The sequence below is a fragment of the Mycobacterium sp. NTMscope_MAC_12 genome (genome assembly GCF_976985675.1).
This window is the reverse complement of the sequence record NZ_CDRJYY010000001.1, coordinates 5,979,694-6,069,164: the sequence shown is the minus strand read 5'-3', so window position 1 is coordinate 6,069,164 and position 89,471 is coordinate 5,979,694. Positions and strand designations below refer to the sequence as shown.

Sequence of the window (89,471 nt, the reverse complement as noted above, 5' to 3'; positions counted from 1 at the left end):
CGACCTCGTCGAAACCCTCTACCGCGGCTTGGCCGACAACACCGTCGGCAAGATCATCGAATCCCTGCTCCGTGTCGATCTGATCATCCTCGACGAACTGGGCTTCGCCCCACTCGACGACACCGGCACCCAGCTGCTGTTCCGCCTCGTCGCCGGCGCCTACGAACGCCGCTCCCTGGCCATCGGCTCGCACTGGCCCTTCCAAGAGTGGGGTCGATTCCTGCCCGAGCAGACCACCGCCGTCAGCATCTTGGACCGGCTCCTGCATCACGCCACCGTCGTCATCACCGACGGCCAGTCCTACCGAATGAAGGACGCCCAACACCGGAAGGAGAACCCCCAACCAATCTAAGAATCACTGCACGGGGTGGGTACTTTTATCCGGCCACCAGCGGGTACTTCTACTTGGCCATTGACACCGTGCGACGGCCGCCATGAGGCGGCGCGCATTCTCACGCGAACCTAGCAGGTACACCGTTTCGCGCCCCGAATCGTCGTCATCGGCGTACATGGGCCCGTCCGTAACCGTGACTGGCAAGCTGAATCTGTGGTAGGTCGTCCTCGCACCATTTAACGCAACCTGCGTCGGCGCCACCAGCCGGAGTACCCTCACGACAACTGTCCTGCTCAGAGTAGGATAAATGGTATGGCGAAAGCCAAAGTGTCCGTAATGATTGAAGAGGCCGTGCTGGCGGCGGCCGATGCGGACGCCCAGGCGGCCGGGCTGAATCGTTCAGAGATGATCGAACGAGCCCTGCACAACGAGCATCTCCGAATCTCGCTCGAGAACTACACAACACACACTGTGCCAACGCTCGACATCGACGCCTACGCGGAGAAGGTCTATCAGGCGAACCGGGCCGCTGGCCTGTGATCACACCCGGAGACATCACGCCAGGCCGCGACACCAACCAGGAACTGTACGTTGTCGTACTATCTAACACGATTCACCTCGCAGCCGCCACCGGCCAGGTGATCATCTGCCCCTTCATTCCCGGTGAAATCCCCAGCAGCACAATGGCTATGATCGTCACAGTGCTGCAACCCAAAGGGGTTGTCTTACCGGAGCTCATCCAGTGGCTTCCTGTCGCGGCCCTCGACCAACCCATCGGCAATATCGGCGGCATCGCGCTCGCTGACACGACCACGACCGCCGTCACCGCGCTCATTTCCTGACCCTCAACGTACTATCCCCGATCGCAACTTGCCCCCAATCCGATAAGAATGTCCCCGAGATTGCGTGAGAACAGACACCAATTTCTCGGGCAACCCTGCGCGCGTGGCCGCGGCGGTGGATGGATGGGTGCTTCCAGCGAATACCGCTTATTTCGTCACTGTGACGACTCGGCGTCTCTCCTCCAACGATCCGGCCATCACCTCGATCGCCAAATCGAGGCCCAGCTACCACGTACTTATAAGGCGTGCTCCTATAACGGTTTTCGCCAGCGCTCGGCGGTCAATCCTGATCACTGCATCCCACGTCGCACGCCGCGGCACCTCACGCTACGCCGCAGCCGAGCTCGGATTCGACCACGCGCCATAACAATTCAAATTTGGTGCCAAAATCTCCATGGGTAGGCCGTCGCCGCAGCGTAGACCATATCCGCTACGTCGACCGGTCGCCGCTCCCAACCCTGCAGCAACTCCATCGTGCGTGCGGTGACCCACTGCGCCTGATAACGCTCGCGATCTCCTGTGGAGGCCTCCGGCCGAGGCCGGTTCGCGCTGAGGTTCACGTAGTACACGGTTGAGGCGATCCGGTACTGGTTCCATACCTCCTCCGAGATGTGGTCGCCGGTGCCCAGCACATCCCACATCTGCCGCAGATCGAGCGTCATCTCCCCCGACATCTTCACAGCTTCGATCATCTGCACAGCCAGCGGCACAACGACCTGATTTTCAACCATGCGCGTCTCAGGTTCAGTGGAGGTCGTCTGCTGAACCCGGGCATACACCTCCGGGTGCAACGCTTCGAGACGATGCATATGCATATCGTCGAGAATCGGGCGGATGTAAGCACCGTCATCGAATTCGCGTTGACAAACCGCGTATTCGACCCCTGGCACCCGACCGTAGGGGCTGTCCGCGGTTACTGCCATGGCAACCAGATGCGTTCCGCCGCGGCCGCGCAGCCGTGCATATTCGGCTAGCACCTCGGCAGGATCGGATGACCCGAACCAGCCTTCCCGAAATTGGTTGTCTACCAACTTATCTGCCGTCAACAGACGGGCAGTACGTGGCAAGAACACTCCCCGCGGAATGTAACCAAAGCCTTCGTTGGACATCACCACGCACTCGGTGGCCCCGCCAGCCTCGCGGCGAAATACGCCCACGGCCCACTCAATGCACGCGTAATTAACAATGTCGCTGTCACGACGGAGCTTGCGCGCCAACACTTTTGCGGTTGCCAGTTCGGCTGACTCCGGTCGTCCACGGTTGCGGGCGCCAGCTCCGGCGCTGACAACACTTGCCGGCACAACCACCGCCCCACCCGATCCGACCGTCGATCCAGCTGCCGGCCCGGTTGTCGGCGCGGAGCCACCCGGTGTGGCCGTGTTGCCAGCAGGGGCGACGGGGGCTGCAGCACTTGCGCCACCCGCAGCTACGGGGGCCGCGGGAGCGCCCATACCCGGGGGCGGAAGCATCATCGCCGCCGGTGCAGCACTCGTCGGCCCGCCAGACGTGGCAAGCCCCGGCGCTGCGGGGCTGACTGCCGGAGGGGTCGCACCTGCTCCTGTCAACCCGGCCGAAGGAACGCCCGCACCCGAAGTCAGCCCTGCCGCTGGAGTTGCGGCTGCTTGCCCTGCGGCCGGCGTTCCAGTGCCGGTCGCAGGCGGCAGCGACCCCAACGCCGATCCGGCTGAAAGTCCTTGGGAGAACGCCGGTCCCAACTGTGCCGGTGCCCCGGCTGCTGGTGCGGCATTAGCGGGCAGGTTCCCCAGCCCGGCAGCCTGAGTACCGGGCAGCTGCCCCATACCGCCGGGCAGCCCGCCCAAGCCCCCACCAGAGCCCAGGCCTCCCATGCCACCCCCACCGGGCATCGATCCAAGTCCCCCCGTCATCGACGTCAACCCCGGCGGGAAACCAACAGACTGAATCCCGCTGCCACCACCACCCGGCATCGGCATCTGCCCGGCACCCGGATAAGGGCTCCCCATCACCGCAGGAGTGGATCCTGGTCCCGTCGTCGCCGGCTCGCCGTCCTCGCCCTTCGCTGCACCACTGTGGCGCGGCGTGTGCCCATTACCTATTCCCTGCGGATTGCCAGTGCCGTTGGGGTTCGCGGGGTCGCCGTTGTCATCACCTAGTCCGGAGCCCTCTTTGCCTGTGGGTACGGCTATTCCGCCTCCGCCGCTATGGGGCAAGACGGGGTCTTGAGGTGCCGGACCGCCTAGGCGTGAGGTAAGAGCCGTGATATCGGTGCCTGCAGTGTGCTCGAAAACTCCGGCCTTGGCTGTAGCGGCTCCTACCGCGCTGGTCGTCAGGGCTCGGGCGTGCGTGTGCCAGCGCGCCGCGATCTCCTGCTGTTGTATCGCGTTCTTGGCCTGCGACAGTTCAGCATTGGCTTTCATCAAGACGTTCCGTTGGGCGGTTTGCGCGTCGCGGTAAACGCCAGCGACTCCGTTGAAATAATCTGCCGCCGCGTTGTATATCTCGACCATCCGGCCGTAGTCTGCGGCCAATTGGCGATTCTTTTCGTGCCCAGCTTCCCAACCGGGCGATTGTGCGGCCTCTTCGCGCATCGCATTGGCGGCTTTGAGCTGCTGCTGCAGCTCACCGACTTTCTCCGCCAACGCCGCGTAGTGCGCCGCTTGGGTCTCCAACGGCTCTGCTGCTGGCGGCACCATATCCGGGGTGATGATGATGTTCCCAGCGATACTGGTTGCGGGCACATCCGCCACGGCTCCCTCTTCCTCACACTACCGGCAAGCGGCGTTTACCTTGTCTTCTGCGGTGTTTGCACGACCGATCGCGGCGTTTCGCAAGCTGCCCTTGCGATGCGTGGTGGCGTTTTCCATGTCCGAGCTGGCCGCAAGGTAGTCGTCGATCCCTGAGCGGATCGTTGCCGGTGTATCGGCGGGCAGTTCACGGCGCAGGTATGCGCTTTCCACCAGGATTACCCGCGCCTCGTTGGCCAAGGCCTCTTGGGTGCCAGGGTCATTCCAGTCGGCTGGAGCGTGGGCCACCGCGTTCGTGGCCGCGTCCATTGCTGTCGCGGTAATCCCCCACACTTGGCATGCCTTTGTGCGTGCGGCTGCCACCTGGTCGGAACTCGGGGCAGGTGGTGACCACGGCGCAACCACCGTACTGACGGGAACTTTGGATGGCGTCATCCACGCTACTGCGGCAAGGACGGCGGCTCCGACCGCAACGACTAGCGCCGCCGCCGTGCCCCCCACCGCCCCGCGGCCGGGCCCCGCCGGTGGCGGAAGCTGACGTGGCGGGAAAGCGGGTGGGAGCGGTGTCCCCGCTTGGGGCGAGTGCAGGGTGGCGGTCATATGCTCACCACCGGTGTCAGGTCCTGAGCGTTCTGGTTGTCGGTCTGAAGGTCTGCGGTCAACGATTGATCGTTGCGTTGAGCCACCTTTCCACCGCGTGGCGCCAGCGCGGCACCGGCTCCCGCGACTTGCTGGTTCACACCTGCGCTTGCTGCCACGCTCGGCGCCCACATTGAAGCCGCGTGAGCCCCCCCGGCTGCCGTGGCCGCCGCGCCATGGGCCGCGTGCTCGGGCACGGTCGTAGCAAACTCGACCGTTGCCGAACCGGTCAGCATGTTCGCCGACTCCGCCGCAGCGGGAATGACCTGCAGAATGTCATCGGTTCGCATCACTCACACACCTTGTCGAGTCGATCTCCCGCACTTCTAAGCGCTAACACGAACGGCTGGGCATCGTGGTCGGACAGCTCGCGGGTATTGGCGTCGACCAACCGAATTACTGCGGTGACATATTCATTGGTCGCGTCTAGCACGTTCTTCGGGGTAGCCGGCGGAAGATGCTGTTGGATGTACTGCGTCTCCAGTATCACCACAAGCTGGAAGTTGCCCAGTGCAGGATGGTATTGAGGCGATTGCCGGTCTCGCGCAGCGTCGAAGAAGTTCTTTTGAGCAGCAATTATCGATTTGTCCGCCGTATCGCTGGCGTCGCAGGCTTCCTTCTTGGCCGCCGCCACTTGCTCCGGGCTGTAGCTCACCGGCGGTGGGGGTGGCGCCATCACCGTGGTGGTTGTCGCGGCCGGGTTTGATGCGGTCAACTTCATCGCACTCATCACCGTTGCGCTTAACGCCAGTAGCAGCGCGAGCGCCAGCATTACCCATACCGCCAGCCAGCCCGGCCCGCGTCTGCGGTACACCGGTGGCGGTGCAGGAGCTTGTGGGGGTGGCACGTAGCTGGGCGGTGGTGGCAACACCGCGGCACCGGTCGGCACACCGACCGTACTCGTGGAGGTGGGCGGGCCGCCGGTCGCAGCGGGGTAGCTCGGCTGCCCAACTGCCTGCGGATTCATGCAATCAGCGTACTGTCCTGCGGCGACATCGGGCTACCGTTGGACGCGAATCCAAGACGAAACCGGTGCTCAGGTGGCAGTCCAGATCTCACTTTCGGGATTGATGAACGCTTGCACAGCAGCGTCGAGCGCTTCCTGGTCTTGGCCGCCTCCCACGCTCGCTGTTTCCTCGGCCGCGGCGTTGACTGCCTCGTCGATCGTGGTGTTGATCAGCTCGGCCAAAGCCCCGTGTGAGTAGCGGGTGGTGCAGCCCTGCGCCAGCGACAGCGAGGTGAGTTGTCCTTGGGAGTTCACCGACAACACGACGTCGCCATCGCCGCCGATGGCTTCCAGGTCGATGCCATCCATCTCCTCGAGCAGCTTGGAAAGCATCGTCGACACCCGTTCCATGCGCGCTATGACACTGGCGGTTAAATTCTTATCCGCCTGGTAGCCGTCATACTCGTACACCGTCACGGGGCCTCACCATCGTCGTCGGACGCAATTTCATCCTGCAGGTCGGGCAGGGCCATCGACACCGAATCGAGCTGGGCCATCACTTCAGCGACCAGATTCTGATCGGACTGATAGCCGACGCACCCATTCACGCTCACTGGTCATCACCGCTGCCCGGGTCGCGGTCGACGCGTCGGCTGCGTGACCGAACGGTCACCGTGCGCTTCGGCCCGTCTTTGGGGTAGGCAGCGGCGTCAACGGTGGCCGTGTGCCGAATTGGGTCTCCCCGTTCGCCTTTGATCGGCTCGGAATTAGGGCGCGATGGCATCTCGATCGACTTGTCCGGGTCCTTTACCTTGCGCTTGGCCGCCCCGGCGCCAGCGCCCATGCCCCCCATCGGGGGCATGAACATTGGGGAGCCGCCCATACCGCTCTCAGCGGCGGCAGCGGTGGGACTCGGGGTGGCGCTGGCCCCCGCCAACGGGGGCGAGGTGGGGGAACTCATTCCGGAGATCGCTGAAGCCGCCGGCTTGAGATCTGCGCCGCCGCTGGCCGCCGGGGCGGTAGCGCCGTCGTCACCACCGCCTCCGCCGGCACCGCTGCCCAGGGAGTCTGCTGGCTCAATTTTGGCCGCGTCGTCCAGCCCGTTCTTGCCTGCCATTCCTTGTGCCAAACCTGCAACGCTCTGGGTGGCTTGCTGGGCCAATCCCTGCAGCTCTTGGCCTAATTTCTGCGGTATCTGGGTGGCCATCCCGACCCCGGCGCCCAGCAGGCCGGTCAACATCGGCGGCAAAGATGAGGCCATTCCCGGCATCGCACCCGTTCCCGCAGGCGCTAGCGGGTTAGCGGCGGGATCACCATCGCCTGCATTGAGACTCTCGTCGAGGCCGGCGGGGTCGGTGTCGGGGTCGACGTCGCCGGCGTGGGTGGTGCCCGGGTGATCGCGTGTCGGTTTTGGATCCGCTCCCTGCTGAGTTGGAGACGGCGGGGTGTCCCCTTGTCCGGCACCAGGTTCCACGATTGCTGGGGCTGGCGGTGGCCCCGGCGGAGCCTCCGGTATCGTCTCGCCGGTGTGGTAGCCAGCGGCCACAACCTGGGTGTGGTTCGTTAACTGGGTCAAATTCGTGTGTGCCTTAGACACCGCGGCCGCCGATCCCGGACTGGGATAAGAGCTGTTGAGTGCGATCGCGTTGTGGAGCTCGCGGTGACGGTTAGCGAACTCCGTGGTCGTCGGAGTCGCCTGCTTGGCTTGTGTAAATCTGTTCTTGTGGCTGCCGGCGAGCTTTCCAACGGTGTCGGCATGGCGGGCCATCTCCTGCGCCCAGTCCGCGTAACGATTCAACGCCGCCGAAATACGCGGTCCTGCTTCCCCTTTGAGATGTTCACTGACCGTGGCCGCCCCGCGGCGGGCCGATCGCGCGGCAGCGCTAAATCCTTCTGACAGTGCCGCACAGTCGGCCACAAACGCATCCCCGGCAGCGGGCTGACCGGCTTCCATGATCGCCGCCGTCGTTTCGGCTGGGCGGGGTCCCGGCGGGGCGATCGGCACATCAGGCGCAACAAGATTCACCGTCACCGCCGGGGTGAAGCCCGGCGTGGAGGGTGCAGGGTTACCTTGCAAGCTCACCACCGCTTGATTGGCCTGGTCCATCTGCCCATACGCGACTGCTGACTGGGTTATCGCCTTGGCGCCGGCCGCAAGGACCGTCGACCCGTCAGCAGCTCGCGATGCCATCACCGCCGCGTGCTCACTGAGGCGGGCAGCCACGCTCGTTGATGTCTCATCGGTGGCCAGCGGAGGGTGCACCGGCGACTGCGCGCCGAGCCTGGCAAGGCTGTTAGCGGCGGCGACCAGCCCCGCGACCGCACTCTGCAGTCCGGCAACATCGACCTGCAGCACTGCGGTCCTCCCTCCGTGTTCTAGCTGACGTTGCGACGAGTTCTCTCAGAAATCGATCAGGGCCTCATAGCTGGCAACCTGATCCTTGGTGGGCAACGCACTGGACACGGTCACGTGTTGAGCCTCCCACTCCTGACGCAGCGCCAACTGCGAGCGTAAATGAGCCAGCGTGTTCAATTTGATGATGCGGTTAGCCAGTTCGGCGTCGCTGAGCTGCATCGCCGCCGCCTGAAGCTCCACGCCTAACGAGTTGCCGCTGCGGCCCACCGCCACCACGATCGACTCATCGCGGCTTGCGACCTCGAACACCACGGTGTCGTAGTCGGTCGACGGCGCTTCAGACATGTTGCTAATCCGTGGAAATCGTCAAATTGGCACGGTTGTCAGCGTTCATCTCCGCCATGCGCGCCGCGGCGGCGCGAAGCTGCTGCGCCATGGCCCCGTGCCGCTCTTGTTGGTCGCGCAATGCGGTCTCGCGGTCGTTGACCGCGGCCACTGCAGCACGACGCGCCTCGTAAAACAGCGGTCCCCACGATTCGGCCGCAGCCACGGTGCGGGCATGGTCAGCACGGGCCTGCCCGCACGCCTCGGCGGCGCGTTCGTGGGCGATCGCCCATCGGATCAGGTCATCGGTGTTGACCTGCAAGGCCTGCTCATTCACGGTCATTACGGTACTCCCTCACGTTGCAGTAAAAGTTCGCTTAAGTGGTCGGCGGCGCCGGTGCGGGCGCCACGGCCGGTGCCGGGGCGACGGCCGCCGAAGTCACCGTTGTCGCTGTTGGGGCCGACACGCGTGTCCACCCCAAGAAATTCGGGCCAGTGTCGAGCTGGTCAATCGGCGTGACCTGGCCATTGAGCCAAACATGGTCTTTGTCTAGAGCCATGACCCGATGATCGGTGTATTGGCCCACATCGCCGAATTGCAGCCGCGAGGGTGCCATGGGTGAACTCACCGGCGAACCCAGCGGCGGCAACTGAAGATTGGCCCCTGCAAACGCGTCGTCGATGCTGTCACCGGAGAGCACCGCGCGTCCGGCCTGCGCGAGTGCGCCATTGGCCGCGGTTCGCACCGATTGGTCGGGCAGCTGGACCTGAGTCGACGGTGTTGGCGTCTGACCTGGCGCTGCCGGCGCTGACGGCGGCGGGGTGGATCCGCTGCCAGCGTTTTCTGTCCCCGCCTTGTCCCCTTTGTCTGCTTTGTCCCCTGGGTCGTGCAGTCCGGCCGGCTGGGTGCCATCTCGCGGTTTGTCGTCACCGGTGTGCGATCCGGACGGGTCTTTCAACGAATCGACGTGCTCATCAGAGGCCTGGTCCGGATCGTGGCCGCCATCGCGTAGCGCCCCACCGATCGCCGAACCCAAATCCCCCAGCCCGCCGCCACCGCCTCCGCCGAGCGAGGGAATCGCTGAACCGAGCGCACCTGGCAGCGAGCCAAGAGCGCCCATCGCAGGCCCGCCCATCATGCCCAACCGCGACATCAACGGATCTGAGGCCAGCCCGTCCAGTAGCGGGTCATTGCCACTGCCAGTGCCGTCACCGGTCCCGGCCGGAGAATCGGCACCACCACCCGGTGTAGTGCCGGTTGAGTCCGGGTTGCCGCTGCCAGTGCCGTCGCCGCTCGAACCCTTGGTGTGCGGGTCATCGCCGGGTTTCTTGTCTTGCAACGCCTGATAGCGCGCCGAGAGACCATCCAACACCCGCGCTTGTGAATCTGAGTCCAGCCCAGCGTTTTTCAGGACGTTGAGGATGTCGTCGGTTTTTCCCTGCAAGAACTCTGCCAGCTGCTGTTGGCCGGTCGCAGTATCCAGCGATGACCCCAGCTTGTTGACCTGGTCGATGATGTCTTGCTGCAAAGCTTGGAGCCGCTGACGACCATCAGCGCTAGAGCTCGACGCTTTAAGCAGAGCGTCGGCCAGTTTGTCGTCAGCGTCATTGAGCGCCGAATGATTTTTGGCCAGTGCCTCGTCGAGCCGTTTGGCTGCTTCTGCCCCTGCCCCGCTCAGTCCCGGTGGCGGTGGCGTGCCCGCCGGGGAGGTCGGCGCCGGCGACTCCGGCGGGGGCGGCGGGGGCGGAGGCGCTGCGGGTTGGTCGCGGCCCAGCGCCTGGTTGATTTCGGGCATCGGAGCCGTATCCGGGTTAATGCCCATGTAAGTGAGCTTGGCTCGGTCGAGCTTGGTGAGCTGATCGCGTGAGGTGACCGGAGCCGTTGGGGCCGGGTCTAGTGGCATCGGGCCGCCGGGCGCCGGGCTTTGAGGGAAGGGTGACCCCAATACCTCGGATACTCCGCCGAGCACCTGGGACAGCGCTACATCGGTCCAGCCCGTCATGTTCGGGACGATAAGTCCCGAGTCGCTTTAGCCGCTACCAACAACGCCACATTCACCAAAAACCGGCTACGCCAGCATGTCCACACGGCTTGTCGACTTTTGTTTTCTTTCAAGACACGCCGCACCAGATGCGTCCTGCAACTTCGCACACCTGCGTCAATCAGTCCGGAGATACGGCACACAGGAGTGCCTTAAGCCGGGGAGCCTCGCGACTGTGAGCGTAGCCGGCGAGCCAATCGGCGATCTTAGCTGCAAGCTCCACCGGCAACGATCGCGTGCTCTACATCGGTAGCATCGAGCACCGCGCGCATATCCATCGGCGGCAATGACTTTCGGGTTCGCAGCGGGCCCATCACGGGTTGCGCCTCCTCGATACTTCTCGCCGCACGCCCCTTCCCCGCAGTGGAATCCCCGGCTGCACAAGCAGTAGCCGCCAACACCGACATACGCGCGCGAAAGCCGACGCACCTCTAGCAGGACCAGCCTGGACAAGAGCAGGGTCAAATTGTCACGGTGACGAATCAGCCTGGCGCACGGGGCGCTATTGCAACCCGGGCGGGCGCCGATCATCTGACCGGTGGCGCCGAAGAAGCGGCCTTGCGGCTGGCAGTAAGTACGTCCTGGATTTCCGCAATCTTCATGTCGACGTCTTGCACGACTGCGTGCGTGATGCCCGGATCGTCGGCTAGCTTAGCGGGGATACCGTCGCGCAAGCTGGCCAGCTCGTCGGCGATCCACTTTATTCGACGCGATGCGAACTGGTCGCCTTCGACAAGTGGCATCGCCCGCGAGGCCAACCTGACACCTCTATCAGCGATCCGGGCGCTGCACCCCTTTGGTTCCAATGTTAAATCCCTTCGAGCGCTGCACTTTCCACCAACGCTAGGGCAACTTATCGGCCTAGGCGACGGTCACGGTCAAAATTCCCGCCAGAACTTTGACGCGCGAAGGTTGATCGCCGGCCTTGGGGTAGATCTGCATCGCGACGGGCCATGGGGGCTGTACGCCGCCCGTTGTTGGCAGGCCGTCCCCCGGGTGTGGCTTCTAGTTAGTAGTTAGTGGCCTTCCTGCGGATAGGTTGGTGGCCCCAGAGGACCGGAAGGGTTGTACGGTTCGGGGGTTAAATCGCTGTGCCACATATAAATCCCGGACCCTGGTAACCATTCGTCGTATCCGTAGGGTGGCAGTGGGTTAGAGCCAGGCGGATAGATTTTCGCTCCCGGAAAGGCCGACTGCGGTACCCACACGCCTGTGTTTGGGCCCAACTGGACATATGGGTCTGGATTGCCGCGTTCGTCGACGACCGTTGGTGGCCCTAGGGCTCCGGGCGGATACACCTTGTAGCCGGGGATTTCATCGGATCTGACAAAGTAGTGCGGAACTTTGTCGGGGTCGTCTGCTCCTGACCGGTCCCATATATCAACCCACGGCGGCGAATCAGGAAAGTTGGGCGGGCCCATCCCACCCGGGCCGGCGTCATAGGGCATATGCCGCTTATCACCCGGCTTCCACGTGCGCGAATCCAGCGGCGCAGCAGGTGGTGACTCCTTGCCGTGGCTACCGGAAAGGCGCCCGTAGTCAGCGCTTTGGATGGTGCCGGCTATTTCAGCGTTGCGCTGCTGGAAGTTTTGCAGCAATCCCTTCGCCTGGTTGAGCTGACCCTGCAAAAAGCTGGCGAGTTGCTGCTGCCCTGCGGCGCTACGTGTGCTGGGGGCCAGTGCGCTAACCCCCGCGCGGGTCTGAGCGATCAGGTTGTCCATGCTTCGTGCTCCCGCCGCGGCGGCCTGTCCGGCATGGGTCAGCGCCGGATTGACTTGGCCATCGGCGGCTACCGTGCGGTCTAACGCATGGACCTGATCGGCGTTGGTCGCAGCGTAGGTCGTCGCTGCCTCGCCTTGCCAATTGGCAGCTGCGGCCTGCCCCACTGGCGCTACAGCTGCTCGGCCCGCCATCAACTGCTGCGCCGAAGGCAACGACGCTTCGAGGGGCGCCGCGCCGAAAAGCCGGCGAGCATCACTGAGCACGCGACCTGTCTCGGCCACCAGTCCATCGAGTGACGACATACTGGCCAGTATTACCCAGATCCAGTGCGGCTTCTATCGCCGTCTCCGACTTCGTGCTCATGTGGTGTGCGGGGCGTCGGCGACCGGATCGGCCAACTGCTCGTTCATTCGGTCTCCGGCATGCACGTGCTGGCGTACGAGCGGCGTCGCAGCTTTATTCAATGCTGGGGCTGCGATCCAGGTCAGGGGTGCTGGGGTGCGCGGCGTGCACAGGTCGCTAGTGAGTGCGCGCGCTTGTCTGATATCGAGCCGGACGGCGGACTTTTGTTCGGGCGTGCTCGTGGCATCCAGAAGGAGGGCCCGCGCGCGTTGCTGGACGGCATGGACGTGCTCGCGGCGGGCGAGATTGTCGGGCAAGGCTTGCGCGGCGCGGATGTCTTGTTGGGCTTGAGCCGAAGGTCCGGATTCGGGCATGCCGCACAGTAAACCGCGGGGCTGTGCCGCGCGACAAAGGCTGCGAGGTTTCGCCATGTGTCGGCATGCGGTGGCGACGGCTCGAATATGCCGCGATGAAAGGGCACGGGGAACTTCAGCGCCACACAAGGGACCGTTCGAATGTAGTGTCTAACTTCCGGTTTGGATATTCAGAAGTCGTGCTCGGGACCGGCGAGGCCTTGCTGGTGGTCGTGTTGTTCGAGGGCGAGGCGTTCTCGGGCGCGGACAATTTTGCGTAGGGCATCGGCGCTGGGGTAGCCGAGTTCTTCGACCAGGGCCGGTGTGGGGTTCAGGAGCAGGCTCCATCCGGGTTTGCGGCCGCGGGCGGCCATGCGTTGTTCGGCCGCGGCGGCTTTGGCTTTGGCTTCGGGGCTTTGGGCGGCCATGCGCAGCTCGAGGGTGAGGGCTTTAAGTTCTGCGTCTTTTGTGGCCAGTTCGTCGGCGTGTTCGAACGGTGCTGGGGGGTTGGTTACAAAGTCGTCGAGGGCGGCCTGGTCGCGGTCGCGTTCGTGCTGCAGTCGTGCGTGGTGTTCGGGTAGGCCGGTGTAGAGGTTTTCCACGCGGCGCAGCAGTCCGAGTTGTTTGGGGCCGTTGACGTCGGAGCCTGGACCTGCGCCGGTGGATAACAGTTCAAGGCCGGAGATTTCTGCGGTGCGCGACGGCACGGCTAGTCGTAGTAGCAGTTGGTCGTGGGTGAGGTCGCGGGCGGCCAGGATGTCGATGCCGTAGATGGTGGCGCCGATGGGTTCGAAGCGGCTGGCGCCGCGGTCTTTGCCGGCGGTGTAGGCGCGCCGGCAGGCCGCAGCCAGTGCGTGGGAGGCGGGGACGCGCTCGGTGTAGGTGGTGTCTGCGACGGTCAGCCGTGGTGGCCCGCCGGCGGAGGCATGCGCGGCGGCTGCCCTGGCGAATGGAGTGAGCTCGTCGATGGCGCGTTGTTTGTTGGGAATCGCGCGCTCGAGCACACTGACTTGCCAGTCGCGGTTGCGCACCGATTGACTGTGTGCGCGCTGCAGGGCGGTGAGGCGTTTGACGGTGTCGTCGAGTTCAACTTGGTGTATGTAGCGCGGGTCGCCGGTGGCGATGGCCTTGGTTTCTGCGGCGGCGGTCCCGATGTCACCGCCGGAAAGGTCGTCGATCTCGATATCGAGGACCTCGTTGCGGCGCATCTGTTCGATGAACAGCGTTTTGGCTTGGACTTTTTGCCACATGACGGTGTCGTAGGAGCCTTCGGTGACGTAGATGAAGATGTCGATGCCGTCGAGGTTTTGGTTGCCTTGGCGCTGAATGCGGCCTTCGCGTTGTTCAAGGTCGCGCGGGCGCCATGGCACGTCGACGTGATGCAGGGCGGCGGCTCGGGCTTGCACGTTGACCCCGGCGCCGATTTTCTCGGTGCTACCGATCAGCACTGAGACGTCTCCCCTAATGCACTGGGCGAACAGCGTTTTGATCTCTTGAAGATTTTTTGCCTCGTGGACGAAGCGGATCGCGGCTGCGGGCATGCCGCGCGCCACGAGTTCGTCTTTGATCGCCTGATAGATGGTGAACTGGGCGGGGTCTTTGGATGGGGTGCCGCGGTCGCAGAACATGATCTGCAGTGCCCCGGTGCCGGCCGGCGCGCCGGTGTCGGGATGGGTATAGGCGCGATGCGCGTGGCGGTAATGGACACGCATGGCTGCGTCGGCGACTGCGCAGGCGCGGCTGTGTCGGGGTTTGGGCAGGTGGGCCAACCGTGGATCCAACGACACGTTGCGCCCGTCGTTGCTGATTTTGAGTGGGTTGTCGCGTCGGGGATTGCGTGAGTCGAGATGATCGAGGCGGTAGCCCAAGTCGGTAATGAAGTCGACGACTTCGATGTCGGGGTGCAAGCTGATGATTTGGCGTTGCCCGGTGCGAAGCGGCGGCAGCTCGACGGGGACTTGGTCGCGGGTGACGACGTCGGTGTAGACCGAGGACAGCGCCAGCAGGGCGGGCAGGTTGGTGAACTTCCCTACTCGCGTGACGGGCCGCAGCTTAGTGCCCGTGGTGTTGACCTCGATGGTGGTGGTGGTCGCGGTAAACGCCGCACCCCAGTCCCCCAGGTCAGCGACCCCGGCGTGCTCTAAAAGGTCTGGCCGCAAGTAGGTTTGCATGACCCATAGCTCGCCTAATGAGTTGCTGATCGGTGTGCCGGTGGCGAAGGTCGCGACCCGTTCGACAACCCGGTGCGCGGGAATGCCTTTGGCCAGCGCCTCGTCGCGGCGCCGCTGGCGCAACACGGTGAGTTTGAGGGCGAGGTCCTCGGCACGTTGCGATGCGTTGGGGCACGATAATTCTTCAATGTTGCAGGTGCGGCCCAAGTTCTTGTACGTGTCGGCCTCGTCGATCATCAGATAGTCACAACCGGATTCCTCAAACCGCAACCCAGTGTCTTTGGTGTTGGCGGCTACAAGTTTTTCTAGCCGCGCCTTGGCGCTTTTGATGGCGAGTTCGATGCGCTTTTTGCTGCGGTCGGCTTCGGCGGATTGGAGTTGTTCGCGCAATGTATCGAGCTGGTTTTCGATGTAGTCGACGCGCATATCCGTGGAGACGTTGATCGCGGTGAACGCCGACTGCGGGATGACAACGAGATCCCAATCACTTGAGGCGGTTTGGGCGATGAAGCGGCGCCGTCCATCAGCGGTGGTGGCCGCTGAGCCGAGCAGAATCTTGGCGGCCGGATACCACTGTTGGGCTTCGCGGCCAACTTGTTCGGTGATCGCATTGGGTACCACGAGCCAGGGTTGGCGTACCAACCCCAGGCGCCGCAGTTCCAGCGCTCCAGCGACCATGCTTCCCGTCTTGCCCGCTCCGACAACATGATCCAAGAGAACGGCGGGCTCGGAGATGATGCGCGCGGCGGCGTTGCGCTGGTAGAAGTGCGGCGTGAAGTGATCCGACATGCCAGGAAAACGCATGTGTGAGCCGTCGTAGGCAGGCGCGCGCCGCGAGTTGAAGCGCCGGTTGTATTCGGCGACCAGGGTGTCGCGGCGGGTCTCGTCAGACCACAGCCAGCGGGTGAATTCCTCGCTGATTTTGGCCATTTTGGCTTGGGCGGCGAAGGTGGCCTGCAGGTCGAGGACACCGTCGTCGTTGTTGACGAGGACGGCTTTGGAGTTGCAGGCGGCCTCGAGCAGGCTGACCGCGTCGCAGCCGCGTCGGTCGGTTCCCCATTCGTCGGTCATCAGCCGGCCGTGGCGTTTGTAGGAGGCAACGTCGACGACCCAGCGCCCGCCGATGTGTTCGGCGACCACACCGGTGGCGTCGAATGTTTTCTCGGCGAAGGCGGCGACGACTTGGGCCGGGATCCACGGTGCCCCGGGGCGCATTTTGATGTCTTGGGCTTCACGCTGGGGCGGCAGCACCTGTTGCAGGGCGGCGGCGTAGTCGTTGTAGATCGGGTTGGTTTCGGCCGCATCGAGCGCGCGGGCGAGTTTGGTGCGCACGTTGCCGGACAGGGCACTCACGGCGGGGACGAGTTCGTCGGGGTCGTCGAGGCTGGGATAGACCAGTCCAGCGATCAGGTCACGGGCGTCGTCGACTTCGACTTCTAGCAGGTTGGCGATTAGGTCGACGTCGACGCGCTGGGTGCGGTCCAGGCACACCGCCAACGCTTCTTCGGGGGTGTCGGCGGTGGCGCGCTCCAGCGGCGGGGTGAGCAGGTCGGTGGAAAAGATGGGCGATTTCTGGGCGGAGCCGGTGTCTTCGTCGAAGATTTCCAATGAGGCGACCAGTGCCCATCCGGGGTCGTGGCGCATTCCGCCGTCGAGGTGACGCCGCTTCTTGTAGGGCGCGGGCGCTTCGGAGGCCTCGGTGTCCCATTGCGCGGCGACGTCGTCGGGCACGGGCCCGGTGTAGGGGCGCTCGGGGGTGCCTTCGGCGGTGCGCCAGGCGGTTTCGGCGGCGGCCAAGCGCTGATCGTGGCGTTCTTGGGTGACGGTGGGATAGACCCAGGTGAACCGGTTGAGGGGGCCATGCTGGCGCACGTAGTTGTCGTAGAGGGTGTTGAGGTGTCCGCGGAGCTGGTCGCGCTCGGCGGCGGGCTGGCCGTCGCGTTGGGAGGCGATGAGGCTGACGGCGACGTCGCGCAGGCCGATGAGTTCGCGGGTTTCTGCTAGCAGCGTTTTCGGGGTTTTGTGGGGTTCCCATTGGTGTCCGGCCCAGTATTCGATGCCGCGGTTGGCCTCGCTGTAGCGCAATGTGTAGAGCGGGGTGTCCTCACCGCGGTCGGCCGCGGTGATCAGGCCGGGGTCGAAGACGTCTGCGGAGACCTCGGTGAGTTCAGCCGGCGTGGCGGTTAATCCGAGCCCGTGCTTCATGGCCGAGTCGATGAGCAGGTGTAGCCGGTCGTGCAGCTGCTCGGCGAGCTCGGTGCCGCTGGTGCCGCTGGTGCCGCTGGTGCCGCGCACGACGAGTTGGTGGGAGCCGTTGAGTCCGCGGCCCAGGTGCATCTGGCCGAGCACGTTGTGGGGGTTGGCGACGAAATGGGAGTTGATGTGCAGGGTTTCGCCGGCGCCGGTGTCGGGGTCGGTGAGTTCGATGGCTTCGGTGTTGATCCAGGCGGGCAGTTCGTCTGGGGAGGGGGTTCGGGGATCGCGGCGGCGCAGGATGAGCAGGTCGGTGACGACCTCGGTGCCGGCCACCCGCGTAAACGCCTTCGACGGGAGCCGGATCGCGCCGATGAGGTCGGCTTTGGCCGAAATGTCACGCCGGGCGACCGATTTCGCCGCATCCAGGGTGTAGCGGCTGGTCAGCACAGCCACGTATCCACCGGGGGCAATCAGCGCGAGGGATTTGACGATGAAGTGGTTATGGATGGAGTGACGGGCGGGGTTGTGGGCGGGGTCGGTGACCGCGTAGCGGCCGAAGGGGACGTTGCCGACGGCGGCGGCGAAGCTGTTTTCGGGGACGTGAGTGGATTCGAAACCTTCGTGGCGGATCTGGGCCGATGGGTAGAGCAGGGCGGCGATGGCTGCGGTGGTGGCGTCACTTTCCACACCAACCATGACTGCCTCATCGGGGGCGTGAGCGATGAATGTTCCTGCTCCGCAACCTGGTTCGAGGACCTTGCCACCGCTAAACCCGGCCCGACCTAGTGCTTCCCACACCACGGCGGCGATGGCGGGATCGGTGTAGTGGGCGTTGAGGATGGAGGCCTCTGCCTGGCGGTATTGGTCGCGATCGAGCAACTCGGCCAGGGTGTCCCGTTCGGCGGTGAGGTCGCTGGCGCGGGGGTCGAACACCTGGGGTACCGCACCCCAGCCTGACCAGGTGGCCAGGACACGTTGTTCGGCTGGGGTGGCCGGCCGCTGCGCGTCTTGCAGGGCGCGCAGCAGCTGGACGGCGGCAATGTTGGCGCGGATGCGTGCTTTGGACCCCGATGGCACCAGGGTGTCGAGGCTTGCCGGAAAATCGGTGGGGCTGGTGAATTCTTCTATCCGCTGCTCGGCGGCCGGAGTCGGTTCGTCTGATACAGCCGGGCTTTGTACGGTGCCCGCCGGCGGGTCGATTGGCTGGTGGGCTGGTGTGCGCGGGTTCGGCCGCGGCAGCGGGGCGCCGCCGGGGTCAATCGAGCGCGGATCGGTGGGCTGATCGGCCTCATCGAACAGTGAGGGCTGGGCGTTTACCGCTCGGGTATGCCGTCGTCGCGCAGATCGGTGTAGACCATCTGAGCCAGCGTGCTCGTGAGCGGATCGTCCGGGCCGCTCGGTAGGGGCAGGCCATCCTCGGCCCGGGCGGCTAGCAGGTATCCGGCCTTGATCCGAAACACCGCCGAGTAATTCGGGTCCGGCCACAGATCCGCGATCAGCGCCTCGATGTTCTGGCTGGGGTCGCTGCGATACTGGGGCCGGGTCCAGCGTTGATCCCAGGGCACCTGACTGCGATCGGGCGCTGGGTCGTTGTGCTCCCCCCACAGGTTGCTGGGCTGGCCGTCCTCGGTCGGGATCTGCTCGTAGAGCTCGTTGTTGAGCACGATCTCCATCGCCTGGCTGCGTGCGGTGTTCAGCATCCCTGCCTTGGTCAGGTAATCCGGATGCTCGCCGCGGCTGCGGGTCCACGCCCCTACCGCCTGGGCGCCCATCTCGGCCGCCAGCTCGGCGACCTGGTAGCTGATCCTGGCCGCCTGGCTGTCCAGGAATGTCTCGCGTTGGGCTGGGCTCCACTGCGGGGGCAGCTCGAGCGGGCCCGCGTAGGCCTCCGCCACGATCTGGCGTATCTCTGGGCTCGTCACCACCACCGTCCCCGCCGAAGATGTCGAACAGACCCGGCTGGTGTGGATCTGGCCGCGTCCTCCGTGCCATATTGTGCGCTCCGATCGGCTCGAGTCGGGGTCGGGGTAACCGTGGTTAGCCATAAACTGGCGCAGCCGACGCTCAGCGACCCGTCTTCGTGCCGCAGCCGAGCGTGCATCGGGGGAGGTCATGTCGTTGTGCCGCAGTCGAATAATGTCGGGGTGAAGATCTTCCGGTTGGACCACGAGACCTCGGTACGCGCCGCGTAGGCGCCGCTTTGCGATGTGGCAGATAGGATTTCGACTCGGTCCCAGTCGCGCAGCTCGATGTCATACAGGGTGTTTGCGCTCATTGGGTTGCCTTTCGGTTACTGGGATCGGGGGCAACTGCCTGGTGGTGCAACCATGGGGGCACGATTTGCGCCAGTGGCGGTGCGGATGTGAATGCTGCAGGAGGTCAGCTGCCGGACAAGGCGCAAGTTGTGACCAACCTTGCCTAGTGCGCGCGCATAGTCATCGGGGTTGACGTAAACGCGGATGCGGCGCTGTTCAGGGTTGATGACTTCGGCGATCGCAGACTTGATTCCCAGTGCGTTGATCACGTACCTGGCAGTGTCGCTGTCGTAGGCGATGATGCTGACATGTTCGCCGCAGAGGCGCTTTTCGACGTCGGCGATACGCAGGCCGCCCCACCCGATACAGACGGCGACCGCGTTGATCCCGCGAACACGTGATCGGACCGCGACTTTAGCCAACAGTCCGGGCTCGCGTGCGACCGCAATGATTTCGACGGAGCCGTTGGCCAGTTCGGGCACCCGAGCTGTCAGCGCCGCTCGAACGGGACATGTGATCATCGGATGGCGCCCTTTCAACGTGGCGCCGGCTGGCCGTCCGAGGCGCTGAAAGCGGCTTCCAGGGCGGCGATTTCGCGGTCGGCGGGGTTGGCGGCCGCCGTCCAGGTGACCTCGCGGCCTTCACGGCCACCGCGGGTCAGCAGGCCTTGACGCTCAAGGCCGCACAGCACCCGGTAGATCTGCTCGTGGATCGGGGCGCAGGATATCGCGACCCCCGCGACCGGCACGTCAGGCGCGTGCAGGCGCAACTGTGCCGTCGTGAGGGGCCGTTGCGCGATGCGGAGTTGGGCGAGCAGGTCGTCGCGCAGGACGCGGGTGGCTGCGCTGCTGCTAGGCACTGGCCTTCTCCCTTAGCGTCGCACTTGCCCTGGACGCGGGTTTAGCCGCTTGTCGGCGGCGCAGGTCGCGCTGGGTGGCCGCGAAGTGCACGGCCTGACGGATTTGCAGGGACCGCAGCCGTAGCGCTGGGGGTTGGTTTCGGTAGCGGGCGATGACCTCGCGTAATTGCGCTCGAGCGGCCTTGAGGGCGGCGACGTCACGGGCGCCGGGCATGGCCACGCTCGCCCACACCCCATCGGTAGCGCCAAATCTGAGGGCGTTCTGGGCGCAGGCGACGATGATGGGGCAGTTGGTGCAGATCGCTGCCGACTCTCGCTCCCCGCTATATCCCCTGAACCAGGTGTCGGGGTCTTCGTACTCGCACAGGCCGGTGTCGGCTCGCAAGGGTCGGATGGTGGTCACGGCGCTCTCCATTCCTAATTATACCTGTGCATCATATTGTGTATGTTGTGTACTGACTACGTTTATAGCTGCTCATGCGCTGATAGGCAACATCAGTGCAGATGAAGGTTTCGGCAGAGTAAGTCGACACAGTTCAAGGGCGTACAGCGTATTGGCACCCCTGCGCATCTGCTGCGCGAAACCATGCTTTTCTGCCTTAAACAGGCTATTTCTGTGCATCTCTCGCGTGGCACATCTGTTGGGATCCCGTGTCCGACCGTGGCTGAACGTGGTCAACTTCTATAGTTAACTTGCAAGTATCCGAGAGGTCGTCGGTCGACGACGGCGGCGACGATGGCGAAGGACACGGTGAGCACCAAGGCGACTCCACCTGGCGAGAGCCCGCTAGAGCGGGTCGGCAAGGCCGTTGCCGACCGCCGAGTCGAAGTTGGGCTGGAAACGCAGCGAGAGCTAGCTGACGCGGCGAATGTGTCGCTGAACACGGCCGCGTTGCTTGAGCGCGGCAAGTCATTTCCTCATCGGATCAACCGCGTGAAGTTCGAAGATGCCCTGCAGTGGCCGCGCGGCACCCTCGATGCGCTACGCCGCGGTGAGCCCATCCCGCAGACCCAACCGCGCCCGGCAGCGGCGCTCACGGCGCAGCCCTCGTTCGAGTCGGTGTCGACCGATCCGCGCACCACGTTGCAGGCCTTGGGAATCGCTAAGGCGATAGCGGCGATATCTGCGATATGCGCACAGATTCTGGTGCGCCACAGCAACAGTGCACAGGCGAAGGCAACGCTGCGCGACCTCGACGATCAACTGTTGCAGTTAGAGTCGCTCATTGTCGCGAGTCTGCCGCACGTGCGCGGAAAGTCGTTTAGCGAGACCATGTCGGCGCTGACCGAGCTGCACGAGTATCGCGACGTCATCCGCGACGCCGCCGGGGACGCGCAGGCCTCGACCGAAACTGCTACGCCATCGGCCGGCGCGCCACGTACGAGGCTGGCATCGGCGAAATCCTGACCGGCACACCGGATTGCTGGGCTTCTACGCACTGCGTTGGGCTGATGGCGAGCATGACGTGCCCTGCTTCGGGAAAGATCAGGTCTCCGGCTTCGACGTTTCCATGAGCTACCTTGGCGCCCTGGTGAATCTGGGTGTATGTGTCGGGACCCAAGGTGATGCCGGCCTGAGCGTAGGACCAGTGAACCAGGCCGGAGCAGTCAAATTGGTTGGGCCCCTTGGCCCCCCAGACATAGGGGCACCCCAAGCGGGTTAGTGCGGCTTTGACCGCGATGCGCGCTAATGGCCCTCCCCCAGCGATCGCGGCGTCGTGGTCACCGGCGAGTTCGGGGTTGGTGTGGTGGTGGTTTCGGGTAAGCCCGGACAGGGCGGTGTCGAGGCCGGGGATAGAAAGTGGGCTGCCCACTCCCCCGCCGGCGGCGCCCAGGCCGCCCATCGGCATGCCACCGGTCATGGCGCCGGCGCCCATCGGCATCGCGCCCATCCCTGCGCCGTAGCCGCCGGCACCTCGCCCGATCAACGCCGCCAGCTCCATATTGCGCCGCTCACAGATGCGCAACAGGGCCTTGGCCCGATCCAGCTGGCTTTGCAAATGCGTCACCAATTCCCGCTTGCCTGCCGGGGTTCCGGTGGCAGGAGCGATCGCGGCCACCCCCGAACGGGTATCGGTGATCACCCCATCCATGCCCCCGCCACCCGCGGCAGCAGCCTCTCCCACGCCGGTCAGCGGCGGGCCGGTCCCCGCGTCGGCGGCGATGGTGTGATCCAGGGAAAATAGCTGCCCAGTGTTGGCAACGCCGTACCCGGTGGCCGCCGCACCACCCCAGCCTGCGGCGGCGGCCTGTCCCGCGCCTGCCACAACCTGGCGACCCGTCACCAGTCCCGACGTTGATGACCAACCCCCGTTAATCATCGGCGCCGCCCCGAAAAGCCTGCGCGCATCGCCCAATACACGGCCAGCCTCAGCCACCACCTCATCGAGCGACATACCCGGCAGTATCACCTAAACCGCGCCCACGCGGCTATCACCAGCACCAACTTCGCCGCTCAGTAACCCTTCGGCGGTCGTGTGGGATCGGCCTGCTGGATGTTGGCTGCCAGATTCGACGCGTCAGCTGCGACGCAATAGCGGCCGCGGGCGTAGTTGATGAACGCGCACGCTTCGGATACGTCGTCGAATCGGCTACTTGCTGTGCCCGGCTGGTGATACTGCCGGAACGTTGCACCGGTGAATTGGAACGACCCTCCGCTGGGATCTCCCCTCTGCGCGTTGGCATCGGTGTGGTTTATGGCGTCGTTGCGGTATCCGGATTCACGTTTAGCCACCAGCATCATCCCGGCTTCCCACCGGGCACGTGCTACGGGATCATGAACGCCTTCGATGTCGAGGGCTTTGCGGATCGCCGCGCGGACGCGGTCGGCCCCTGGACCTGCGGGCTCGGCGGCCAGGTTCAATCCCTGATCCGGCTCGGGGTTGGTGTGGTGGTGGTTTCGGGTAAGCCCGGACAGGGCGGTGTCGAGGCCGGGGATAGAAAGTGGGCTGCCCACTCCCCCGCCGGCGGCGCCCAGGCCGCCCATCGGCATGCCACCGGTCATGGCGCCGGCGCCCATCGGCATCGCGCCCATCCCTGCGCCGTAGCCGCCGGCACCTCGCCCGATCAACGCCGCCAGCTCCATATTGCGCCGCTCACAGATGCGCAACAGGGCCTTGGCCCGATCCAGCTGGCTTTGCAAATGCGTCACCAATTCCCGCTTGCCTGCCGGGGTTCCGGTGGCAGGAGCGATCGCGGCCACCCCCGAACGGGTATCGGTGATCACCCCATCCATGCCCCCGCCACCCGCGGCAGCAGCCTCTCCCACGCCGGTCAGCGGCGGGCCGGTCCCCGCGTCGGCGGCGATGGTGTGATCCAGGGAAAATAGCTGCCCAGTGTTGGCAACGCCGTACCCGGTGGCCGCCGCACCACCCCAGCCTGCGGCGGCGGCCTGTCCCGCGCCTGCCACAACCTGGCGACCCGTCACCAGTCCCGACGTTGATGACCAACCCCCGTTAATCATCGGCGCCGCCCCGAAAAGCCTGCGCGCATCGCCCAATACACGGCCAGCCTCAGCCACCACCTCATCGAGCGACATACCCGGCAGTATCACCTAAACCGCGCCCACGCGGCTATCACCAGCACCAACTTCGCCGCTCACGCCTCCCAGCGCTCCCAGCTGTGAGCGTTGCCGTGGGGTGCGTTTGGCTTTCGGCTCGCCGGTGTTGACGCCGACAACCACCACCTGCGATATCGAACGGTGCCACCGAAACCGCTTGACGCCCAACATAATTGAGTGTGGCTGAGCGTGCAGTATGCCACGCCACCTCGATGGATGGGTCAGCTTTCCACGGAAAACTGACCCTCGCGATGCTATGTGAGCAACTTCCTGAGCTGGCCGACCAGTGTCCTGGCTCCTTTATCGCCAAGTTGATCGCGCAACGCTATCGCCAGGGCGCGTGGATCCGCGTCGAACTTTCGAAGCGCCCGCGTCACCGAGCGCAGCGGCGGCGCCGTTGGTTCGTCTCGTGCCGCCGAATCCGAATTGCCGTCTTCGGTTTCATTGGCGGTGTTGGCCCCTTCACTGCGCCGGCCGCGAGCGGCCTTCCACCGGGCCACCTGCTGTGCGAGCGGAACCTGGGCAAGTGAACGCGCTTCGCGAATCGCCAGATCGCCCCTGCGGGTGGCTTCCTGAAGATCGGGTGCCAGTTTGAGTAGCGCGCGCCGATGTGACACCCACGTCTTGCTCTTACGAAGATGTTCGGCCGCGGCGTCAGCGCTGCCGTACTCCCCCACTAGCCTCTCGACAGCTTTGGCTTCCTCGATCACGTCGAATCCCGAGCGGTCGACGTTCTCGGAGATTACAGCCGTGAGCAGCGTTGCGCGATCATTGGCGAGTTCGTCTTTGATCACGATGTCGAGCTCGGGTCGGCCGAACTTGTGCGCGGCGGCCAACCGCCGGTTGCCGATGATTACTACCCACCGCGCCGAAATCGTGGTCTCGGGGTAGATGTTTTGAAATGCTCCTCGGGTGACAACAACTACGGGCTGTAGTTGGAAGTCAACGATGGAGGCCAACTCGTCGAGGTCACCGACCGAATCGCGCGGGTTGTGTGGGTTGCCGACCAGGTCTCGTAGAGCCACCGACCGCGACAGGCCCGACCGTGGGGCGACGACGGGAATCTTCGCGTTTCCGTCAACAGATGAGTTGTCGCCAACAGCATCGACGAGATCATCGAATGTCTTGACACCACCGCGCCCCATTACCGGACTCCTACCATGTTCAGTTCGTCGGCGAGCTTGTAGAAGTCAGCCGCCGCGTTGGCCGCCGAGCCACTCTTCTTGTACTGGGTGACCACGACGCCCTCGCTGCAGGCATTCGTGTGAATCTTGTAGTGCCGCACTACCGTCTCGGCTAAGGGCCATCCCTGTCCGCGAATGAACTTCTGCGTTTGCTTTAACCAGTGTTCGCCATCGCGCGGGTCCCAATCATTGATGAAGACCCGGTAGGGGATGTTGCGCGGTTCGAGAAGCTTACGGATCGTGCGCGCGGTTGGGTCGAAGCACATCGGCGCCGGCAGCACCGGGACGATCGCTTCGGCGGTGACGTCGAGGACGGTCCGCAGTGCATCGGCGGAGTATCCGTCACCTAGACCATCTCGAGAGGAGTCCGCGTCGAGGTCGAACCAGCCGGCGGTATCGACGTAGACCTCGACAATACCGGGCAGGTTGTTGAGCTGCTGCAGCCATTCGAGGGGATCGTCGTGCGCTTGGACAAGATGGAAGGGGAGTGCGTCGACCCGGTTGGCCCACCATTTTGCCGACCCCTGCGGGTCTATCGAGACCGCAGCCACCGGCGAGAACGCGTCGGGCTCGAGATATGCGGTCAGTTTTTGGGCTCGTACGGCGGCCAGATTGACGGTCGCGGTGCTCTTGCCGACACCGCCTTTTTGGTTCAAAACAGTGACAACTTTAGTCATGGGGAGAAGACCTTGGTGCGCTTGGGCCGCGGCTGCGGCCCACTCCGGGAACCGGCCGCCAGGAAATACGTCGCTGACCGAACGACCGCCCCTCAGACACGCTGAATTGTGCATTACATCTCGCCAGTTTTCCGCGGAAAACTGCCCAGATCCAACCGGAGATCGCATGCCGTCTTTCGCGCCTTCCCGGTCCGTCAATCACATCAGCGAGTCCATGACTTGCGTCGATTGACGAGCGACAGGCCAGTTTTCCGCGGAAAACTGGACATGCCGGGCTCAGATCATCACCCCAAAAGTCACGCGATTCCGCCGCGGCAGTGAGTTGTGCGCGCGCCTCATCGACTCGCCGCTCCCGATGGCATCCGGCCACATCATGACGTTGGCCGGCAGCCGCCGCCGAGAGGGTGACCACTTCCTCGGGCACTCGTGGATCGGGGCGTTGATTGCGCCGGGGCCCCGCACGACGTAGGAGTCGAACCGGCGGCATCCGCTGGCATGCACAACCGGGTCCACCCACAAAGCGCCCCCATAGTCGTTCGCACGTGCACCGACGCTTGACGACCTCACCGACACCGTCGGTCGACGGTTCACGGCGCACCAGCACCTAGTGCTTGTGCCGCCACGTTGTTGGGCACGCCACCGCCGACCTCTCGCGCGGCGGCGTCTACCGAACCTAGTGCTTGCGCCGCGGCGTCGGTGGCTGCGCCACCGCCGGCTTCCGGCACCGCGCCCTCTCCTGCGCCCCGCGCCGCGCTGCCTTCCGCGCCTAGTGCATCCGCGCGTGGCGCTGCCTGCGCGTCGGCAGACTTCAACACCGCGCGCACCTCACCGACTTTGACTCCCGCCAGTTCAGCGATCGCAGTGAGGCTTTCACCACGGCCTTGCATCCGGGCCACCGCTGTCGCGCCAGCCTGGCGGTGTTCGTGACGGCGCCGCTCCCCCTCTGCGCGTATCTCGAGGATACGGTTGCGCTCCCACTCGTCGACGGCGACCAGCCGCCCAATCTCGACGAGAAACGACGCAGCGTCATCGACATTTTGACGCTCACGCTCCAGACGTGCCTCGTTGGCCTTATGCTGCGCCTCCCGGACACGCTTGCGCGCCGCCGATTTCGAATTGATGTTCACCACGTGGGAACCATAGGACACACCCATCGTCGCGCTCTACCAACCTGACCAACATCATCTGTGTCCCCATTTGTCCGCACCCACTGTCGCCAAATCAACTGCCCACCAATGCAACACATCCGCACCGATCCGCACCACTCACCACAACCACCTGTCCGATCCGGGAAACGGTCGGGTGCGCTCGTTCACGCGCTACGACACACTTATGCCAACGAGACCCGTACCACAGCAGCCTGAAACCCGCTATCTGCACTGGTCGGCACGCGGTGGTTTCGCTTGGTGTGCGATGGCGCTATATGACCAGCTCAGACACCCCTTCTGGACCTCAACCAGAAGGGCTTGACCGCTCTCCTAAAGCCGGTCTCGCAGATTCGACCCCCTGACCGCACTCGACGGTGCATTTCCGATCGAATGTCGCACTGCTGGTAGCGGGAATCGAGAACTATGCCTCATGATCTCGGTATGACCTGCCGGCCAGTACCAACGGCGGGAGACGGGGTTGGAGACGATGACTATAGAAAATGCGTCGGTCATGCTCACCGCTCATGAAGTTCGAGCAATGACCGGAGTTCCGGTCTCAACGCTGCATGATTGGGCGGCCAGGCGGGAACGTGGGATTGATGCGCCTGGTCCACATCACCTCAGGCTTAGCGATCGGCACCGTCGATGGTTACTGGATGACGTCAAAGATTGGCTGGAATCGACTCGGGTGTAGAGCGATTCGCCCTCACCCACGACTTAGCACAACCGCAAATTTTGAGCTAACGATCAAGCTTGCACACGCTCACTGCTGGCTGCAGGCACTGATCCTCAATTCCCCCAACGTCATTCCGGAGGAATCTTGGCCATAAAGCGCCGCGAGACGAAGGACGGCGTGCGTTATGACGTCCAATGGCGCCTACCGGATCGTTCGAAGCGCAAGAAGAGCTTCCGAACAGAGCGGGAGGCGCGCCAGTTCGAAGCAAGGCTCGTCACCGACAGCGCCGCGGGCGTCAGGGTGGACCCACGCGGCGGCAAAATCCTGCTCCGCAACGTCTATCGATCGTGGCTAGCCTCCCGACCCGACCTGAGCGCGAAAGTCCGCCGCGGATACGAAGACAACTGGAGGCTGCGTATCGAGCCACAGTTTGGTTCGTGGCCGATCGCAAGAATCGACCACGAGTCGATCCAACGATGGGTGAATGCCATGTCAGCGTCGGGTCTCGGACCGCGGACCGTGAGGTGGACGCACTCGGTCCTCAAGATGACCCTTGACCGCGCCGTCGAGGAAGACCAGCTCCTCGGCAAGAACCCCGCATCACGCACCAAATTCCCACCGATGCGGCAAGCCACACACGTCTATCTAACCGTCGGCGAAGTCGCAACACTTGCCCAAACATGCGGCGCTCAAGGTGACGTCGTCTTGCTCCTGGCTTACACAGGCCTACGATTCGGTGAACTCACCGGCCTCAATGTCGAGGATGTCGACCTGGGCGCTCGTCGAATCCGTGTTCGCCGGTCGATGACCCAAGTCGGCGGCAAACTCGTTGAAGGGAACCCGAAATCGCAAGCCGGCCGACGTTCTGTCCCAATCCCCGAGCGCTTGATGCCGGCACTTAAGGCGCGGCTCGACGCACGACCCTGTGGCGCGCCGGCGATCGCGTCGCCGAAGGGTTCCCGGCTGAGCCTGGAGAACTGGAAGCGTGCGGTCAACTGGCGGAAGTCTGTGACTGAGATCGGCCGGGACAACTTGCGTGTGCATGACCTACGGCATACCTACGCATCGCTGTCACGACGGGCCGGCGCCGACTTGCGACTCCTGCAAAAGGCAATGGGCCACGCATCAATCACCGTGACCGCACACACCTACGCGGATCTCTTCGACGACGAGCTTGACGACATCGCAACCGCGCTTGACTCGCTCGACGATACTTTTCGTGCGGGCCGCAGCTGATCCGGTTTGGCCCTGTTTCGTCCCATTTCTCAGGGATCGAGGTGGCGGCAAGGCTGTCTGGCAATCGCACGGGAAGGGAGACCCAATCGTTAGACCCCGGCCTCAAGCCAGGTTGGCGAGGCCGGGGCCATTCGACTAGAGCGCAGACCCGGAGGTCATCCCCAACGCTGGTCCCGAAGCCGTTTGTTTAACCGGCCGCATCGGAGCGCACTTCATCAAGTGTAAAGGACTCAAACCCAATTGAGCGGAGGCCACACGCCCCCGCTGAACACAGCCGACCCCGGGGTTATGCGACGGTCAAGTCCAGGGACGTGGTGTACGACGTCGTCGTGTGATTCTTCGACTTGGTGGTTTAGGCGGTCAGTGCCGCCGGGGTGTCCTCCTGTTCTGTTGATGGCGTGTGGTCGGCGCGGGATTTGCTGAGGACGTCGAGGCCGAGGTAGCGGCGGGATTCGGCCCATTCGTCGTGTTGTTCGGCCAGCACCGCGCCGACGAGGCGGATTAGGGCGTTGCGGTCGGGGAAGATTCCGACGACGTCGGTGCGCCGGCGGATTTCCTTGTTGAGTCGTTCTTTTATCCGGCCCTCGGGGGCGGGTCAACCCGTCGGGGTGGGATGTTCATCGATCGAGGCGCTGGAGGTGGTCGGTAAGGGCGTGGGCGACGCGGTCGTGGCGGGCGGCTTCGTCGGTCCAGCCGCGGCACTCGGCGTCGGTTCTGAGGGCCTGGACGTCGGCGAGTTGGTCGGTGAGCGTGTCGCGGAATTCGGGGGCGGTGACGTAGTTGTCGCAGGTTTCGCAGATGTTGGCATAAGGGCACGCGCCCGCGGATTCGTGGCGAGCGCAGTATCCGTGTGCAACGCGGGTTTTCAGCATTTCACTGTGCAGCCAGCCGACCTTGTCGGGCAGGATCGGTTTGCCGACCGGGGTGAGGGTGAACTGGCGGCGCATCTTGCCCATCGCTTCGTCGTAGGCCGCGCGCAGGGTGGGCGAGGCCAGGGTGGCGTAGCGGATCGTCATTTGTGGAGTGACGTGCCCGAGTAAGGACATCAAGGCCTGCAGACTCATCCCGGCGTTGGCGAGTTCGGTGGCCCAGGTGTGGCGCAACTGATGTGGAGTGACCATCAGGACGCCGCCGTCGGGACGGTGCAACCCGGCGGATTCAGCGGCGGTGAGCAGCCCGTTGCGCAGCCGGGTGTAGCCCAGGCGGCGTCCGTGCCGGGTGAACAGAAAGTCGGTGAGCACGCCGGTGCGTGGGTGCGGCAGCGGCCGGTGCGTGCCGCGGAGGGCGACCCACTCGTCGAGCGCGGCGAGGGTCGCGGCGGAGAGCGGGACCATGCGTTCGGTGGCGAGCTTGCCCAGTGGCACCTTCAGCCAGGTTCCGGCCGGTCCGTAGTCGATGATGCTGCCCAGTTCGAGGTCGAGCAGTTCCCCCGCCCGCAGGCCGGCACCACGCAGCACGGTCAGGCCGATGCGGGCGAACGGATCCTGCAGGTGGGCAACGGCGTTCATCACTGCCGCGTCCACATCGGGTGCTAGCGCGCGTGGCAACGGCTGGTCGAGTTTGGGGACGTCGGCGGCGAATACCAACCGCCGTGGTGGGGCCTGCGCCCAGCCCCAGGCGGTGATGTCGTCGAGCAGGTTGCGCAGACTGAGCACTGCCGACTGGGCCACCGCGGCCGAGACGGTGCGCCCGGCGCCCGCGGCGGCGCGCTGACCACGCCAGCCCCGGGTGCGATTCCATTTCAGGTAGCCCTCGATGCAGCTCCGGTCGAGTTCACGCAGGCTGATGACGTCGGGATGGTGAGCGGTGAGGTATTCGGCGAAGGGCAGCAGGTCGTTGATCAGCGACTCGACCGATTTGGGCCGCAGCACCGCCGCGCGCACGCCGATGTAGCGCAGCAACGTCTGACGGATCGGGTCGGGCATCTCCACCTCGGTGAAGCGCTGCTCGAGGCTACGGGCCCACCGCCGGCGTTTCGGCGCGGTGTCGATGACCGCGGTCTCGAACAACAGCTGCCGCAGGCTGGCCAGCCGCCCCCTGTATGCCCGCCGCGACGATGGCGGCACCACGGTACGTGACAGCGCGGCGTCGAAGTCGTCGAGCGCGTCGCCGGTCAGGTCGGCGACCATTCCGCCGTGGTGTGCCAGCACTACCGCCAGACATTCGCCGAGGACCGTCTCGACCCAGGAACTCCTCCAGCCCAACCGAATTCCCGCATTCCGCAACGCGGCGAATCCGCTCGGATCCCGGTCCTCCACTGCGCGGCCCAGCCCGGTCAACTGTTTGACCGCGGCCAGCTCGACGTCCAGCCGTAACCGGCCGGTGCCGATCGTGTGACAGATCAGCGGCCACGCCCCGGTGTCCCGTATCTCGGCGATCCGCTCGGCTGCCGGCAGCGTCATCCAGGCGTGCAGGTCGCGGTGGCGTGCGGTGAAGTCGCGAGCGATCCGAATCCGGTCGCGTACCGCCCGCCCGCTCAAACCCAGGGTGGCGACGTGGTCGAGATAATCCGCCACCACCTCGTCGGCGCCTACGGGTTGGCCGACCAACACCGTGGTCACTGCCGGGCTCCGGCCAACGTCGCACGAGCAGCACCGTATTCGGCGGCGAGCTGCTCGATCGACAAATGCACGTAGCGGGCCGTGGTCTCCGGCGAGACATGCCCCATCAACGCCCGCAACGCCAGCAGATCGATTCCGGCCGCCGACAATTCGGTGCCGTAGGTATGCCGTAAACGGTGCGGGCGGACTCTTGTGGCGCCAGAGGTCTCCCGGTGCCGACGGAACAGGCTGCGCAGCCCGGCCTCGCTGACCGGTGCACCGGTCGTCGGGCCGCGCAGCACTACGAAGCACTGCGGCGTCGCCAACCCCGGCGGCCGCTCCCATCGCAGGTAGGCGGCGAGCTCGGTGAAGAACGCCGCATCGACCGGGACATGACGTTCCTTGCCGCCCTTGCCGATCACCCGAAGCCGGCGCCGGCCCATATCGACGTCGGCGAGCAGCAGGCCACGCGCCTCGGCCGAACGCAGCCCTCCGAGTAGCATCACCAGCACCATCGCCCGGTCCCGGTGCGTTGCCAGTGTCGCCAGGAACGCGTCGACATCGTTGGTGGACAACGATTCCGGAAGACGCTGCGGCTGACGCACCAACCTACCGCCACTGCGTGCACGCCCGGGACCCAGATGACCGAGCAACCCCCGCTGCGACTGGCGCAGCCCCTGTCCCCGCCGCGGCGACGGCACCGGATTGTCGGTGCAGACACCGGTCATCACCAGATACTCGAATAACGCGCGCACTGCCGCGACCCGGCGGTTCACCGTCGAAGCTGCCGGCGGGGTCGACGAGCGGTGACCGCCGGTGGGCTGGTCCGTTCGGCGGACGCCTTGCCAGTCGATCCAGTCGAACACCAACGGCGCATCGACCGCGGCGAGCCCGACCGCTTGCTGGACGAGGAACCGGCTCAAATTGGCGACGTCGAATGCGTAGGCCCGCACCGTGGCCGCGCTGAACCCCCGTCCCGCCAAATGGTTGAGAAACGCGTTCACCGCGTCCTGCCCGTCCCAGTCGCCCTCCAGGACATATCCGCTGTCGCTCTTGAGTACCCGCATCGCCGCTCCGCCTTCCCCCACCGAGATGCAGACAGCATCCATCCGTGCTCAGCGCTTGTGCGTGAACCTCACGCTGCAGCCCGAACCGTGTCCCCGGAGAGCCGGTTAACGGATAGTGGGTTGTTGGACCAGATCTGCCGCCAAATTTGTTTGGGGAAGGCGGTGAAGGCGAGCAGGTCGGCGCGGGCGTCTTCGAGGTGGTCGGCGACCTTGGGGAGCTTGTCGGCCAGTGCGTCGATGATGCGGTCATATTGGGCTGCAACGGAACCGGCGTCAGGTTGATCGAAGACCGAATGCAGTAGTGTGCGTACCCACGGCCACGATGATTTCGGAGTGATGGCCATCAGGTTGGTGGCGTAGTGGGTGCGACACCGTTGCCACGATGCCCCAGGCAGGGTGGCGCCGATCGCGGCCACCAGACCGGCGTGGGCGTCGGAAGTGACCAGACGGACCCCTGATAGGCCGCGGGCGGTCAGCGACCGCAGGAAGGTCAGCCAGCCGGCCCCGTCCTCGGCGGTGGTGACGTCGATGCCCAGGATTTCGCGGTAGCCCTCGGCGTTGACCCCGGTGGCGATCAGCGCGTGCACGTTGACCACCCGGCCTGCTTCGCGAACCTTGAGCACCAGGGCGTCAGCAGCCATGAACGTGTACGGGCCTGCATCCAGTGGCCGGGTCCGGAACGCCTCGACCGCGGCGTCGAGCTCTTTGGCCATCACGCTGACCTGGGACTTCGACAAGCTGGTGATGCCCAGAGTCTCGACGAGTTTGTCCATCCGCCGCGTCGAAACGCCCAGCAGGTAGCAGGTAGCCACCACCGTGGTCAGGGCCCGCTCGGCGCGTTTGCGCCGTTCCAGCAGCCAGTCCGGGAAGTACGAACCTTGCCTTAGCTTGGGAATCGCCAGATCCAATGTGCCTGCGCGGGTGTCAAACTCGCGGTGCCGATACCCGTTGCGGGAATTGGTGCGCTCGCTGCTGCGCTGGCCGTAGCCGGCACCGCACACCGCGTCGGCTTCGGCGCCCATCAGGGCGTGAATGAAGGCGGCCAACAACTCGCGCAGCACATCAGGGTGCGTGGTGGTGAGTCGTTCGGCCAGCACGGCAGACAGGTCGATATCGTGGGCAATGGTCATCGCGTTGATTCCTTTGCTCGAGTGACTTTGGTCGGTCCCTCGAAGAATCACGCGATGACCTTCATTCATCCGGCTACGACACGCCGGTCATCACCGGCTCGTACACCACTCTGCTGGACGCAACTAGGTACTGGAATCGATAGCCTTTGGCACCGTGGTCTAGTACGGCCACCGGCGTAATTTAAGCGTCGCCGCCGGTTCCGCCATGCGACAGCGAAGCGTCGCGTGGCCATTGACGTCCGCGATAACAGCAATTCAGGCGAGGACATCGAGCAACCTCTCTCGATTAATCTTGACGAGTTCGACCGTGAAACGGTGCGCAGTCTCCGTCATCCCTGGGGCAGAAGCAAATAGGTCCTCAACGGTCCGCCGTTCAAGCGACAGTATCCGTTCACGCCAGTACTCGCGGGTGCTCGGTCCACAGAGTCTGATGGCGTCGCCTGCCAGGTCCACGAGTGTCTGCCAACGCGTGCCCTTGCGATGCTCAAATCGGCTCGCGTGCCCACGTTCTGCCCATTTCATCACTGTTCCGTCGCGTAAGTGCTCGGCGCGCAGTTCGTCGCTCAACGTAAAGCCGAGGCTAGCTGCGTGGTCGAAAGAGGGCTCGGATACGTCCGGCGGCGGCACAAGGACGGCCCAGTTGCGGTCGTGGCGATCTCCATGCGCGATCAACGCGTCAAACAGGAGATATCCTGCGAACGCATCGAAAGCCCGAAACGACGTAGGCATCGATGAGCCTGGCGGTGATCCAAACCGTGTGAGTGCCTGCCTGATAGAGCCGACATTGTATCCGCGCGCTTCAGGATCAGTCGGGTCGTAATCGATAACCACCTCTGGCATTAGCGCCTGCCCTGCCTGCAATTCCCACTCTGGCAATCGCACGTCTTCAACCAATGCGCCACGCACCCCGCCCCGAGTGGCTAGTTCGACCGTGGCCGCCGGCACTCCGACCAGCCGAGCCATCTCGCTTCCGAGCTTCTCCACAGTGTCTTCCCCGAGGGAACGATCGCGCTCTGGCCGTGCGGGTTTGAACAGCCAGGTACGCTCTCTCGACGGATGTTTGAGCCAGTCGTGCGGATGCTGGCCCTGGCTCTCGAGGCCAGCGACAGCCCAGTCGTCGGCAGCCACGACTGACCAGCGAACGGGCACGACGCAATTGTGCCTCGCAGGTGCTAGTGCAATCGCCACTGGCCACGCGCATGTCGCGTAGGGCTCCGCTCGAAGACAGCGGAGAGTCGAGGGGGACGGATCCGATACAGAGTTGGCAGCGACGGCACCTCGTTTTTGGCCCCATATTGGCCCCATCGCCGAGTCCGAATCGGTGATGACGAGTTCGTAGACAGAGCGAAAAGGGGCGCTGAAATGCACAGATACTTGGTGGCCAGGGGCGGGATCGAACCGCCGACCTTCCGCTTTTCAGGCGGACGCTCGTACCGACTGAGCTACCTGGCCGGAAGGCAGCGAGTGCCTCGCCGTGCTGGCGACCCTGACGGGACTCGAACCCGCGACCTCCGCCGTGACAGGGCGGCGCGCTAACCAACTGCGCCACAGGGCCTTGCTGCTGCTCCGCGTCACCGCGTCGCGTACCCCCAACGGGATTCGAACCCGTGCTACCGCCGTGAAAGGGCGGCGTCCTAGGCCACTAGACGATGGGGGCCAGAACCGAATCACTCCGGGGTACTCGCAACGTGGTTTCGTTGGGAGCCACGTCAGCTTAGGTCACGGTGTGCCCAATCCTCAAACGAGCCGGGTTTTCGGTCCAAGTATCCTGAATCTCCGCGGCCCCTATAGCTCAGTTGGTAGAGCTACGGACTTTTAATCCGCAGGTCCTAGGTTCGAGTCCTAGTGGGGGCACCACATCGCGCATGGCGCTCGCCGCGCGCGACCGATGACCGCTCATCGCCCGAGCGCAGCACTGCAGTACGTCACATCGGCGAAGGCCGCGGCGACGTCGTCGTCGGCGTAGGCGAATCCGTTCGCCGCGTGCAGCTCCGCGACCGTTGCCGAGGAGGTCTGCCAGCCGCGCCGGTTCAGGTGGTCGACGATATGGCTGCGCCGGCCGTGATAGACGAGGTCGTTGAAGTCGATCTCGAAACCGAGTTCGCTCATCCGGTCGTGGTGGGCGCGCCACCGCGGGTCGGCGAAAACCGCAGTGTCGGGCACGAATTCGAAAGCGAGGCGGCTGCCGGGCGCGCTGAGCGCGGTGATGTTGTCGAACAGCGCGTCCTGAGCTTCGTCCGGCAGGTAGACCACCAAGCCTTCGGCGCTCCACGCCGAGGGGGCCTGCGGATCGAATCCCGCGGCCTGCAGGGCCGAGGCCCAATCGTCGCGCAGATCGATGGCGACGGTGCGCCGCTCGGCGGTCGGCTCGGCTCCCAGATCGCCCAGGGTCAGGGTCTTGAACTCGATGACCTCTGGCATGTCGACCTCGTAAACGACGGTCCCGGCCGGCCAGGGCAGGCGGTAGGCGCGGGAATCCAGGCCCGACGCCAGGATCACGGCCTGGCCGATGCCGCTGCGGGTCGCGTCCAGAAAAAACTGGTCATAAAACCGGGTTCGGCAGGCCATTCCCTGCGCCATCCGCTGGGGATCGAACTCGGTGTCCCCCTCGGCCGCGATTTCCCCGTTCACCAGCCGGACGTAGACGTCGATCCCGACCGCCCGCACCAGCGGGGCGGCATACGGATCGTCGATCAACTTCGCGTCGGAGGACAGCGCCCGCTGGGCGGCCACCATGGTCGCCGTCGCCCCGACGCTTGTCGCCAGGTCCCAACGATCACGATCGGTGCGCGCCATGATGCCCCTTCAGTCGGGTCGGAAAAAGATAGATAATCTAGTTAACATCACGGACTCGGTGTGGCGGCCGACGGGGCTACTCTCCGACTTATCTGCTGCCGTCCCACTCCGGAGGACCCGTGACCGACTTCGCTCAACGAACGATCGAACTGGCTCGCCGCAACGTGGCCGAAGGCGGTCGGCCGTTCGCAACGGTGATCGTCCGGGGCGGCGAGGTGCTCGCCGAGAGCGCCAACCGGGTGGCCCAGACGAACGACCCCACCGCCCACGCCGAGATCCTCGCCATCCGCGAGGCCTGCGTGAAGCTGGGCACCGAGCACCTTGTCGATACCACGATCTACGTGCTGGCCCACCCGTGCCCGATGTGCCTGGGCTCACTGTATTACTGCTCGCCCCGGGAGGTCGTGTTCCTGACCACCCGCGACAGCTACGAGCAGTACTACGCCGATGACCGCAAGTACTTCGAGCTGTCCACGTTCTATGACGAATTCGCCAAGGACTGGGACCGGCGGCGCCTGCCGATGCGCTACGACCCCCGCCAGGGCGCGATAGAGGTCTACCGGCTCTGGAACGAGCGCAATGGCGGCCGGCGCCAGACGACGTTCGTCCCGCCGGCCTGAGCCGCTTGGCAGCCCCGCCGCCTTTCGCTAGTATCTGCGTATGCATGCAGGTAATAGCAAAGGGCGCCTCCCCGACGACCAGGCAGGCCTGGTGGTCGAAGTCTTCCGGATGCTCGCCGATGCCACCCGCGTGCAGGTGCTCTGGTCGTTGACCGACCACGAGATGTCGGTCAACGAACTCGCCGAGCACGTGGGCAAGCCGGCGCCGTCGGTTTCCCAGCACCTCGCGAAGTTGCGGATGGCACGTCTGGTCCGCACCCGCCGGGAAGGCACCACGATCTTCTACAGCCTGGAGAACGACCACGTCCGCCAGCTGGTCATCGACGCCGTTTTCAACGCCGAGCACGCCGGCCCCGGGGTTCCCGGTCACCACCGCGGTGACAACAGCCTCAAGGCGGTAACCGGATCGTCGCCCACACCGAACCGACACCGCAGCGCCAGCCGCTGAGCGAGCCGGAAGCACAAGGCATTTCACACAAGGAGGCATCACCGATGAGCGAAGAGCACACCCACGACGCGCCCCACGCGCACGAGCACCAGCACGGCGACGTGACGCACGCCCACGCGCACACGTCCCACGAGCATGACCACGTGGAGCACGAGCACTCCCACGCGCACGCCGACGGGACGCAACACAATCATCGGCACGTGCACCAGGCGGGACTCGAGGAGGTTCACGGTCACGCCCACGCCTAGGGCGGACGGCGACTCACCGAGCTCAGGGCACAATTGCCGTACTCCTTCACACCCCGCTCCGCGGGCTGCATCGTCGTACGGCTAAGACACCATCGGGCAGTAGTGCTTGGGATCCCCGCGCTCCTCGACGGGCGGCAGGTTGCGCGCCGGAGTTTGCACCAGCGGGGTATCGAGCGGGATTCGCCCGCTGGCGCGGTCCAAACCGGCGCGGGCTCGCGGGTGCTTACGGAATCTGCTTGGCACCAAGGCGAATACGAAACGAACCAGGTCGCCAAAACGCCGGTGCAGCCACTCGTCGCGGCGCGACCATTGGTAGCCCATCAGCTCCCGCACCGGAGGGTCGTACAGGCCGACCGTCAGCCACACGAAAAACGGGGCCATCAGTTTGCGCTGCATGGCCCACAAGGGATCCGGAATCCATTGCGCGAAAGGCGGTTTGGGCAACACGCTCAGATCGAGCACGGCACGGGCGGCCTCGTTGCTCTCCAGCACGTTGCGGCACATGTGGTCCCAGTAGGCCTGGAACTCCTCCCACGACTTCGGCACGGGCCGCATGCTCATGCCGTACATGCGGTACCACTCGACATGCTCGTCGAACAGTTGACGCTTCTGCGCCTCGGTGATCCCGCCACAGAACCGTTCGGCCACGTGAATGGTGCCCATGAAGAAGGTGGAGTGCGCCCAGTAGAAGACGTCGGGGTTCAACGCGTGGTAGCGGCGGCCCTGGTCGTCGACCCCCTTGATGTCGGTGTGGTAATCACGCACCTCGGCGCCGGTGACCGGTGCGCGGTCACCGTCGAAGACCACTCCCCCGATGGGATACAACGAACGCAGCAGACGCGGCCACCGCTCGCGGAAGAAGGTGGAGTGGTCGAGGACCGCCGCGCCCAGTTGGGGGTGCATGTTCTGCATCGATCCGGCCCACGGGCCCTGCAGCATGCCCCGCCAATCCCCGAAATACCGCCAGGTCAGGGAATCGGGCCCCAGCGGTGCCGGCGGCGCCTCGTAGCCCAGGGGCGATACCGGGCAGCCCGCCGCGACGCCGCTGGACCCGTCGGTCGGCCCGGCCGAACTCGACTGCTCAGGGGAGCCGGTCGCGTCGCTGGTCAGGGGGTGCGATGCGGACGTATCTTGAGTCACTATTGGATTCCTGTAGGTATCTAAATTTTTGACTACGGCCGTTGTCATTTTCAGCTTAGGAGCGATGTGCAGACGGGTCAACGACGGGGACGCTGGACCGGCGTCCCCTTGGAGAGTCGCCTCGCGCTTCGTCGTGACAACCTGATCAGCGCCGGCGTACAGCTGCTCGGCGGTTCCGGGGGACCGGCGCTGACCGTGCGCGCGGTGTGCCGCAAGGCGGCGCTGACCGAGCGCTACTTCTACGAAAGCTTCGCCGACCGTGACGAATTCGTCCGCGCGGTCTACGACGACGTCTGCACGCGCGCGATGAACACCCTGACGTCGGCGACGACCCCGCGGGAGGCCGTCGAACGCTTCGTCGAACTGATGGTGGACGACCCCGTCCGCGGGCGGGTGCTGTTGCTAGCGCCCGCGGTGGAGCCGGTGCTGACCCGGTCGGGCGCGGAGTGGATGCCCAACTTCATCGACTTGCTGCAGCGCAAGCTGTCCCGGATCGGCGATGCGGTGCTGCAGAAGATGATCGCCACCAGCCTGGTCGGCGGCCTGTCGAGCCTGTTCACCGCCTACCTGCACGGCCAGCTCGGGGCGACCCGCAAGCAGTTCATCGACTACTGCATCAACATGCTCTACATCACGGCGGCCCCGTACGTCCCCGCCGGAGAGCTCGGCAATTCGCAGTAACGGGTTTTCAATTCGGCCGCATCGGCAAGCCGTAAAACTGGGGGCTGATCGCGATGTCAAACCGTTATCAGCCACGCCTGATGAGGAACTTGCTGCTACCGAAGTACACAGATATATTGACTGCTACCCATCGACACAGATAACTGGAGGCCCTATGTCAGCCGAGCTGACAAACCTACAGCTGTTGCACGAACTCCAGCCGGCCGTCGAGAAGTACCTGAACCGGCACGAGAGCATGCACAAGAACTGGAACCCGCACGACTACATCCCGTGGTCGGACGGCAAGAACTACTACGCGCTCGGTGGGCAGGACTGGGAGCCGGGGCAATCCAAGCTCACTGACGTCGCCCAGGTGGCGATGGTCCAGAACCTGATGACCGAAGACAACCTGCCGTCGTACCACCGCGAGATCGCGATGAACTTCAGCATGGACGGCCCCTGGGGCCAGTGGGTCAACCGGTGGACCGCAGAGGAGAACCGGCACGGCATCGCGCTGCGCGACTACCTGGTGGTCACGCGCGCGGTCGATCCGATCGAGTTGGAGAAGCTGCGCATCGAGGTGGTCAACCGCGGCTTCAGCCCCGGCCAGAACCACCAGGTTCGGGAAGACCTGTTCGCCGAGAGCCTGTTCGATTCGGTAACCTACGTGACCTTCCAGGAGTTGGCGACCCGGATCTCGCACCGCAACACCGGTAAGGCGTGCAACGACACGATCGCCGACCAGTTGCTGGCCAAGATCTCTGCCGACGAGAACCTGCACATGATCTTCTACCGCGACGTCACCGAGGCCGGGTTCGAGATCGCGCCCAATCAGGCGATGAAGTCGCTGCACAAGGTGCTGCGCAACTTCCAGATGCCCGGCTACCAGGTGCCCGAGTTCCGGCGCAAGGCCGTGATGATCGCCGTCGGCGGCGTGTACGACCCACGCATCCACCTCGACGAGGTCGTCATGCCGGTGTTGAGGAAATGGCGCATCTTCGAGCGCGAGGACTTCACCGGCGAGGCCGCCGCCTTGCGCGACGATCTGGGTGTGCTGATCAAGGAGCTCGAGCAAACCTGCGACAAGTTCGAGGTCTCCAAGCAGCGCCAGCTCGACCGTGAAGCCCGCACCGGCAAGAGGACGACGGCAGCCGAGCTGCATCAGACTGCGGGCACGCTGACCATGAGCCGGCGGTAACCAAGCGGTGCGCATCGGTTCCATCGCGCTCGCCAGCCCGGTGGTACTGGCACCGATGGCGGGCGTTACCAACGTCGCATTCCGGACGCTGTGCCGTGAGCTGGAGCAGTCCAAGGTCGGCACCGTCAGCGGACTCTATGTCTGCGAGATGGTGACCGCCCGCGCGCTCGTCGAGCGACACCCGGTCACCATGCACATGACCACGTTCGCCCCCGACGAGTCGCCCCGCTCGCTGCAGCTCTACACCGTCGACCCCGCGACCACCTACGCGGCCGCCAAGATGATCGCCGACGAAGGCCTGGCCGATCACATCGACATGAATTTCGGCTGCCCGGTGCCCAAGGTCACCAAGCGCGGGGGCGGCTCGGCGCTGCCCTATAAGCGGCGGCTGTTCGGCCAGATCGTCGCCGCGGCCGTGCGCGCCACCGAGGGCACCCCGATACCGGTGACCGTGAAGTTCCGCATCGGCATCGATGACGAGCACCACACGCACCTCGATGCCGGACGTATCGCAGAAGCCGAGGGCGCGGCCGCGGTCGCGCTGCACGCCCGTACGGCGGCGCAACGCTACTCCGGCACCGCCGATTGGGACGAGATCGCCCGCCTCAAGCAGCATGTGCGCACGATCCCGGTGCTCGGCAACGGTGACATCTACGACGCCAGCGACGCGCTGACGATGATGGCCGCCACCGGATGCGACGGCGTGGTCATCGGCCGCGGCTGCCTGGGCCGGCCGTGGCTTTTCGCCGAGCTGTCGGCCGCGTTCACCGGCAGCCCGCCGCCCACCCCGCCCACGCTGGGCGAGGTCGCCGACATCGTCCGCCGGCACGGGCAGCTGCTAGCCGCGCACTTCGGCGAGGACAAGGGCATGCGCGACATCCGCAAGCACATCGCCTGGTACCTGCACGGGTTTCCGGCCGGCTCCGAGCTGCGCCGGGCGCTGGCGATGGTCAAGACGCTCGACGAGCTGGACGGCCTGCTCGACCGGTTGGACGGCAGCGTCCCCTTCCCGGACGAGGCGAGCGGCCCCCGGGGCCGGCAGGGTTCACCGGCGAGGGTCGTGCTCCCGGAAGGCTGGCTGGACGACCCCGACGACTGCACCGTGCCGGCCGGTGCCGACGTCATGCATTCGGGCGGCTGAGTCCACCGGCTCGAGATCGCTTCCGGACCGATAACTCAGTACGATGTGGGCTTTGTTGCGTGCGCTTGGATGGCGGATGAGTTTCCTGCCGCCGCACCGGGCGCGACGAAAAACGGTTGGCACGCCCCGCTGCGCCCCAAAAGCGGCGCTGCGCTGCCACGACGCACGGACACGATGACGTCTGCATCAGAGCTTCGGAGGCCGGTAGGACATGAGTGACGGCGAGCGCGACGCCACTCGTAACGGTCGGCACGCACCGGGCGAGGCTCACGCCCAACCGATCCCAGCCGGCCCGTCGCCGAGCTTGGGCGCTGCCCCCTGGGAACGATTCTTCGAACCACCGCCCGACGACAACCTCCACCGATGGCAGCCAGAGGCCGCCGTCGCGCCTGCCGCGCCTGCCGCGCCGCAGGAAGACGACACCGAGCACACGGGAAGCCACGCCGGGGGCGGGGTCAGCGTCGCCGATCTGATCGCCAAGATCGGCGCGCCCGACCGGCCCGTTCACCGACGCGCCGCCCCCGAGCCCGAGCCCGAGCCCGAATTTTTCGAGCCCGAGTCCGAAGTCTTCGAGCCCGAACCGCCGCTCGAGATGCAGAAGACACAGGTCATCGACGACCTCGCCTATTCGTTCGACGCGGTCTCCGAGCTTCGCGAGCTCATGGACGCCGACTACCCGAACGACGACGACCCCGGCGAGCCGCCTTCCGACGCGGTCGATACCGCCGCCGAGGAGCCCAAACGCCGCCGCCCGATGCTGCTGGCCGGACGCTCGATAGCGGCGCTGGCCGCCGTGCTGGCCCTGGTGATGACCGGCGGGGCATGGCAGTGGAGCACGTCGAAGAACGCCAGGCTCAACACCATCAACGCGCTCGACCCGCACTCGGACGACATCCGCGACGCAAACGGGCAGTACGGCGACGAAGACTTCTTGATCGTCGGCCTTGACTCGCGCGCCGGCGACAACGCCAACATGGGCGCCGGCGACACCGACGACGCCGACGGCGCCCGCTCGGACACCGTGATGCTGGTCAACATCCCGGCCAACCGCAAACGCGTGGTGGCGGTGTCCTTCCCGCGCGACCTGGCGATCACCCCGATGCAATGCGAGGCCTGGAACCCCACCACCGGCAAGTACGGCCCGCTCTACGACGAGAAGACGCAGACGTGGGGACCGAAGATGGTCTACACCGAGACCAAACTGAACTCGGCGTTCGCGTTCGGCGGCCCGAAGTGTCTGGTGAAGGAAATCCAGAAGCTGTCCGGATTGAGCATCAACCGCTTCATCGCCGTCGACTTCTCCGGGTTCGCGAAGATGGTCGACGCCCTCGGCGGCGTCGAGGTGTGCTCGAGCACCCCGCTGCACGACTACGAGCTGGGCACCGTGCTCGAACACGGCGGCCGCCAGGTTCTCGACGGCTCCACCGCATTGAATTACGTGCGGGCCCGCCAGGTCACCACGGAGATCAACGGGGACTACGGCCGCATCAAACGCCAGCAGTTGTTCCTGTCGTCGCTGCTGAGGTCGTTGATCTCGGCGGACACATTGCTCGACCTCAACAAGCTCAACAACGTCGTCAACATGTTCATCAGCGACACCGTCGTCGACAACGTGAAGTCCAAGGACCTGGTGCAGCTCGGTCAGTCGCTGCAGGGGATGGCGGCCGGCCACGTCACGTTCGTGACGGTGCCGACCGGCGTCACCGACCAGAACGGCGACGAGCCGCCGCGCATGTCCGATATGCGGGCGCTGTTCGACGCCATCATCAACGACGATCCGCTGCCAGAGGAAAACGACCAGAACGCAAAGAATTTGAGCGCCTCACCTGGTTCGGGCACGACGACGGGAGCGTCGAAAGCCCCGACCACCAGGAAGCCGTCCCCGACGCCGGAGGCTCAACACGAGCAGGTCACCACGACCTCGCCAAGCGGTGTGACGGTACGGGTTTCCAACGCCACCACGCAGACCGGTCTGGCGGCAACCGCAACCACCCAGCTCAAGCGGGACGGCTTCAACGTGATGACGCCCGACGATTATCCGAGTTCGGTGACCGCGACGACGGTTCTGTTCTCGCCCGGCAACGAAGAGGCCGCGGCCACCGTGGCGTCCTCGTTCGCCAATGCCAAGGTCCAGCGGGTTTCCGGCTACGGGCAGGTCGTGCAGGTGGTACTGGGCCCAGACTTCAAGTCGGTCACCGCTCCCTCACCGAGCGGCTCGCCGATGAGTTTGCAGATCGAACGCGGCTCGAGCAACGCGCCGGCCAAGCTCCCCGAGGACCTGACCGTCACCAACGCGGCCGACACCACCTGCGAATAAGCGTTTTTGACGGCGCTCCGCGGCCTGTCTCGGACGCGGGGAACGTATCCTTGACGACATGCGAACCGCCTACCACGAGCAGCTCTCGGAGTTAACCGAGCGGCTCGGCGAGATGTGCGGCTTGGCAGGAATCGCCATGGAGCGGGCCACCCAAGCCCTGCTGCAGGCCGACTTGGTGCTGGCCGAACAAGTGATCTCCGACCACGAAGCGATCGCCGCGATGAGTGCGCGCGCCGAGGAAAGCGCCTTTGTGCTGCTGGCGTTGCAGGCGCCGGTCGCCGGCGATCTGAGGTCCATCGTGAGCGCCATTCAGATGGTCGCGGACATCGACCGCATGGGTGCGCTGGCGCTGCACGTCGCCAAGATCGCCCGGCGGCGCCATCCCCAGCACGCGCTGCCCGAAGAGGTCAACGGCTACTTCGCCGAAATGGGCAGCATCGCAGTCGAATTGGGGAACAGCGCCCAAGAGGTGGTGTTGTCGCGCGACCCGGAAAAGGCGGCCCGGATCCGCGAGGAAGACGACGCGATGGACGATTTGCACCGGCACCTGTTCTCGGTGCTCATGGACCGGGAATGGAAGCACGGCGTCGCGGCGGCCGTCGACGTGACGTTGCTGGGCCGCTTCTACGAGCGTTTCGCCGACCACGCTGTCGAGGTGGCCAGGCGCGTCATTTTCCAGGCCACCGGCAGACTGCCCGAGGAAGAAGCGAAACCGCCCTCGCAGTAACCGCGAGCTGCTTCGTCGTCGGGCTGGTTCGATCGCCCAACTCCTCACACCTCGCTACGCGAGCTGCTTCGTCGTCGGGCTAGGTTCGATCGCCCAACTCCTCACACCTCGCTACGCGAGCTGCTTCGTCGTCGGGCTAGCCGAAGCGGCCGGAGATGTAGTCCTCGGTCGCCTTTTGATTCGGGTTGGAAAAGATCTTCTCGGTGTCGTCGACCTCGATCAGCCGCCCCGGCTTTCCGACGGCTTCCAGGTTGAAAAACGCGGTGTAGTCGCTGACCCGGGCCGCCTGCTGCATGTTGTGGGTGACGATGACGATGGTGTAAGCCTGCTTCAGCTCGCTGATCAGCTCTTCGATGGCCATCGTCGAGATCGGGTCCAGCGCCGAGCAGGGCTCGTCCATCAGGAGCACATCGGGCTGCACGGCGATGGCCCTGGCGATGCAGAGCCGCTGCTGCTGCCCGCCGGACAGACCACCGCCCGGCCGGTCCAACCGATCCTTGACCTCGTCCCACAGGTTCGCCCCGCGCAGCGAGTATTCGGCCGTCTCATCGAGCACCTTGCGGTTGCGCACCCCTTGCAGCTTCAGGCCGGCAACCACGTTGTCGCGAATTGACATGGCGGGGAACGGGTTCGGACGCTGGAACACCATCCCGATGGCCCGGCGCACACCGACCGGGTCGACACCGGCGCCGTAGATGTCCTCGTCATCGAGGAGCACGCTGCCCTCGACGCGACCGCCGGGCACCACCTCATGCATGCGGTTGAGGGTGCGCAACACCGTCGTCTTGCCGCAACCCGACGGACCGATGAAGGCGGTGACGCTGCGCGGCAAAACCGTCAGCGTCACCTCCGCGACGGCGTGAAACGACCCGTAATAGATGTTGACGCCCTTGAGGTCCAACCGTTTGGCCACTACTGCTCCTGCCTATGACTTTCTGGCGCCAAGGAATTTCGCTATCACTCGAGCCACGATATTGATCGCGGCGATCACCAGGATGAGGGTTAACGCGGCCCCCCACAACCGATCCGTGGGGATGGGGTTGAGGCCCGCGCCGGCCGACGTCTGGTTGTACATCATGCCTGGCAGCGTCCCCATGAAGTCGCTGAAGATATTGAAGTTCATCGACTGGGCATAACCGACGAGGATCAACAGCGGCGCCGTCTCCCCCATCACCCGGGCCATCGCCAGCAAGATCCCGGTGACGATGCCGGACAGCCCGGTGGGAATGACCACCCGGACGATGGTCTTCCACTTGGTGATGCCCAGCGCATAACTGGCCTCGCGCAGGTCCACCGGAACGATCCGCAGCATTTCCTCGGTCGCGCGCACGATCACCGGAAGCATCAGCAACACCAACGCCAGCGATACCGCGAACTCGGAGCGGGGCAGGCCCAGCGTGGCCACATACAACGCATAGATGAACAGTGCCGCCACGATCGAGGGCACCCCGCTCAGGATGTCCACCATGAACGAGGCCAACCGGCCCAACGCGGTGCCGCCGCCGTATTCGACCAGATAGATCGCGACCATGAGACCGATCGGGATGGAAATGACCGCGCACACCAATCCCTGCAGCACGGTGCCGACCAGCGCGTGGTAAGCGCCGCCGCCGGTCACGAAGGCCGTCATCCCGGCTTGCGAGTGCGACCACCACACGGTTGAGGTGATCGCCTTGAATCCCTTGACGGTCACCGACCACAGCACCATCACCAGCGGCGCCACAGCCACCAGCAACGCCAGTGAAACCAACACGGTCGCAACACGATTCGCGGTACGACGGCGCCGGGAAAGCGGGGAGAACGTCCGCGACTTGAGCGGGCGGTCCAACATCGACGTCATCGGGCGGCCTTTCGGCCGGCCCCGGCGACGGCGCCCCGGGCGAGGGCGTCGACCAGGAAGGTGAGCACGAAGAGCGTCAGGCCCGCGGCGATGTACGCGCCCGACTTGAATCGGTCGTCGAATTCCGCCGCGGCGCCCGCGATCGTGGTGGCGAAGGTCGAGCCGCCGTCGAACAGCGACCAACCGAACGCCGACTGGGTGCCCCGCAGGATGATCAGCAGCGCGACCGTCTCGCCCAGCGCGCGGCCCAGCCCCAGCATCCCGCCGCTGATGTAGCCCGACCGCCCGAACGGCAGCGTGACGGTCTTGACCACTTCCCACCGGGTGGCGCCGAGCGCGAGCACCGCCTCGATCTGGTCCTGCGGTGTCTGGATGAACACTTCGCGGGTGACGGCGGTGACGATCGGCAGAATCATCACCGCCAGGACAATGCCGCCGGTGAAGATGGTGCCGCCGCCGGCGGCCGACGCGTTGCCGTCGGCGAACAGGAAGCACCAGCCCAGGGAGCGGTTGAGCCAGGTGGCGACGGGCCGCAGCTGCGGCGCCAACACGTACAGACCCCACGCACCGTAGATGATCGAGGGAACCGCGGCCAGCAGATCGACCGCGTAGGCCAGCGGCGTCGCGATACGCCGGGGCGCGTACTGGGTGATGAAAAGGGCGACGCCCAGCGCGACCGGCATGGCCAAGGTCAACGCGAACAGTGACACGAATACGGTGACCGGCAGCAGGCTGGCGATCCCGAAGTGCATCGCCGACGTGTCGGTGGTGACCCAGCTACCGCCGTAGCTGAAGAAGTTCTCGCGATTGCGCTGCAACGCCGGGGCCGCGCGCCCGAGCAGGAACACGGCGATCGCGGCGATCACGACGACGATCAGCACACCCGAGGCCTGCGCGAGCCACCGGAATACCCGGTCTCCCACATGCGGTCGCCCCTCGCCCCAGGGGCTGGTGGGTGCCGTCGACGACTCGGGAAACGACGCGGCAAGCACGGCGCCCGAGCCTGCGTCGATTGGGTTTGGCCCTGAAAACCCCGTCACCGCAATCCCGCCACAGTTCTGCTGTCGCCCCTTGGAACCCGATTCACCTGGTCACTGCAGCGCATCGATCGCGGCGACCAGTCGTTCCTTGACCTTATCGGGCAGCGGAATGTAACCGGCCGAGGACAGTTCGGCCTGGCCGCTGATGGCGGCCACGGAGAGGAACGATTTGATCGCCCCGGCGGTATCGGCGTCGTAGCCCTTGGAACACACGATCTCGTAGGTGACGAGCACCAGCGGGTAGACGCCCGGCTCCTGCGAGCCGTACATGGCGTTGAGATCGAGCAACAGGTCGTTTCCCTCGCCGAGGAATTGGGCCGCCTTGATGGCGTTTTCGGCCGTGTCGTTGGTGAGCGGGACAATCCCGCCGCGGGTGGCGATTTTGGCGTAGGACATGCCGGCCTGGTCGGCGAACCCCTTCTGGACGTATCCGATGGCGCCCGGAATGGTCCGCACCGCCTGAATGACGCCGGACGACTTCGTCGCACCCTCGCCGACGCCGCCCTGGAATTCCGTGCCGACCCCCTTGGCCCAGCTCTGCGGTGCTGCGGCGGTCAGATATTTCTGCACGTTGTCGGTGGTTCCCGACGAGTCCGACCGGTAGATCGGCGTGATCCTGGTGTCGGGCAGCGCCACACCCGGGTTGAGGCCGGCCAAGATGGGGTCGTTCCACGTGGTGATCTTGCCGGTGAAAATCTTGGCCACCGCATCACTGCTGACCACCAGGGCCGGATTCCCCGGCAGGTTGTAGGCGAGCGCGATCGGACCGAACACCAGGGGCAGGTCCCACGCCGGGTTCCCGCCGCACCGACTGGCGGCGGGGCCGATCTGCTCGGCGACCAACGGAGAATCGGCTCCCGCGAAATCCACGTGCCCGGCGATGAACTGCTCGCGGCCGGCGCCCGACCCGGTCGGGTTGTAGGCCAGACCCTTGCCCGGGCAGTACTGACCCCACACCTGGTTGAAGACCGTGATCGCGTTCGCTTGAGCGGTCGAGCCTTCCGCCGTCAGCTTGTTCTTACCGCCGCACCCCGCGCTACCGGCGCCGCCGGTGATGCTGGGCGCCGCTGCGCCGCGGCGGTTCTCATCGCTGCCGCAAGCGGACAGCGCCATGGCGCCGAGTGCCGTCGCCAACAGCACCGCGGCCAGCGCCCTGGCCTGCCTGTCGAGCTTCACCGATCTCGCTTTCATGACGACGTTCAAGACGCATGTGGGCGCCGCTGGCCATCCCTCTCAGGTTGCCAAGTCGCGGCGAAACTATGCGCCGGCCGGCGCACGGCAACGTCTCGGTAGCAAGGACCAGGTTAACGATGCGGGTGGATGCCGCTCGTACCCGCGGTCAGTTGGCCGCGGGGACGACCGCGTATGCGGTGTCGACGCTGTAGGTGGTGAAACCCAAGCGCTGGTAGGTGCGCACGGCGGCGACGTTGTCCGACTCGACGTAGAGCATCACGGTGGGATCGGTGGCCTCGGCCAGGCGGCGGGCCAGCCATTCGATGCCGACGGCGGTCAACGCCTGTCCCAGTCCGCGGCCTTGCGCCGACGGATCGACACCCACGACGTACACCTCGCCCAACCCGGGCCGATCGAGGTGCACCTTCGTCCAGTGAAATCCCAGCAGCCTGCCGCCCTGATCGCCCTCGGAGTCATCGACCGCGAGAAACAAACCCGTTGGGTCGAACCACGGTTCGTCGCGCCGCTCCGCCAGCTCGGCTTCGGTCCAGCCGCCCTGCTCGGGGTGGTAGGCGAACGCGGCGTTGTTGACGCGCAGTAGCTCGGCGTCGTCGGCCGTGCCCGCATAGGTGCGGATCCGCACCCCGGGCACCGAGGGCGCGGTGTCGGGGAGATCGCGCAGCGAGCGTCGCATCTGCATCAGTTCCCGCACCGGCGTCAGGCCCAGCGCGGACGCGGTCGCGCGGGCCGGCTCGAGCGTGCCGTGCGCCCAGAATCGGTTGCCCGCACCGGTTTTGGTCAACGCCGCGCGAGCCAGCGCGGCCCCGATGCCGCGACGACGGGAACGTGGGTGCACGACGAGTTCCGCCATCCCGGTCTCCCCGTCGCGGGGCGGGCTGAGATTGAGGTAGCCGATGATCACACCGTCGTCCGAGGTGCTCAGCAGATGCTCGGTGCGGTCGTGTCCGAGTTCGCGCAGTACCTGCTCGCCGACGGGCGCCACCCCGTCGAATTCCGTTGCCGCACTGATGAGTTCGCGCACGCCTCGCTGTTCGTCGTCGGTCAGCGTCCGGCGCCAGTCAGGCGGGGTCACTGAGTGCGCAACGGATCGACCAACGGATCTTGGACGTCCTCGGAGTCGGATTCCGAACCGGATTCGGCGCCGTCCGCGCCGTCGGGATCGGAGGGGTCGGCCGCCGGGGCGCGGCCGCGCGCCGGGCGGACCGCCTTGTAACCCACGTTGCGGACGGTGCCGATCAACGCCTCGTGCTCGGGGCCCAGTTTGGCCCGCAGCCGGCGCACGTGCACATCGACCGTGCGGGTGCCGCCGAAGAAGTCGTATCCCCACACCTCGTGCAGTAGCTGCGCCCGTGTGAACACCCGCCCGGCGTGCTGGGCCAGGTATTTGAGCAGCTCGAATTCTTTGTAGGTGAGATCGAGCGGGCGCCCGCGCAGCCGGGCGGTGTAGGTGCCTTCGTCGATCACCAACTCGCCCAGGCTCACCTTGCCGGCGCTTTCCTGGTCCGCAAGCCCGCCCCGGCGGCCGACCACCAGCCGCAGTCTCGCGTCGATCTCGGCCGGTCCGGTGGTGGGCAGCAGGATCTCGTCCAGGCCCCAGTCGGCGCTGATGGCCACCAGGCCGCCCTCGCTCACCACGGCCAACACGGGAACCGATCGGCCGGCGGTGCTCAGCAGGCGGCACAGGCCGCGCGCGGACGACAAATCGGTGCGCGCATCCACGATCACGGCGTCCGCCGTCCCGGCCTCGAGCAGCGAGGCCGGTTCAGGCGGCGCCGTCCGCACGGCATGCGGAAGCAGCGACAACGAGGGCAGGACCGGATCGGGATGCAGCTCCGAGGTCAGCAGTAAAAGCTCCAACTAGTCCCTCCAGCTCGGGGGAACGGCATCTCCCAAATTCACAACGCCATCACGCGTTAGTTACCAGGTCATCTAACGATAACGTGATACCTGGTGTTTTCGCGTGGCAGACGAGCCAGTGTGAGCCCCGCCACGGGCGATCCGCCGCCGCCGGGGTTACGCCACAATATGCGGGTGCGCAAGGTGCTGATTGCTGCGACCGCGACCGCGATCCTGGTGGCCGTGGTCACCCTCGGTGCGATCGGGGTCGACTACGGCACCAGCATTTATGCCGAATACCGGCTGTCGGCCAGCGTGCGCAAGGCGGCCCAGCTGGGCAGCGACCCCTTCGTGGCCATCGTGGCGTTTCCCTTCATTCCGCAGGCCGTGCGCGGCAACTACAGCCAGGTGGAGATCAAGGCCAACGCCGTCGAACACGCGATGACCGGCAAGGCCACCCTCGAGGCCACGATGTATTCGGTCGATCTCACGCATGCGTCGTGGCTGATCAGTCCCGAAGCCAAGCTGGCGGTGGACAAGCTGGAAAGCCGCATCATCATCGACTCGACCCACCTGGGCCGATACCTGGGCATCAGCGACCTGATGGTCGAGGCCCCGCCCAAGGAAACCAATACCTCCACCGGCGGCGTCACCGCGTCGGGCATCTCCGACAGCCACGGGCTGGTGTTCACCGGCACACCCAAATCGTCCGGCTTCGATCGCCGGGTCAGCGTCTCGGTCGACCTTTCCATCGCCCCCGATGACCCGGCGACGCTGGTCTTCACCCCCAAAGGCGTGCTCACCGGACCGGACACCGCCGACCAGACCGTCCCCGCCGACAAGCAGGACGCGGTGCTGCACGCCTTCGGTGGCCGGCTTCCCGACCAGCGGCTTCCCTTCGGTGTCGCGCCCACCACCGAGGGGGCGCGGGGCTCCGACGTCATCATCGAGGGCATCACCTACGGATTAACGGTGTCCCTCGATGGGTTCAAACGGTCATGACGCACGCTGGCGGCGCCGCCGGGCGCGACGAGGAGTGGCGCCCGTGACGACGGTCATCGTGGTCACCGTCGCCGCGCTCGCCGCCGCGACCCTCGTCGGCTGGCTGTTGACCCGCCGCTCCGGCGGCATCCGGGAAATCGATCCCGGGCCGGATCACGACACCAGCGGCGACATCGCAGCGCTGGGACTTTCGCGCAGCGGACCGACCGTCGTGCATTTCAGCGCCCCGTGGTGTGGGCCGTGCGACCGGGTGCGCCGGGTCGTGGTCGAGGTCTGCGACGACCTGGGCGGGGTGTCCCACGTCGAGGTCGATCTGGACGCCAATCCGGAGACCGCGCGCCGTTATTCGGTGCTGTCCCTGCCCACCACGTTGATCTTCGACGTCGACGGGCAGCAGAGGTACCGGACCTCCGGAGTGCCGAGCGCCGCCGACCTGCGGTCCGTCCTGAAACCGCTGTTGGCTTGACCGCGGTGTCATTGGGTAAGCTGACCGACGTGTTAGCCCGCCTCGAGCCCATGCTCACCAAGCGTCGCGCATTTGAACTGTGCCGCACCGCGGGCTGTTGTTGTTGCTGTTGCTGCTGAGTAGCCGCGCTGTCGCGTAGCACTCGGAGCGGCCCCGGATCCCGACCGTGGCGCGTCTCCCATCGTCGTTTCCATGAGCAACAGAGGTATTCGAGGAGTAACACCTTGCCGAGCAGCAACACCGCCACGCAGCCCGACCTCGTCGACGTGCGTGGGCCACGCTTCGCCGCCTGGGTGACGACCGGTGTCTTGCTGCTGGTGCTGGTCGTGTCGGCGGCCAGTCCACCGGCGGCGGCGGCAATCCTGGCCGTCCAGGCCGTCATCTTCGCCATCGGCGCTGCCGGCGGGCCGCGCAAGCATCCCTACGGCCGGATATTCGCCGCCGTCGTCGCGCCCCGGCTGGGCCCGGTGCAGGATCGCGAACCCACCGCGCCGCTACAGTTCGCCCAGCTCGTCGGCCTGATCTTCGCCGTGCTGGGGACCGCCGGCTTCGCCGCCGGCGCCGTCCTGTTCGGCGTCATCGCCACGGGGGCCGCCCTGGCGGCCGCGTTTCTCAACGCCGCATTCGGCATCTGCCTGGGCTGCCAGCTCTACCCGCTGGTGGTCCGCTTCCGGAGCATCGCGCGTCGCACCTGACCTGCTGTAACCAAAAGTGATTGAAAGGACCCATTCCATGGCACGCTCCGACGTCCTGGTCTCGACCGACTGGGCTGAGAGCAATCTCGACGCCTCAGGCGTCGTCTTCGTCGAAGTCGACGAGGACACCAGCGCTTACGACGCCGGCCACATTCCCGGCGCGATCAAGCTGGACTGGCGCTCCGATTTGCAGGACCCGGTCAAACGCGACTTCGTCGACGCTCAGCAGTTCTCGAAACTGCTCAGCGAGCGGGGCATCTCCAATGACGACACCGTGATCCTCTACGGCGGCAACAACAACTGGTTCGCCGCTTACGCGTACTGGTATTTCAAGCTGTACGGCCACGAGAAGGTCAAGTTGCTCGACGGCGGCCGCAAGAAGTGGGAGCTCGACGGCCGCGCACTGTCCAGCGACACCGTCAGCAGGCCGGCGACGTCGTACACGGCGGCCGCACCGGACAACAGCATCCGCGCGTTCCGCGACGACGTCATCGCGGCCATCAACGTCAAGAACCTCGTCGACGTGCGCTCCCCCGACGAGTTCTCCGGCAAGATCCTGGCCCCCGCGCATCTGCCGCAGGAACAAAGCCAGCGGCCCGGCCACATCCCCGGCGCCATCAACGTGCCGTGGAGCAAGGCCGCCAACGAGGACGGCACCTTCAAGTCCGACGAGGAGCTGGCCGCGCTGTACGCCGCGGCCGGCCTGGACGGCAACAAAGAAACGATCGCCTACTGCCGTATCGGCGAGCGGTCGTCGCACACCTGGTTCGTTCTCTACGAATTGCTCGGGCACAGGAATGTCAAGAACTACGACGGCAGTTGGACGGAATACGGCTCCCTGGTGGGGGCCCCGATCGAGTTGGGAAGCTGATATGTGCTCTGCACCGAAGCAAGGACTGACGTTGCCCGCCAGCGTCGACCTGGAAAAGGAAACCGTGATCACCGGCCGTGTGGTGGACGGCGATGGCCAGGCAGTGGGTGGCGCGTTCGTCCGCTTGCTGGACTCGTCGGACGAGTTCACCGCCGAGGTGGTGGCCTCGGCCACCGGTGACTTCCGGTTCTTCGCCGCACCCGGATCCTGGACGCTGCGCGCACTGTCGGCGGCCGGCAACGGGAACGCCGTGGTGACGCCGTCGGGTGCGGGCATCCACGAGGTCGACGTCAAGATCGCCTGATCGACCAGCTGCCCGCGACCGGGACGCGACGAGGCGAATAGACTTGCCCCCGTGGTGCTGTTCTTCGAGATCATGCTGGTTGTGGCGGTCGTGGTGATTTCATGGTTCGCCCTGTACACCCTCTACCGGCTCATCACTGACGAGTCGTGAGCCGCGCCGGCGACGATCCAGAGCGCAGCGATGGGGAGGAGCGGCGCAGATGAACTCCGCCGGCGACGATCCAGAGCGCAGCGATGGGGAGGAGCGGCGCACATGACCTCCGGCGACGATCCGTCGAGTTCTGCCGGCTCCGGCGACCGGGCGGTGGCTGCCGCCGCCGAGCGCGCCAAGGTGACCGCCGGCCGCAACATCCCGTCCTTCGACGATCTACCCGTGCCCGCCGACACCGCCAACCTGCGCGAGGGCGCCAATCTCCATGACGCGCTGCTCGCGTTGCTGCCGCTGGTCGGAGTGTGGCGCGGCGAAGGCGAAGGCCGCGGGCACGACGGTGACTACCGGTTTGGGCAGCAGATCGTGGTCTCGCACGACGGCGGGGACTATCTGAACTGGGAAGCCCGGTCCTGGCGACTGAGCGAGACGGGCGATTACCAGGAGCGCGACTTACGCGAGACCGGTTTCTGGCGCTTTGTCAGCGATCCCGACGACCCCAGCGAATCCCACGCGATCGAGCTGCTGTTGGCGCATTCGGCGGGCTACGTCGAATTGTTCTACGGGCGTCCGCGCACCCAATCGTCGTGGGAGCTGGTGACCGATGCGCTGGCCCGCAGCAGGTCCGGCGTGCTGGTCGGCGGCGCCAAACGGCTCTACGGCATCGTCGAGGGCGGCGATCTGGCCTACGTCGAGGAGCGGGTCGACGCCGACGGCGGCCTGGTGCCGCACCTGTCGGCGCGGCTGTCGCGGTTCGCCGGCTAGCAGGGCCGGGAGCGGCCGCCGACATGGGGCGGCCCCCGAGCCATGTTCCAGGTCGGACAAAAACCGGAAGCTCGGGGGCCGGGTGACTGCGGGGAATTCGCCAGCGCATGTGTGTCGCCAGCTCTTCCGAGCCGATGCAGCTAGCGCGCAGCCACCTCACATGTCCATGAAGCTATCAATTTCTCGGACCACCTCCTTCCTTGTGTACGGCCGACCGTACCCGCGAATGGCAGAGGCGACAACAGAATTCAGCGCTCAGCGATCGCTGACGATGGCGGCGTCGACCAGTTCGGCGAAGTCCCCCGCCATCGGCGACCGCGGCAGTGGGCGGCCGTCGAGGGTATGCACCCGGGCGGCCAAGGTCATGCTCGAGATCAGCCAAACACCTTGGGCGTCAAGCAGATCCGCGACACGAAGCGCCCGATAATCGCAGTCGTACCCCTTGGCCCTGGCAACCTCGAACAGGGCCTGCTGGGTGGTACCGCGCAGAATCGGATACCACGGCGGGGGCGTCAGCAAGCACGGATTGCCGTCCGGCGCTTCGGAGTCGGTGGCGATCACCACAGTCGATCGAGGGCCCTCCAGGATGTAGCCGTCGGTGCTGACGAAGATGACGTCACCGGCGCCCCGGCGGGCGGCATGGCGCAGGGCGGCCATGTTGACCGCGTAGGACAGGGTCTTGGCGCCGGCCAGCAGCCACGGCATCGCGTCGACGCCGGTGGCGGGTAGGCCGCGATCGAGGGTGATGGCCGCCAGTCCGTCGCGTCGGACCGCCGTGACGCGGTCGGGAACGCCGTTGACCATCACGTAGGCCGTCGGCGCCGAACCACCTTCCCGGCCGCGGCTGTAGATCAGCCGCATCGCGCCCTCGTCCGCGGTGCCCGCGCACCACTGCCGGGTGGCCACCTCGATCGCACTGCGCCACCGGGGCAGATCCGGCTCAGGCAGATCGGTCAGCGCGGCCGACTGGGACAGCCGCTGCAGATGCGACTCGATCAGACAGGCTCTGCCGTCGCGCAACAGCAGCGTTTCGAAGACGCCGTCGCCGCGCACGGCCGCCAGGTCGTCGGCGTACAGCAGCGGCGCCTCCGGCGAATGGATTTCGCCGTCCAGCGTGACGATCACACCCGTCTGGCCAGCCATGGTGGAGAAGCCTATCGGCTCGCCGGCCCCTCGCCGAATGTGAAGCCGGCCGCACGCTCGTCGACGAACGTGCGGCGAGCGGCACACTCGTTGGGCGGGTCTTGCGGCCGTAGAGTTGACGTGTGAACCGCCCCGTCCCCGCACCCGATTCCGGACCCGACGCCCGCGCCGTCTGGCATTACGGCGACCCGCTGGGCGAACAGCGCGCCGCAGAAACCGACGCGATCGTGGTGGACCGCGCGCACCGCGGTGTGCTCACTCTGACCGGCAACGACCGCCAGACGTGGTTGCACAGCATTTCGACGCAACACGTCAGCAGCCTGCCCGAGGGCACCAGCACGCAGAATCTGAGCCTCGACGGCCAGGGCCGCGTCGAGGACCACTGGATCCAGACCGAGCTGGGGGGCACCACCTACCTCGACACCGAACCGTGGCGCGCCGAGCCGCTCCTCGGCTACCTGCGCAAGATGGTGTTCTGGTCCGAGGTCACCCCGGGCGGCGCCGATTTGGCCGTGCTCTCATTGCTCGGCCCGCGGCTGGCCGACCAGACGGTCCTCGACGCGCTCGGAGTGGACGCGCTGCCCGTCGCGTGGTCCGCGGTTCCCGTGGGCGGTGGCTTCCTGCGACGGATTCCCGGCACGCCGGCCGGCCCGGTTGAACTGGACCTGGTTGTTCCGCGCGCCGAGGCCGGCGACTGGCGAAACCGGTTGGCGCAGGCCGGAGTCCGGCCCGGCGGGGTGTGGGCCTATGAGGCCCACCGTGTCGCGGCGGTGCGGCCGCGGCTGGGTGTCGACACCGACGAACGCACGATTCCGCACGAGGTGGGCTGGATCGGTGGCCCCGGCGAAGGCGCCGTCCACCTGGACAAAGGCTGTTACCGCGGCCAGGAGACCGTCGCGCGGGTGCACAACCTGGGCAGACCGCCCCGGATGCTGGTGTTGCTGCACCTGGACGGCTCGGTGGACCGACCGTCGACGGGCGAGCCGGTCCTGTCCGGTGGGCGCGCCGTCGGCCGCCTCGGCACCGTGGTCGACCACGTCGATCTCGGGCCGGTAGCGCTGGCGCTGCTCAAGCGCGGGCTGCCCGCCGAGACGGAATTGGCGACCGGTCCCGACGCCGCGGTGGCTGCCGTGATCGACGTCGATTCCCTGCCTTCTGCCGAGCAGATCGGCGCCGGGCGACTGGCCGTTGAACGGTTGCGGGGCGGTGCGGGATAATGAACGGTAACGTCCGCCACAGCGAGCAGGGGGCGCCGACGCCCACTGGCGCGGCACGGTAAACTGTCGGCAGGACAATACGACACCAGGAGATCGGAGCCGCCTACTCGTTAGGCCGCTCCGTTATTGCGCGAGGGGGTTCCCCCATGGGCCGCGGCCGGGCTAAGGCAAAGCAGACCAAGGTTGCTCGAGAACTCAAATACAGTTCTCCGCAGACCGACTTCCAGCGGCTTCAGCAAGAGCTGTCCGGAACGGGCTCAGACGAGGCCACCGAACTGGACACCGACGGCGCCGACGAATCCTGGGACGACCAGGACAGCTGGCGGCGCTAGAACCAACGCCCCGGCGCCGATGCCTCGAGCACCGGCGCCGCATCAGTTTCGCCGAAGTCCGGGGTCCTCAGAATCTCGGGTGCTGACCGACGAGCTTGGCCCGCGGACCCGCCTTTCCACCTTTGCCGACGGTGCCCAGCACCCAGCAATCCAGGTGCCGTGCCGTCAGGATGGCCAGGGCGCGGTCGGTGTCTTCCGGGGCCACGACGGCGATCATCCCGACGCCCATGTTGAACGTCTTCTCCATCTCTTCCCGGGTCACCCGGCCGCGCTGGGCGATCATGGCGAACACCGGCGCGGGCGTCCAGGTGCCGCGGTCCATCTCGGCGACCAGCCCGTGCGGGATGACGCGTGCCAGGTTTCCGGCGAGTCCGCCACCGGTGACGTGGCAGAAGGTGCGGACGTGGGTTTCGGCGGCCAGCGCGAGGCAGTCCTTGGCGTAGATGCGCGTGGGTTCGAGCAGCTCTTCGCCCAGGGTGCGGCCGAACTCCTCGACGTAGCCTTCCAGGTTCATCCGGTCGATCTCGAGTAGCACCGTGCGGGCCAACGAATATCCGTTGGAGTGCAAGCCCGACGATCCCATCGCGATGATGACGTCGCCGGGTTTGACCCGATCGGGCCCCAGCACGTCGTCGGCCTCGACGACACCGATGCCGGTGGCCGAAATGTCGTAGTGGTCCGGTTCCATCAGGCCGGGGTGTTCGGCCGTCTCGCCGCCGAGCAGCGCGCAGCCGGCCCGCACGCAGCCTTCGGCGATGCCACTGACGATGGCGCTCAAGCGTTCCGGCACCGTGCGGCCGACGGCGATGTAGTCCTGCAGGAACAGCGGCTCGGCGCCGCACACCACGAGGTCGTCGACCACCATCGCGACCAGGTCCAGCCCGACGGTGTCGTGCTTGTCCATCGCCTGGGCGACCGCAATCTTGGTTCCGACGCCATCGGTGGAGGCCGCGAGCAGCGGCTCGCGGTAGTCGCCGCGTAACGCGAACAAGCCGGCGAATCCGCCCAAGCCGCCCCGCACCTCGGGTCGCGTGGCCTTTGTCGCCAGCGGCTTGAACAGTTCGACGGCGCGATCGCCGGCTTCAATGTCCACCCCGGCCGACGCGTAGGTGATGCCCTGACTGCCTGAGTGGCGCGCGGGGCTCTTTCCGGGATCCGTCATCGCGATAAAGGCTACCGGGCGGCGCCGACCGCCGGTATCAAACGTCGGCGAAGGAGCGCCACCGAGTCAGTGGACGACCGGTACTTCGTCGGCCGCGAGATCGTTGAGCCCGCCGCCGCGGGCGGCGTTGGCGAGCATGTGCTCGATGACGTTCTTGCCCAACGCGGTCTCCTCGGGCAGCTCGATCGGGTACTGGCCGTCGAAGCAGGCGGTGCACAACCGCGAGGCCGGCTGCTCGGAGGCCGCGACCAGGCCGCGCAGCGAGATGTAGCCCAGCGAGTCCGCCCCAATGGCGTGCCGCACCGCCTCGAGCATCTCCTTTTTGTCTTCGACCGCGTTGGCGATCAGTTCGGCCGGCGACGGGAAGTCGATCCCGTAGAAGCAGGGCCACTTGACCGGCGGCGACGCGATACGCACGTGCACCTCGACGGCACCGGCCTCGCGCAGCATCCGCAACAGGGCGCGCTGGGTGTTGCCGCGCACGATCGAGTCGTCGACGACGATGAGCCGCTTGCCGCGGATCACCTCGCGAAGCGGGTTGAGCTTCAGCCGGATGCCGAGCTGGCGGATGGTCTGGGACGGCTGGATGAAGGTGCGCCCGACGTAGGCGTTCTTCATCAGCCCCTGGCCGTAGGGAATGCCCGACTCCTGCGCGTAGCCGACGGCGGCGGGGGTGCCGGACTCGGGCACGCCGATCACCAGGTCGGCTTCCACGGGGCGTTCACGAGCCAACCGGCGGCCGATTTCCACCCGGGTCGCGTGGACGGACCGACCGGCGATCGTGCTGTCGGGACGGGCCAGGTAGACGTACTCGAAGACGCAGCCCTTGGGGGTGGGGTTGGCGAACCGCGTGGAACGCACCCCGTCGGCGTCGATCGCCAGCAATTCGCCCGGCTCGATGTCGCGCACGAACGAGGCGCCGACGATGTCGAGTGCGGCTGTTTCGGAGGCCACCACCCACCCGCGGTCCAACCGTCCGAGGGAAAGCGGCCGCACCCCATGCGGATCGCGGCACGCATACAGCGTGTTCTCGTCCATGAAGGTCAAACAGAACGCGCCGCGCACGGTCGGCAGCAGCTCCAGCGCCGCCTGCTCCAGGGTGGCGTCCGCCGCGCCGTGGGCCAGCAGCGCGCCCAAGATGTCGGAGTCCGTGGTCGCCGGCGCCGGGGCGCGCTTGGCGATCAGCCCCTCGTCGCGGGCGCGGGCGGCAAGCTCGGCGGTGTTGACCAAATTTCCGTTGTGCCCCAAGGCAACCCCGGTGCCGGCCGCAGTGTTGCGGAACACCGGCTGCGCGTTTTCCCATGTCGTGTCACCCGTGGTCGAGTACCGGCAGTGCCCGATGGCGACGTGGCCGGGCATGGCCCCCAGCGTCTGCTCGTCGAACACCTGGCTGACCAAACCCAAGTCCTTGAAGACCAGGACCTGGGATCCGTCGGCGACGGCGATACCGGCGGCTTCCTGCCCGCGATGCTGTAGCGCGTACAGGCCGTAATAGGTGAGTTTGGCGACGTCCTCGCCCGGGGCCCAGACCCCGAATACGCCGCATTCTTCACGGGGTGCGTTGAAGTCCTCTTCGGACTCATGGGCGGTCACGATTCGGCAGCTCCCCGGGGAACGGTTGGTGACGCTAGGGAGTCTACGGGCACCGGCGCCGCGCCGCCGAATCCGCCAGGCGTGTTGAGCGACGAATTGCCCGCACCAGACTCTAAAGCTGCAGTTCAGGGTTGCATTCAGCCCACATCGAACAAGGGCAGGCAGTGGTCAATCTCACCGGCTCGGGAGCCGGAAAGACGCAGCGCACCGGTGCCCTTCGCTTCGGCGAACGACAGCTTGCCGGTGGCCAGCAGCAGCCAGGTCCGCGGGTCGGTCTCCACCACATTGGGCGGTGTGCCGCGGGTGTGCGTGGGTCCGGCGACGCATTGCACCGCGACGAACGGCGGGATCCGCAGCTCCACGGTTCGTCCCGGCGCCACCGCGGCCAGGGTGCGGGCGGTGAGCCGCACGGCCGCCGCCAATTCGTCGCGGCTCGGCGCCGGAGTGGTTTCGTCACCCAACCATTGCGCGACGGCCAACACGGCTTGCCGAGCCTTGGCCGGATCGGCCTTTTCGCGCGGCGCCATACCCCAGGATCTCAAAACCCGGGATACCCGTCGCCTAGGCGCCTCGCGGCCAGCACGGCGATGGCGCCGGCCTCGTTGATGGCCAGGTGCGCCAGCATGGGTGCGGCGAGGCTGCCGGTACGGTCAGCCAGCCAACCGAACAGCCATCCGCCGATTCCGGTGACCAGCACGGTGGCCGCCACGGGCTCACCGATCGCACGCGCGTCGGGGATGTGCGAGAGGCCAAATGCGGTGGCTTGCAACAACCTTCCGCCGCGTTTCCCGAACGCCGCGGTGCCGACCGTGGCCAGCGCACCGCGATAGGCGGACTCCTCGGACCAGACGGTGCCCACGGGTATCCGCACCAGCAGCCAGTCCGGCACGGACGCGGGCGGTTCGCGGACGGCCATCGATTGGCGCACCGGCGGCAACAGGGCCGTCGCGGCGACCGTGCTCGCCGCCGACAACGCGGCCGCCGAACCCAGCCGCAGCCCGGCCCACAGCCGGGGCGGCCCCAGGCCCAGCGGCGCCCGGGTCACCAACACCAGCGCGCCGCCCACGCTCGCCTGTAGCGCCACCCTCCACAAGGCCGGCAGCCGCGGGCCGGCAAAGCTCCAACCGACCAGTCCGGCGGCCAGAGATACCGCGTGAGCCGGACGAAAACGCCTGGCGGGCATCAGAATTCGCTGCGGTCGCTCATCCGAACAGCCGCGGCAGCACCGCCTCGGAGGTCTCGCGTAGTTCGGCCAGGGAAACCGTGAACAGTCCCTGGACCTCCACCTCGTCGGAGGCCTGGTCGACGACGCCGATGCGCACCGCAGGCAATCCCCGCGCCTCGCACATCGAACGGAACCGGCTCTCCTCGGTGCGCGGCACCGCCACCAGCACGCGGCCGGCCGACTCGGAGAACAACGTCACGAACGGGTCGGCATCCTCGGGAAGCACGAGGCGACAACCGGTTTCACCGGCCAGGGCGGCCTCGACGACGGCTTGCGCGAGGCCGCCTTCGGACAGGTCGTGCGCCGCGGATACCAGGCCGTCCCGCGACGCCGAGCGCAACACCTCGGCCAGCAGCTTCTCGCGGTCCAGGTCGACCTTGGGCGGTAGCCCGCCCAGATGGTCGGCGGTCACCTGCGCCCACACCGATCCGTCGAACTCGTCGCGCGTATCGCCCAGCAGGATCAGGGTTTCGCCGGGCTCGGTGCCCAGGCCCGTGGGGATGCGGCGACCGACGTCGTCGATGACGCCGAGCACCCCGACCACCGGGGTGGGCAGGATCGCCGTCGACCCGGTCTGGTTGTAGAAGCTCACGTTGCCACCGGTCACCGGAATCCCCAGGGCCGCAGAGCCTTCGGCTAGGCCCCGCACCGCCTGGGAGAACTGCCACATCACGCCCGGGTCTTCGGGCGAGCCGAAGTTCAGGCAGTTGGTCACCGCGACCGGGGTGGCGCCGGTGACGGCGACGTTGCGGTAGGCCTCGGCCAGGGCGAGTTGGGCGCCGGCGTAGGGATCGAGTTTGGTGTAGCGACCGGACGCGTCGGTCGACAGGGCGATGCCGCGGCCGGTGGCCTCGTCGACGCGCAGCACGCCGCCGTCGGCATGCTCGGCCAGCACGGTGTTGCCCCGCACGTAGCGGTCGTACTGCTCGGTGATGAACGCGCGGCTGCACAGGTGCGGGCTGCCCAGCAGGGCAAGCAAAGTCGCGCGCAGTTCGGCGCCGGTGGCGGGCCGCGGCAGCCGCGTCGAGGTGTCCGCGTTCAGGGCGTCCTGCGTGTCGGGGCGAGCGACCGGACGCTGGTAGACCGGGCCCTCGTGGGCGACGGTGCGCGGCGGCACGTCGACGACGGTCTGGCCGTGCCAGGTGATCCGCAGCCGGTCACCGTCGGTGACTTCCCCGATCACGGTGGCCAGCACGTCCCACTTGCGGCACACCGCCATGAAGGCGTCGACGTTCTCCGGGGTGACCACCGCGCACATCCGCTCCTGGGACTCGCTGCAGAGGATCTCCGCGGGGGTCATCTGGGTGGTGCGCAGCGGCACCGTCTCGAGCTGGATTGCCATGCCCCCGTCGCCGGCCGACGCCAATTCCGAAGTGGCACAAGACAATCCAGCGCCACCCAAATCCTGGATGCCGACCACCAGGTGCCCGGCGTATAGCTCCAGGCAGCACTCGATGAGCACCTTCTCCATGAACGGGTCGCCGACCTGAACCGAGGGAAGCTTCTTGCGCGAGTTCTCGCTGTCAAAGGTGTCCGACGCCAGCACCGACACCCCGCCGATGCCGTCCAGCCCGGTGCGGGCTCCGAACAGGATGATCTTGTTGCCGGCGCCCGAGGCGAACGCCAGATGCAGGTCCTCCTGCCGCAACACACCGACACACATGGCGTTCACCAACGGGTTACCGGCGTAGCACGCATCGAAGACGGTCTCACCGCCGATGTTCGGCAGGCCCAACGAGTTGCCGTAGCCGCCGATGCCGCGGACCACGCCGTCGACCACCCGGCGGGTGTCCGGCGCGTCGGCGGCGCCGAACCGCAGCTGGTCCATCACCGCGACCGGCCGCGCCCCCATCGCCATGATGTCGCGGACGATGCCGCCGACACCGGTGGCCGCGCCCTGGTAGGGCTCGACGTAGGAGGGATGGTTGTGCGATTCCACCTTGAAGGTGACCGCCCAGCCGTCGCCGATGTCGACGACGCCGGCGTTCTCGCCGATGCCGGCCAACATGCCGGCGCGCATCTCGTCGGTGGTGGTCTCGCCGAAGTACCGCAGGTGCACCTTGGACGACTTGTAGGAGCAGTGCTCGCTCCACATCACCGAGTACATCGCCAGCTCGGTGTCGGTGGGGCGGCGGCCGAGGATCTCGCGGATGCGCTGGTATTCGTCGTCTTTGAGACCCAGCTCACCGAACGGCTGCGGCTCGTCGGGAGTGGTGGCGGCGTGCTCGACGGTGTCGATCGCGTGGGTGCGCGCACTCGTCCCGGAGACAGTCACGGGACACAGTCTAGGGTGGCGGCGCCCGGGGTGTCGGATGCCGACCGCCGCGCTACCTCAGCCGGCGATCTCGGCCAGCGCGGCGGCCGTATCCAGGTCGGCGTAGGCGAACGAATACCGTTGCGCCAGCGCCAGCGCGATGTCGGGGCGCTGCCAGAGCTCCCCGGCGCTGGCGGTGCACAGCCACAGGGTCAGCCCGTGCGCCACCGAGGCCCGATACCGCAACCAGACCTCGTCGGGGCTCGGCATCTCGGCTTTCGGCAGGCCGAGGGCGCCGCGGTATTCCTCGAGGAGATCGCGCTCGCTGCGACGGCGATCCTCGACGGTCAGCGCGCCCTGCAGGAAGTAGCCCAGGTCGAGTGACCAGTTGCCGCGGCGGGCCACCTGCCAGTCGAGGAACCCCACCTCGTCGCTGGGCAGCAGGTAGGTGTTGCCGATGTGCGGATCGCCATGCAGCAAGGTCTGCGGCGACGCGGTCAGCGTCCTGATGTAGGGCTTCCAGATCGATTCGATCAGCGTGTCGATGGTCAGTGAGGTCACCTGCTCGGGTGCGTCCGCGCCGAGGCGCTCCAGCGCGGCCGGCAGCGGCGCCATTTCCATGCCGTCCCAGGGCAGGAACGGCTCAAGCCAACCCAACGCCGGCTCGGTCAGCACCCGCTCGCCCCAATACCGCCCGTGCATCCGGGCCAGGCCGCGCACGCCGGTGGCGACCTGCTCGACGGTCATCGGCCTGGTGGCGTCGCGGGGATCGGCGCCGCGCGCGGTGAGGTCTTCCATGACCATCACGAAGTCGTAGGCGGCCTCGTCGATCAGCGCGGTGTAGACGCGGGGGTGCTCGAGGGGCAGGTCGACCCCGCAGGTGAACAACCGCGGCTCGTGGAACATGCCGCTGGTCATGCGGATCAGTTCTTTGTGGTCGGGGTCGGCGGCCTTAACAAACACCGACGCCGGCCCGCTGCCGCTGCGGTAGGTCACTCCCAGGCGGGCGCGCCGGTTGGTGCCGTCGTCGCGGACCTCCACGGTGACGGTGTCCACCTCGGCGCCGGGATGATGGGCGGCCAGCGCCGCGGACATCCACTGCGGCGAGATGTCATCCCAGGCCGTGGGGACCGACAACGACGGGGCATTCATGATTGGACTCCTTCGTCACGGACTCGCAGCCATAGAAACGACACGTATCGTTTCCTAGACTTATCCCCGTGAAGGTAACCCGAACGCGCGTCCGCACGCCAGTACCGAATCGGTTCGCCGCCGGTTCCGGCGCGGCCGGGCACGCCTAGGCTCGGCTCCGTGTCCGACGAGCGGGGCGGCCGGCCCCGTGACACCCGGCTGCATCACGCGATCCTCGATGCCACGCGCCAACTCCTGACGACCGGCGGCTACGCCGAGTTGTCGATGGAAAGCGTCGCGACGCGCGCCGGCGTGGGGAAGAAGACCCTCTACCGGCGCTGGCCATCGAAAGCCCCGCTGGTCGCCGAGGCCGTCCTGGAGGCTTACGGCGGATCCGGGTCGTTTCCCGTCGCCGAGACTGGAGACCTGCGCGCCGACCTGCTGGCGTGGCTGCGCGAGCATGCCGATTTTCTGGCGGATCCGCCGAACGCCGCGCTGGTGCGGGCGCTCATCGCCGCGGCGGCCGCCCGCCCGGCCGACGGCGACGATCTTTACCAGCAGCTCAGCGCGCCTCAGCTGGCCGGGTTGATGACACGGCTGCGACGGGCCGTCCGGGACGAGGAACTGAGCGCCGCCGCCGACCTCGACGCGATCGCCCAGGCGCTGATCGGCACCATGCTGTTTCGCGCGTTAACCCACGGGGGCGGCGGCGATTTCGACGCGCAAAGTCCTCGGATTTTTGACGGCCTGCTCGACGCGATCCTGCAGGGCGTGGGTAAGACGAAGACCGATTGAGCGTCAGGCCGGCGACAGGAAGGCGTGCATCGCGGCCGAGTAGGCGGCCACGTCGTGGGCGCCCATCAGCTCGCGTGCGGAGTGCATCGCAAGCTGCGCGGCGCCGACGTCGACGGTGGGGATGCCCGTGCGCGCGGAGGTCAACGGTCCGATCGTCGATCCGCACGGCAGGTCGGCCCGGTGCTCGTAGCGCTGCAACGCCACCCCGGCCTGCTGACAGGCCAGCGCGAAGACCGCGGCGGTGCGTCCGTCGGTGGCGTAGCGCAGATTGGGGTGCACCTTGAGCACCGGCCCCGCGTTGACCGCGATCGGATGGCCGGGCTCGTGCCGTTCCGGGTAATTGGGGTGGGTGGCGTGCGCCATGTCCGCGGAGGCCAGCAGCGACGCCGGCAGCCGGCGCAGGTAGTCCTCTCGGGTGCCGCCCGCGGCCAGCACAATTCGCTCCAGGACGGTGCCCAACAAGTTTGATTGCGCGCCGTGGTCCGAGGACGAGCCGACTTCCTCGTGATCGAAGAGCACCAACACCGGCTGGTACTGCGCGCCACGTTCTGATGCCAACAGCGCTTCCAGCCCCGCATAGCAGCTGGCCTGGTTGTCCAGCCTGGGCGCGCTCAGCAGGTCGGCAGTTCCGTTGTCGGAGGCGCCGATCACCGTCGAGGGAGTCAGGTCGTGCGTCATCAGGTCGGCGGCCAGCACGTCGGTGGGCGCCACGTCCGCGCGTTCGGCGACGTAATCGACGAAGGACCGCGCCGTCTCGCCGACACCCCACACCGCGTTGAGGTGTCGCTGCGGGTCCAGTGTCAGCGACTTGCGGTCCTCGGCCAGATGGATGGCCAGCTGCGGCACCCGAAGGATCGGCTCGTCGATCCGGACCAGCCGGTGCGCGATCCCGGTGCTTTGATCCTTCGCCCGCACCGACAGGCGCCCGCTGATCCCCAGATCGCGGTCCAGCCAGGAGTTGAGCCACACGCCCCCATAGGGTTCCAGCGCCACCACCCGCCAGCCGGCGACCACCCGGTCGGGGTGCTGTTTGACCCTGAGATTGGGGCTGTCGGTGTGTGCGCCCACGATCCGGAACGGCCCGTCGGCCCCCTCCGAATTCCAGGCGACCAGCGAGCCCGCTCGCACCGTGAAGTAGCGCCCCGGCCCGGACGGCCAGCGTTCCACCTCGCTCAATTCGGTGTATCCGGCGGCGATCAGCCGCGCGGCCACCGTGGCGCAGACGTGAAAAGGCGACGGAGACGCGTCGATGAACTCGCAGAGTCCTTGCGCACTCGCTGAGGACTTCGCCTGGTTTCGAGGGTCGCCGGACATGTTGAACATCATGGCTGTCCGCGGCCACCGTCGCCACGCTAGGGTCACCAGAGTGCCCCCCGTCCAGCCGCAACCCATCCTCGAGCCGCTGACACCCGCGGCGATCTTCCTCGTGGTGACCATCGACGACGGTGGAGAGGCAACCGTGCACGACGCGCTGCAGGACGTTTCCGGGCTGGTGCGCGCGATCGGTTTCCGGGAGCCGCAGAAACGGTTGTCGGCGATCGCCTCGATCGGCTCGGATGCCTGGGACCGCTTGTTTTCCGGGCCGCGGCCCGCCGAACTGCACCGGTTCATCGAGCTGAACGGCCCGCGCCACATCGCTCCCGCCACACCCGGCGATCTGTTGTTCCACGTCCGGGCCGAAAGTTTGGACGTCTGTTTCGAACTGGCCGACCGGATCCTGAAATCGATGGCCGGCGCGGTCACCGTGGTCGACGAGGTGCACGGGTTCCGGTATTTCGACAACCGCGACTTGCTCGGATTCGTCGACGGCACCGAGAATCCGGATGGCCCACTTGCCATCAGCGCCACCGCAATCGGCGACGAGGACCCCGACTTCGCCGGCTCCTGCTATGTCCACGTGCAGAAGTACGTGCACGACATGTCCTCGTGGAATTCGATATCCGTCACCGAGCAGGAGCGAGTGATCGGCCGCACCAAGCTGGAGGACATCGAACTCGATGACGACGTCAAGCCGGATGACTCCCACATCGCCCTCAACGTCATCACCGACGACGAAGGCACCGAACTGAAAATCGTGCGGCACAACATGCCATTCGGCGAGCTCGGCAAGGGCGAGTACGGCACGTACTTCATCGGCTATTCGCGCACACCGCAAGTCACCGAACAGATGCTGCGCAACATGTTCCTCGGCGACCCGCCCGGCAACACCGACCGCATCCTCGACTTCTCCACCGCCATCACCGGCGGATTGTTCTTCTCCCCCACCGTCGACTTCCTCGATGATCCCCCGCCGCTGCCCGCAACGCCGGCGGCGGAAACGTCTGTTGCACAGGACGGCTCACTTTCGATCGGCAGCCTGAAAGGAACCACTTCATGAACAACCTCTACCGCGAGCTGGCACCGGTCACCGACGCCGCCTGGCAAGAAATCGAATTGGAGGCGACCCGGACATTCAAACGCCACATCGCCGGACGTCGGGTCGTCGACGTCAGCGAGCCCGGCGGTCCAGTGGCCGCCGCGGTCAGCACCGGACGGCTGGCCAACGTGGCGTCACCCACCGAGGGTGTCCAGGCGCACCTGCGGGAAAGTAAACCCCTTGTGCGGCTTCGTGTTCCGTTCACCCTGTCGCGTTACGAGATCGACAACGTCGAGCGCGGCGCCAGCGACTCCGACTGGGACCCTGTCAAGGCGGCCGCAAAGAAGCTCGCGTTCGTCGAAGACCGTGCCATCTTCGAGGGCTACGCCGCCGCGTCGATCGAGGGCATCCGTTCCGCCAGCTCCAACAAGACGCTCACGTTGCCGGCCGATCCCAGCGAGATCCCGGACGTGATCACCCAGGCGATCTCCGAGCTCCGGCTGGCCGGTGTCGACGGCCCCTACTCGGTGCTGCTGTCGGCCGACGTCTACACGAAGGTCAGCGAGACGACCCAACACGGATATCCGATCCTCGAGCACATCGACCGGCTCGTTCCCGGAGACATCATCTGGGCCCCGGCCATCGACGGTGCCTTCGTGCTGACCACGCGCGGCGGTGATTTCGACCTGCAGCTGGGCACCGACGTGACGATCGGGTACACCAGCCATGATGCGGACACCGTGCAGCTGTATCTACAGGAGACGCTCACCTTCCTGTGCTACACCGCCGAAGCGTCCGTCCCGCTGAGTTCGTAGGAACAAGCGTCGCCCGGGTTTTCGCTAAAGGTCCAGCACCACATCGGTTTCGGGAGCCGCCGAGCAGATCAGCACCTGCGTAACAGCGGTTTTCGGCTCATCACCTGACGCACTCCCCGCCAAATCCGGATGGCCCGACGACGCTGCACAATTCGGGACTGGCCGACTTTTTCGAACGCCAACTGACCGTCGAGGCCCGCGCCGGGGCCTGCGGTGTATCGGTACGTGTGCGAGGAACTCCAAGTGACTCCCCGGTGATTGCATGATGGTGGCCGCGCACGTGTGGGACACCTTCGGGGCGCATAGCGCCGGGTTCGGCGCCGCTCTCATCACCCGTCGCGGTAATGCACCGTTGGCGGTGGACGGCCTGCCGCGGCCAGACATCGTCGCCGGTGACCTACGCGAGCTGGCCGACCGTCTCGGCTATCGCTGAACGAGGCGATGAATCGGGCCATAATTGACCCATGGCCACCTCCGACGGCTTCCATCCCGACTTCGACGACACCGCAACGCCGCTCGCCCGCAACAGGGTGCGCCACGTCAAGGCGTCGGAAATCAGCTCGGATACCGCGCAGTCGGAGGGGCTGCGGCGCTTCGCCGCGCTATCCGGTGGGTCGGTCGGCGCGGAGAAGCTCTGGATGGGCGAGACCCACGCGTCGCCGAAATCCGCCTCGGACAACCATCACCACGGCGACTCGGAGACCGCAATCTATGTACGAAGCGGCAACCCGGAGTTCGTCTTTCATGACGGCGTCCAAGAGGTCCGCATCGCCACCGAACCCGGTGACTATGTCTTCATCCCGCCCTATCTGCCGCACCGGGAGGAAAACCCCGACCCCGACACCACGGCCGAGGTCGTGATCGCGCGCAGCACCCAGGAAGCGATCGTGGTCAATCTGCCCGCGCTGTATCCGCTGGACGGGCCTCAATAGATAGCAGACGCTCACTCAGCGAATTCTCAACAGATTCTTCGGTGCCACATCGCTTGGCTCCAAGCCTCCGCAAAGTCATCGACGGCACCATACGTCTATGACCAACGAGCAGCTGTGCGCCAACCTTGTCGAACGCTATTTGCGCACCCGCGGGCGCCAATACTTTCGCGGGCACCGCGACGGTGAATACTTTTTCGTCACCGGCGCTCCGCGACGGCTGCACGTTCATTTCGAAATCTCGCCCGCGCACGACGACGTACTGATCATCCGGGTCACTCCCGGGTGCTACTTTCCGGCCGCCGACCGCCCGTGGCTGACGTACTTCGCCGACACGTGGAACCGCCAGCAACGCCACGTCACCGCCATCGTGCACGGCTCGACCGATCCGCAGCGCATCGGTGTGGTAGCCCGCAAGTCGCAATGGATCCGAAGCGAAGTCTCCTTCGTCGATTTCGCGTCCTTCGTCGACCTGACGATCGCGGATGCCACCGAGCTCTTCGAGGAGCTGAGCCCCGCCGTCGACGTGCCGTCCGCGGAGCGGCCGCTGCTGCGTCACGCCGGCTGACACCCAGGCGGTCTAGGAACCGCTCGTGCCGCCCGGGACGTCGGGGCGCGGCTCACCCAGCTCGGCCCGGATGGCGCCCCACGGATCGGCGTAGCGTCGGGGCGTATCCCGGTACGCCGCACGGCTTTTGAGAAACGACCGCGCCAGCGGCGAGATCAACCGCATCGGGTAGCGCCGCCACCCCGCGATGGCGCGCATCTCGTCGATCATGTCCGGCCACGAGTGGTGCTGGAATCGCAGGACCTGTTGGGCGCGAGCGGTATCCATCCAGTCGGTGACGAACCAGTTCTCGTCGCTGTCGGGATCACCTGGGCGCCCCCCGGGCAAGACATCGACGAGACCCCGGGCCGCGGCCAGCGCCTTACCGACCTCGCCCTGCCGAATCCGGTGCGACTCGTCGCCGGCGATCAGCAGGGTCTCACCGGCGACATCGGCAGTGGTCGCCGCGGCGAACGCGCGAGCGACATCGCGCACATCGACGGTGTGGATGCGACCATCGGTCGGCAGGGCACTTTCGAAGAACAGCGCATCGACGCTGAACGGCATGGCGTCCGGTTCGACGCTGATCACCCCGCCCAGCCGCAAGATCACCCACTCGAGGTCCGAGGATCGGATGTGTTGTTCCGCCTGGGCCTTGTGCGCACCGTAGAGATCAGCCGGATTCATCGGGGAATCCGCGCGCAACAGCTCGGCGTCGCGGTGCGGGTTGCGCGCCCCGTACACGGCGTTGCTCGACGCCTGAATGAACCGAACCGGATGCGGCCGGGCCTGCGCTGCGCGCAGCAGCGTGAGGGTCGCATCGACGTTGACGCGCCGCCCGAGGGCGGGGCTGCGGTACACGGCCGGCGGGATCACCGCGGCGAGGTGAACGATCGCCGTGGGTGAAGTCGCGGCGAGCAAGCGGTCAACGTGGCCCGGGTCGGTCAGGTCGGCCCAGTGCGCCTCGACACCGGCGGGCAGCGCCCTCGCGGCTTTGCGCTGGGCGGCGGTGCCCAGATCCGTCGCGACGACCCGGTGGCCGTCGGCGACCAGCCGGCGCACCGTCTGTGAGCCGACGAGCCCGAAACCCCCGGTGACAAGAACCTTCTCGGACATGATCCCCCGCTGTGCGTTTGCCCCCAGCAAACGAATATGGCATTCTCCCGAATGGAGAGTAACATATGCAGCTCAGGGGCTGAGGTTTGAGACCGGCGTCACACCGGCAACCAATAGCAAATGCACAATCACGACAGCGGGGAGCCATGACGGGCAGCGGCGCGGACGCGGCGGAAAATCACGAGACCGCCAAGTGGGACCCGGCCTTCACCGAACAGGTCGCGCATGCGCTCGGGCCGGCTGTCAAACGCTATTACCGCGCCGAGGTGCGAAACATCGACAACATCCCGTCGTCCGGTGGGGCGCTGGTGGTCTCGAACCACTCCGGCGGCATGTTGACGCCGGACGTGTTGATCTTTTCCCCGGCCTTCTACGAAAAGTTCGGCTACGACCGCCCCGTCTACACGCTGGGCCATTACGGGCTCTTCATGGGGCCCCTGGACGGCTGGCTGCGCCGCCTCGGGGTGATCGAGGCCAGCCGCGAAAACGCCGCCGCCGCCCTGCATTCCGGCGCGGTGGTGCTGGTATTTCCCGGCGGCGACTACGACTCGTACCGGCCGACGTTCAGCGCCAACACCATCGACTTCAACGGCCGCACCGGCTACGTGCGCACCGCGATCGAGGCCGGGGTGCCGATCGTGCCGACCGTGTCGATCGGAGCCCAGGAGACGCAGCTTTTCTTGACCCGGGGCAACTGGCTGGCCCGCAAGCTGGGGCTAACCAAGGCCCGGATGGACATCCTGCCGATCAGCGTCGGGTTCCCGTTCGGGCTGAGCGTGATCTTCCCGCCCAACCTGCCGCTGCCGGCAAAGATCGTCACCGAGGTGCTCGAGCCGATCGACGTCACCGCGCGCTTCGGCGACGATCCCGACGTCGACGAGGTCGACGCCCACGTCCGCGCGGTCATGGAGGCCGCGCTTGCGCGATTGGCCGGGCAGCGCCGGTTTCCGATCCTGGGCTGATGGTGCCGCCAATCCGCGCCAACAACCGGCGCCCTGCGGCATAGTTGTTGGCCTGGACGCGTCGGCAGGGCGAGGTGGCGTGTGAAAAGACTCAACGGCATGGACGCCATGCTGCTCTACAGCGAGACGCCCAACCTGCACACGCACACGCTGAAGGTCGCGATCATCGACCCGTCCGACTTCGACGGCGCGTTCGGTTTCGACGTGTTCCGCCACCACGTCCGCCGGCGCCTTCACCTGCTGGAACCGTTGCGCTACAAGCTCGTTGACATCCCCTGGCATCTCCATCACCCGATGTGGCAGGAAAACTGCGAGGTCGACCTGGACTATCACCTCCGTCGCGTCCGGGTGCCCGCACCGGGCGGGCGGCGAGAGCTCGATCGGGTCATCGGCGAGGTGGCGTCCACTCCCCTGGACCGCAGCCGGCCGCTGTGGGAGTTTCATTTCGCCGAGGGTCTGGCCGACGGCCGGTTCGCCTTGATCGGCAAGGTGCACCACGCGCTGGCGGACGGTGTCGCGTCGGTCAACCTGCTGGCGCGCGCGATGGATCTGCGGGACGGGCCCACCGACGAGCGCGACAACGACGAAGCCGGCGTCACGATTTCTGATGCCGAGTTGCTGCGCGCGGCCGCGCGCGACCACGTCCGGCAGCTCGCGCAACTCCCACGGCTGCTCAAGGACGCGGCCGTCGGGTTGATGCGGGTGCGGCGCCGCTCCCGAGAGCGCGGAGATCACCCCGACCTGGCCGACGCCTTTGATGCGCCGCCGACGTTCCTCAACCATGTCGTCTCGCCCCGGCGGTGGTTCGCCAGCACGTCGTTATCGCTGCCGCAGGTCAAGGCGACGGCAAAAGCGTTGGGCATCACCATGAACGATCTGGTGCTGGCGACGGCGGCGGGCGGATTGAGGACGCTGTTGCTGGCCTACGACGGTGCGGCCGACCGCCCGATCATCGCGTCGGTCCCGACGGCCACCGACAAGTCGGACCGGATCACCGGCAACGAGATCAGCGGGCTGATGATTTCGCTGCCGGTGCATGTTGACAACCCGATCGAACGGGCCCGGCTGATCTCGGTGGCCACCCGGATCGCCAAGGAAGACCACGAGATCCTGGGCCCGCAGCTGTACGGGAAAATGATGGCCTACCTGCCGACCGCGTTGGCCCCCGCCGCATTTCGGTGGCTGGGTCTGCGCGACATGCCCAACAAGCTGATGAACGTCGCCGTATCCAGCGTGGTCGGGCCGCGCGAGCGCGGCCACTTCGGCGGCGCGGCCGTCAGCGAGATCTATTCCACGGGCGTGCTGTCGCCCGGGGCCCCGGTCAACATCACCGTGTGGAGTTACGTCGACCTGCTCGGCGTCGCCGTGCTCACCGACGACCAGACGTTCGACGACCCGCACGAAGCGACGGACGCCATCAGCGCGGCCTTCGACGAATTACGTGACGCCGCAGGCGTTTCCGATCAGCCGGCGAGCACCCCGTCCAGCACCGAATAGAACAGCCCCAGGCCGTCGTCGGAGGGCCCGGTCAGCGCCTCGATGGCATGCTCGGGATGCGGCATCAGCCCCACCACACGGCCGTCGGCGGAGCTGACGCCGGCGATGTCATGTAGCGAACCGTTGGCGTTCTCGTGGTACCGGAACACCACCCGCCCCTCGCCCTCGAGCTCCTCGAGCACCTCGGCGGGCGCCACGTAGCGGCCCTCGCCGGACTTCAGCGGCACCAGCAGATCGGCATCCGGTTCGAAACGCGACGTCCACGCGGTCGACGTCGACGCCACCCGCAGCCACACGTCGCGGCAGATGAAGTGCAAACCCACGTTGCGGGTCAGGGCTCCGGGCAGTAGGCCTGCCTCGCAGAGCACCTGAAAACCGTTGCAAATGCCCAACACCGGCATGCCGCGCCGCGCCGCGTCCACCACCTCGGTCATCACCGGGGCGAACCTGGCGATCGCACCGGCCCGCAGGTAGTCGCCGTAGGAGAAGCCGCCGGGCACCACCACGGCGTCGACGCTTTTCAGGTCGGCGTCGGCGTGCCACAGGTTGACCGGCTCCGCACCGACGCGCCGCGCCGCGCGGGCGGCGTCCACGTCGTCGAGCGTCCCGGGAAACGTGATGATCCCGATGCGTGCGCTCACGGCGTCTCCCGGCTGATCGTCCAGTCCTCGATCACGGTGTTCGCCAACAGCGATTCCGCGATCTCGGCGAGCGCCGAGTCGTCCACGCTGTCGTCCACTTCGAGCTCAAACCTCTTGCCCTGCCGGACATCCGATATCCCCGGGTGGCCGAGGCGGCCCAGCGCGCCGACTATCGCCTGACCCTGCGGGTCCAGGATCTCCGCTTTGGGCATCACGCTCACGATCACCCGGGCCACCGGCGCTCCTCCTCAGTTGGCGTTTCGCCGCCAACTCTACCGGCGAAACCGCAGCTCGCCGTCACGGGCACGAGGCTATGTAGGCCTCGCACAGCGGCGCGCTCATGGCGCCCAGCACCGGGTCGTCCGCCATCGTCGGCCAGGGCGCCTGCGGCGGCGCCGAGGACCAGAGCGTGACCTCGCTGATCGTGCTGCTGGACGGGTGCGCGAAGAGGTAGGTGTGCATCACCACCGGGCCGCTGATCACGGCGGCCACGCGGTTGGTTTCGTCGCTGGTCAGCGACGGCGATTGCTGCGGCGCACCCTGCTGGCAACTCCGCAACGCGGCGACGGCGCCACGGAAGGCCGCGGCCGCGATCTCGCCGCCGCGGGCCGTATCACCGCGCCAATGCAGGATTTGGGCCTGCAGCTGCCACTGGCCGTCCGGATGTTGAACCGTCGAGCGGGCGGAGACCGCCGAGTCGCGGGGGTCCCGGGCGGTGGCCGGCGTGGCGCACAGCTCCTCGAACCGAAAACGGGGGCCGGGCGCCGAGCCGGTCGTCTGTACCGCCTGACCGGCGAGCGCGGGCCAGTGGTACACCGCGTCCAGGGGCACGGCACGCTGATCGATCCACGCGGTGTTCGGGATCCGGTCGCACATGGCGGGGCAGGTCTCGGGCTCGCCGTGCGCTGGGACGACGACGACCAGGGCGACCGCGAAGCTGCCGGCGACCAGCATCATGGCCAGGATTACGCGCAGCGGCAGCTTGTCCATCAAGGCACAATCGTAGATATGCAACTGACGCATTTCGGTCATTCGTGCCTACTTGCCGAGTTCGACCAGACACGCGTGCTGTTTGATCCCGGTATTTTCGCCCACGGTTTCGAAGGAATCACCGGCTTAACCGCCATCTTGATCACGCATCAGCACCCCGACCACGTCGACGGAAACCGGTTGCCGGCACTGCTCGAGGGTAACCCGGATGCGGCGCTGTACGCCGACGCGCAGACCGCGGCGCAACTGGGCGCGCCCTGCCGCGAGGTGCATGTCGGTGACGAACTGCAGATCGGCGAGCTGACCGTTCGGGCCGTGGGCGGCAAGCACGCCGTCATCCACCCGGAAATCCCTGTGATCGAGAACATTTCGTTTCTCGTGGGCGATGCCGAGCATCGTGCCCGGTTGATGCATCCCGGCGACGCGCTGTTCGTGCCCGACGAGCCGGTGGACGTTTTGGCCACCCCGGCGGCGGCCCCGTGGATGAAGGTTTCCGAAGCGGTCGACTACCTGCGCGCGGTGGCGCCCGCGCGCGCCGTCCCCATTCACCAGGGCATCATCGCCCCGGATGCGCGTGGCATCTACTACGGCCGGCTCACCGAGATGACCAGCACCGACTTTCAGGTGCTGCCCGAAGAGGACGCCGTCACCTTCTAGCGCGAGCAGCCGGTTACGTGATGTCGTCGGCGGCGCCGCGGCCGGCCGCGCGGCCCGAGAAGATGCATCCGCCCAAGAACGTGCCCTCCAACGCGCGATAGCCGTGCACACCGCCCCCGCCGAACCCGGCTGCCTCGCCGGCGGCGTACAACCCGGCGAGCGGCGTGCCGTCGGACGTCAACACCCGTGCGGCAAGGTCGGTTTCGATGCCGCCCAACGTCTTTCTCGTCAGGATGTGCAGCTTGACCGCGATCATCGGTCCCGCCTTCGGATCGGTCAACCGGTGCGGCGCCACGACCCGGCCCAGCCGGTCGCCCAGATAGCCGCGGGCGGCGCGGATCGCGGTGATCTGACCATCCTTGCTGAACCTGTTGGCGACCTCCCGGTCGCGGGCGGTGACTTCGGCCTCCACCGTGGCGTAGTCCAGCGGTTGCACGTCGGGCAGCTTGTTCATCGCGGTCACCAGGTCGCGCAACGAATCGGCACTGACGAAGTCCACGCCCCGATCGACGAACGCCTGCACCGGTCCCGGCGGCCCGGAGCGCGCCCGGTTCCGTAGCAGCTCGCGCACGCTCTGTCCGGTCAGATCCGGATTCTGCTCCTGACCGGAAAGCGCGAACTCCTTCTCAATGATCTTGGCGTTCAACACGAACCAGGTGTAATCGAACCCGGATTTTGTGATGTACTCGAGTGTGCCGAGGGTATCGAACCCGGGATAGAGCGGGACCGGCAACCGCTTGCCGTTCGCGTCCAGCCACAGCGACGACGGGCCCGGAATGATGCGAATCCCGTGCAGCGGCCAGATCGGGTCGTAATTGGTGATGCCCTCGGTGTAGTGCCACATCCGGTCCGGGTTGATCACCCGTGCGCCGGCCCGCTGCGTGATGCCGATCATCCTGCCGTCGACGTGGGCCGGCACGCCGCTGAGCAATTGCTCGGGCACGCGGCCCATCCGCTTCGGCCAATTCTTGCGCACCAGCTCGTGGTTGCCGCCGATGCCACCACTGGTCACGATCACCGCGGAAGCGCGGAACTCGAACTCTCCGACCGCTTTTCGAGACGAAGCGACTCCCCGCGGCGCGGCCGAGGGCTCCAGCACCGTCCCCCGGACGCCCGTCACCGCGTCACCCTCGACTATCAACTCGTCGACCTGATGGCGGTGGACGAAGCGCACCGTGGAGCGATCCCGCAATTGACGGGCGAAGATCTCGACGAGCGCGGGCCCGGTACCCCAGGTGATGTGGAAGCGGGGAACCGAATTGCCGTGTCCCTGCGCGTCATACCCGCCGCGCTCGGCCCAGCCCACCAACGGGAAAAGCTTGAGCCCCCGGGAACGCAGCCAGCTGCGCTTCTCCCCGGCGGCGAAATCGACGTAGGCGTGCGCCCATTGGCGCGGCCAGTAGTCCTCGGGGCGGTCGAACGCCGCCGTACCGAGCCAGTCCTGCAGCGCAAGCTCGTGGCTGTCGCGGATTCCCAACCGGCGCTGCTCGGGGCTGTCGACGAAGAACAGGCCGCCGAAGGACCAGAACGCCTGCCCGCCCAGGTTGGCGCTGTTCTCCTGGTCGAGGATCAGCACCCGCAAGCCGCGATCCACCAGTTCGCAGGCGGCGACCAGGCCGGACAGCCCCGCCCCGACGACGATGGCATCAGCGCCGAACCCCGCAACCGAAGAATCGCTCATGTCGGTCCAGGGTAGTGCCCCCCGGACAGCAGGTCAGGCAGTCGATCGGTCAGGCGGCATCGAGCAAGGCCTTGTCGTGACGCCAGCGGTACACCGTCGGTGTGCAGTTGTGCATCAACGCCAGGTCGACCGCGTCCAGCATCGCCTGCAGCGGCCCGGGTTTGCGGAGGTGACGAGCGGCGACGGCCACCCGCACCACACCGTCGCGCCGGGCGATCCGCTCGGCCGACAGCACGACCGTGCGACACCACCACGGCTCGGTGAGAACGCCTTCGCCGATGCCGAGGACCCGCGCGCGCACGGTGGTGTGCCGCACCAGGTCGGTGATCCCGTGCAGATCGGCCAGCATGCGAAATCCGTTCGCCGGCAATGCTTTGACCACGCCCGGCGAGACCACGCAGCTGGGCGACGCGAACAATCGGGTGCGCAGCCCGAGGTGCTCGAGAATCCGGTCGGCGGCCGTCAATCGCAGATTGGCCTCATGCGCCCGCAAGATCGCGAACTCACCGCGACGCTTCCTGATGAGGGCATCGTCGTAGCCGTGCAGCACGATCGCGTCGCCACCGGCGCGGCGGGCGGTCAGCCAGTCAACGGTTTTCGGGTCGCTGTCGAGCCGGTAGTCCCCGGACAGGCGGGGAGCCACGAGTAGCGACACCGGAACAGTGCGGGCATCCATTTGCGCGCAGAACGCCTCCACGTCGGGCAGGGTGCGTTCGCAAATCCCCGAGACCGAGACGATCAATTTTCCAGACACACCAGCAGTTTGCCGACCGCAAGTGTCGGAATAGTGAAGGACACGCAGACAGCAGGCGTATATGCGCTCACCTGAGCGCGATGACTTACCTCGGCGACCGGCGTATCGGGGCGGTCCAGCAAAGGGCCGGCAACGTCGGCGGAAACGAACTGTTCGATATGCTAAGCAACGCGATGGACGAGGCCTCCTACGCAGCGGCCAAAGCGCCGCTGCCCCATGCCCCCGCCGGGCAGCCTGGCGCCGACGAACGGGAGTATCCCGACAAGTTGGACGCCGCGCTGTTGCGGATCTCCGGTGTGTGCATCTTGGCCACGGTGATGGCGATCCTGGATGTGACGGTGGTCAGCGTCGCGCAGCGCACGTTCATCGACCAGTTCTCGTCCTCTCAGGCGGTCGTGGCCTGGACGATGACGGGCTACACGCTCGCCTTGGCGACCGTGATCCCGATAACCGGGTGGGCCGCCGACCGGTTCGGCACCAAGCGGCTGTTCATGGGCTCGGTGCTGGCATTCATGCTGGGCTCACTGCTGTGCGCGATTGCCGCAAACATCTTGCAGCTCATCATCTTTCGCGTGGTGCAGGGTGTCGGTGGCGGCATGCTGCTGCCGTTGGGGTTCATGATCTTGACCCGTGAGGCAGGCCCCGGGCGGCTCGGCCGCCTGATGTCGATCTTGAGCATCCCGATGCTGCTCGCCCCGATCGGCGGCCCGATTCTGGGCGGTTGGCTGATCGACACGTCGAGCTGGCGGTGGATCTTCCTGATCAATGTGCCGATCGGGCTGCTCACCATTGTCCTCGCGGCGATCGTGTTCCCGCGGGATCATCCGGCCCGGTCGGAAACCTTCGACGCCGTCGGCGTGCTGCTGCTCTCCCCCGGCCTGGCGATGTTCCTGTTCGCGGTGTCGTCCATCCCGGGCCGCGGCACCGTCGCGGACCGCCATGTGGTGATCCCGGCGACGATCGGACTGGCGTTGATCGCGGGGTTCGTCGCGCACGCCTGGCATCGCGTCGATCATCCCCTGATAGATCTGCGGCTCTTCCGCAATCCGGTGCTGACCCACGCCAACGTGACGATGCTGGTCTTCGCCGGCGCATTTTTCGGCGCCGGCCTGCTGCTTCCCAGTTACTTCCAGCAGGTGCTGCACCAATCGCCCATGCAGGCGGGCGTGCACTTGATCCCGCAGGGGCTCGGCGCCATGCTGACCATGCGGCTGACCGGACCGCTGGTGGACAGACAGGGGCCGGGCAAGATCGTGCTGGTCGGCATTGCGCTGATCACGGTCGGCCTGGGAGCTTTCGCGTTGGGAGTGGCCAGGCAGGCCCACTATCTCCCCGTGCTGCTGGTGGCGCTGGCGGTCACCGGCCTGGGTATGGGCTGCACCATGATGCCGTTGTCCGTCGCGTCGGTGCAGGCGCTGGCCCCGCACCAAATCGCCCGGGGAACGACCTTGATGAGCGTCAGCCATCAAGTGGGCGGCTCGATGGGAACCGCGCTGATGTCGATGGTCCTGACGAATCAGTTCAATCGGAGCCAATACATCGTCGCGGCAAACAAGGTTGCCGCCCTGGATCAGCGAGCGGCCGTCGACGGGGTGCCGGTCGACCAATCCGCAATGCCCCGGCAGGCGCTTGCGCCAGATTTTTGGGGGAATGTGGTGCACGATCTTTCCCAGGCGTATACCGCGGTATTCGTGATTGCCGTCATACTGGTGGTTTGCACGGTAATTCCGGCGTCGTTTCTGCCGAAAAAGCCGGCAAGCGAAACTGCCGGCGAATAAGACAATCACGCCTGCTAGTCGACCCCGGGCCGATTTTTCGCTTTAAATGGCCGTCCGCGCCGCTGCTGTGCAGCACGAATTACACGCATGGGAATACCGGCGAATACGAGTGAAAACGCCTCAGCAGGGCTAGCCGTATAGATATGCTCAGCGGCGCCATGGAGAACACCCGTTCTGCAGCTCTCAGTGTCCCGTTGCCCACCGCCGCGGGACCATCGCTGCGTTCTGACGACTACCCGGACAAGCTCGACGCAGCACTGTTCCGGATCGCCGGAGTCTGCGGCCTGGCCTGCATCATGGCCGTCCTGGACAGCACCGTCGTCGCCGTCGCGCAACGCACCTTCATCGATCAATTCGGGTCGAGTCAGGCCGTCGTCTCGTGGACCATCGCCGGCTACATGCTCGCGTTTGCGACCGTGATCCCGGTCACCGGATGGGCGGCGGATCGGTTCGGCACCAAACGGTTGTTCATGGGGTCGGTCCTGATCTTCACCCTGGGCTCGCTGCTGTGCGCGGTGGCTCCGAACATATTGCTGCTCATCTTGTTTCGCGTGGTGCAAGGGGTTGGCGGCGGCATGCTGCTGCCGCTCAGCTTCGTCATCTTGACGCGTGAGGCGGGACCCAAACGGGTCGGCCGCCTCATGGCGGTGGGGGGAATCCCGATCCTTCTCGGCCCGATCGGCGGGCCCATCCTGGGGGGATGGCTGATCGGCGCCTATGGCTGGAAGTGGATCTTCCTGATCAACCTGCCGATCGGACTGACCGCGTTTGCGCTGGCGGCGATCATGTTCGCGAAGGATCGCTCGGCCCCGTCGGAGGCCCTCGACATCACCGGCGCGCTGTTGCTGTCACCCGGCGTGGCGATCTTCCTGTGCGGGGTGTGCTCCATCCCGGGGCGGCACACGATCACCGACCCGTATGTGCTAGGGCCGGCGCTGCTCGGCCTGGCGTTGATCGCCGCGTTCATCGTGCACGCCTGGTATCGCACCGATCACCCCCTCATCGACCTGCGGCTGTTCCGCAACCCCGTGGTCACGCAGGTCAACGTGACGATGCTGGTGTTCGGGGCCGCCTCGGTCGGCGTGGGCCTGCTGGTCCCGAGTTACTTTCAGATCGTCAGCCACGAGACGCCGATGCAGTCCGGGTTGCACATGCTGCCGATCGGGATCGGTGCCGTATTGACCATGCCGATCGGCGGGGCCTTCATGGACAAGCACGGTCCCGGCAACATCGTGCTGATCGGCCTGCCCCTGATGGCAGCGGGTCTGGGGGTCTTCACCTACGGCGTCGCCACGCAGGCCGAGTACTCGCCGGTCTTGGTGTCCGGGCTCGCGATCATGGGGCTGGGCGCCGGCTTGACCACCACGCCGCTTTCCGCGGCGCTCATGCAGTCGCTGACCCCGCGTCAGGTGGCCCGGGGGACGACGTTGATCAGTGTGAATCAGCAGGTAGGCGGGTCGATCGGGGCCGCCCTCATGGCGGTGATCCTGACCAATCAGTTCAATCGCAACGAGGCCCTGATGGCGGCCAACGAGATGCTCGGGGCGCGCCCGGACGCCGGGAAGCGGGGACTTGACCCGTCGGCCCTCCCGCGCCAGACGATTACGCCCGATCTGGCCGGCCACGTGTCGCACCACTTGGCGCACGCCTATGCGACGGTGTTCGTGCTGGCGGTCGTGTTGGTGGCGTTCACCACCATCCCGGCATCCTTCCTGCCCAGGAAGCTGGCAACCCCGCCCGTCGGCGACTAGCGCCCGGCCCGCGGCTGATCCTCGAGCTAGCCGTCCCGGCCGCCATAACGGTCGCCGTCGGCGGTGGCCAACAGCCACGCATACTGGAAGGCGGCTTCCTCCCACCCCTTGTAGCGACCGCTGACGCCGCCATGCCCGGCGTTCATTTGCGTCTTCAGCAGGACGGGGCTCCCATTCGCGTTGACGTGTCGCAGCGCGGCAACCCATTTCGCGGGTTCCACGTAGTAGACCCGCGTGTCGTTCAGCGACGTCATCGCCAGTATCGCCGGATAAGGCTTCGCCTCGACATTTTCATACGGGGAATAGGACTTCATGTAGGAATAAACATCCTTGTCCGCCAACGGGTTTCCCCATTCGTCCCACTCGGTGACGGTCAGCGGCAAGGAGGAATCCAAGATGGTGGTCAGCGGGTCGACGAAGGGCACCTGCGCGAGGATGCCGGCAAAGAGTTCCGGCGCCAGGTTGGCCACCGCCCCCATCAACAGGCCACCCGCACTGCCCCCCAACGCCACCAGCCGGCGCGGGCGGGTGATTCCGGAATCCACCAGATGCCTTGCCACCGCGACGAAGTCGGTGAAGGTGTTCTTCTTTTCCAAGAGCTTGCCGTGCTCGTACCACAGCCGGCCCATTTCGCCGCCGCCGCGGACGTGGGCGATCGCGAACACCATTCCTCGATCCAAGAGCGACAACCGGGCGATGGAAAAACTCGGATCGGTGCAGATCTCGTAGGCACCGTAGCCGTAAACCAATGCAGGCGCCGGGAATTCGATTCCTGCGCGGTGCACGACCGAAACGGGGATCCGGGCGCCGTCCTCGGCGACCGCCCAATCGCGGCGTTCGACGTAATCCTCCGAGCGATAATCCCCGAGCACGGGTTGCTCGCGCAGTAGGGTGCGTTCGCCGGTGACGAAGTCGATGTCGTAGACCCGCGCCGGAATGACGAGAGACCCCGCCCGGATCCGCAGCTTGGGGGCGCCCCAATTCGGGTTGCCGGCCGGACCGGCCGACATCAGTTCGGAGTCGAACGAAACCTCTTCAGGCTCTGCATATGTCCCGTCCGAGTTGATGCGCCACAGCGCAAGCCGGGGCAGCGCCTCACGCCGATAGCTGACCACGAGGTGGCCGGCGAAGGCGTCCACCCCGTCGAGCCGGACATCGTCGCGGTGGGGGATGAGCGTGCGCTGCTGCGTGGGATCGCCGACCGGCGCCTCGGTCAGCGTGAAGTTGACCGCCCCGTCGTTGTGCAGGATCAAGAACCGGTCCTGCCCGCCGACGACCGCATGCTCGACCGAATACTCGACACCTTCGCGGCGCGGCAGCACGACGGTGAACTGCGCGCGCGGATCGGCGGCGTCGGCGTAGCGGAATTCGGAGGTGATCGACGAGCCCGAGGCGATGAAGACGTAGGCCTCGCTTCGGGTGAGTCCCACGCCGAGCCAGAACTTTTCGTCGGCTTCGTGATACACCAGCTCCGATTCCTCACCGGAGCCCACCCGATACCGCCATACCTTGTCGGGGCGATGGGCCGCGTCCAGGGTGAGGTAGTACACGGTGCGGTTGTCGGCGGCCCAGGTCGCGCCCGCCCCGATGTCGGCGATCTCGTCCGGATAAAGCTCGCCGGTGCGTAAATCCTTGAACCGCAACGTATAGCGCTCATCGCCGAGCGTGTCGACCGAGTATGCCAGCAGGTGTCCGTCGAGGCTGACGGTTGCGGCGCCCAGGGAGAAGAACTCGTGCCCCTCGGCCTCGACGTTCGAATCGAGCAAGATCTGTTCGCCCGGAATGTCGGTGTTCTCGTCCAAGGTCGGCGGGTCCCAGTCATCGGGATCACGTACCGGACAACGGCACTGGACGCGGTACTGCTTGCCTTCGAACGTGCGGGCGTAGTACCACCACTGGCCCTGCCGCGTCGGTACCGACAGGTCGGTTTCCTTGGTGCGCGCCTTGATCTCGTCGAAGATCTGTTGCCGCAACGGTTCGAGGTGGGCGGTCATCTCGTCGACGTAGCTGTTCTCCGCCTCGAGGTAGGCGATGACATCGGGGTTCGTCTTTTCGCGTAGCCACTCATAGGGGTCGATGAAGACGTCACCGTGGTGTTCGCGCCGGCTGTCCACCCGCTTGGCGACGGGTGGTACGGACCCGGCGAGGTGCGGCTCGGTCATGCGGCCGGGCCGATCCAGTCGCCGAAGCTCAAGCCGGAAATGCGTTCGTAGGCCTCGATATAGCGGGCGCGGGTCGCTTCGATGATGTCGCCCGGGAGCGGCGGCGGGGGTTGTGTGCCGTGGCGGTCCCAGCCGGACTCGGGGCTGGTGAGCCAGTTACGGACGAACTGTTTGTCGAAACTGTTCTGGACCACGCCGACCTGGTACTCGTCGGCCGGCCAGTACCGTGACGAGTCCGGGGTGAAGATTTCGTCGGCCAGCAACAGGTTTCCGTCGCGGTCGGTGCCGAATTCGAACTTGGTGTCCGCGATGATGATTCCTTTCCGCAGCGCATGGTCGGCGGCCTGAACGTAGATCCGCAACGTGCGGTCGCGCAGCTGGTTGGCGCGCACCCCGCCCACCATCTCGATCACGCGGGCGAACGAGACGTTTTCGTCGTGGTCCCCCAACGCGGCTTTGGTCGCGGGGGTGAACAGCGGTTCGGCGAACCGGCTGGCTTCGGCCAGTCCCGGGGGCAAGGTGATGCCGCAGACCTTGCCGGTCGCCTGGTAGTCCAGGAGCCCCGAGCCGGTCAGGTAACCGCGCGCCACGCATTCGACCGGAAACATCTCCAGACGCCGCACCACCAGCGCCCGGCCCAGGACCTCGTCGGGGATGCGTGGGTCGTCCGGTGGTCCGGCCAGGTGATTGGGGGAGTCGACGAGACCGAAGAAGAAGACGCTCATCGCGGTCAGGATGCGGCCCTTGTCCGGGATGGTGCTGTCCAGGACGAAGTCGTACGCCGAGATGCGGTCGGTGGCGACCAACAGGAGGTGTTCGTCGTCGACGCGATACAGCTCACGGACCTTGCCGCTGGCCAGATGCTGGTAGTCGGACAGTGCAGGCATCCGGTCAGCCTATCGGGCACCTGACGGCGCGGCTTGTGCTGGGATCGGGGCTATGACACCGCGGTTTCTGCCCTACTCCACCAGGCCCGGCCGGCTGGCCGCCCAGCTGTTCAGCGACTTCGCCGTCGTCGTGTGGACAGCGCTGTGGCTTCTCGTCGGCCTGGCGGTTTACGACGCCATCGCGACCATCGCCGACGCCGGCCGGCAGGTCGAGAGCGGGGCGGACGGCATCGCCGGCAACCTCGCATCCGCCGGCCACGGCGCCCAGCACATCCCGGTGGTGGGCGACACGGTCAGCAAGCCGCTCAACTCCGCCAGCCAGGCCGCGCTGGACATCGCGGGCGCGGGCCACGATCTGGACACCGCGGCGAGCTGGCTCGCGGTGCTGCTGGCGATGGCGGTCGTGGCGCTCCCGATCCTCGTCGCGGTGATCCCGTGGCTGTTTCTGCGGATTCGCTTCTTTCGGCGCAAGCTGACGGTGACCGCATTGGCCGCAACCCCGGCCGGGGCGCAATTGCTCGCGCTGCGCGCGCTGACCAATCGCCCGCCCCGCAAGCTGGTCGCCGTCAGCGCCGATCCGGTCGGTGGGTGGCGTCGCGAGGACCCGGTCACCATCGGGGCCCTGGCCGCGCTCGAACTACGCTCGGCGGGTATCGCGATCCGCGGGGTTTAACAGCAGCGCACGCGACAAGAGGAGCAGCCCCGCGGCGACCACAATGAGCCAGGCCGCCAACGCATCCCAGAAGAACACCAGCGAGACGGTCTGCAGCCAGCGCTGACCGATCTCGATCGCCATGGCGAAGCTGGCCGCCGAATACATGCCCAACGGAAACACGAACGCCCACCACACGCCGGCAAATCGCAGCATGTTGGGATGCCGCCTGATGCGGTGCAGGGCGAAGTAGATCAGCGGCGGTATCCACAGGGTGGCCGTCACCCAGGTCACGATGGTGACCGCGCGCACCGGGCCGGCCAGCCAGGCGGGAGCCACGGCGTGGATGTTGTCGCCGGCCAGCGTCGCAATCGCCATGCCGCCCATCAGGATCCAGGTGTCCGGTTCGAAGCCGTCGCGGTCCTGTCGTTCGTTGACCACGCGCCACATGGTCAGCCAGGTCATCAGTCCGTATATGCACAGCGCCGCCAGCCAGGCGGCCACGGCCACCGCGAGCCACCAGTGATGACCGGTGTGATAGGCCGCCCGCGCGATCACGATCGCCAGACCCGATGTTCCGACGCTGCCCAGCTGCCAGGCGCCGTGGGCACGGTCGCGCAGCTCGGACCAGCGATGCGCCAACATGTTTCGCGCGCTCAGCAGGATCAGCACCAGCCAGGACGCCAGCCCTACCGCGCCGAGCACCCGCGCCACCCACACATTCGACGACAGGCGCGTGTCGATCACCGCACAGGCGGCGACGAAGGTGATCATCCGCAGGGTGACGTCGGGATCGCTCAGATCCCAGCGCAGCTTGTGTCCGGTGGCGCAGCCCTTCGCGACGACGAGGGCGACCAGCAAGACCAGACCCAGGGTGGCGATGACACCCATCGTGTCGCTGATCAACCGGTACCCATGATTTTTCGCACCGATCGACAAGATGCCCGTCGCCATCACCGCAGCGAACACATCGGGTGAGGGCTCGATATCGGCGAACCGGATCGTCACTGTTCTTCGCGTAGCTCCACGACGAGGTGCCGAATGCCGGTATGCCGGTTGCTGCGGGCCCATTCGACCGGCCGGACCACCCTCACCGCACCGAACCGGGAGAGCAACTCCTCGAACAGCACCCGCAGCTCCAGCCGGGCCAGGTTGGCGCCCAGACAATAGTGCACGCCCTGGCCGAATCCCAGATGCGGGTTGGGTTTCCGGGTGATGTCGAATGCGTCGGCGTTGTCGAACACGCTGGCGTCGCGATTCGCCGAGCCCTCCCAGATCTGTATTTTCTGGCCGACCTCGATGTGCTGGCCGCCCAGCGTGACGTCGCGGGTGGCTGTGCGCCGCTTCGAGGGCGAGGGTGAGGTCCACCGCACCATCTCCTCGACGGCGGTGGGCAGCGTGCCCAGATCCCGACGCAGAGAACGCAATTGCGACGGATGGTTGGCCAGCGCCAGCAGCCCGCCCGCGACCGCATTGCGGGTGGTCTCCGCGCCGGCGCTGAACAGCAGGCTGAAAAACAGGTACAGCTCGAGGTCGGAAAGGGCCGACGCGTCGCGCCCCTCCGAATCGTCGAGCATCGCGTTCGCCACGACCGACAACATGTCATCGGTCGGGTTCTCACGCTTGGACGCGATCAACTGCTGACCGTAGTCATACATGCGCGACCCGGCCTCTTCCACCGATAGCTGTGAAAGCGCAGCCTTGCGCGAACCACCGAAATCGAACTGCGGCTCGATCGCCTCGAACAACCAATGCCGTTCGGATTCAGGGACTCCCAGCAGGATGCAGATCATCTGCATCGGCAGCTCGGCGGCGATGTCGACCAGGAAGTCGAACGGCTCACCCGGCACCACCGAGTCCAGCAGCCGGCGCGCCCTGCTTCGCAGATCGTCTTCGACCAATCGGATCATCCGCGGAGTCAGCCCGGAGCTGACCAGTCGCCGGATCTGCGAATGCCGCGGGTCGTCCATCATGTTGAGCACCTGCCCGGCGATCGCCAGGTCCTGTAACAGGGTGCCGCCGTAAGGCCGTTCGCCGCCGGTGACCGACGAGTACGTCACCGGATCCTTGAGAACCTCAAGCGTTTCCGCGTAGGTGGCAACCGACCAGAAGCCCTCGTTGTCCGGGGTGTTGTCGGTCGGCGGGTGCCAATACACCGGCGCCTCGCGCCGATGGATGGCGAACAGGTCGTGCGGGAATCCGTCGGCGAAGTTGTCGAGATCGGTGAAATCGATCCCCGAAAGTGCGCCGGCCAGGGTCACAGGATCGCACCCGGGACGTACTTGGCGGCGTCCGGGTAGCGGCTCACCAGCGCGTCCACCACCGCCGCCACCTCGTCGACCTGGTCACCGGCGGCGCCCGTGAACGCCTGCTTGTCCGCCAGCGCGGCGTCCAGGGCCGCCCGGTCCAGCGGCAGCCGCTCGTCGGCCGCCAGCCGATCCAGCAGATCGGGCTCGGCCCCGCGTTCCCGCATGGCCAGCGCCGTCGCGACCGCGTGTTCGCGGATCACGTGATGCGCCGCTTCACGGCCCATTCCGGCGCGCACCGCGGCCATCAGCACCTTGGTGGTGGCCAGGAACGGCAGATAGCGGTCCAGCTCACGCTGGATCACCGCCGGGTAAGCGCCGAACTCGTCGAGCACCGTCAGCAGCGTCTCGATCTGCCCGTCGACGGCAAAGAAGCTGTCCGGCAACGCGACTCGGCGCACCACCGAGCAGAACACGTCGCCCTCGTTCCACTGCGCGCCGGCCAGTTCGGCCGCCATCGAGGCGTAGCCGCGCAGCACCACCTGCAGGCCGTTGATCCGCTCGCAGCTGCGGGTGTTCATCTTGTGCGGCATCGCCGACGAGCCGACCTGCCCAGGGGCGAACCCCTCGGTGACCAGGTCGTGGCCGGCCATCAGCCGGATGGTGTGCGCCAGCGAGGATGGTCCCGCGCCCAGCTGCACCAGCGCCGAAATCACGTCGTGGTCCAGCGATCTCGGATACACCTGCCCGACACTGGTCAAAACCGTTGCAAAGCCCAAGAATTGGGCGATGCGCCGCTCGAGCTCGGCGAGCTTGGCGGTGTCGCCGTCCAGCAGGTCGAGCATGTCCTGCGACGTGCCCATCGGTCCCTTGATCCCGCGCAACGGGTAGCGGTCGATCAGCTCGCGCAGCCTGGTCAACGCGATCAGCGTCTCCTGCGCCGCCGAGGCGAACCTCTTGCCGAGGGTGGTGGCCTGGGCGGCGACATTGTGGCTGCGTCCGGCCATCACCAGGTCGCGATAGGCCACGGCCCGCTCGGCGAGCCGCGCCGCGACCGCCACCCCGTGCGCGAAGACCAGCTCCAGCGAACGCCGGATCTGCAGCTGCTCCACGTTCTCGGTCAGATCGCGACTGGTCATGCCCTTGTGCACATGCTCGTGACCGGCCAGCGCGTTGAATTCCTCGATGCGGGCTTTGACGTCATGGCGCAGGACGCGTTCCCGGTCCGCGATCGACGCCAGGTCGACGTCCTCGAGCACCCGCTCGTAGTCGGCGATCGCTTCGGGCGGCACCGCGACGCCCAACTCCGCCTGTGCGCGCAGCACCGCGAGCCACAGCCGCCGCTCCGCGACGATCTTGGCCTCGGGCGACCAGATCGCGACCATCTCGGCACTGGCGTACCGGGCGGCCAGCACGTTCGGA

Annotated in this window: 87 protein-coding genes, 4 tRNA genes and 2 pseudogenes (1 of these 93 running past the window's edge); 34 read left to right on the top strand and 59 right to left on the bottom strand. The window is 66.3% G+C overall.

The genetic code is table 11. The features are described 5' to 3' along the window. From AC0KS4_RS28450 to AC0KS4_RS28440, 3 genes are all read left to right on the top strand, one after another. Positions 1–352: ATP-binding protein (locus tag AC0KS4_RS28450; RefSeq protein WP_472408541.1), on the top strand; the 352-nt coding region annotated here is incomplete at its 5' end. 294 nt (positions 353–646) lie between these two features. Then, positions 647–874 (top strand): ribbon-helix-helix protein, CopG family, encoded by a 228-nt coding sequence (locus tag AC0KS4_RS28445; protein ID WP_007172145.1) that lies wholly within the window; start codon positions 647–649, stop codon positions 872–874. Continuing rightward, positions 871–1,176, top strand: coding sequence for a hypothetical protein (locus tag AC0KS4_RS28440; protein WP_007172144.1), 306 nt, complete (start codon positions 871–873; stop codon positions 1,174–1,176). The genes AC0KS4_RS28445 and AC0KS4_RS28440 overlap by 4 nt, the downstream gene beginning before the upstream one ends. A gap of 371 nt (positions 1,177–1,547) precedes the next feature. Here the strand turns inward: AC0KS4_RS28440 and AC0KS4_RS28435 are convergent, their stop codons facing one another. The 19 genes from AC0KS4_RS28435 to AC0KS4_RS28345 form a co-directional block, all read right to left on the bottom strand. Next, positions 1,548–3,902, bottom strand: a complete 2,355-nt coding sequence (locus AC0KS4_RS28435; RefSeq protein WP_007172142.1) for a hypothetical protein — start codon at positions 3,900–3,902, stop codon at positions 1,548–1,550. An 18-nt stretch (positions 3,903–3,920) separates the two neighbouring features. Further along, positions 3,921–4,208 (bottom strand): hypothetical protein, encoded by a 288-nt coding sequence (locus AC0KS4_RS28430; RefSeq protein WP_007172141.1) that lies wholly within the window; start codon positions 4,206–4,208, stop codon positions 3,921–3,923. A gap of 287 nt (positions 4,209–4,495) precedes the next feature. Next, positions 4,496–4,828: a hypothetical protein gene (locus AC0KS4_RS28425; protein ID WP_033717256.1), complete on the bottom strand. Its 333-nt coding sequence runs from the start codon at positions 4,826–4,828 to the stop codon at positions 4,496–4,498. After that, the gene (locus tag AC0KS4_RS28420) at positions 4,828–5,310 is read right to left on the bottom strand and encodes a hypothetical protein (protein ID WP_007172139.1); all 483 of its coding nucleotides are present in this window, start codon (positions 5,308–5,310) and stop codon (positions 4,828–4,830) included. The genes AC0KS4_RS28425 and AC0KS4_RS28420 overlap by 1 nt, the downstream gene beginning before the upstream one ends. Before the next feature lie 264 nt (positions 5,311–5,574). After that, on the bottom strand, positions 5,575–5,961 hold the full coding sequence (locus tag AC0KS4_RS28415) for a YbaB/EbfC family nucleoid-associated protein (RefSeq protein ID WP_007172138.1): 387 nt from the start codon (positions 5,959–5,961) through the stop codon (positions 5,575–5,577). Then, complete coding sequence (locus tag AC0KS4_RS28410) at positions 5,958–6,098, bottom strand: hypothetical protein (protein WP_007172137.1); 141 nt, start codon at positions 6,096–6,098, stop codon at positions 5,958–5,960. Before AC0KS4_RS28410 ends, AC0KS4_RS28415 begins: the two co-directional genes overlap by 4 nt. Next, positions 6,095–7,840, bottom strand: coding sequence for a PPE domain-containing protein (locus tag AC0KS4_RS28405; RefSeq protein WP_007172136.1), 1,746 nt, complete (start codon positions 7,838–7,840; stop codon positions 6,095–6,097). The genes AC0KS4_RS28410 and AC0KS4_RS28405 overlap by 4 nt, the downstream gene beginning before the upstream one ends. 45 nt (positions 7,841–7,885) lie before the next feature. After that, positions 7,886–8,185 (bottom strand): DUF2694 family protein, encoded by a 300-nt coding sequence (locus AC0KS4_RS28400; protein WP_007172135.1) that lies wholly within the window; start codon positions 8,183–8,185, stop codon positions 7,886–7,888. A 4-nt stretch (positions 8,186–8,189) separates the two neighbouring features. Beyond that, positions 8,190–8,486: a type VII secretion target gene (locus tag AC0KS4_RS28395; protein WP_231588657.1), complete on the bottom strand. Its 297-nt coding sequence runs from the start codon at positions 8,484–8,486 to the stop codon at positions 8,190–8,192. 55 nt (positions 8,487–8,541) lie between these two features. Further along, positions 8,542–10,167 carry a DUF4226 domain-containing protein gene (locus AC0KS4_RS28390; protein ID WP_047324037.1) on the bottom strand — a complete coding sequence of 542 codons (1,626 nt, stop codon included), beginning with the start codon at positions 10,165–10,167 and terminating at the stop codon, positions 8,542–8,544. A gap of 566 nt (positions 10,168–10,733) precedes the next feature. Next, positions 10,734–10,949 carry a hypothetical protein gene (locus AC0KS4_RS28385; protein WP_007172131.1) on the bottom strand — a complete coding sequence of 72 codons (216 nt, stop codon included), beginning with the start codon at positions 10,947–10,949 and terminating at the stop codon, positions 10,734–10,736. A 273-nt stretch (positions 10,950–11,222) separates the two neighbouring features. Continuing rightward, positions 11,223–12,230 carry a DUF4226 domain-containing protein gene (locus tag AC0KS4_RS28380; protein WP_007172130.1) on the bottom strand — a complete coding sequence of 336 codons (1,008 nt, stop codon included), beginning with the start codon at positions 12,228–12,230 and terminating at the stop codon, positions 11,223–11,225. 57 nt (positions 12,231–12,287) lie between these two features. Then, complete coding sequence (locus AC0KS4_RS28375; RefSeq protein WP_132160395.1) at positions 12,288–12,644, bottom strand: hypothetical protein; 357 nt, start codon at positions 12,642–12,644, stop codon at positions 12,288–12,290. Between the two features lie 170 nt (positions 12,645–12,814). After that, positions 12,815–18,067, bottom strand: a complete 5,253-nt coding sequence (locus AC0KS4_RS28370; RefSeq protein WP_007172128.1) for a hypothetical protein — start codon at positions 18,065–18,067, stop codon at positions 12,815–12,817. A gap of 236 nt (positions 18,068–18,303) precedes the next feature. After that, entirely contained in the window at positions 18,304–18,912 is a 609-nt protein-coding gene (locus AC0KS4_RS28365; RefSeq protein ID WP_033717261.1) for a hypothetical protein, read from the bottom strand. 188 nt (positions 18,913–19,100) lie between these two features. Further along, a complete protein-coding gene (locus AC0KS4_RS28360; protein WP_007172126.1) occupies positions 19,101–19,265 on the bottom strand; it encodes a hypothetical protein in 165 nt (54 codons plus the stop codon). Positions 19,266–19,280: 15 nt separating this feature from the next. Further along, entirely contained in the window at positions 19,281–19,766 is a 486-nt protein-coding gene (locus tag AC0KS4_RS28355) for a hypothetical protein (RefSeq protein WP_046184891.1), read from the bottom strand. A 14-nt stretch (positions 19,767–19,780) separates the two neighbouring features. Next, a complete protein-coding gene (locus AC0KS4_RS28350) occupies positions 19,781–20,104 on the bottom strand; it encodes a hypothetical protein (protein ID WP_007172124.1) in 324 nt (107 codons plus the stop codon). Continuing rightward, positions 20,097–20,507, bottom strand: coding sequence for a WhiB family transcriptional regulator (locus tag AC0KS4_RS28345; RefSeq protein ID WP_072501167.1), 411 nt, complete (start codon positions 20,505–20,507; stop codon positions 20,097–20,099). Before AC0KS4_RS28345 ends, AC0KS4_RS28350 begins: the two co-directional genes overlap by 8 nt. 333 nt (positions 20,508–20,840) lie before the next feature. Here AC0KS4_RS28345 and AC0KS4_RS28340 point away from each other — a divergent pair, with 333 nt between their 5' ends. Next, positions 20,841–21,512: a helix-turn-helix transcriptional regulator gene (locus AC0KS4_RS28340; RefSeq protein WP_007172122.1), complete on the top strand. Its 672-nt coding sequence runs from the start codon at positions 20,841–20,843 to the stop codon at positions 21,510–21,512. Here AC0KS4_RS28340 and AC0KS4_RS28335 read toward each other — a convergent pair. The 5 genes from AC0KS4_RS28335 to AC0KS4_RS28315 all read right to left on the bottom strand — a co-directional run bounded on the left by AC0KS4_RS28335 (position 21,460) and on the right by AC0KS4_RS28315 (position 26,654). Continuing rightward, positions 21,460–22,500 carry a C40 family peptidase gene (locus tag AC0KS4_RS28335; RefSeq protein WP_051445829.1) on the bottom strand — a complete coding sequence of 347 codons (1,041 nt, stop codon included), beginning with the start codon at positions 22,498–22,500 and terminating at the stop codon, positions 21,460–21,462. The genes AC0KS4_RS28340 and AC0KS4_RS28335 overlap by 53 nt on opposite strands. A 59-nt stretch (positions 22,501–22,559) precedes the next feature. Then, entirely contained in the window at positions 22,560–23,642 is a 1,083-nt protein-coding gene (locus tag AC0KS4_RS28330; RefSeq protein ID WP_075630248.1) for a hypothetical protein, read from the bottom strand. Positions 23,643–23,917: 275 nt separating this feature from the next. Continuing rightward, the gene (locus AC0KS4_RS28325) at positions 23,918–24,808 is read right to left on the bottom strand and encodes a ParB/RepB/Spo0J family partition protein (RefSeq protein ID WP_007172119.1); all 891 of its coding nucleotides are present in this window, start codon (positions 24,806–24,808) and stop codon (positions 23,918–23,920) included. Beyond that, positions 24,808–25,524: a ParA family protein gene (locus AC0KS4_RS28320; protein WP_007172118.1), complete on the bottom strand. Its 717-nt coding sequence runs from the start codon at positions 25,522–25,524 to the stop codon at positions 24,808–24,810. Before AC0KS4_RS28320 ends, AC0KS4_RS28325 begins: the two co-directional genes overlap by 1 nt. 587 nt (positions 25,525–26,111) lie before the next feature. Beyond that, complete coding sequence (locus AC0KS4_RS28315) at positions 26,112–26,654, bottom strand: hypothetical protein (RefSeq protein WP_174814220.1); 543 nt, start codon at positions 26,652–26,654, stop codon at positions 26,112–26,114. Between the two features lie 838 nt (positions 26,655–27,492). On the opposite strand from AC0KS4_RS28315, the gene AC0KS4_RS28310 reads away from it, so the two are divergent. Continuing rightward, complete coding sequence (locus AC0KS4_RS28310; RefSeq protein WP_007172599.1) at positions 27,493–28,584, top strand: tyrosine-type recombinase/integrase; 1,092 nt, start codon at positions 27,493–27,495, stop codon at positions 28,582–28,584. 352 nt (positions 28,585–28,936) lie between these two features. On the opposite strand, the pseudogene AC0KS4_RS28305 reads toward AC0KS4_RS28310, so the two are convergent. The 8 genes and pseudogenes from AC0KS4_RS28305 to AC0KS4_RS28270 form a co-directional block, all read right to left on the bottom strand. Further along, positions 28,937–29,155: pseudogene (locus tag AC0KS4_RS28305) on the bottom strand (transposase); the annotation flags it as partial. A gap of 46 nt (positions 29,156–29,201) precedes the next feature. Next, the gene (locus tag AC0KS4_RS28300) at positions 29,202–31,145 is read right to left on the bottom strand and encodes a tyrosine-type recombinase/integrase (RefSeq protein ID WP_007172497.1); all 1,944 of its coding nucleotides are present in this window, start codon (positions 31,143–31,145) and stop codon (positions 29,202–29,204) included. Continuing rightward, positions 31,142–32,191: a tyrosine-type recombinase/integrase gene (locus AC0KS4_RS28295; protein WP_007172498.1), complete on the bottom strand. Its 1,050-nt coding sequence runs from the start codon at positions 32,189–32,191 to the stop codon at positions 31,142–31,144. Before AC0KS4_RS28295 ends, AC0KS4_RS28300 begins: the two co-directional genes overlap by 4 nt. A 116-nt stretch (positions 32,192–32,307) precedes the next feature. Next, positions 32,308–33,321, bottom strand: a pseudogene (locus AC0KS4_RS28290) (IS256 family transposase); the annotation flags it as partial. A 255-nt stretch (positions 33,322–33,576) separates the two neighbouring features. Then, positions 33,577–34,449: a HipA domain-containing protein gene (locus tag AC0KS4_RS28285; RefSeq protein WP_224113137.1), complete on the bottom strand. Its 873-nt coding sequence runs from the start codon at positions 34,447–34,449 to the stop codon at positions 33,577–33,579. 247 nt (positions 34,450–34,696) lie between these two features. Further along, positions 34,697–34,773, bottom strand: a tRNA-Phe gene (locus AC0KS4_RS28280). Positions 34,774–34,799: 26 nt separating this feature from the next. After that, a tRNA-Asp gene (locus AC0KS4_RS28275) sits at positions 34,800–34,876 on the bottom strand. Between the two features lie 29 nt (positions 34,877–34,905). Next, positions 34,906–34,978 (bottom strand) — tRNA-Glu (locus AC0KS4_RS28270). Between the two features lie 124 nt (positions 34,979–35,102). Between AC0KS4_RS28270 and AC0KS4_RS28265 the strand changes: the two genes are divergently transcribed. Next, a tRNA-Lys gene (locus AC0KS4_RS28265) sits at positions 35,103–35,178 on the top strand. 39 nt (positions 35,179–35,217) lie between these two features. Here the strand turns inward: AC0KS4_RS28265 and AC0KS4_RS28260 are convergent. Next, complete coding sequence (locus AC0KS4_RS28260) at positions 35,218–36,117, bottom strand: class I SAM-dependent methyltransferase (RefSeq protein ID WP_238955751.1); 900 nt, start codon at positions 36,115–36,117, stop codon at positions 35,218–35,220. A gap of 119 nt (positions 36,118–36,236) precedes the next feature. Here AC0KS4_RS28260 and AC0KS4_RS28255 point away from each other — a divergent pair, with 119 nt between their 5' ends. From AC0KS4_RS28255 to AC0KS4_RS28245, 3 genes are read left to right on the top strand one after another with little or no spacing between them, the layout of a single operon-like run. Beyond that, entirely contained in the window at positions 36,237–36,737 is a 501-nt protein-coding gene (locus AC0KS4_RS28255) for a nucleoside deaminase (protein ID WP_238955750.1), read from the top strand. Between the two features lie 40 nt (positions 36,738–36,777). Further along, positions 36,778–37,185, top strand: coding sequence for an ArsR/SmtB family transcription factor (locus tag AC0KS4_RS28250; RefSeq protein WP_238955749.1), 408 nt, complete (start codon positions 36,778–36,780; stop codon positions 37,183–37,185). Between the two features lie 44 nt (positions 37,186–37,229). Continuing rightward, positions 37,230–37,433: a zinc transporter Slc39a7 gene (locus AC0KS4_RS28245; RefSeq protein ID WP_238955748.1), complete on the top strand. Its 204-nt coding sequence runs from the start codon at positions 37,230–37,232 to the stop codon at positions 37,431–37,433. 81 nt (positions 37,434–37,514) lie between these two features. Here AC0KS4_RS28245 and AC0KS4_RS28240 read toward each other — a convergent pair whose 3' ends face one another. Beyond that, positions 37,515–38,573, bottom strand: a complete 1,059-nt coding sequence (locus AC0KS4_RS28240; RefSeq protein WP_238955747.1) for an oxygenase MpaB family protein — start codon at positions 38,571–38,573, stop codon at positions 37,515–37,517. A gap of 66 nt (positions 38,574–38,639) precedes the next feature. On the opposite strand from AC0KS4_RS28240, the gene AC0KS4_RS28235 reads away from it, so the two are divergent. The 5 genes from AC0KS4_RS28235 (at position 38,640) to phoU (ending at position 44,616) form a co-directional block, all read left to right on the top strand. Continuing rightward, complete coding sequence (locus AC0KS4_RS28235; RefSeq protein WP_225327823.1) at positions 38,640–39,254, top strand: TetR/AcrR family transcriptional regulator; 615 nt, start codon at positions 38,640–38,642, stop codon at positions 39,252–39,254. A gap of 154 nt (positions 39,255–39,408) precedes the next feature. Then, positions 39,409–40,431: an acyl-ACP desaturase gene (locus AC0KS4_RS28230; protein ID WP_225327824.1), complete on the top strand. Its 1,023-nt coding sequence runs from the start codon at positions 39,409–39,411 to the stop codon at positions 40,429–40,431. Between the two features lie 7 nt (positions 40,432–40,438). Then, positions 40,439–41,572 carry a tRNA dihydrouridine synthase DusB gene (gene dusB, locus AC0KS4_RS28225; RefSeq protein WP_308193051.1) on the top strand — a complete coding sequence of 378 codons (1,134 nt, stop codon included), beginning with the start codon at positions 40,439–40,441 and terminating at the stop codon, positions 41,570–41,572. A 211-nt stretch (positions 41,573–41,783) separates the two neighbouring features. Then, the gene (locus AC0KS4_RS28220) at positions 41,784–43,889 is read left to right on the top strand and encodes an LCP family protein (RefSeq protein ID WP_238955746.1); all 2,106 of its coding nucleotides are present in this window, start codon (positions 41,784–41,786) and stop codon (positions 43,887–43,889) included. Positions 43,890–43,947: 58 nt separating this feature from the next. Further along, positions 43,948–44,616, top strand: a complete 669-nt coding sequence (gene phoU / locus AC0KS4_RS28215; RefSeq protein WP_225327827.1) for a phosphate signaling complex protein PhoU — start codon at positions 43,948–43,950, stop codon at positions 44,614–44,616. Between the two features lie 136 nt (positions 44,617–44,752). Here phoU and pstB read toward each other — a convergent pair whose 3' ends face one another. From pstB to AC0KS4_RS28185, 6 genes are all read right to left on the bottom strand, one after another. Further along, a complete protein-coding gene (gene pstB, locus AC0KS4_RS28210; protein WP_225327828.1) occupies positions 44,753–45,529 on the bottom strand; it encodes a phosphate ABC transporter ATP-binding protein PstB in 777 nt (258 codons plus the stop codon). 12 nt (positions 45,530–45,541) lie between these two features. Beyond that, positions 45,542–46,456, bottom strand: a complete 915-nt coding sequence (gene pstA, locus AC0KS4_RS28205; RefSeq protein WP_238955745.1) for a phosphate ABC transporter permease PstA — start codon at positions 46,454–46,456, stop codon at positions 45,542–45,544. Then, a complete protein-coding gene (pstC, locus tag AC0KS4_RS28200; protein WP_238955744.1) occupies positions 46,453–47,496 on the bottom strand; it encodes a phosphate ABC transporter permease subunit PstC in 1,044 nt (347 codons plus the stop codon). Before pstC ends, pstA begins: the two co-directional genes overlap by 4 nt. A 51-nt stretch (positions 47,497–47,547) precedes the next feature. After that, positions 47,548–48,672 (bottom strand): phosphate ABC transporter substrate-binding protein PstS, encoded by a 1,125-nt coding sequence (pstS, locus tag AC0KS4_RS28195; protein ID WP_425326346.1) that lies wholly within the window; start codon positions 48,670–48,672, stop codon positions 47,548–47,550. Between the two features lie 163 nt (positions 48,673–48,835). Next, on the bottom strand, positions 48,836–49,762 hold the full coding sequence (gene mshD / locus AC0KS4_RS28190) for a mycothiol synthase (RefSeq protein ID WP_238955742.1): 927 nt from the start codon (positions 49,760–49,762) through the stop codon (positions 48,836–48,838). Beyond that, positions 49,759–50,547, bottom strand: coding sequence for a winged helix-turn-helix transcriptional regulator (locus AC0KS4_RS28185; RefSeq protein WP_225327833.1), 789 nt, complete (start codon positions 50,545–50,547; stop codon positions 49,759–49,761). The genes mshD and AC0KS4_RS28185 overlap by 4 nt, the downstream gene beginning before the upstream one ends. Before the next feature lie 168 nt (positions 50,548–50,715). Here AC0KS4_RS28185 and lmeA point away from each other — a divergent pair, with 168 nt between their 5' ends. The 6 genes from lmeA (at position 50,716) to AC0KS4_RS28155 (ending at position 54,776) form a co-directional block, all read left to right on the top strand. Beyond that, a complete protein-coding gene (gene lmeA / locus AC0KS4_RS28180) occupies positions 50,716–51,528 on the top strand; it encodes a mannan chain length control protein LmeA (protein ID WP_225327904.1) in 813 nt (270 codons plus the stop codon). Between the two features lie 43 nt (positions 51,529–51,571). Beyond that, the gene (locus AC0KS4_RS28175) at positions 51,572–51,994 is read left to right on the top strand and encodes a thioredoxin family protein (protein ID WP_238955741.1); all 423 of its coding nucleotides are present in this window, start codon (positions 51,572–51,574) and stop codon (positions 51,992–51,994) included. A 224-nt stretch (positions 51,995–52,218) separates the two neighbouring features. Continuing rightward, positions 52,219–52,689, top strand: coding sequence for a DUF4395 domain-containing protein (locus AC0KS4_RS28170; RefSeq protein WP_225327835.1), 471 nt, complete (start codon positions 52,219–52,221; stop codon positions 52,687–52,689). Between the two features lie 37 nt (positions 52,690–52,726). After that, positions 52,727–53,560, top strand: a complete 834-nt coding sequence (locus AC0KS4_RS28165) for a sulfurtransferase (protein WP_225327836.1) — start codon at positions 52,727–52,729, stop codon at positions 53,558–53,560. 1 nt (position 53,561) lies between these two features. Next, positions 53,562–53,864, top strand: coding sequence for a DUF1416 domain-containing protein (locus tag AC0KS4_RS28160; protein WP_008263909.1), 303 nt, complete (start codon positions 53,562–53,564; stop codon positions 53,862–53,864). Between the two features lie 252 nt (positions 53,865–54,116). Next, entirely contained in the window at positions 54,117–54,776 is a 660-nt protein-coding gene (locus AC0KS4_RS28155; RefSeq protein WP_238955740.1) for a heme-binding beta-barrel domain-containing protein, read from the top strand. Positions 54,777–55,031: 255 nt separating this feature from the next. On the opposite strand, the gene AC0KS4_RS28150 is transcribed toward AC0KS4_RS28155, so the two are convergent. Then, a complete protein-coding gene (locus tag AC0KS4_RS28150; RefSeq protein WP_238957271.1) occupies positions 55,032–55,901 on the bottom strand; it encodes an aminodeoxychorismate lyase in 870 nt (289 codons plus the stop codon). 140 nt (positions 55,902–56,041) lie between these two features. On the opposite strand from AC0KS4_RS28150, the gene ygfZ reads away from it, so the two are divergent. Next, the gene (gene ygfZ / locus AC0KS4_RS28145) at positions 56,042–57,136 is read left to right on the top strand and encodes a CAF17-like 4Fe-4S cluster assembly/insertion protein YgfZ (RefSeq protein ID WP_238955739.1); all 1,095 of its coding nucleotides are present in this window, start codon (positions 56,042–56,044) and stop codon (positions 57,134–57,136) included. 146 nt (positions 57,137–57,282) lie between these two features. Next, positions 57,283–57,468, top strand: coding sequence for a DUF3073 domain-containing protein (locus tag AC0KS4_RS28140; protein ID WP_225327839.1), 186 nt, complete (start codon positions 57,283–57,285; stop codon positions 57,466–57,468). A 67-nt stretch (positions 57,469–57,535) separates the two neighbouring features. Here the strand turns inward: AC0KS4_RS28140 and purM are convergent, their stop codons facing one another. The 6 genes from purM to AC0KS4_RS28110 all read right to left on the bottom strand — a co-directional run bounded on the left by purM (position 57,536) and on the right by AC0KS4_RS28110 (position 64,854). Next, positions 57,536–58,630, bottom strand: coding sequence for a phosphoribosylformylglycinamidine cyclo-ligase (gene purM, locus AC0KS4_RS28135; RefSeq protein WP_225327840.1), 1,095 nt, complete (start codon positions 58,628–58,630; stop codon positions 57,536–57,538). Between the two features lie 66 nt (positions 58,631–58,696). Next, on the bottom strand, positions 58,697–60,223 hold the full coding sequence (purF, locus tag AC0KS4_RS28130; RefSeq protein ID WP_225327841.1) for an amidophosphoribosyltransferase: 1,527 nt from the start codon (positions 60,221–60,223) through the stop codon (positions 58,697–58,699). Positions 60,224–60,360: 137 nt separating this feature from the next. Continuing rightward, positions 60,361–60,750, bottom strand: coding sequence for a sterol carrier family protein (locus AC0KS4_RS28125; protein WP_238955738.1), 390 nt, complete (start codon positions 60,748–60,750; stop codon positions 60,361–60,363). A gap of 11 nt (positions 60,751–60,761) precedes the next feature. After that, the gene (locus AC0KS4_RS28120; protein WP_238955737.1) at positions 60,762–61,406 is read right to left on the bottom strand and encodes an Rv0804 family intramembrane glutamic endopeptidase; all 645 of its coding nucleotides are present in this window, start codon (positions 61,404–61,406) and stop codon (positions 60,762–60,764) included. Between the two features lie 19 nt (positions 61,407–61,425). Next, positions 61,426–63,723 carry a phosphoribosylformylglycinamidine synthase subunit PurL gene (gene purL, locus AC0KS4_RS28115; protein WP_238955736.1) on the bottom strand — a complete coding sequence of 766 codons (2,298 nt, stop codon included), beginning with the start codon at positions 63,721–63,723 and terminating at the stop codon, positions 61,426–61,428. Between the two features lie 57 nt (positions 63,724–63,780). Further along, positions 63,781–64,854 carry an ecdysteroid 22-kinase family protein gene (locus tag AC0KS4_RS28110; protein ID WP_238955735.1) on the bottom strand — a complete coding sequence of 358 codons (1,074 nt, stop codon included), beginning with the start codon at positions 64,852–64,854 and terminating at the stop codon, positions 63,781–63,783. 159 nt (positions 64,855–65,013) lie between these two features. Here AC0KS4_RS28110 and AC0KS4_RS28105 point away from each other — a divergent pair, with 159 nt between their 5' ends. Further along, positions 65,014–65,628 carry a TetR/AcrR family transcriptional regulator gene (locus AC0KS4_RS28105; RefSeq protein ID WP_238955734.1) on the top strand — a complete coding sequence of 205 codons (615 nt, stop codon included), beginning with the start codon at positions 65,014–65,016 and terminating at the stop codon, positions 65,626–65,628. 3 nt (positions 65,629–65,631) lie between these two features. On the opposite strand, the gene AC0KS4_RS28100 is transcribed toward AC0KS4_RS28105, so the two are convergent. Further along, positions 65,632–66,951, bottom strand: coding sequence for a M18 family aminopeptidase (locus AC0KS4_RS28100; RefSeq protein WP_238957270.1), 1,320 nt, complete (start codon positions 66,949–66,951; stop codon positions 65,632–65,634). Positions 66,952–66,994: 43 nt separating this feature from the next. Between AC0KS4_RS28100 and AC0KS4_RS28095 the strand changes: the two genes are divergently transcribed. The 5 genes from AC0KS4_RS28095 to AC0KS4_RS28075 all read left to right on the top strand — a co-directional run bounded on the left by AC0KS4_RS28095 (position 66,995) and on the right by AC0KS4_RS28075 (position 70,296). Further along, complete coding sequence (locus tag AC0KS4_RS28095; protein ID WP_225341149.1) at positions 66,995–68,005, top strand: Dyp-type peroxidase; 1,011 nt, start codon at positions 66,995–66,997, stop codon at positions 68,003–68,005. After that, positions 68,002–68,799 carry a family 1 encapsulin nanocompartment shell protein gene (locus AC0KS4_RS28090; protein ID WP_225327848.1) on the top strand — a complete coding sequence of 266 codons (798 nt, stop codon included), beginning with the start codon at positions 68,002–68,004 and terminating at the stop codon, positions 68,797–68,799. Before AC0KS4_RS28095 ends, AC0KS4_RS28090 begins: the two co-directional genes overlap by 4 nt. 262 nt (positions 68,800–69,061) lie before the next feature. Further along, a complete protein-coding gene (locus tag AC0KS4_RS28085; RefSeq protein ID WP_225327849.1) occupies positions 69,062–69,232 on the top strand; it encodes an HAD family hydrolase in 171 nt (56 codons plus the stop codon). A gap of 31 nt (positions 69,233–69,263) precedes the next feature. Further along, positions 69,264–69,731, top strand: a complete 468-nt coding sequence (locus tag AC0KS4_RS28080) for a cupin domain-containing protein (protein WP_225327850.1) — start codon at positions 69,264–69,266, stop codon at positions 69,729–69,731. 97 nt (positions 69,732–69,828) lie between these two features. Further along, the gene (locus AC0KS4_RS28075; protein WP_225327851.1) at positions 69,829–70,296 is read left to right on the top strand and encodes a YbjN domain-containing protein; all 468 of its coding nucleotides are present in this window, start codon (positions 69,829–69,831) and stop codon (positions 70,294–70,296) included. A 12-nt stretch (positions 70,297–70,308) separates the two neighbouring features. Here AC0KS4_RS28075 and AC0KS4_RS28070 read toward each other — a convergent pair whose 3' ends face one another. Beyond that, positions 70,309–71,391 (bottom strand): NAD-dependent epimerase/dehydratase family protein, encoded by a 1,083-nt coding sequence (locus tag AC0KS4_RS28070; RefSeq protein ID WP_225327852.1) that lies wholly within the window; start codon positions 71,389–71,391, stop codon positions 70,309–70,311. A 146-nt stretch (positions 71,392–71,537) separates the two neighbouring features. On the opposite strand from AC0KS4_RS28070, the gene AC0KS4_RS28065 reads away from it, so the two are divergent. Both AC0KS4_RS28065 and AC0KS4_RS28060 read left to right on the top strand, forming a co-directional pair. Further along, positions 71,538–72,353: a lysophospholipid acyltransferase family protein gene (locus AC0KS4_RS28065; protein ID WP_238955733.1), complete on the top strand. Its 816-nt coding sequence runs from the start codon at positions 71,538–71,540 to the stop codon at positions 72,351–72,353. An 81-nt stretch (positions 72,354–72,434) separates the two neighbouring features. Then, complete coding sequence (locus AC0KS4_RS28060) at positions 72,435–73,850, top strand: WS/DGAT/MGAT family O-acyltransferase (RefSeq protein ID WP_238955732.1); 1,416 nt, start codon at positions 72,435–72,437, stop codon at positions 73,848–73,850. Here the strand turns inward: AC0KS4_RS28060 and purQ are convergent. The 3 genes from purQ to AC0KS4_RS28045 form a co-directional block, all read right to left on the bottom strand. After that, positions 73,817–74,491 carry a phosphoribosylformylglycinamidine synthase subunit PurQ gene (gene purQ / locus AC0KS4_RS28055; protein WP_225327854.1) on the bottom strand — a complete coding sequence of 225 codons (675 nt, stop codon included), beginning with the start codon at positions 74,489–74,491 and terminating at the stop codon, positions 73,817–73,819. The two genes, AC0KS4_RS28060 and purQ, sit on opposite strands and share 34 nt — an antisense overlap. Then, a complete protein-coding gene (purS, locus tag AC0KS4_RS28050; RefSeq protein WP_067174746.1) occupies positions 74,488–74,727 on the bottom strand; it encodes a phosphoribosylformylglycinamidine synthase subunit PurS in 240 nt (79 codons plus the stop codon). Before purS ends, purQ begins: the two co-directional genes overlap by 4 nt. 61 nt (positions 74,728–74,788) lie before the next feature. Next, entirely contained in the window at positions 74,789–75,523 is a 735-nt protein-coding gene (locus tag AC0KS4_RS28045; protein ID WP_225327856.1) for an ATPase, read from the bottom strand. Between AC0KS4_RS28045 and AC0KS4_RS28040 the strand changes: the two genes are divergently transcribed. Continuing rightward, positions 75,500–76,138 carry an MBL fold metallo-hydrolase gene (locus AC0KS4_RS28040; protein ID WP_238955731.1) on the top strand — a complete coding sequence of 213 codons (639 nt, stop codon included), beginning with the start codon at positions 75,500–75,502 and terminating at the stop codon, positions 76,136–76,138. The two genes, AC0KS4_RS28045 and AC0KS4_RS28040, sit on opposite strands and share 24 nt — an antisense overlap. 13 nt (positions 76,139–76,151) lie before the next feature. Here AC0KS4_RS28040 and AC0KS4_RS28035 read toward each other — a convergent pair whose 3' ends face one another. Continuing rightward, entirely contained in the window at positions 76,152–77,819 is a 1,668-nt protein-coding gene (locus AC0KS4_RS28035; protein WP_238955730.1) for an FAD-binding dehydrogenase, read from the bottom strand. 49 nt (positions 77,820–77,868) lie between these two features. Then, positions 77,869–78,573 carry a DUF2334 domain-containing protein gene (locus AC0KS4_RS28030; protein ID WP_238955729.1) on the bottom strand — a complete coding sequence of 235 codons (705 nt, stop codon included), beginning with the start codon at positions 78,571–78,573 and terminating at the stop codon, positions 77,869–77,871. Between the two features lie 158 nt (positions 78,574–78,731). Between AC0KS4_RS28030 and AC0KS4_RS28025 the strand changes: the two genes are divergently transcribed. Together AC0KS4_RS28025 and AC0KS4_RS28020 are read left to right on the top strand one after the other, a co-directional pair. Further along, positions 78,732–80,351 (top strand): DHA2 family efflux MFS transporter permease subunit, encoded by a 1,620-nt coding sequence (locus AC0KS4_RS28025; protein WP_238957269.1) that lies wholly within the window; start codon positions 78,732–78,734, stop codon positions 80,349–80,351. A gap of 143 nt (positions 80,352–80,494) precedes the next feature. Further along, positions 80,495–82,102, top strand: a complete 1,608-nt coding sequence (locus AC0KS4_RS28020) for a DHA2 family efflux MFS transporter permease subunit (protein ID WP_225327860.1) — start codon at positions 80,495–80,497, stop codon at positions 82,100–82,102. A gap of 26 nt (positions 82,103–82,128) precedes the next feature. Here the strand turns inward: AC0KS4_RS28020 and AC0KS4_RS28015 are convergent, their stop codons facing one another. Both AC0KS4_RS28015 and AC0KS4_RS28010 read right to left on the bottom strand, forming a co-directional pair. Next, positions 82,129–84,264 carry a S9 family peptidase gene (locus AC0KS4_RS28015; protein WP_238955728.1) on the bottom strand — a complete coding sequence of 712 codons (2,136 nt, stop codon included), beginning with the start codon at positions 84,262–84,264 and terminating at the stop codon, positions 82,129–82,131. Continuing rightward, positions 84,261–85,151 (bottom strand): phosphoribosylaminoimidazolesuccinocarboxamide synthase, encoded by an 891-nt coding sequence (locus AC0KS4_RS28010; protein ID WP_225327862.1) that lies wholly within the window; start codon positions 85,149–85,151, stop codon positions 84,261–84,263. Before AC0KS4_RS28010 ends, AC0KS4_RS28015 begins: the two co-directional genes overlap by 4 nt. A gap of 52 nt (positions 85,152–85,203) precedes the next feature. On the opposite strand from AC0KS4_RS28010, the gene AC0KS4_RS28005 reads away from it, so the two are divergent. Further along, complete coding sequence (locus AC0KS4_RS28005; RefSeq protein ID WP_225327863.1) at positions 85,204–85,824, top strand: hypothetical protein; 621 nt, start codon at positions 85,204–85,206, stop codon at positions 85,822–85,824. Here the strand turns inward: AC0KS4_RS28005 and AC0KS4_RS28000 are convergent. The 3 genes in view from AC0KS4_RS28000 to purB are tightly spaced (each overlapping or abutting the next) and all read right to left on the bottom strand, a layout consistent with a single transcriptional unit that may run on beyond the window. Then, positions 85,789–86,811 (bottom strand): tellurite resistance/C4-dicarboxylate transporter family protein, encoded by a 1,023-nt coding sequence (locus tag AC0KS4_RS28000; RefSeq protein WP_225327864.1) that lies wholly within the window; start codon positions 86,809–86,811, stop codon positions 85,789–85,791. The two genes, AC0KS4_RS28005 and AC0KS4_RS28000, sit on opposite strands and share 36 nt — an antisense overlap. Then, entirely contained in the window at positions 86,808–88,064 is a 1,257-nt protein-coding gene (locus tag AC0KS4_RS27995; protein WP_238955727.1) for a cytochrome P450, read from the bottom strand. The genes AC0KS4_RS28000 and AC0KS4_RS27995 overlap by 4 nt, the downstream gene beginning before the upstream one ends. Next, a protein-coding gene (purB, locus tag AC0KS4_RS27990) for an adenylosuccinate lyase (RefSeq protein ID WP_238955726.1) crosses the window boundary here: on the bottom strand, positions 88,061–89,471 show its 3' portion. Its footprint extends 8 nt past the window's final position; 1,411 of the gene's 1,419 nt are visible here — the last part of the coding sequence; the start codon falls outside the window, past its right edge — the gene reads right to left on this strand; the stop codon is at positions 88,061–88,063. The genes AC0KS4_RS27995 and purB overlap by 4 nt, the downstream gene beginning before the upstream one ends.

Coding starts and splice junctions, on each gene's coding strand:
- AC0KS4_RS28445 (WP_007172145.1), top strand. CDS start 647: ATGGCGAAAGCCAAAGTGTCCGTAATGATTGAAGAGGCCGTGCTGGCG.
- AC0KS4_RS28430 (WP_007172141.1), bottom strand. CDS start 4,208: ATGGACGCGGCCACGAACGCGGTGGCCCACGCTCCAGCCGACTGGAAT.
- AC0KS4_RS28425 (WP_033717256.1), bottom strand. CDS start 4,828: ATGCGAACCGATGACATTCTGCAGGTCATTCCCGCTGCGGCGGAGTCG.
- AC0KS4_RS28420 (WP_007172139.1), bottom strand. CDS start 5,310: ATGCTGGCGCTCGCGCTGCTACTGGCGTTAAGCGCAACGGTGATGAGT.
- AC0KS4_RS28400 (WP_007172135.1), bottom strand. CDS start 8,185: ATGTCTGAAGCGCCGTCGACCGACTACGACACCGTGGTGTTCGAGGTC.
- AC0KS4_RS28390 (WP_047324037.1), bottom strand. CDS start 10,167: ATGACGGGCTGGACCGATGTAGCGCTGTCCCAGGTGCTCGGCGGAGTA.
- AC0KS4_RS28385 (WP_007172131.1), bottom strand. CDS start 10,949: ATGCCACTTGTCGAAGGCGACCAGTTCGCATCGCGTCGAATAAAGTGG.
- AC0KS4_RS28380 (WP_007172130.1), bottom strand. CDS start 12,230: ATGTCGTCACTCGATGGACTGGTGGCCGAGACAGGTCGCGTGCTCAGT.
- AC0KS4_RS28375 (WP_132160395.1), bottom strand. CDS start 12,644: ATGCCCGAATCCGGACCTTCGGCTCAAGCCCAACAAGACATCCGCGCC.
- AC0KS4_RS28360 (WP_007172126.1), bottom strand. CDS start 19,265: ATGAGCGCAAACACCCTGTATGACATCGAGCTGCGCGACTGGGACCGA.
- AC0KS4_RS28355 (WP_046184891.1), bottom strand. CDS start 19,766: ATGATCACATGTCCCGTTCGAGCGGCGCTGACAGCTCGGGTGCCCGAA.
- AC0KS4_RS28340 (WP_007172122.1), top strand. CDS start 20,841: ATGGCGAAGGACACGGTGAGCACCAAGGCGACTCCACCTGGCGAGAGC.
- AC0KS4_RS28335 (WP_051445829.1), bottom strand. CDS start 22,500: ATGTCGCTCGATGAGGTGGTGGCTGAGGCTGGCCGTGTATTGGGCGAT.
- AC0KS4_RS28330 (WP_075630248.1), bottom strand. CDS start 23,642: ATGTCGCTCGATGAGGTGGTGGCTGAGGCTGGCCGTGTATTGGGCGAT.
- AC0KS4_RS28325 (WP_007172119.1), bottom strand. CDS start 24,808: ATGGGGCGCGGTGGTGTCAAGACATTCGATGATCTCGTCGATGCTGTT.
- AC0KS4_RS28320 (WP_007172118.1), bottom strand. CDS start 25,524: ATGACTAAAGTTGTCACTGTTTTGAACCAAAAAGGCGGTGTCGGCAAG.
- AC0KS4_RS28295 (WP_007172498.1), bottom strand. CDS start 32,191: ATGCGGGTACTCAAGAGCGACAGCGGATATGTCCTGGAGGGCGACTGG.
- AC0KS4_RS28260 (WP_238955751.1), bottom strand. CDS start 36,117: ATGGCGCGCACCGATCGTGATCGTTGGGACCTGGCGACAAGCGTCGGG.
- AC0KS4_RS28250 (WP_238955749.1), top strand. CDS start 36,778: ATGCATGCAGGTAATAGCAAAGGGCGCCTCCCCGACGACCAGGCAGGC.
- AC0KS4_RS28245 (WP_238955748.1), top strand. CDS start 37,230: ATGAGCGAAGAGCACACCCACGACGCGCCCCACGCGCACGAGCACCAG.
- AC0KS4_RS28230 (WP_225327824.1), top strand. CDS start 39,409: ATGTCAGCCGAGCTGACAAACCTACAGCTGTTGCACGAACTCCAGCCG.
- AC0KS4_RS28220 (WP_238955746.1), top strand. CDS start 41,784: ATGAGTGACGGCGAGCGCGACGCCACTCGTAACGGTCGGCACGCACCG.
- phoU (WP_225327827.1), top strand. CDS start 43,948: ATGCGAACCGCCTACCACGAGCAGCTCTCGGAGTTAACCGAGCGGCTC.
- pstA (WP_238955745.1), bottom strand. CDS start 46,456: ATGACGTCGATGTTGGACCGCCCGCTCAAGTCGCGGACGTTCTCCCCG.
- lmeA (WP_225327904.1), top strand. CDS start 50,716: ATGCGGGTGCGCAAGGTGCTGATTGCTGCGACCGCGACCGCGATCCTG.
- AC0KS4_RS28165 (WP_225327836.1), top strand. CDS start 52,727: ATGGCACGCTCCGACGTCCTGGTCTCGACCGACTGGGCTGAGAGCAAT.
- AC0KS4_RS28160 (WP_008263909.1), top strand. CDS start 53,562: ATGTGCTCTGCACCGAAGCAAGGACTGACGTTGCCCGCCAGCGTCGAC.
- AC0KS4_RS28155 (WP_238955740.1), top strand. CDS start 54,117: ATGACCTCCGGCGACGATCCGTCGAGTTCTGCCGGCTCCGGCGACCGG.
- AC0KS4_RS28140 (WP_225327839.1), top strand. CDS start 57,283: ATGGGCCGCGGCCGGGCTAAGGCAAAGCAGACCAAGGTTGCTCGAGAA.
- purM (WP_225327840.1), bottom strand. CDS start 58,630: ATGACGGATCCCGGAAAGAGCCCCGCGCGCCACTCAGGCAGTCAGGGC.
- AC0KS4_RS28125 (WP_238955738.1), bottom strand. CDS start 60,750: ATGGCGCCGCGCGAAAAGGCCGATCCGGCCAAGGCTCGGCAAGCCGTG.
- AC0KS4_RS28120 (WP_238955737.1), bottom strand. CDS start 61,406: ATGCCCGCCAGGCGTTTTCGTCCGGCTCACGCGGTATCTCTGGCCGCC.
- AC0KS4_RS28110 (WP_238955735.1), bottom strand. CDS start 64,854: ATGAATGCCCCGTCGTTGTCGGTCCCCACGGCCTGGGATGACATCTCG.
- AC0KS4_RS28100 (WP_238957270.1), bottom strand. CDS start 66,951: ATGTTCAACATGTCCGGCGACCCTCGAAACCAGGCGAAGTCCTCAGCG.
- AC0KS4_RS28090 (WP_225327848.1), top strand. CDS start 68,002: ATGAACAACCTCTACCGCGAGCTGGCACCGGTCACCGACGCCGCCTGG.
- AC0KS4_RS28085 (WP_225327849.1), top strand. CDS start 69,062: ATGATGGTGGCCGCGCACGTGTGGGACACCTTCGGGGCGCATAGCGCC.
- AC0KS4_RS28080 (WP_225327850.1), top strand. CDS start 69,264: ATGGCCACCTCCGACGGCTTCCATCCCGACTTCGACGACACCGCAACG.
- AC0KS4_RS28075 (WP_225327851.1), top strand. CDS start 69,829: ATGACCAACGAGCAGCTGTGCGCCAACCTTGTCGAACGCTATTTGCGC.
- AC0KS4_RS28070 (WP_225327852.1), bottom strand. CDS start 71,391: ATGTCCGAGAAGGTTCTTGTCACCGGGGGTTTCGGGCTCGTCGGCTCA.
- AC0KS4_RS28065 (WP_238955733.1), top strand. CDS start 71,538: ATGACGGGCAGCGGCGCGGACGCGGCGGAAAATCACGAGACCGCCAAG.
- AC0KS4_RS28040 (WP_238955731.1), top strand. CDS start 75,500: ATGCAACTGACGCATTTCGGTCATTCGTGCCTACTTGCCGAGTTCGAC.
- AC0KS4_RS28045 (WP_225327856.1), bottom strand. CDS start 75,523: ATGACCGAAATGCGTCAGTTGCATATCTACGATTGTGCCTTGATGGAC.
- AC0KS4_RS28035 (WP_238955730.1), bottom strand. CDS start 77,819: ATGAGCGATTCTTCGGTTGCGGGGTTCGGCGCTGATGCCATCGTCGTC.
- AC0KS4_RS28025 (WP_238957269.1), top strand. CDS start 78,732: ATGCTAAGCAACGCGATGGACGAGGCCTCCTACGCAGCGGCCAAAGCG.
- AC0KS4_RS28020 (WP_225327860.1), top strand. CDS start 80,495: ATGCTCAGCGGCGCCATGGAGAACACCCGTTCTGCAGCTCTCAGTGTC.
- AC0KS4_RS28015 (WP_238955728.1), bottom strand. CDS start 84,264: ATGACCGAGCCGCACCTCGCCGGGTCCGTACCACCCGTCGCCAAGCGG.
- AC0KS4_RS28010 (WP_225327862.1), bottom strand. CDS start 85,151: ATGCCTGCACTGTCCGACTACCAGCATCTGGCCAGCGGCAAGGTCCGT.
- AC0KS4_RS28005 (WP_225327863.1), top strand. CDS start 85,204: ATGACACCGCGGTTTCTGCCCTACTCCACCAGGCCCGGCCGGCTGGCC.